Source organism: Stenotrophomonas sp. SKA14 (assembly GCF_000158575.1).
In the GTDB taxonomy this organism is placed as follows: domain Bacteria; phylum Pseudomonadota; class Gammaproteobacteria; order Xanthomonadales; family Xanthomonadaceae; genus Stenotrophomonas; species Stenotrophomonas forensis.
Map to the genome: position 1 here is coordinate 2,713,903 of NZ_DS999412.1, position 95,803 is coordinate 2,809,705.

The 95,803-nt window shown below is 67.4% G+C and carries 76 protein-coding genes and 4 pseudogenes; 45 read left to right on the forward strand and 35 right to left on the reverse strand.

What is annotated here, in order from left to right; genetic code table 11:
• Positions 1-84: 84 nt before the first annotated feature.
• Positions 85-2,436: a GH92 family glycosyl hydrolase gene (locus tag SSKA14_RS12310; protein WP_008265632.1), complete on the forward strand. Its 2,352-nt coding sequence runs from the start codon at positions 85-87 to the stop codon at positions 2,434-2,436.
• Positions 2,437-2,856: 420 nt separating this feature from the next.
• Here the strand turns inward: SSKA14_RS12310 and SSKA14_RS12315 are convergent, their stop codons facing one another.
• Complete coding sequence (locus tag SSKA14_RS12315) at positions 2,857-4,239, reverse strand: sensor histidine kinase (protein WP_008268123.1); 1,383 nt, start codon at positions 4,237-4,239, stop codon at positions 2,857-2,859.
• Positions 4,232-4,906, reverse strand: coding sequence for a response regulator (locus tag SSKA14_RS12320; protein ID WP_008267739.1), 675 nt, complete (start codon positions 4,904-4,906; stop codon positions 4,232-4,234). The genes SSKA14_RS12315 and SSKA14_RS12320 overlap by 8 nt, the downstream gene beginning before the upstream one ends.
• A 62-nt stretch (positions 4,907-4,968) precedes the next feature.
• On the opposite strand from SSKA14_RS12320, the gene SSKA14_RS12325 reads away from it, so the two are divergent.
• The 4 genes from SSKA14_RS12325 to SSKA14_RS12340 all read left to right on the forward strand — a co-directional run bounded on the left by SSKA14_RS12325 (position 4,969) and on the right by SSKA14_RS12340 (position 11,579).
• Positions 4,969-6,216 (forward strand): TolC family protein, encoded by a 1,248-nt coding sequence (locus tag SSKA14_RS12325; protein WP_040007621.1) that lies wholly within the window; start codon positions 4,969-4,971, stop codon positions 6,214-6,216.
• Entirely contained in the window at positions 6,213-7,385 is a 1,173-nt protein-coding gene (locus SSKA14_RS12330) for an efflux RND transporter periplasmic adaptor subunit (protein ID WP_008265556.1), read from the forward strand. The genes SSKA14_RS12325 and SSKA14_RS12330 overlap by 4 nt, the downstream gene beginning before the upstream one ends.
• Complete coding sequence (locus SSKA14_RS12335; RefSeq protein ID WP_008267762.1) at positions 7,382-10,453, forward strand: CusA/CzcA family heavy metal efflux RND transporter; 3,072 nt, start codon at positions 7,382-7,384, stop codon at positions 10,451-10,453. Before SSKA14_RS12330 ends, SSKA14_RS12335 begins: the two co-directional genes overlap by 4 nt.
• A 232-nt stretch (positions 10,454-10,685) precedes the next feature.
• Positions 10,686-11,579: a LysR family transcriptional regulator gene (locus tag SSKA14_RS12340; RefSeq protein ID WP_008266467.1), complete on the forward strand. Its 894-nt coding sequence runs from the start codon at positions 10,686-10,688 to the stop codon at positions 11,577-11,579.
• A 65-nt stretch (positions 11,580-11,644) separates the two neighbouring features.
• Here the strand turns inward: SSKA14_RS12340 and SSKA14_RS12345 are convergent, their stop codons facing one another.
• Entirely contained in the window at positions 11,645-12,493 is an 849-nt protein-coding gene (locus SSKA14_RS12345; RefSeq protein WP_008266520.1) for an AraC family transcriptional regulator, read from the reverse strand.
• A 188-nt stretch (positions 12,494-12,681) separates the two neighbouring features.
• Here SSKA14_RS12345 and SSKA14_RS12350 point away from each other — a divergent pair, with 188 nt between their 5' ends.
• Complete coding sequence (locus SSKA14_RS12350; protein WP_008268319.1) at positions 12,682-14,814, forward strand: TonB-dependent receptor; 2,133 nt, start codon at positions 12,682-12,684, stop codon at positions 14,812-14,814.
• Positions 14,815-14,927: 113 nt separating this feature from the next.
• On the opposite strand, the gene SSKA14_RS12355 is transcribed toward SSKA14_RS12350, so the two are convergent.
• Complete coding sequence (locus tag SSKA14_RS12355; RefSeq protein WP_008268744.1) at positions 14,928-15,404, reverse strand: MerC domain-containing protein; 477 nt, start codon at positions 15,402-15,404, stop codon at positions 14,928-14,930.
• 32 nt (positions 15,405-15,436) lie between these two features.
• Here SSKA14_RS12355 and SSKA14_RS12360 point away from each other — a divergent pair, with 32 nt between their 5' ends.
• The 8 genes from SSKA14_RS12360 (at position 15,437) to SSKA14_RS12395 (ending at position 22,082) form a co-directional block, all read left to right on the forward strand.
• Positions 15,437-15,970, forward strand: coding sequence for a DUF2796 domain-containing protein (locus tag SSKA14_RS12360; RefSeq protein ID WP_008264861.1), 534 nt, complete (start codon positions 15,437-15,439; stop codon positions 15,968-15,970).
• A complete protein-coding gene (locus SSKA14_RS12365; protein ID WP_008268299.1) occupies positions 15,967-16,662 on the forward strand; it encodes an ATP-binding cassette domain-containing protein in 696 nt (231 codons plus the stop codon). Before SSKA14_RS12360 ends, SSKA14_RS12365 begins: the two co-directional genes overlap by 4 nt.
• Positions 16,655-17,908, forward strand: coding sequence for an ABC transporter permease (locus SSKA14_RS12370; protein WP_040009614.1), 1,254 nt, complete (start codon positions 16,655-16,657; stop codon positions 17,906-17,908). The genes SSKA14_RS12365 and SSKA14_RS12370 overlap by 8 nt, the downstream gene beginning before the upstream one ends.
• Positions 17,909-17,910: 2 nt before the next feature.
• Positions 17,911-18,471: a DUF3299 domain-containing protein gene (locus SSKA14_RS12375; RefSeq protein ID WP_040007624.1), complete on the forward strand. Its 561-nt coding sequence runs from the start codon at positions 17,911-17,913 to the stop codon at positions 18,469-18,471.
• Positions 18,461-19,087, forward strand: coding sequence for a DUF3299 domain-containing protein (locus SSKA14_RS12380; RefSeq protein ID WP_008267578.1), 627 nt, complete (start codon positions 18,461-18,463; stop codon positions 19,085-19,087). The genes SSKA14_RS12375 and SSKA14_RS12380 overlap by 11 nt, the downstream gene beginning before the upstream one ends.
• Complete coding sequence (locus SSKA14_RS12385) at positions 19,087-19,833, forward strand: hypothetical protein (protein ID WP_040007626.1); 747 nt, start codon at positions 19,087-19,089, stop codon at positions 19,831-19,833. Before SSKA14_RS12380 ends, SSKA14_RS12385 begins: the two co-directional genes overlap by 1 nt.
• Positions 19,834-19,984: 151 nt before the next feature.
• Positions 19,985-21,517 carry an MFS transporter gene (locus SSKA14_RS12390; protein ID WP_008264570.1) on the forward strand — a complete coding sequence of 511 codons (1,533 nt, stop codon included), beginning with the start codon at positions 19,985-19,987 and terminating at the stop codon, positions 21,515-21,517.
• A gap of 4 nt (positions 21,518-21,521) precedes the next feature.
• Complete coding sequence (locus SSKA14_RS12395; protein WP_008267861.1) at positions 21,522-22,082, forward strand: TetR family transcriptional regulator; 561 nt, start codon at positions 21,522-21,524, stop codon at positions 22,080-22,082.
• Positions 22,083-22,175: 93 nt separating this feature from the next.
• Here the strand turns inward: SSKA14_RS12395 and SSKA14_RS12400 are convergent, their stop codons facing one another.
• On the reverse strand, positions 22,176-23,066 hold the full coding sequence (locus tag SSKA14_RS12400) for an AraC family transcriptional regulator (protein ID WP_008266474.1): 891 nt from the start codon (positions 23,064-23,066) through the stop codon (positions 22,176-22,178).
• Positions 23,067-23,172: 106 nt separating this feature from the next.
• Between SSKA14_RS12400 and SSKA14_RS12405 the strand changes: the two genes are divergently transcribed.
• Complete coding sequence (locus SSKA14_RS12405) at positions 23,173-23,709, forward strand: peroxidase-related enzyme (protein ID WP_008264612.1); 537 nt, start codon at positions 23,173-23,175, stop codon at positions 23,707-23,709.
• 102 nt (positions 23,710-23,811) lie between these two features.
• Here the strand turns inward: SSKA14_RS12405 and fdhD are convergent, their stop codons facing one another.
• Positions 23,812-24,657 (reverse strand): formate dehydrogenase accessory sulfurtransferase FdhD, encoded by an 846-nt coding sequence (gene fdhD, locus SSKA14_RS12410; RefSeq protein WP_040007628.1) that lies wholly within the window; start codon positions 24,655-24,657, stop codon positions 23,812-23,814.
• A 245-nt stretch (positions 24,658-24,902) separates the two neighbouring features.
• Here fdhD and SSKA14_RS12415 point away from each other — a divergent pair, with 245 nt between their 5' ends.
• Positions 24,903-27,188, forward strand: a complete 2,286-nt coding sequence (locus SSKA14_RS12415) for an FdhF/YdeP family oxidoreductase (protein ID WP_008265301.1) — start codon at positions 24,903-24,905, stop codon at positions 27,186-27,188.
• A gap of 483 nt (positions 27,189-27,671) precedes the next feature.
• Entirely contained in the window at positions 27,672-28,211 is a 540-nt protein-coding gene (locus SSKA14_RS12420) for a DUF411 domain-containing protein (RefSeq protein WP_008266027.1), read from the forward strand.
• Positions 28,212-28,308: 97 nt separating this feature from the next.
• Here SSKA14_RS12420 and blaL1 read toward each other — a convergent pair whose 3' ends face one another.
• The 4 genes from blaL1 to SSKA14_RS12440 form a co-directional block, all read right to left on the reverse strand.
• Complete coding sequence (gene blaL1, locus SSKA14_RS12425; RefSeq protein ID WP_008267786.1) at positions 28,309-29,181, reverse strand: L1 family subclass B3 metallo-beta-lactamase; 873 nt, start codon at positions 29,179-29,181, stop codon at positions 28,309-28,311.
• A gap of 95 nt (positions 29,182-29,276) precedes the next feature.
• The gene (locus SSKA14_RS12430) at positions 29,277-31,694 is read right to left on the reverse strand and encodes a TonB-dependent receptor (protein ID WP_008267963.1); all 2,418 of its coding nucleotides are present in this window, start codon (positions 31,692-31,694) and stop codon (positions 29,277-29,279) included.
• A gap of 80 nt (positions 31,695-31,774) precedes the next feature.
• Positions 31,775-32,626: a FecR domain-containing protein gene (locus SSKA14_RS12435; protein WP_008268114.1), complete on the reverse strand. Its 852-nt coding sequence runs from the start codon at positions 32,624-32,626 to the stop codon at positions 31,775-31,777.
• Positions 32,623-33,147: an RNA polymerase sigma factor gene (locus SSKA14_RS12440; protein WP_008265758.1), complete on the reverse strand. Its 525-nt coding sequence runs from the start codon at positions 33,145-33,147 to the stop codon at positions 32,623-32,625. Before SSKA14_RS12440 ends, SSKA14_RS12435 begins: the two co-directional genes overlap by 4 nt.
• A 201-nt stretch (positions 33,148-33,348) precedes the next feature.
• On the opposite strand from SSKA14_RS12440, the gene SSKA14_RS12445 reads away from it, so the two are divergent.
• Together SSKA14_RS12445 and SSKA14_RS12450 are read left to right on the forward strand one after the other, a co-directional pair.
• Positions 33,349-33,615 (forward strand): hypothetical protein, encoded by a 267-nt coding sequence (locus SSKA14_RS12445; protein ID WP_008265432.1) that lies wholly within the window; start codon positions 33,349-33,351, stop codon positions 33,613-33,615.
• Between the two features lie 9 nt (positions 33,616-33,624).
• Positions 33,625-34,803 carry a low temperature requirement protein A gene (locus SSKA14_RS12450; RefSeq protein ID WP_008264812.1) on the forward strand — a complete coding sequence of 393 codons (1,179 nt, stop codon included), beginning with the start codon at positions 33,625-33,627 and terminating at the stop codon, positions 34,801-34,803.
• Here the strand turns inward: SSKA14_RS12450 and SSKA14_RS12455 are convergent.
• From SSKA14_RS12455 to SSKA14_RS12465, 3 genes are read right to left on the reverse strand one after another with little or no spacing between them, the layout of a single operon-like run.
• Positions 34,800-36,227, reverse strand: coding sequence for a hypothetical protein (locus SSKA14_RS12455; RefSeq protein ID WP_008267298.1), 1,428 nt, complete (start codon positions 36,225-36,227; stop codon positions 34,800-34,802). The genes SSKA14_RS12450 and SSKA14_RS12455 overlap by 4 nt on opposite strands.
• Before the next feature lie 16 nt (positions 36,228-36,243).
• Positions 36,244-37,731 carry a DUF6384 family protein gene (locus SSKA14_RS12460; protein ID WP_008265931.1) on the reverse strand — a complete coding sequence of 496 codons (1,488 nt, stop codon included), beginning with the start codon at positions 37,729-37,731 and terminating at the stop codon, positions 36,244-36,246.
• A 13-nt stretch (positions 37,732-37,744) separates the two neighbouring features.
• Positions 37,745-38,941: a hypothetical protein gene (locus SSKA14_RS12465; protein WP_008268342.1), complete on the reverse strand. Its 1,197-nt coding sequence runs from the start codon at positions 38,939-38,941 to the stop codon at positions 37,745-37,747.
• 274 nt (positions 38,942-39,215) lie between these two features.
• On the opposite strand from SSKA14_RS12465, the gene SSKA14_RS12470 reads away from it, so the two are divergent.
• Positions 39,216-39,677, forward strand: coding sequence for an EamA family transporter (locus SSKA14_RS12470; RefSeq protein ID WP_008265477.1), 462 nt, complete (start codon positions 39,216-39,218; stop codon positions 39,675-39,677).
• 51 nt (positions 39,678-39,728) lie between these two features.
• On the opposite strand, the gene SSKA14_RS12475 is transcribed toward SSKA14_RS12470, so the two are convergent.
• From SSKA14_RS12475 to SSKA14_RS12500, 6 genes are all read right to left on the reverse strand, one after another.
• Positions 39,729-40,370, reverse strand: coding sequence for a response regulator (locus SSKA14_RS12475; protein ID WP_040007631.1), 642 nt, complete (start codon positions 40,368-40,370; stop codon positions 39,729-39,731).
• On the reverse strand, positions 40,363-41,418 hold the full coding sequence (locus SSKA14_RS12480; RefSeq protein WP_008267944.1) for an ATP-binding protein: 1,056 nt from the start codon (positions 41,416-41,418) through the stop codon (positions 40,363-40,365). Before SSKA14_RS12480 ends, SSKA14_RS12475 begins: the two co-directional genes overlap by 8 nt.
• Positions 41,419-41,598: 180 nt before the next feature.
• Positions 41,599-42,336 carry an MgtC/SapB family protein gene (locus SSKA14_RS12485; RefSeq protein WP_008268004.1) on the reverse strand — a complete coding sequence of 246 codons (738 nt, stop codon included), beginning with the start codon at positions 42,334-42,336 and terminating at the stop codon, positions 41,599-41,601.
• A 31-nt stretch (positions 42,337-42,367) separates the two neighbouring features.
• Positions 42,368-45,127 carry a magnesium-translocating P-type ATPase gene (gene mgtA, locus SSKA14_RS12490; protein ID WP_008268413.1) on the reverse strand — a complete coding sequence of 920 codons (2,760 nt, stop codon included), beginning with the start codon at positions 45,125-45,127 and terminating at the stop codon, positions 42,368-42,370.
• 63 nt (positions 45,128-45,190) lie between these two features.
• Positions 45,191-45,490 (reverse strand): hypothetical protein, encoded by a 300-nt coding sequence (locus SSKA14_RS12495; protein ID WP_006447714.1) that lies wholly within the window; start codon positions 45,488-45,490, stop codon positions 45,191-45,193.
• A 321-nt stretch (positions 45,491-45,811) separates the two neighbouring features.
• The gene (locus tag SSKA14_RS12500; RefSeq protein WP_008266835.1) at positions 45,812-46,117 is read right to left on the reverse strand and encodes a hypothetical protein; all 306 of its coding nucleotides are present in this window, start codon (positions 46,115-46,117) and stop codon (positions 45,812-45,814) included.
• A gap of 250 nt (positions 46,118-46,367) precedes the next feature.
• On the opposite strand from SSKA14_RS12500, the gene SSKA14_RS12505 reads away from it, so the two are divergent.
• From SSKA14_RS12505 to SSKA14_RS12520, 4 genes are read left to right on the forward strand one after another with little or no spacing between them, the layout of a single operon-like run.
• Positions 46,368-47,546, forward strand: coding sequence for an efflux RND transporter periplasmic adaptor subunit (locus SSKA14_RS12505; RefSeq protein ID WP_050413372.1), 1,179 nt, complete (start codon positions 46,368-46,370; stop codon positions 47,544-47,546).
• The gene (locus SSKA14_RS12510; protein WP_008266724.1) at positions 47,543-50,656 is read left to right on the forward strand and encodes a multidrug efflux RND transporter permease subunit; all 3,114 of its coding nucleotides are present in this window, start codon (positions 47,543-47,545) and stop codon (positions 50,654-50,656) included. Before SSKA14_RS12505 ends, SSKA14_RS12510 begins: the two co-directional genes overlap by 4 nt.
• Positions 50,653-51,342 (forward strand): heavy metal response regulator transcription factor, encoded by a 690-nt coding sequence (locus SSKA14_RS12515; RefSeq protein WP_008267773.1) that lies wholly within the window; start codon positions 50,653-50,655, stop codon positions 51,340-51,342. The genes SSKA14_RS12510 and SSKA14_RS12515 overlap by 4 nt, the downstream gene beginning before the upstream one ends.
• Positions 51,339-52,700 (forward strand): heavy metal sensor histidine kinase, encoded by a 1,362-nt coding sequence (locus tag SSKA14_RS12520; protein WP_040007635.1) that lies wholly within the window; start codon positions 51,339-51,341, stop codon positions 52,698-52,700. The genes SSKA14_RS12515 and SSKA14_RS12520 overlap by 4 nt, the downstream gene beginning before the upstream one ends.
• Positions 52,701-52,709: 9 nt before the next feature.
• Here the strand turns inward: SSKA14_RS12520 and pip are convergent, their stop codons facing one another.
• Together pip and SSKA14_RS12530 are read right to left on the reverse strand one after the other, a co-directional pair.
• Positions 52,710-53,669: a prolyl aminopeptidase gene (pip, locus tag SSKA14_RS12525; RefSeq protein WP_008267082.1), complete on the reverse strand. Its 960-nt coding sequence runs from the start codon at positions 53,667-53,669 to the stop codon at positions 52,710-52,712.
• A 96-nt stretch (positions 53,670-53,765) separates the two neighbouring features.
• Positions 53,766-54,782 carry a hypothetical protein gene (locus tag SSKA14_RS12530; RefSeq protein ID WP_232281391.1) on the reverse strand — a complete coding sequence of 339 codons (1,017 nt, stop codon included), beginning with the start codon at positions 54,780-54,782 and terminating at the stop codon, positions 53,766-53,768.
• A gap of 44 nt (positions 54,783-54,826) precedes the next feature.
• Here SSKA14_RS12530 and SSKA14_RS12535 point away from each other — a divergent pair, with 44 nt between their 5' ends.
• The 3 genes and pseudogenes from SSKA14_RS12535 (at position 54,827) to SSKA14_RS24125 (ending at position 60,949) form a co-directional block, all read left to right on the forward strand.
• Positions 54,827-57,508: an ATP-binding protein gene (locus SSKA14_RS12535; RefSeq protein ID WP_008265818.1), complete on the forward strand. Its 2,682-nt coding sequence runs from the start codon at positions 54,827-54,829 to the stop codon at positions 57,506-57,508.
• A 1,676-nt stretch (positions 57,509-59,184) separates the two neighbouring features.
• Positions 59,185-59,784: pseudogene (locus SSKA14_RS24120) on the forward strand (ATP-binding protein); the annotation flags it as partial.
• A gap of 370 nt (positions 59,785-60,154) precedes the next feature.
• Positions 60,155-60,949 (forward strand): response regulator, encoded by a 795-nt coding sequence (locus tag SSKA14_RS24125; protein ID WP_232281392.1) that lies wholly within the window; start codon positions 60,155-60,157, stop codon positions 60,947-60,949.
• 26 nt (positions 60,950-60,975) lie between these two features.
• Here SSKA14_RS24125 and SSKA14_RS12550 read toward each other — a convergent pair whose 3' ends face one another.
• On the reverse strand, positions 60,976-61,620 hold the full coding sequence (locus SSKA14_RS12550; protein ID WP_040007641.1) for a response regulator transcription factor: 645 nt from the start codon (positions 61,618-61,620) through the stop codon (positions 60,976-60,978).
• A 56-nt stretch (positions 61,621-61,676) separates the two neighbouring features.
• Here SSKA14_RS12550 and SSKA14_RS12555 point away from each other — a divergent pair, with 56 nt between their 5' ends.
• From SSKA14_RS12555 to SSKA14_RS12600, 10 genes are all read left to right on the forward strand, one after another.
• A complete protein-coding gene (locus tag SSKA14_RS12555; protein ID WP_008265155.1) occupies positions 61,677-62,354 on the forward strand; it encodes a response regulator in 678 nt (225 codons plus the stop codon).
• The gene (locus SSKA14_RS12560; protein ID WP_232281393.1) at positions 62,341-62,640 is read left to right on the forward strand and encodes a hypothetical protein; all 300 of its coding nucleotides are present in this window, start codon (positions 62,341-62,343) and stop codon (positions 62,638-62,640) included. The genes SSKA14_RS12555 and SSKA14_RS12560 overlap by 14 nt, the downstream gene beginning before the upstream one ends.
• 424 nt (positions 62,641-63,064) lie before the next feature.
• The gene (locus SSKA14_RS12565) at positions 63,065-63,583 is read left to right on the forward strand and encodes a fimbrial protein (RefSeq protein WP_040007645.1); all 519 of its coding nucleotides are present in this window, start codon (positions 63,065-63,067) and stop codon (positions 63,581-63,583) included.
• A 55-nt stretch (positions 63,584-63,638) separates the two neighbouring features.
• Complete coding sequence (locus SSKA14_RS12570; protein WP_008267061.1) at positions 63,639-64,364, forward strand: fimbria/pilus periplasmic chaperone; 726 nt, start codon at positions 63,639-63,641, stop codon at positions 64,362-64,364.
• A gap of 84 nt (positions 64,365-64,448) precedes the next feature.
• On the forward strand, positions 64,449-67,034 hold the full coding sequence (locus SSKA14_RS12575) for a fimbria/pilus outer membrane usher protein (protein ID WP_008267692.1): 2,586 nt from the start codon (positions 64,449-64,451) through the stop codon (positions 67,032-67,034).
• 41 nt (positions 67,035-67,075) lie between these two features.
• Positions 67,076-68,044, forward strand: coding sequence for a fimbrial protein (locus SSKA14_RS12580; RefSeq protein ID WP_040007647.1), 969 nt, complete (start codon positions 67,076-67,078; stop codon positions 68,042-68,044).
• Positions 68,045-68,228: 184 nt separating this feature from the next.
• Positions 68,229-68,948, forward strand: coding sequence for a molecular chaperone (locus SSKA14_RS12585; RefSeq protein ID WP_050413374.1), 720 nt, complete (start codon positions 68,229-68,231; stop codon positions 68,946-68,948).
• 64 nt (positions 68,949-69,012) lie between these two features.
• A complete protein-coding gene (locus SSKA14_RS23410) occupies positions 69,013-69,987 on the forward strand; it encodes a fimbrial protein (RefSeq protein ID WP_157635940.1) in 975 nt (324 codons plus the stop codon).
• A 483-nt stretch (positions 69,988-70,470) separates the two neighbouring features.
• Complete coding sequence (locus SSKA14_RS12595; protein WP_008265921.1) at positions 70,471-70,836, forward strand: hypothetical protein; 366 nt, start codon at positions 70,471-70,473, stop codon at positions 70,834-70,836.
• A gap of 159 nt (positions 70,837-70,995) precedes the next feature.
• Positions 70,996-71,586 (forward strand): outer membrane beta-barrel protein, encoded by a 591-nt coding sequence (locus tag SSKA14_RS12600; RefSeq protein ID WP_040007651.1) that lies wholly within the window; start codon positions 70,996-70,998, stop codon positions 71,584-71,586.
• Positions 71,587-71,644: 58 nt separating this feature from the next.
• Here the strand turns inward: SSKA14_RS12600 and SSKA14_RS12605 are convergent, their stop codons facing one another.
• A complete protein-coding gene (locus tag SSKA14_RS12605) occupies positions 71,645-73,843 on the reverse strand; it encodes a TonB-dependent siderophore receptor (RefSeq protein ID WP_040007652.1) in 2,199 nt (732 codons plus the stop codon).
• Positions 73,844-74,083: 240 nt separating this feature from the next.
• On the opposite strand from SSKA14_RS12605, the gene SSKA14_RS12610 reads away from it, so the two are divergent.
• Together SSKA14_RS12610 and SSKA14_RS12615 are read left to right on the forward strand one after the other, a co-directional pair.
• Positions 74,084-74,668, forward strand: coding sequence for a TetR/AcrR family transcriptional regulator (locus SSKA14_RS12610; protein WP_008266356.1), 585 nt, complete (start codon positions 74,084-74,086; stop codon positions 74,666-74,668).
• A 77-nt stretch (positions 74,669-74,745) separates the two neighbouring features.
• Positions 74,746-75,834, forward strand: a complete 1,089-nt coding sequence (locus SSKA14_RS12615) for a crosslink repair DNA glycosylase YcaQ family protein (RefSeq protein ID WP_008268157.1) — start codon at positions 74,746-74,748, stop codon at positions 75,832-75,834.
• A 68-nt stretch (positions 75,835-75,902) separates the two neighbouring features.
• Here the strand turns inward: SSKA14_RS12615 and SSKA14_RS12620 are convergent, their stop codons facing one another.
• From SSKA14_RS12620 to SSKA14_RS12640, 5 genes are all read right to left on the reverse strand, one after another.
• Positions 75,903-76,181, reverse strand: a complete 279-nt coding sequence (locus SSKA14_RS12620; RefSeq protein ID WP_008267105.1) for a DUF3325 domain-containing protein — start codon at positions 76,179-76,181, stop codon at positions 75,903-75,905.
• Positions 76,178-77,788: a PepSY-associated TM helix domain-containing protein gene (locus SSKA14_RS12625; RefSeq protein ID WP_008264883.1), complete on the reverse strand. Its 1,611-nt coding sequence runs from the start codon at positions 77,786-77,788 to the stop codon at positions 76,178-76,180. The genes SSKA14_RS12620 and SSKA14_RS12625 overlap by 4 nt, the downstream gene beginning before the upstream one ends.
• On the reverse strand, positions 77,785-78,084 hold the full coding sequence (locus SSKA14_RS12630; RefSeq protein WP_040007655.1) for a DUF3649 domain-containing protein: 300 nt from the start codon (positions 78,082-78,084) through the stop codon (positions 77,785-77,787). The genes SSKA14_RS12625 and SSKA14_RS12630 overlap by 4 nt, the downstream gene beginning before the upstream one ends.
• A 52-nt stretch (positions 78,085-78,136) precedes the next feature.
• Positions 78,137-80,314 (reverse strand): TonB-dependent siderophore receptor, encoded by a 2,178-nt coding sequence (locus SSKA14_RS12635; protein WP_040009638.1) that lies wholly within the window; start codon positions 80,312-80,314, stop codon positions 78,137-78,139.
• 195 nt (positions 80,315-80,509) lie between these two features.
• Entirely contained in the window at positions 80,510-81,346 is an 837-nt protein-coding gene (locus SSKA14_RS12640) for a siderophore-interacting protein (protein WP_008267822.1), read from the reverse strand.
• A 169-nt stretch (positions 81,347-81,515) separates the two neighbouring features.
• Here SSKA14_RS12640 and SSKA14_RS12645 point away from each other — a divergent pair, with 169 nt between their 5' ends.
• A complete protein-coding gene (locus tag SSKA14_RS12645; RefSeq protein WP_008267376.1) occupies positions 81,516-82,130 on the forward strand; it encodes a TetR/AcrR family transcriptional regulator in 615 nt (204 codons plus the stop codon).
• A gap of 20 nt (positions 82,131-82,150) precedes the next feature.
• On the opposite strand, the gene SSKA14_RS12650 is transcribed toward SSKA14_RS12645, so the two are convergent.
• From SSKA14_RS12650 to SSKA14_RS12660, 3 genes are all read right to left on the reverse strand, one after another.
• Positions 82,151-83,071: an ABC transporter six-transmembrane domain-containing protein gene (locus SSKA14_RS12650; protein ID WP_008267985.1), complete on the reverse strand. Its 921-nt coding sequence runs from the start codon at positions 83,069-83,071 to the stop codon at positions 82,151-82,153.
• 179 nt (positions 83,072-83,250) lie between these two features.
• A complete protein-coding gene (locus tag SSKA14_RS12655) occupies positions 83,251-84,327 on the reverse strand; it encodes an ATP-binding protein (protein ID WP_040009641.1) in 1,077 nt (358 codons plus the stop codon).
• A gap of 3 nt (positions 84,328-84,330) precedes the next feature.
• Positions 84,331-85,047: a response regulator gene (locus SSKA14_RS12660; protein WP_040007658.1), complete on the reverse strand. Its 717-nt coding sequence runs from the start codon at positions 85,045-85,047 to the stop codon at positions 84,331-84,333.
• A 255-nt stretch (positions 85,048-85,302) separates the two neighbouring features.
• On the opposite strand from SSKA14_RS12660, the gene SSKA14_RS12665 reads away from it, so the two are divergent.
• From SSKA14_RS12665 to SSKA14_RS24365, 3 genes and pseudogenes are all read left to right on the forward strand, one after another.
• On the forward strand, positions 85,303-86,484 hold the full coding sequence (locus SSKA14_RS12665; protein WP_040009644.1) for an efflux RND transporter periplasmic adaptor subunit: 1,182 nt from the start codon (positions 85,303-85,305) through the stop codon (positions 86,482-86,484).
• Positions 86,485-86,606: 122 nt separating this feature from the next.
• Positions 86,607-86,945 (forward strand): annotated as a pseudogene (locus tag SSKA14_RS24360) (ABC transporter ATP-binding protein); the annotation flags it as partial.
• A gap of 325 nt (positions 86,946-87,270) precedes the next feature.
• Positions 87,271-88,428 (forward strand): ABC transporter permease, encoded by a 1,158-nt coding sequence (locus tag SSKA14_RS24365; RefSeq protein WP_343122258.1) that lies wholly within the window; start codon positions 87,271-87,273, stop codon positions 88,426-88,428.
• Positions 88,429-88,476: 48 nt separating this feature from the next.
• Here the strand turns inward: SSKA14_RS24365 and SSKA14_RS12675 are convergent.
• From SSKA14_RS12675 to SSKA14_RS12690, 4 genes and pseudogenes are all read right to left on the reverse strand, one after another.
• Positions 88,477-88,880, reverse strand: a pseudogene (locus tag SSKA14_RS12675) (hypothetical protein).
• Positions 88,881-89,285: 405 nt separating this feature from the next.
• Positions 89,286-91,079: pseudogene (locus tag SSKA14_RS24330) on the reverse strand (diguanylate cyclase).
• A gap of 31 nt (positions 91,080-91,110) precedes the next feature.
• Entirely contained in the window at positions 91,111-91,737 is a 627-nt protein-coding gene (locus SSKA14_RS12685) for a DNA-3-methyladenine glycosylase (RefSeq protein ID WP_008268637.1), read from the reverse strand.
• A gap of 81 nt (positions 91,738-91,818) precedes the next feature.
• Positions 91,819-92,463, reverse strand: coding sequence for a TetR/AcrR family transcriptional regulator (locus SSKA14_RS12690; protein WP_008267159.1), 645 nt, complete (start codon positions 92,461-92,463; stop codon positions 91,819-91,821).
• 123 nt (positions 92,464-92,586) lie between these two features.
• Here SSKA14_RS12690 and SSKA14_RS12695 point away from each other — a divergent pair, with 123 nt between their 5' ends.
• Together SSKA14_RS12695 and SSKA14_RS12700 are read left to right on the forward strand one after the other, a co-directional pair.
• Entirely contained in the window at positions 92,587-94,881 is a 2,295-nt protein-coding gene (locus tag SSKA14_RS12695; RefSeq protein WP_008267579.1) for a TonB-dependent receptor, read from the forward strand.
• Between the two features lie 17 nt (positions 94,882-94,898).
• Positions 94,899-95,795, forward strand: coding sequence for a tyrosine-protein phosphatase (locus SSKA14_RS12700; RefSeq protein WP_008265893.1), 897 nt, complete (start codon positions 94,899-94,901; stop codon positions 95,793-95,795).
• Positions 95,796-95,803 lie beyond the last annotated feature (8 nt).

Sequence of the window (95,803 nt, forward strand, 5' to 3'; positions counted from 1 at the left end):
CGCCTTTGGATTCATTCAGCCGCAGCGCAACATGCGATGCCTGAATGCCGGTGCTAGCATCGGCCATCGCCTGAATCGATCCAAATGCCGATGCCCACGCTGGACCGTCGTTTCCTGATCGCCGTCGCCGCCACTGCCATGCTGGCGTCCGGTACCGCCCTGGCCGCCACACCGAAATCACCCGCCGAGCGCGCCTATGCGGCGGTCGACCCGTTCATCGGTACTGGCGGCGAAGGCCACACCTATCCCGGCGCCACGGTGCCGTTCGGCATGGTCCAGCTCAGCCCGGACACGCGCATCCAGCCGCGCGAGAAGGCCTATGGCTGGGCGGCCGGCTACCGCTACGACGACAGCAGCATCGTCGGTTTCTCGCACACGCATTTCTCCGGCACCGGTCACTCCGATCTGGGCGACATCCTGCTGATGCCGTTCACCGGCACGCCGGGCCTGGAGCGCGGCGATCCGGAAAAGCCCCGCAGCGGCTATGCCTCGCGCTTCCGCCACGACGATGAGAAGGCCGAGCCGGGCTATTACGCGGTCACCCTGGAGGATTACAAGGTGCGCGCGGAGCTGACCACCAGTGCGCGGGTGGGTGTACACCGCTACGCGTTCCCGAAGGGCACCGACGCCAAGGTGCTGCTGGACATGCGCACCAGCATGTACGACTACCCGGGCAAGGTGCTGTGGTCGCGGGTGCGGGTGCGCGCCGATGGCACGGTGACCGGCTTCCGCGAAACCCGCGGCTGGGCGCCGGGCCGCCAGCTGTACTTCGCGATGCGATTCTCGCGTCCGCTGGCCGGGCATGAACTGCACAACACCGAGCAGGACATTGTCTACAAGGGCTTCCCGCCGCCGGGCGAGAAGGACCCAGCGCAGCGTGCGCAGATCGAGGGCCGGCAGCTGGTCGGCACCTTCGCGTTCGGCAAGCTGGACGCACCGTTGGTGGTGAAGGTGGCCATTTCACCGGTCAGCGAGGCCGGCGCCATCGCCAACCTGGACGCCGAAGTGGCGGACTTCGATTTCGACCGCGTGCGCGCCCAAGCGAAACAGGAATGGACGCAGGCACTGTCGGTGCTCGATATCGAGGCACCGGAACATGCACGCCGCAGTGCCTACACCGCGCTGTACCACTCCATGTTGGGGCCGACGCTGTTCATGGATGCCGACGGCCAGTACCGCGGCTCGGACAACGCCGTGCACAAGGCGGAGGGCTACACCAACTATTCCACGTTCTCGCTGTGGGATACCTACCGTGCGCTGCACCCATTGTTGACGCTGGTGCAGCCGGAGAAACGCAACAGCGACTTCGTCAATTCCATGCTCGCCCACCACGAGCACAGCCCGTACGGCATGCTGCCGGTGTGGTCGTTCCACGGTCTGGAAGACTGGTGCATGATCGGCTACCACGCGGTGCCGGTGATCGCCGATGCGTACGTGAAGGGCATCCGCGGCTTCGACGCCGACAAGGCGCTGAAGGCGATGGTCGAAACCGCGAACTACGGTCCCTATGACGGCATCGCGCAGTACCGCGAGCTGGGTTACGTGCCGATCGACGAAGAAGGCGAAGCGGCCAGCAAGACGCTGGAGTACGCCTTCGACGACTGGACCATCGCGCGCATGGCGCAGGCGATGGGCAAGACCGATGTTGCGGCCACCTTCGACAAGCGCGCCGGCAACTGGCGCAACGCCTTCGACAAGGACACCGGCTTCATGCGCGCACGCAAGCGCGATGGCAGCTTCCGCACGCCGTTCGACCCCAGTGCCAGCGGCTACGGCACCGACTACACCGAAGGCAATGCCTGGCAGTATTCCTGGTATGTGCCGCAGGACGTGGCTGGCCTGGCCGCTGCACATGGGGGCAGCGACAAACTGCTGGCGCGGCTGGATGAGGTGTTCAACGCCAAGGTCGATCCGTCCATCTTCGAGCACATGGAAGACATCACCGGCCTGATCGGCTGGTACGCGCACGGCAACGAGCCCAGCCATCACGTGGCCTACCTGTATGCCTATGCCGGCCAGCCGTGGCGCACGCAGGCGCGCCTGAAGCAGATCATGGACACCCAGTACGCCGATCGCCCCGATGGATTGGCGGGCAATGATGACGTCGGCCAGATGTCGGCGTGGTATGTGTTTACCGCGCTGGGCTTCTATCCGGTGGCACCGGGCTCGGGCGAATACATCCTGGGCCGCCCGTTCCTGCCCAGGACCGCGATGCGCCTGCCGAATGGCAAGACCTTCACCATCGTGGCCGACGGGCTGGACGACAAGCACACCTACGTGGGCAGCGTGAGCCTCAACGGCAAGCCATTGCAGCGCACCTTCCTGCGCCACGACGAGATCCTGGCCGGTGGCGAACTGCGCTTCAGCATGCAGGCCGAGCCGAACAAGGACTGGCCGGGGCAGGGCGCGCAGGCGCCGTATTCGATGAGCCGGTGATTTGGGGGCGGACCCCGCCGCGTCGGCATTACCGCGCCCTTGGTAGGTGCCAACCTTGGTTGGCACGCGGGAGAGCGAAAGCGCCCACAAGGTGGGTATCTACCGGAGCGAAATCGCGGCTCCGCCGCTTCGGCATTACCGCGCCTTTGGTAGGTGCCAACCTTGGTTGGCACGCGGAGGGCGAAAGCGCCCACCAAGGTGGGCATCTACCAGAAGCGAAATCGCGGCTCCGCCGCCTCGGCATTACCGCGCCTTTGGTAGGTGCCAACCTTGGTTGGCACGCGGAGAGCGAAAGCGCCCACCAAGGTGGGTATCTACCGGAGCGAAACCGGGCCTCGTCCGCCGGCATTACCGCGCCTTGGGTAGGTGCCAACCTTGGTTGGCACACGGGAGAGCGAAAGCGCCCACCAAGGTGGGCATCTACCGGGAGCGGAAGTGCAATCCGACCCGCGCGCCACCAATCGGGGCGGTATCGATCGCCAATGCCGCACCATGCCGCTGCGCGATCTCGGCCACGATCGCCAAGCCCAGGCCGCAGCCGTCGCCCTCGCTGCTGGCCCGATAGAAACGTTCCGTGACACGCCCGCGCTCGACCTCGGCGATGCCGGCGCCGTCGTCGTCCACCCACACCTGCACACCTTCGGCGTTCTGCTGCAGGCCGAGCGTGATCACCCCGCGCACGCTGCCATAGCGCAGGGCATTGTCCAGCAGATTGCCAAGCGCTTCGCGCAGCAGTTGCGGATCACCCTGGATCGACACGCCCTCGTCGGGCCCGTCGTAACCCAGGTCTGCTCCTGCGGCCAACGCCCTGTCCGCATAGCGCTCCACCACACCGCGCGCCAGCACCGCCAGATCCACCGACTGCAGCGGCAACGCGCTGCCCTGTGGATCTTCGGAACGGCTGAGCATCAGCAGTTGGTTGACCAGGTGCTGCAGCCGCGCCAGTCCGCCCAGCGTGCCGGACAGCGCCAGCTGCTGCGCCTGTGGATCATGCTGGCGCAGTGAACTCTCCAGTTCCACCTGCATCGCCGCCAACGGCGTGCGCAGCTGATGCGCGGCATTGCTGACGAAGCGGCGTTGCGCGGCCTGCATCGCGTCCAGGCGCTGCAGCAGCGCGTTGTAGGCCTCCACCGCCGGCCACAGTTCGCGCGGCGCCTCCTGCGCGGGCTCCAGCGGCGCCAGCGGGTCGGGGCGAGGGCTGGCCAAGCGGCGCGCCACCTGGTTGGCATGGCGCGCGGCGGCGCCGGTACCCGACCACGCCAGCCACGCCGCCAGCGCGAGAATCGCGGCCTGGAACGGGATGCTGGTCATCAGCAGCTTGCGCTCCAGCCGGTGGCGCTTGCGCAGCGTTTCGGCCACGCGTAGCCGGATGTCGTGGCCGGGTCCGGCGCTGACCACCACTTCGACCATGCGCACCGGTTGTCCGCGCAGTCGTGCGTCGTAGTAGACGGCCTCGTCATCGCGTGCGGCGGCAGCGGCAGGGCGGGGCAATGCTTCGGGCAGGTCACCGTACAGGCGTCCGCCGCCGGCATCGACCACTTCGCCATGCACTTCATCGGTGGTGTCCCAGGTGAACATGCGCGACACCGCCGGCGTGATCTCGATCGAGGCCCGCCCATCCTGCACCTCCACCAGTTCGGACAGCGACATCGCCGAGTCCAGTAGCCAGCGGTCGTAGACCTGGCCGGCGTAGAAGCGCGCCAGTGCGAACGAACCCACCGCGCTGCACAGCATCAGTACCAGCAGCGGCAGCCACAGGCGCCGCAGCAGCAGTCCGCGCAGGCTGTGCACGCGCTCAGTCACCGCCGGCCTCCAGCCGGTAGCCGAGGCCGCGCAGCATGCGGATGCCAACGCCGGCACGCGCCTGTTCCAGCTTGCGGCGCAGGCGGCTGACATGCACTTCGATCACCGACAGGTTGGCCTCGTGGTCCCAGCTGTACAGCGCATCGAACAGGCGCTGCTTGGTGACGGTGCGGCCGGGATGCTGCATCAGCGCCTCGACCAGCGCCAGCTCACGCGCGGTCAGCTCGACACGCTGGCCATCCACCTGCGCCTCGTTGCGGATGCTGTCGAAGCACAACCGGCCCAGCCGCTTCAGTGCCGGTGCATCGCTGCGGCGGCGTGACAGCGCACGCAGCCGCGCTTCCAGCTCACCCAGTGCGAAAGGCTTGGCCAGGTAATCATCGCCGCCACGGTCGAGCCCCAGAATGCGATCGTCGACGCCATCGCGCGCGGTCAGGATCAATACCGGCAGGGTGACGCCGTCGTTGCGCAGCCGCGACAGCAGGTCGAGGCCATCGACATCGGGCAGTGACAGGTCGAGCACCATCACGTCATACGGCACGCTGGCCAGCGCGGCCGGCGCATGCAGCCCGCGCGAAAGGTGGTCGCACAGGTGCCCGGCGCCCTGCAGGGCACGGATCAGTCCATCGGCCAGGGCGGCGTCGTCTTCGATCAGCAGGATTCGCATTGCAAGCTTCGTGCAAGGTTGGGGCAAGTTTGGCGCAAGTGCGTCACCTTACCGTGACGCGCATGAATTTCTCCCTTCGACTTGCGGCTGTGCTGGCCGCCCTCGTGTGCGCGCCAGCAGCTTCGGCGCTGTCCCTGGCAGACGCGCAGCGCGCCATGGAAGCGCACAACCCTGACCTGCGTGCGGCGGCACTGGAGCTGCGCGGCGTGCAGGGTGATGCGCAGACCGCCGCCCTGCGGCCCGCGGCCGAGCTGTCGATCGGCAGCAGCAAGATCAGCCCCAAGCATGGCATCGGCCCCGGCCGCTGGCAGGACAAGCGGGTGGATAGCACGCTGGGCCTGGGCTGGACCTGGGAGCGTGGCGGCAAGCGAGCGCTGCGCATCCGCCAGGCGGACGCGTTGCTGCAGGTGGCCGGACTGGAAATGCTCGATACCCGACGCCGCCAGCAGGTGGCGCTGCACGAGGCCTATTTCGGCCTGAAGAGCGCCCAGGAGCGGGCGCAGATTGCCGAGGAAAACCGCCAGAGTTCGACCGAACAGATGGCCGCGGCGGACAAGCAGGTCGCAACAGGGGCGATGGCGCCGGTGGATCGTGCGCGATTGGCGGTGGACGATCTTGCCGTGGCCGATGCCGCGCGCGAGGCGGCGCTGGATCTGCGCGACGCCCGGCACGCGCTGGGGCTGCTGCTCGGCAGTGATGACAGCAGCAGCCTCAGTGCCGACGACCCGTGGCCGGAGACCCGCAATGTGGCCGACACGCGTGGGTTCGACCCGCAGCAGCGTGCCGATCTGCGTGCCGCGCATTCGCGCCTGGCCGCCGCCGATGCCGGTGTGGCGCTGGCCCGCAGCGAGCGCCACCGCGATATCCAGCTGGGCGTTGAGGCCGAACGTGAGCCGACCGACATCAGCGGTGTCACCTGGGGCGTGTCGTTGACCATTCCGCTGGGTGGACCGTCGCGCACACGCGGTGCCATCCAGCGCGCCGAAGCGGATCGGGACAGTGCCGCACTGGAACTACAGGTGCTGCAGCGCGAAGCGCGCGCCGAACTGGACCAGCTGCAGGCCAGCGCACAGTCCGCCGCGCAGCGCCGCACCGATTACGAAGGGCTGCAGTCCGATGCCGCGCGCAAGGCGGTGCAGGGCATCGAGCTGGCCTACCGCCGCGGTGCCGCCAGCCTGACCGACCTGCTGGATGCGCGCCGCAGCTGGCGCGACTTCGAGGCCGCGCTGATCGAGGCGCGTGCCGACCATGCCATTGCCCTGGCGCGCTGGGAAGCCGCCACATCCGTTGCCGAAGGAGAGTCCCGATGAAGTCCACCGTCGCCCATCGCCCGCGCGCGCGCCAAGCGCTGCTGCCGGTGTTGCTGGCACTGGCCCTGCTCAGCGGCTGTGGCCGCGAGCCGGCGTCGTATACCGAAGATGCGCCGCAGGTCAGTGCCGGCCAGATCCAGTTTCCGGCCGACAGCCGCCAGCTGGACGTGCTGCGCAGCGAGGCGGTGACCGCCGGTGCCAGTGCCAGCCTGCAGCTGCCAGGCCGTGTGGTCTGGGATGAGACCCGCTCCAGCGCATTGCGCACGCCGCTGCCGGGGCAGGTCGCGCGCATCGAGGCGCAGCCGGGCCAGCAGGTAAAGGCGGGCCAGATCATCGCCTGGATCACCTCGCCCGAGTTCGGCCAGGCCCAGGCCGAGGGCGCGCGTGGTCGCGCCGAACTGCAGCAGGCACGCAAAGAGCTGGAGCGCACCCGCGAGCTGCATGCTGCCGGTGTGGCGTCCGGGCGCGAGCTGGACGAGGCCGAGGCCAGCTTCGCTGGCAGCCAGGCCGATCATGCGCGCGCAACCGCCTTCGCCAAGGCCTATGGCAACGGCCAGCACGTCGATCAACGCCTGCCGCTGCGTGCGCCCATCGAGGGCGTGCTGGTGGAACGGCGGATGAGCCCGGGCATGTCGGTCAGCCCCGACAGTGAACAGCCGCTGGCGGTGATCGGCGATCCGGATCGCCTGTGGCTGCTGCTGGACATCCCCGAAAGCCTGGCCGGGCGCCTGAAGGCCGGCATGCCGGTGAGCGTGCCGGGCGCCGATGGCAAACCCCTGCAGGCCACGCTGCAGCATGTGGATGACTTCGTCGACAGCGAGCGCCGCGTGGTGCAGGCCCGCGCCGAGCTGGACAACCGCTCGCGCGGATTCAAGGCCGGGCAGTACGTGCGCGCACAGGTGGCGCTGCCGGCGGAGGGTGGCGTTTCGCTGCCGGATGCGGCGGTGCTGTTGATCAACGGCACGCAGGTGGTGTTCGTGGAGGAAGGCAAGGGCCGCTTCGTGCGCCACGCGGTGCATGCTGAAGAGCTGGGCGATGGCCGCCTCTGGGTGCGTGAGGGCCTGGCGGCAGGCAGCAGGGTGGTGGTCGAAGGTGGCCTGCTGCTGCAGCAGCTGGTCGACAGTGCGCCGACGGCGGCCAGCAGCGGCACGGGGCACGCCGCCCCATGATCGATCGCCTGATTGCCTATTGCCTGCGCCAGCCGCTGATGGTGATGCTGGCGCTGCTGTTGTTCATCGGCACGGGCATCGCCGCGTTCCGCGTGCTGCCGGTGGAAGCCTTCCCGGACGTGTCCGATACCCAGGTGACGGTGGTCTCGCTGCACCCGGGCCGCGCTGCCGAAGAGGTGGAGCGCGAGGTGACGATGCCATTGGAGGTGGCGCTGTCCGGCATTCCGCATTCGGTGCGGGTGTTCTCGCATACCCAGTTCGGCCTGTCGATGATCATCCTGACCTTCGATGACAAGGCCGACGACTATTTCGCGCGCCAGCAGGTGCTGGAACGCCTGCAGGGCGTGGAGCTGCCGGAAGGGGTGACGCCGGAGCTGGAGGCGATGAGTTCGGCGGTGGGCGAGATCTACCGCTACGTACTGAAAGGCCCGCACCTGACCTCGACCCAGCTGCGGACCGTGCAGGAATGGACGATGGAGCGCAGCCTGCGCACCGTCCCGGGCGTGGCCGATGTGATCAGCTTCGGCGGCTTCGCGCGGACCTTCCAGGTCAAGCCGGACCTGGACAAGCTGCGCGACCGCGGCATCAGCCTCGGTGAGTTCGCCGAGGCACTGGAGAAGGGCAGTTCGAATGCCGGTGGCGGCTACGTGGAGCGCGGCCAGCAGCAGTTCCTGATCCGCGGCGTGGGCCTGATGCGCTCGCCGGCCGACATCGGCAACGTGGTGGTCGGGCAGCGCGGCGGCACGCCGATCCTGGTACGCGACCTGGCCGGCATCGCCGACACCGGGCTGCCGCGGCAGGGCCTGGTCGGGCAGGATGACAACGACGATGCGGTGTTCGGCATGGTGCTGATGCGCAAGGGCGAGAATCCGTCCGACGTGCTCGACGCCCTGCATGCGCGCATCGCCGAGATCGAGGCGAACCAGTTGCCGGCCGGGGTCAGCATCGAGCCGTTCTACGACCGCTCGTGGCTGGTCTCGACCACGCTGAAAACGGTGTTCCGCAACCTGCTGGAAGGCGCCGTGCTGGTGTTCCTGGTGCTGTGGCTGTTCCTGTACAACGCCCGCGCGGCACTGATCGTGGCGGCCATGATGCCGCTGGCCCTGCTGTCGACCTTCCTCGGCCTGCACCTGTGGGGCGTGCCGGCCAACCTGCTGTCGTTGGGGGCGATGGACTTCGGCATCATCATCGATGGTGCGGTGATCGTGACCGAGCACATCGTTTCGCGACTATCGAAGCTGCCACCCACGGCAGACAGGAAGACACGCTTCTCGACCATCCTCTCGGCAGCATCGGAAGTGGGGCGGCCGACGTTCTTCTCGATGATGATCATCATCGCCGCGCATATCCCGATCTTCACCCTGCAGCGCCAGGAAGGCCGCATGTTCGCGCCGATGGCCTATTCGGTGACCTCGGCGTTGATCGGTGCGTTGATCCTGGCGCTGACCGTGGTGCCGCTGTTCTGTTACTGGTGGCTGCGGCGCGACCGCATGCGCGACGGCAATCCGCTGATGGACCGCCTGACCGGCTGGTACAAGCCGGTGCTGGAGCGTGCCCTGGCTCGCCCGCGGGCGGTGGTGCTGACCGCGGTGGCGCTGCTGGTCGGCACACTGGCGCTGGGCACCCGGCTGGGCTCGGAGTTCCTGCCCGAGCTGGACGAGGGCTCGATCTGGCTGACCGCCACGCTCGACCCCAGCACCAGCCTGGCCGAGGCGCAGCAGCAGTCGCGGCGCATCCGCGAACTGGTCGGCACGTTCCCGCAGGTATCGACAGTGGTGGCCAAGCTGGGGCGCCCGGAAGATGGTTCCGATGCCAAGGGCGCCAACCAGATCGAGGCGTTGGTAGCATTGAAGCCGGAGAAGGAATGGCCGAAGGGCGTGGACAAGCGGCAGCTGGTGAGCGACCTGCAGCGCACGCTGGAGCAGCGCATACCAGGGCCGGAGTTCTCGATCTCGCAGCCGGTGCGCGACAACATCCTGGAGAGCATTTCGCAGATCAAGGGCCAGGTGGTGATCAAGGTCAGCGGCTCGGACCTGGACGTGCTGAACCGGCAGGCCCAGGCGATTCTCGGTCAGGTGCGCGGCGTGCACGGCGTGGAAAGTGCCTTCATCGACCGCGACGGCGCGTTGCCGCAACTGCAGATCGAGATCGATCGTGACCGGGCTGCGCGCTACGGCCTGAATGTGCGCGACATCGACGAAGTGATCGAGACCGCACTGGGCGGGCGCCAGGTCGGCGAACTGTGGGAGGGTGACCGCAGGTTCCCGATCACGCTGCGGCTGGACGACGCAGACCGCGACCTGCAGCGGCTGCGCACGGTGCCGGTGGGCATCGGTGACGGCCACGCGGTGACGCTGTCCGATGTGGCCGAGTTCCGCATGGCCAGCGGCGCGATCAATATCTCGCGCGAGAACGCGCAGCGGGTGAAAGCGGTCAGCATCTTCATCGCCGGGCGCGACATGGGCAGCGTGGTGGCCGACATGCGCAAGCGCGTGGACGCCAGCGTGCAGCTGCCGGAGGGCTACCGGCTGGAGTGGTCCGGCGAGTTCGAGAACCAGCAGCGCGCGATGAAGCGGCTGGGCTGGGTGATTCCGCTGTCGGTGCTGCTGATCTTCGTGCTGCTGTTCGATGCCTTCAAGGACATCAGCAGTGCAGCGTTGATCCTGGCCAACGTGCCGTTGGCGATGATCGGCGGCATCCTGGCGCTGTGGCTGACCGGCATTCCGTTGTCGGTGTCGGCGGCGATCGGCTTCATTGCATTGTTCGGGCAAGCCGTGTTGAACGGGGTGGTGATGCTCAGTCGCTTCGCCCAGCTGCGCGAACAGGGCATGGACCTGCTGCAGTCGGTGGTACAGGGTTCGCTGCAGCGCCTGCGCACGGTGCTGATGACCGCGCTGCTGGCGATGTTCGGGCTGCTGCCGATGGCGACCTCGCACGCGATCGGTGCCGAGACCCAGAAGCCGCTGGCGGTGGTGGTGATCGGCGGCCTGCTGTCGGCGATGCTGCTGACCCTGCTGGTGCTGCCCACGCTGTACTACTGGGTACACCGCCGCCGCGAGGCGCGGTAGGTGCCAACCTTGGTTGGCGCGTGCGGAACGCCCACCAAGGTGGGCGACTACCGGTGTGCCGTGCCCTGGTAGATGCCAACCTTGGTTGGCATACGCCAAGGTACCCACCCAGGGGGCGTCGAACAGTGTGCCGTGATCTGGTAGATGCCAACCTTGGTTGGCATACGCCAAGGCGCCTGCCCACGGCGGACAATCGTGCATAATCAACCCACACCATCCGGACAGCCGAACAATGGACCGCTTTACGGCCATGCGCGCCTTCGTCCGTATCGTCGAGCGCCGCAGTTTCACCCGCGCCTCCGAGGACCTTGGCCTGCCACGGGCCACGGTGACCGACGCGATCAAGGCGCTGGAGCAGCGCTTGGGGGTGCGCCTGTTGAACCGGACCACGCGACTGGTGGCACCGACCCTGGAGGGTGAAGCCTTCTACGGTCGTTGCCTGCGACTGATCGCCGACATGGACGATGCCGAGGCCGCGTTCCGTGACGTGCCACCGCGTGGCCCGCTGCGCATCGAGGTGCATGGCACGCTGGGCCGGCATCTGCTGTTTCCGCACCTGCCGGACTTCCTGCAGCGCTACCCGGACATCGAGCTGGACGTCAGCGAGGGAGACCGTTATGTCGACCTGCTGCGCGAAGGCGTGGATGCGGCGATCCGGGTCGGCACGCTGGCCGACAGCGACCTGGCGGCGCGACGGCTGACGCTGCTGCGCGAGGTCACCGTGGCCTCGCCGGACTACGTGCGGGCCAAGGGTATGCCCGAGGGCATTGAATGCCTGAAGGACGGCCACGACATGGTCGGCTATCGCTCCAGCGCCACCGGCCAGCTGATTCCCCTGGAGTTCCAGCAGGACGGGCAGGTCCGCTACGTGCCGTTGCCGGCGCGGGTGCTGGTGTCCGGTGCGGATGCGTTCCTCGGCGCTGCGCTGGCGGGGCTGGGCATCATCCAGGCACCGCGTTACCGCATGGATCCGTACATTTCGCGGGGCGAGCTGGTCGAACTGCTGCCGCAGATGCCGCCAACGCCGAGCCCGCTGAACCTGGTCTACCCGCGCAACCGCACGCCCTCGCCGCGGTTGCGGGTGTTCATCGACTGGGTGGCGGCGCTGTTCGGCCGGGCAGGGTAGTGCCGGCCGCTGGCCGGCAACCCGGGACTGGTCGATGCAATGCAGAAGCCGGCCAGCGGCCTTCATTACCGCGCCTGCTCGATCCAGGCGGAGGGCGAACAGCCAAGCACACGGCGGAACGCCGCGCTGAACTTGCTGGGGTTGGCGTAGCCACTGGCCAGCGCAACGTCGGTGACCGTGCGGCCCTGCGCCAGCGCGGCGCCGGCCCGCTGCATGCGGTGCCGGGTCAGGAATGCATACGGTGGCAGCCCGGTGGCGGCGCGCAGAGCGCGGCCGAAGCTGGACGGCTGCATCTGCACTGCGGCAGCCAGCTCGGTGACGGTCAGCGGCTGGCCCTGCTGTGCGTCGATGTAGTCCTTCAGCTGTAACAGGCGCTGCGGCGACAACGCCGGGGTCGTGCCGCGTACATCGCGCCGTTGGCCGGCAAGCTGGCCCAGGCGATGCAGCAGCACCTGCGCGCCGTGTTCGAGAAAGCCGGGCAGGCACGCACCGGCCTGCGTGCTGCACCAGAGTGCCTGCAGTACCGAGGTGATCACCGGGTCGTGGTGAAGCCGCGCCGCCAGCGGCTGCAGCTGTTGCAGCGCCAGTGCGTGGTGCGGGTACGCGCGGGTGTCGATGGCAATGCCGAGCACCTCGACGGCCGGGCTGGCGTAGGTGCCGCTGTCGCCAGGCAGGACCAGGTTGAACTGGCCCGGTCGCCACGGGGCCTGCAGCACGCCGTTGAGCGTGCGCTGCTGCAGCCACCCCCCGCCGGCCATGGCCATGCCCAGGCGCAGTTGCTGCGGATGGCCCATCTCGCCTTCGCTGGCTTCGAAGCGGTGGCGCAGCAGGACCACCGCCCCGTCCGGGCTGAGGTGGGCAGCCGCTGCCTGGGGGCCGGTTTCGCGCAGCAACTGGTCGGCGAGGGCGGGCATCACGGATCCGGAAATGGAGCGGCGCTGCCGCGAATGGAGTGGCGGGATGGCGCGAATGTTACAGGATAACACTCTTGACCCGCGCTGCCGCCGCCCGCGCGTCCGCCTTTCCATCCGTTGAGGTCCGTCCGTTGAAGTCGTCCACGCCTGCTGCCGCCCTTGTTGCGGCATCCCTGCTCATTCCTGCCATGCCCGCGCTTGCCCAGCAGGCCGACCCGGCCACGCTTGACGGTGTCCGTGTCACCGGCTCCAAGCGCGATACCCCGTACCTGAAGAGCGACCTGTCGGTCACCGTGCTTGATCGGCAGGCGCTGAAAGAGGCCGGTGTCACCGAGTTCCGTGACCTCGACAAGCTTGCACCGAACGTGAAGTTCAATGCGATGGGCCAGCTGAGCAACATGTTCATCTCGATCCGCGGCATCGAGTCCAATCCGTTCCTGGTCAACCGTGCGTCGGTCTATATCGATGGAATTCCGTTCCGTGAACTGAGCAATGCCGTGCTCAACCAGGTCGAGTCGGTGGAGGTGCTGCGCGGGCCGCAGGGCACGCTGTATGGCGCCAACAGCGAGTCCGGCCTGGTGCTGGTGCGCACGCGCGGTCCGGCCGATGCGCGCGAAGGCGAACTCAATGTGCGCAGTACCTGGTTCGGCAATGGCAACGGCACGGCACTGGACGGCTTCCTGGCCGGCCCGTTGAGCCGCGATGGCCGCCTGTCCGGCTCGGTGGCGTTCATGGGCTCGGACGAGGATGCCTACCTGAAGAACCTCACGCCCTCCGGCGCGCGCGGCAGGGTGGGCGAGGGCTACCTGCAGGGCAAGCTGCGCTGGCGGCCGAGCGACTACGTTTCGGTGAATGCACTGGCCTACCATCTGCGCACCCGTGCGCCGGGCATGTTCGAGTACGAGTACCTGCCGCTGGATACCGGCCTGTACAACCGCACCTACGGCAGCTCGCTCAACGGCGGCCGTCGCGCCGGTGATTTCACCTACATCAATGACGCACCCAAGCGCACCGGGAAGGATGAGTCGGTGGCAGGCCTGAGCGCGCAATGGCAGCTGCAGGCCGGCACGCTGGACGTGGCCGCCTCCTGGCGGAACGAGGAAGTGACCTCGGCCGGCTACGACTTCGACATGACCCAGAGCCCGGCACTGGCAGGCCGCATCTACGACCGGAAGAACGAATGGACGGCCGAGGCGCGCTTCAGTTCGCCCAGTGACCAGGCGTTGACCTGGATGGCCGGTGTGTCCACCTACCGCAACAGCAAGGATTCCATCCTGGGTACGTTCGTTGGTCCTGCGCTGCGTGGGCTGGACAGCTACAACCTGGCGCCGCGGCAGACCTCGAAGGGGGAGGACTACAGTGTGTTCGCCACCGCCAGCTACACCTTCCCGTCGCTTCCGCAACTGACCGCAAGTGCGGGCCTGCGCCATGAGCAGGCGCGGCGTTCCACCGAGCAGCGTGCCGGTGCGCTGGACCTCGGCGCCGGCGGCCGCGTGCTGTACCGCGATGCCGCGCTGGCGCATACCTTCTCGGCCACGCTGCCGCGGGTGTCGCTGCGCTACGACGCCACCGACGACCTGTCGTTCTATGCGGCCTCGGCCAAGGGCTACATTCCGGGCGGCTTCAACCTGGCCGCAGCGCAGAGCGATGTGGTCAACGACAAGGTGCTGCGCTATGAATCCGAACGCATGTGGAGCCATGAGCTGGGCTTCAAGATGAACCTGGCCGGTGGCCGTGGCCACATCGGCGGTGCGCTGTTCCACATCACCTCGGACAACTGGCAGGAGATCCAGGTCGCCACCGATGCCAACGGCCGCCCGATCTCGTCGGACTACGTGGGCTCGGATGCGTCGATCCGTTCGCGCGGCGCCGAGCTGGAGGGCGTGTTCGAGGTGATGCCCGGCTTCACCCTGATGGCCAACGTGGGCTATGTCGATGCGAAGTACACCAAACTATGGGTCAGCGTCGACCAGAGCCTGGACGGCAAGCGGGTCAAGCTGACCCCGCATTACACCGGCTATCTGGCGGCGCGCTACCAGTTCCAGTCCGGTCTGTATGCCCGGCTGGAATCGCAGTTCACCGGTTCCAGTGCACTGGACGAACGCAACCGCGCGTTCCAGCCGGCCGTTGCAGTGCTGGGCGCGCAGCTGGGCTATGAGCACGGGCCGTGGAGCACACGGGTGTTCGTACAGAACCTTACCAACAAGCGCCGCATCAACGGCCTGATCTTCGACAACCTGGCGTTCGGTCGCGACGGCAACTACTACGGTCCGGTCGACAGCCCGCGGATCTTCGGCGCGGAAGTGGGCTATCGCTTCTGAGGTGGCGGGGCACGCGCCGGCCAGCGGCCGGCGCTACCGGTGGTGGTGCGGCGCAGACGGCCCGCGCTTCCAACGGACGGTAGTGCCGGCCGCTGGCCGGCATCTTCGCAGCGTTACCGAGGGCGGTGCAGCGCGCGCCGGTTGCCGATATGCGCACATGCCAGCAGCACGCCGCCGCAGGCCGTTGCCACCCCGTGCCACAGCAGCGACTCCTTCAGCGGCAGATACAAGGACGCCGACAGCAGCAGGCCGGCGCCCACGCAGGCCAACCGCAGCGGCCATCGGCGGCCATGCCGGCGCAGCCCCGCCGCGGTGCTGGCCAGCGCCAGCGCCGAGGCCACCAGTGCGAACAGCCACTCCCAGCGCGACATCATCAGCAGCAGCGTCATCGCGCCATGGCCGGGGTGCTGGAACGAGCGCAGCGCCATCATCGCGGCCGGCACGAACGCCAACAGCAACGGCAGGGCGATGCAATGGGCGGCGCAGGCCAGCGACAGCCAGGCACCGGCCAGATCGAGGCGGGGATGCCAGCGTGCCGAAGTTGGCGGCTGGGCCAGGGCCCTTGCGGGCATCGAGGGGATGTGGTCCATAATGTTACATAGTAACAATTGGAGTCTCCCCCATGAAGCTTCCCGCTGCTTTTTTCCTGCTGCTGGCCGCCAGCGCCGCGCAGGCCCATGACGTCCGACAGCTCGGCGCGCACGTGCACGGCCAGGCCACTGTTGATCTGGCGCTCGACCAGGGCGTGCTGGAACTGGCCCTGCAGGCGCCGGGTATCGGCATCCTCGATTTCGAACGTCCGCCGGCCAACGCCGCTGAACGGGCATCGCTGGCACGCGCCACCGCTGTGCTGAAGAGCGGCAGCTGGGTAACGCTGCCGACGGCGGCGCATTGCCGGCTGGCCCGCAGCGATGCCAGTGCCGAGGGCTTCGATGCAACCGCCGCGGCACCGGCAGCCGGGCAACACCGCCACGCCGGGTTCAACGCCAACCTGCAGTACCGCTGTGCCAATCCAGCGGCGTTGCGCGCCCTGGTAATGCGGCTGCCGGTGGTATTCCCCGGCCTGCACGAGGTCATCGTCAACACCGCAACCGATCGTGGCCAGGGTCGCAGCGTACTGACCGCCACCCAGCTGCGCGTGGTACTGGCACCGTGAGCAGCGCTGCGGTGATCAGGCTGGATGAAGTGCAGTTCGGCTATGGCCTGCGCCTGGTGCTGGACATTCCGCAGCTGTGGATCGAGCAGGGCAGCAGCGTGCTGCTGCGCGGGATCAGTGGTGGCGGCAAGAGTACGCTGCTGGGTCTGTTGGCCGGGGTGCTGCTGCCCGGCAAGGGCCGCGTCGAGGTGGCCGGGCAGGCGTTGCAGGCCATGCGTGGCGCCCGGCGCGACCGCTTCCGCGCCGACCACCTGGGCGTGATCTTCCAGCAGTTCAACCTGCTGCCGTTCCTCAGCGTGCGCGACAACGTTGCGTTGGGCCTGCGCTTCTCGCGCCTGCGCAGCGAGCGCATCAGCGGGCCGCTGGACGCCGAGATCGCGCGCCTGCTGGGCGCCCTGCAACTGGACCCGGCGCTGATGCAGCGGCGCGCGGGCACCCTGAGTGTCGGCCAGCAGCAGCGTGTGGCGGCCGCACGTGCGCTGATCGGCCGGCCGGCGGTGCTGCTGGCCGATGAGCCGACCTCGGCGCTGGACCGGGAGGCCGCCACGGCCTTCCTGCAGTTGATGTCCGCGCAATGCCAAGCGGCCGGCACCACGGTGGTGGTGGTCAGCCATGACGATGGCCTGCAGCCGCTGTTCGACCGCACCATTGCCCTGGCGGAGATCAACCGTGCAGGTGGCGCCCATGCTTGAGCTTGCCTGGGCCAGCCTGCGCAGCCGCGCGTTGAGTGTTGGCCTCACCGTACTGGTGATCACCCTCAGCGTGGTGCTGTTGCTGGGCGTTGAACGCGTGCGCATGCAGGCGCACGAGGGTTTCGCCAGCACGGTGTCGGGTACCGACCTGATCGTCGGTGCGCGTTCGGGGCCGGTGAACCTGCTGCTGTATTCGGTATTCCATATCGGTGACCCGACCAACAATGTGTCCTGGCAGTCCTACCAGGAGCTGTCGGCGCTGCCGCAGGTGAAGTGGGCGGTGCCGCTGGCACTGGGTGACTCCTGGCGTGGCTATCGGGTGATCGGCACCAGTGGTGGCTACTTCGATCACTATCGTTACGGCGCCGGTCACGCGCTGGCGTTCGCGCAGGGGCGGCCGTTCGACGATCTGTACGATGCGGTGATCGGAGCCGAAGTGGCCGCTGCGCAACGGGTCGGTGTTGGCGACGAGATCGTGCTGGCGCATGGCACCGGCGCGGTCACCCTGGCCACCCATGCCGACAAGCCGTTCCGCGTCGCCGGCATCCTGCAACGTACCGGTACGCCGGTGGATTCATCGGTACTGGTCTCGCTGCCGGCCATCGAGGCGATCCATGTGGACTGGCGCTCGGGTGTGCAGCTGCGCAGCCAGCGCGTCAGCGCCGAGCAGGCACGTCACCTGGATCTGACCCCGACCAGCATCACGGCGTTCATGCTCGGCCTGAACTCGCGCATTGCCACCTTCGCGGTGCAGCGCAGGATCAACGAGTACCCGGACGAGGCCATGCTGGCGATCCTGCCGGGCGTGACCCTGCAGCAGTTGTGGCAGTCGCTGGGCACGGCCGAACGTGCCCTGCAGCTGATCAGCGCGATGGTGGTGCTGCTGGGCATGGTGTCGCTGGTGGCGCTGCTGGTTTCGACCCTGCAGGAACGGCGGCGTGAGATGGCCGTGCTGCGTGCGATCGGTGCGCGGCCGGGTTACATCGCCGCCCTGCTGGTGGTTGAAGCGGTGGCGACCAGCGCGGTCGCCTGTGTGCTCGCGCTGGCGGTGCTGGCCGTGGCCAGCCTGGCGGGCCGCGCGTGGGCGCTGGCCAGCTTCGGGCTGTCGATCACCCATGTCTGGCCGGACGCTCGCGAGCTGGCGTGGGCCGCAGGCGTATTGGTGATCAGCGCGGCGGCCGGGCTGGTACCGGCGCTGCTGGCCTATCGGCGCACGCTGGCCGATGGCCTGTCGCCGGGAGGCTGAGCATGCGCTGCTTGTGGATGTTGCCGATGCTGCTGTTCCTGACTGCCTGCGAGCGGCCGGTGGATACCGGCGTACAGGCGCTGCCGCCGTCGCCGGTGATGGATCGCGGTGGCGCCGTGACGGCGGGCACGGCCGTAGAACAGGAGCTGGACTGGCTGCAGATGATGCCCGGCGATGAGCTGGCCGCGCTGGAGCGGGGCGAGGGCCCCGAGGTCCAGCACAACGGCAACCGGCGCATGCCGCAGTTCGGCACCTTCCGCACCGTGGACGCGGTGCTGGAACGGCCGGTGCGCCTGCCGGGCTACGTGGTGCCGCTGGCCAACGCACAGGACGGGCGCCTGACCGAGTTCCTGTTCGTGCCGTACTACGGCGCCTGCATCCATGTGCCGCCGCCACCGCCCAACCAGATCGTGCACGTGGTGCTGCCACGCCCGATCGAAATGCCGGACATGTATTCGCCGTTCTTCCTGGCCGGCACCCTGCGCGCGGAGCGGCTGGACGACGACCTGGCCGGCTCTGCCTACACCATGCGCGATGCGCACCTGAGGCCCTATGAACCTTGAGCACGTTGCAGTGCTGGTGGGCTGCCTGTGTCTGGGTGGCTGTACGCAGCCGGGTTCGACCACCGCACCTGTCAGCACCGCGCAGACCGCGCCTTCCGCGCAGCCAACGGTGGCCGATGCCCCCATCAACCGCTGGGACGCGCTGCGGCCCGATGAAGTGACCTATCAGCGGCCGCCGCCGCAGATCGGCCTGTCACGCAATGGCATGGACGGCGTGGGCGGTTTGATCGACGACACCGGTTCCGGCACGCCGCCGGGGCAGGAGATCGACCATTCCAGCCCCGACCGCGCCAGGCAGTTCGGCTCGTCGCAGGTGGTCGATGCCGCCGATGGCCGTGCCGTGGATCTGGACGGCTACGTGGTGCCGCTGGGCACCAACGACGCCGGCCTGGTCGATGAACTGCTGTTCGTGCCGTTCTACGGCGCCTGCATCCATGTGCCGCCACCACCGCCGAACCAGATCATCCATGTGACCCTGGCCACGCCGATCGCGCTGGGCGACCTGTGGGACCCGTACCGGCTTGCGGGACGCCTGCAGGTGAAGCGCTTCGATGCGGATATCGCCAGCGCGTCCTACGACGCCGCAGCGGCAACGCTGACGGCGATCCACAATTGATGCGCACACGCTGGATCATCGTTGCCGGCGTGCTGGTGTGCGGCGTGGTGTTGGCCGTGTGGTGGCATCGGCGCGCCGCGGTCTCCGAGCCACCGGTGATCGCGTTCCCGGCGCCCGCGGCGGATGCGCGCCAGCGCATCGAACAGCGCATGATCGAAGAGCCGACCTTTCGCAACGACGTGCTGTTCCTGTTGGCGGCCACGCTGCGTGACCGCTGCCAGCCGGCGCAGGCGGGGCTGCTTGCGCGCATGGCCAATCGTGCGTCGTTGCCGGTGCTGGCGGCGGTCAGCACGGTGACCCAGCAGGATCCCACGCTCGACCGGCCGATCTACCAGTACATCCAGCATCGCGCCGATGCCCTGCGCTGTGGTCAACCGTTGCAGATGCCGCTGGCGGCGGGCCGCAGCATGGACGTGGACATCGAACAGTACGCACGCACCTTCCCCGACAGTTACTTCGATCCGCAGCGCAGCAGTGAACCGCGTGACTTCGCTGGCCAGTCGTTGCAGCAGCGTGCGGGCAATGCCTGCAACAGCGTGGTGTATTCGGTGCTGCCGCTGGGCGGCACCGATTGGCGCTGCAGCAGCCTGCGCGCCAACGCACGCGGGCGGGTGCGCAGCCTGTGCGAGGACGAACTGCGCCGCCAGCACGGCGGCATCGGCGGCGAGCTGGACATGGCCGTGGGGCAGGGCATGCAGGCGGCCGTGGTGTCCGCGATTGCCGCATTGCCGGAAGACTGCCGGTGAGTGTTCACCCGTAGAACCAGGCCATGCCTAGCTGGGCGTCCGGGCGCGCAGGCGCGCCACTACAGAAGCTGAACCGGTCAATTCTGAAGATCATAACTATACAGGATATCCGGTATAGTTATGGGGTACTTCACCCCATCAGGTCTCCCCCATGGCTCTGTCCCAGCCCTTGGCCGGTGCTCCGGCCCTGTCGCGCGCCCGTCGCTGGGCGCTGTTGTTCACCGTGGCCGCCGGCCTGCTGCTGGTCACGCTGGACAACTCCGTGCTCTACACCGCGCTGCCCACCCTGACCGAAGAACTGTCGGCCAGTGCCGGCCAGGCGCTGTGGATCATCAATGCCTATCCGCTGGTGATGGCCGGCCTGCTGCTCGGCGCCGGCACGCTCGGCGACCGCATCGGCCACCGCCGCATGTTCCTGATCGGCCTGGTGGTGTTCGGCGTTGCCTCGCTGGCTGCGGCATTCGCGGATAGTGCCGCGCAGCTGATTGCTGCGCGTGCGTTCCTGGCGGTCGGTGCGGCGGCGATGATGCCGGCCACGCTGGCGCTGATCGGGCTGAGCTTCCACGAAGAGCGCGAGCGCAACATCGCCATCGCGATCTGGGGCTCGGTCGCGATCGTCGGCGCCGCGCTCGGCCCGATCATCGGTGGCTGGCTGCTGCAGCATTTCTGGTGGGGCTCGGTGTTCCTGATCAATGTGCCGGTGGTGATGGTCGCCTTCATGGCCACGCTGCTGCTGGCGCCGGAAGGCCAGCGTGATACTTCGCGTCCATGGGACCTGGTGTCCTCGGTGCTGGCACTGGCTGCGCTGTCCGGGTTGGTGCTGGCGATCAAGTCGCTGATCGCCACGCCGCCGTCGTACGCGCTGGGCGTCGGCGCGCTGCTGCTGGCGCTTATCAGCGGTGCGGCGTTCGCGCGGCGCCAACAGCAGCTGCCGTACCCGCTGCTGGACTTCGCGATCTTCCGCAATCCGGCGTTCCTGGCCGGCACGCTGTCGGCGGTGTTCACCCTGTTCGCGATGGCCGGCCTGCAGCTGGTCACCACCCAGCGCTTCCAGCTGGTGGCAGGCTTCACCCCGTTGCAGGCGGGCCTGCTGGTGTCGGTGGCGGCGCTGGGCAGCCTGCCCAGTGCGCTGCTGGGCGGCAGCATCCTGCACCGGGTCGGCCTGCGTCCGCTGATCTGCGGTGGCCTGGCCGCAGGCGCAGTGGGTGTGGCCGTGGTCGCGTTCGGCTTCCCGCACGGCCTGGGCTGGGTGGTGGCCGGCATGGCCATCACCGGCTTCGGCATGGGTTCGGCCATCTCGGTGGCGTCCACCGCCATCCTCAACAACGTACCGGCGCACCGCGCGGGCATGGCCTCGTCGGTGGAGGAAGTCTCCTACGAATTCGGTGGCCTGCTGGCGGTGGCGATGCTGGGCAGCCTGAGCGCGGCGATGTACAGCACCTTCCTGCCGGCCTCGGCCGACATGCCAGCGCTGGCACGCGAGGGCTTCACCCAGGCCCTGCATGTGGCACGCGAGAGCGGGCAGGGCGAGTGGTTCACGCTGGCCACGGCGGCGTACGACCGCGGCTATCAGATCGTGCTGCTGGTGATCACGGTGATGCTGGCGGTCGGTGCGACGATCATCGCGCGCCTGCTGCGCGGCCGCGTCGGCAGCCGCGAGGGCGCGGCTGATCGCGTAAAATGATGCGATGAGAACCAGCAAGCGCGACCGCATCCTCGACGCCGCCGTCAACGTGATCAATCGTGACGGCGTGCGTGCGGTGACCTTCGAGTCGGTGGCGGCCGAGGCCCAGCTGACCCGCGGCGGCCTGCTGTACCACTTCCCCTCGCGCGAGGCGCTGCTGCGCGGCATTGACGAGCACCTGGTGCAGGCCTGGGAAGCATCGATGGAAGCGCTGCTGGGCAAGAGCGCCGGAGAAGCGACGGCGCTGGAGCGCTATCAGACCTTCGTGCGGGTGTCGGCGCAGAGCGCGACCCGTGCCGAGCTGATGTTCATGCTCGAATCGGCCGACCCGGATGCCGATGAACGCCCGTGGGGCCCGGCGGTACGACGCTGGGCGCCGTTGCCGCCTTCACCGGGGCTGGCCGACCCGGCCGCGCTGGACAATTTCGTGGCGCGGCTGGCGGCCGATGGCCTGTGGATCTACGAAGCGATGTACGAAGGGCAGCTGGATGAAAGCGTGCGTGCCCAGGTGGCCGAACGCATCGCCGGGTTGCTGGCCAGGAACGACGGGACGCCGCACTTGTAGAGTCGAGCCATGCTCGACTGCCTTCTGGTCAGGCAACGAAATCCCGCGCTCCGCGCGATAGTCGACCAGCGGTCGACTCTACCCCTCAGCCATTTACCCGACCTGTGCTGCGGTCGCCGCCAACCACGCCCGTGGCGACGCCCCCAGCCGCTTGCGGAAGGCCTTCGACAACGACGCGGTATCGGCAAATCCCACCTCGATGGCCACCTGCTTGACCGCCACGCCTGCCCGCAACTGCGCGCAGGCCAGGCTCAGCCGCCAGTCCAGCAGGTAGCTCGCGGGCGTTGCCTGCATCACCTCCTTGAACACCGCTGCGAAGGCGCTGCGCGACATGCCGGCGGTGGCCGCCATGCTCGGCAGCGTCCATTCGTGCTGTGGCGCCTGGTGCATCGCGACCAGCGTACGCGCCAGCCGCGCGTCGGACAGTCCGCGCATCAGCCCATGGCTGACACCCGCTGCATCCGGGTGGTCGACCACCCAGCGCAGGATCTGGATCAACGCCACCTCGAACAGGCGGTTGGTCAGCAGCCGTGAACCGCAGCGCTGGCGATCGGCCTCCGCGAACAAGAGGTGCAGGGTGTCGTCCAGTTCGCCGATCGCCGCCAGCGGCACCACCATCACCGGCGGCAGTGACTGCACGATCGGATTGCGTGCACCACCATCGAAATCCAGCGTGTCGCAGGTGAAATCAGGGCCCTCCAGCGGTGCGTTGTGGAACACGTGGTGCAGCGGCTGCGGGTACAGCAGCAGGCTGGGGCTGTCGATCTTCAGGCGTGGCAGCGCGCTATCGCCATCGGGATGACGGACCTCCATCTCGCCCTGGCGAAGGATGTGCAGGAACGCGCGCCCGGGCTGCGGCTCGAACACGTGCCGCCCACACAGCGGGCCGCTGTGGAACAGCGCGGCCTGCACGCGGAAACGTTCAAGCAGCGAGGACAGGCGGTCAGGCGCGGAGGTGCCTGCGGGGTTTGGAGAGGCGCTCATGGACGAATGGACAATACAAGCGGCCGATATGGCCTGATGTGTCCATGGAGTCTACCTAGGATGGCCGGGTCGTCCAATCCCGGGCGCCTTCCCAAGGAGATCCACCATGTCCCGTGTCCCCCTGATCGATGCATCCGCCACCACCGCCGACCGCCAGGCCCTGCTGGGCCAGGTGCATGCCGCCTTCGGTGCCACCCCGGCGATGTTCCGTGCCGTGGCCAATTCTCCGGCCGCGCTGCAGAGCATGTGGGGGGCGTTCGGTGCGCTGGGCGCTGGCCGCCTGTCACCGTTGCTGGGCGAGCAGATCGCCGTGGCCATCGCCAACCGCAATGCCTGCGAGTACTGCCTGGCCGCACACACCGCGCTGGGTCGCAAGGCCGGCGCCAGTGGCGAACAGATGGCCGCCGCGCAGATCGGCCAGTCCAGCGATCCGGCCACGGCCGCCGCACTGGACTTCGCGCTGAAGGTGGTCGAGCAGCGCGCGCAGATCACCGATGCCGATGTGCAGGCGCTGCGCGCGGCGGGTTTCGACGATGAGCTGATCGTTGAAATCCTCGCCCATGTGGCACTCAACCTGTTCACCAACTACGTCAACGTAGCGTTCGACGTGCCGGTGGACTTCCCGAAGGTGGCGCTGCGCTGACGTTACGTCCGGCCCTTCGGTAGGGTCGACCGCTGGTCGACTGCGTTTCGTTCAGTTGGCGAAAAGCCCGCGCTGCGCGCGTTAGTCGACCAGCGGTCGACTCTACCGAGCTGGTTCGTCGGCCTGCAGCCGCTCCGGATGGGTGTACACATTGAACCCGTTCTCGCGCGCGAACCCGACCAGGCACAGCCCGGCGCTGCGGGCCAGGTCGATCGCCAGTGCGGTCGGCGCCGAGACCGCGGCCAGTACGCTGGCGCCGGCACGCACCGCCTTGCTGACCATCTCGTAGCTGGCGCGGCTGGAGATCACCAGCAGGCCGCCGTCGATCACGTGTTCGTTGTGGTGCAGCGCGCCGATCAGCTTGTCCAGCGCATTGTGCCGGCCGACATCCTCGCGCACCCAACCGATCCGCCCGCTGGCGTCGGCCCAGGCCGCAGCATGGGTGGAACCACTGACTTCGTTCATCGGCTGGTGCTGCGACAGAGTGGCCAATGCCCGTTGCAGCGCGGCATGCGGATAGGTGCGGCGTCCGCGGATCTGCGGCAGCGGACGCAGTACGTCCTCCAGCTGGCGGGTGCCACACAGGCCACAGCCGCCACGGCCTGGCAGCAGGCGTCCGTTGGCCGGGTCCAGATCGGCGCCGGGTGCGTCCTCGGTCACGGTCATCTGCAGCTCGATGCCCTCCAGCTGGGGCCGTACATCGATGGTCAACAGCTGCGACGGCGCAGTGATCAATCCTTCGCTGAGCGAGAAGCCCAGCGCGAAATCTTCCAGGTCGCAGGGGGTAGCCATCATCACCGCGAAGGCGGCGCCGTTGTAGCGCAGCGCGACCGGCACTTCCTCGGCCACCACGTCGACCTGCTGCTGTTGCCCCTCGCTGCGCCAGCGCTGCATCGGGCGCTGGGCCGTGCCGGCAGGCGGGGTGTGCGGCGGGGTCGAGTCAGGCATGCAGCGCATCCGGGCAAGGGAGAAACGCAGGTGGTGGACCACCCACGGCATCGAGAATAGCGCAGTGGCCGAGCGCTGACGCGGTGGTAACCGTTGTCATGACACGCTGTGCTGCAATCGGTTCCAGCCTCTGGCGCCGTCGCGTGGACCATGCTTGACTGTAGGGCTTGGCGAGCGGCCGAATGGCAGCACGCCCGCATTTCGCGCCGTTCTGTTGTTGCGTTCCTCCCGCCAGGTTCCCGAACATGTCCGAGCAGAAGCCACCGCGCTACAAGCCCTACAACCAGCCGGCCGGTGGCTGGGGTGCCGCCGGCGCCACCGCCAAGGTGCTGCTGCAGCAGAGCGTGATCGGCAAGGGCTCGAAGGCGCTGCTGGCGATGAACCAGCCGGGCGGCTTCAAGTGCCCGAGCTGTGCGTTTCCCGATGCCGACGAGCGCAGGAAGCTGGAATTCTGCGAGAACGGGGCCAAGGCACTGGCCTGGGAAGCCACCCAGTTTCGCGCGGGACGTGAGCTGTTCGCGCAGCACACCGTCACCGAGCTGATGGCGCAGACCGACTACTGGCTGGAGATGCAGGGCCGGTTGACCGAGCCGATGCGCTATGACGCGGCCACCGATCACTACGTGCCGTGCAGCTGGGAGGATGCCTTCGCGTTGATCGGCCGCCACCTGCAGGCGCTGGACAGCCCGCACCAGGCCGAGTTCTACACCTCCGGCCGCACGCCCAATGAAGCGGCGTTCCTGTACTCGATCTTCGTGCGCGAGTTCGGCACCAACAACTTCCCCGACTGTTCGAACATGTGCCACGAGCCGACCAGCCGTGGGCTGCCACCGGCCATCGGCGTGGGCAAGGGCACCATCGTGCTGCAGGATTTCGAGCACGCCGAGGCGATCTTCGTGATCGGCCAGAACACCGGCACCAATTCGCCGCGGATGATGAGCAATCTGGTTGAAGCGCGCAAACGTGGCATTCCGATCGTGGCGGTGAACCCGATGCCCGAGCGCGCGCTGATCCGCTTCGCCGAGCCGCAGGACGTGGTGCAGATGGCCACGCTGGGTTCCACCGAGATCTCCAGTGAGTTCGTGCACATCCGCATCGGCGGCGACCTGGCGCTGATCAAGGGCATGATGAGGGTGATGTTCGAACGCGAGGCGCAGGGCGAGCATGTGCTCGACCACGACTTCCTGGCCGAACACACCGTGGGCCTGGATGCGCTGCGCGACGATGTGATGGCCCAGGACTGGGGCGATCTCGTTCGCGTCTCCGGCATCTCCGAAGCGCAGATCCGCCGCTGTGCGGAGATCTACATCCGCTCCAACGCCACCGTGATCTGTTACGGCATGGGCCTGACCCAGCACCAGTACGGCTCGCGCCTGCTGCAGCAGGTGGCCAACCTGCTGATGCTGCGCGGCAACTTCGGCAAGCCCGGTGCCGGCATCGGGCCGATCCGTGGCCACTCCAACGTGCAGGGTGACCGCACCGTCGGCATTGACGAGAAGCCCAAGCCGGCCTACCTGGACCGCGTGCAGCAGGTGTTCGGCTTCGATCCGCCACGGGAGCACGGGCACCATGTGGTCGAGTCGATCGAAGCGATGCTGGACGGCAGTGCCAAGGTGTTCATCGGCCTGGGCGGCAATTTCATCCATGCCGTGCCCGATACGCCGCGTGCCTACGAGGCGATGCGCGGCCTGGAGCTCACCGTCGGCATTGCCACCAAACTCAATCGCGGGCATCTCGTGTATGGCCGTGATGCGTTGATCCTGCCGGTGGTGGCACGTTCGGAACGTATCGTGACACCAGCCGGCGAGCAGTTCGTCACCATCGAGGACGCGATGTCGAACGTGACCGCGTCGCGCGGCGTGCTGGAGCCGGTCAGCACCGCGGTACTGCCGGAGGTCGAGATCGTCTGCCGCATGGCGATGGCAACGCTGCCTGGCAGCAAGGTCGATTGGGCCGCGTGCATGCACGACTACGCCCCGATCCGTGAGCTGATCGCGGCGGTGTACCCGGAGATCTACACCGGCTTCAACCAGCGCATCCAGCAGCCGCACGGCTTCCATCTGGATATTCCGCCGCGCCGCCGGGTGTGGCCCACGCCCAATGGCAAGGCCAACATCCTGGTGATGCCCGGCCTGGACGTGGACGAGCCAGTGGATGACCCGGAGATGCTGCGGCTGGCCACGGTGCGCTCGCATGACCAGTACAACACCACCATCTACAGCTACAACGACCGCTACCGTGGCGTGTACAACGACCGCATGGTGCTGTTCATGAACATCGAGGACCGGCTGGCGCGCGGGCTGGAGAAGGAGGCGCAGGTCAGCCTTGAGACGATCAGCCGCGACGGCGTGAACCGGCGTATCGACGGCCTGACCGTGCTGGACTACCCGATGCCGCGCGGCGCGCTGGCCGGCTACTACCCCGAACTGAATCCGCTGTTGCCGCTGGACTACTACGACCGGATCAGCGGCACCCCGGCGGCCAAGTCGATTCCGGTACGGGTGCGCGCGATGGCGGCGGCGACGGCGTAATGCGCGCATCGGCTATCATCGCGGCGTGAACCTGCCTGGCCTGCTGTTGCGATGGATGCTGCTTGTTGCCCTGGTGCTGAATGCACCGGCGCTGGCGCTTGCGTCGTTGCCGGATGCAGCAGTGCCCACAGCAGGGCACTGCGTCGCCCCGCATTCCACTGCCATGGACGAATGCTGCGACGAAGCGGCATCAACGCGCTGTGCGAGCGAAGAATGTGAATGCCCATCGGCCAGCCTGGGCATGCTGGCCACGGTGAATGGAGCGCCCGCGTCGCCCTTGCGCGAGGTGCCTCCGCCCGACAGCGAACGGCAACGCGCGCCGCCGCCTTTGCCGGACCCGTTGCGGCCACCCATCGGTTGAATCCTGCAGGCGCGCAAGCACCTGCCATGGCTGCTCATTCTACTTACTACTTACGGCCCTGCCTGCGCCATTGATGCGCGGGTAGCGGGCTGCACTGCCCGCATCTGCAAAGGAATCAACCCATGAACCATTCTCTCTCGCTCGGCCTGCTGCTGGGCACTGTGCTTGCCACTGCCGCCTGCGCACGTGCTGCTGAAGACGCCAGCGCTGCGTCGTCTGCAGGGCAGGCCCCGGCGGCGCCCATCAAGGCCGGCCCGGCCACGATCGATCCCGCACTGCCGATCGCTGTCGTGCACAAGACCGCCAGCTGCGGATGCTGCGGCATCTGGGTCGACCATCTGAAGGCCGAAGGCTTCCAGGTGGAGGTGCGCGATACCGATGACATGAACCCGATCAAGGTCCGGCTGGGTGTGCCGGCCGGCAAGGGGTCCTGCCACACCGCCGAGATCGGCGGCTACGTGGTCGAGGGCCACGTGCCCGCCGAGGACATCAAGCGCCTGCTGGCCGAGCGCCCGGCGGCGCGCGGTCTGGTGCTGCCGGGCATGCCGGCCGGTTCGCCGGGCATGGAAATGCCGGATGGCTACGTGCAGCCGTTTACCGTCGAGCTGGTGCGCACCGATGGCAGCATCGAGGCGTTCGCCGAGCATGGGCAGGATGGCTGACCTTGTAGAGCCGAGCCCACGCTCGGCTTGCTCTTTGTAGAGTCGAGCTGTGCTCGACTGTTCTTCGCTTCAGTCGAGCAAGCTCGACTCTACGGAATCAACGGGCCCGGACCGTTTCATTGGCCAGCTGCGCGTCGAACTTCGCCTCGGCGTCATCCGCGTAGGCCTTGCAGGTCAGTGCCTTGGCACCTGCCTTGCTGCCGGCGGCATAGTCCCAGTGGCTGGCGCCCGGGTGTGGCGTCAGCAGCAGGTCGCAGGGCAGCCCGCGCACGGTGGCGAAGCTGCGCGTGTAGTCCTCGATCAGGCGCGGATAGCGGGCGTTGCCACGCAGCTGGTAGCCCGGCGCGCTCAAGCTGTCGGCATAGGCAATGCGCACCGGCTTGCCCTCGCGCGTGTCGGTCCAGGTCCAGGCCGTGCTGCCCGGGGTGTGCCCGGGCATGAAGTGCGCAGTGAACGCGATGCCGCCCACGGTGACCACCTCGCCATCCATGACGATGCGGTCGGTGCTGGCCGGCGCAAAAGTGATGTCATCACCGAAGTGCAGGTCATCACTGCCGCCGCGTGCCAGCAGGACCGCTGATTCTGCGTTGGCCACCACGCGCGCTCCGGTACGGCGCTTCAGTTCCGCCACCGGCCCGGCGTGGTCGGCATGTGCATGGCTGAGCAGGATCAGCCGCAGGTCCTGCGCTGCCACGCCGCGTGCCTTCAGGTTGTCCAGCAGGTGGCCGGCCATCTGTGGCATGCCGCCGTCCAGCAGCACCGCACCTTCGCTGGTCTGTACCAGCAGCGCGGTCAGATTCTCGGTACCAATCTGCCAGGTGTGGTCGGCAATCTGCAGCGGTGCCATCGGCTGCAGCCAGGACGCGTCCACGGTGTATGCCCGCAGCTGTGGCAGCGGCGCGTCGGCCGCGCGGGCATGGGCGACCGGCAGTACGGCGGCCAGGGTGAGGGCGAGCAGGGAAGAGCGCATGGTCCAGCTCCGCTTGAAGGAGGCCCAGAAACTAGCACGGGCCTCCTTCATCGCGTTCCGCATAGATTTCATGGCTCCCATAAGGGCGCCATGGATCAGTACCGGTACTGCCAGCCCAGCGTCAGCACGCGCCCACGGCCGGAGAAGTAGCTCGGGTTCGACGGTGTGGTCTGCGAGTAGTAGCTGATGTACTGCCTGTTGGCCAGGTTCTGCACGCCCAGCGTGAAGCTGTGCTTGTCCAGCGCATAGTGCGCGACCAGATCCACGGTGGTGTAGCCCTTGAACTCGGCTACCCGCGCGCCCTGCAGGTCGAAGTCGCGGTCGAATGCGCGGCTGGCCTGCAGGCGCGTGCTCAGCTGCGGCGTCCAGTTCTGCTCCCAGAACGCGGTCAGCCGGTTCGGCGCGATGTTGACGCCGGCCAGATCGCTGTCGAGGCGCCCATCGAGGTTGGCATCGTAGCGGCCGTTGGCGCGTGCGTAGCCCAGGCCGAGGCGGCTGTCGCCCAGGCGCAGCCGCAGGTTGGTCTCGAAGCCTTCCACGCGGGTGGCCTGGCGCTGCACCGCGTAGGCGTCGATGCCCGGGTCGTAGACCAGCACCGAGCCGAGCTTGGATTCGGAGGTGTAGTAGGCGACGTCGCCGCTGAAGCGGCCATCGTCGTACTCCAGCCCGATTTCGCGGTTGTCCGACACGACCGGGGACAGATCGATCAGGCTGTCCACGCGCTGGCCGTCGCGGTTGATCGCGCGCAGTACGCGGCCGACGTCGGCCACCGTGTAACCCTCTGAGTAGGAGGCGTACGCATTGAGGCGATCATTGATGTACCAGACCGCGCCGAAGTTGGGCAGGGTCTCGCTCATGGTCGGCTTGCCGCCGGCTACCCTGCGCGCGCCATAGCGGGGCAGGGTGGTGTAGTCGCCTACTTCCAGCTCGCCCTTTTCGTAGCGCAGGCCGCCGGACAGCATCAGGTGGTCGGTCGGCCACCAATGCAGCTGCAGCAGTGGCGACAGGCTCTGGTAGGTGGTCTGCGGCACCCAGTTCATGCCGCTGGCCAGCAGCACCTGGTGGGTGCGGTCACGCAGGCCGTCCAGGCCCAGGGTCACGTCCAGCGTGGTGTCGGCGATGCGGGTCCAGCTCTGGGTCAGCTTGAAGCCGCGCTTGTCCGATTCGTTCTGGGTCTGGTCCCACGCAGCGTTGGCGCCAGTGTTGCCCCACGGGTCCCACTGGCTGGCGCCGTAGCGGCCTTCGAAATCGACCGCGAATGCCTGCGCCTGGAAGCGGCCACCGAGCAGGTCGGCAGCGCTGTAATCCAGGGTCAGCGAGCGCGAGCGGTTCATCGGCGGCTCCAGCGGCGTGTCACCGCGCACCGAAATCGTCGGCCGACCGGTGCGGTAATCACCGTTGACCGCCAGGTAGTTGTCCAGCCCGCGCAGTTCGTAGCGGTTGGCCATCAGCTGCAGGCGATGGCCCTCGGTAATGTTCCAGCCCAGCTTGGCGAACACATTCGACGAGGTCGAATCCATCAGCTCGCCCTGGGCATTGGTGCCGATCGAACGGCCCTCGCCATCATGGAACAGGCCCTGCTTCTCATGGGCCAGGCCGGCGACCAGGTCGAACTGCTCACCGCGCACGCCGACCAGCGCAGAACCGCGCTGGCCGCTGTCATCCCGACGGCTGGGCAGGGCGCTGCTGTAGCTGATGTTGGTGTCGAGCAGGAACGCACCGGGCTCGCTGGGCGCGCTGCGGGTGATGATGTTGACGATGCCGCCGGTGCCACCAATGCCCTGCAGCGCGTTGGCACCATGGATGACCTCGATGCGTTCGATCATCGCCGGGTCGATGGTATGCGAGTCACGCGAGCCATCGCGCAGCGGCGTCGACTGCGGTACGCCATCGACCATGTACAGGATGCCGCGGCCGCGCATCGTTTCGCCGTAGTTGGACATCTTCTCGCGTGCCGGCGCGAAGGCCGGAATCTGCGAGGACAGCACGCGCGAGACGTCCGAACCCAGCGCCAGCTGCTGCGCGATGTCTTCGCGGGTCAGCACGGTGATGGTGTTGGGCATGGCGGTCTCGCCCTGCGGCATGCGCGCGGTCGAGGCCGATACCGTGACGCGCGCCAGCGAGGTCGGTGCGGCACCTGCGGCCGCCCGCGCCGGGGCGTTGGCCTTTGCTGGCGCTGCCGCGGCGCTGACCACGAAGACCCCCGGCGAACGTTCCTGCAGGGCCAGGCCCTGTCCCGCCAGCAGGCGCTGCAGGGCGTCGCGCGGGGTGTAGCGGCCGTCCAGTGCAGGGGCCGTGCGGCCGCTCACGCTGTCGGCGGCGAACAGCAGCTGGATGCCACTCTGCCGCGCCAGTGTGTTGAGCGAGGCCTGCAGCGGGCCGGCGGGCAGATGCAGCTCCATCGGTGCAGGCGCGGCGGCCTGCGCGGCAGTGGGCAGGGCAGCGCAGAGGCACGCGGCGAGCAGGGAGGGCGCCAGCCGACGCAGTGCGGCGGGCGAAACAGGGCGGGTCATGCGGGGTCCTTCGGAGGGGTTCAAGCACCTGCCGGATGGGATGGCGCGCAACCCACCCTTGCAGAGGTGATCAATCGCGATCAATCGCGCCTGCGCAGGTGCAGGCTGCCATCGGCGGCGGTGTGCACCTGTACCGGCAGGATCTCCGGCAGCAGCGCCACGGCGGTGTCGGCGCGATCGGCGTCGAACACGCCGGATACCTGCAGCGGGCCCAGCGTGGGGTCATCGAGCACAATTGGACGGTCGTGATAGCGCTGCAGGATCCGCAGCACCTCCACCAGCGGCAGCCGATCGAACTGCAGCCGCCCGGTGGTCCAGTCGGTCGGGTCGGTTTCGATCGCTTCCGGCGGAGAGATCGACCCCGGCTGCGCCAGCAGGCGCTGGCCGGGTTTCAGGCGCTGCTCGGCATTGCTGCCCTCGGCGCTCACCCCCACCTCGCCGCGCCACAGGGTCACTTCGCTCAGATCGCCCTGTCGATCCACATCGAACACCGTGCCGTAGTTGCGCACACGTACCGGTCCGGCATCGACCTCGAAGCGTCGCCATGCGGAATGCTGCACCTGGAACCGGGCGCGCCCCTGGATCAACACCACTTGCCGTGAACGCAGGTGGCGACGCACCTGCAGGTGGGTGCCGGCATCGAGCAGCAGGTGGCTGCCGTCGGCCAGATCGAGTGCGCGGCGTTCGCCTGCCGCCGTGCGATGGTCCTGCACCTGCCAGGCCGGATCGACCAGCAACAGCGCGCCGGCCATCAGCGCCAGTGCGGGCAGCACGACCTTGGCGGCACGGCCGCCGCGACGACGCTGCAGCGTTTTCGGGTCTGGCAGCGGAAACCGTTCCTTCAGCGCATCGCGATGCTGGTCGAGCAGTTCATCGGTGGTGGGAGCCTGCGACGGCTGCGGCCGCGTGGGTGGCCCGGATGTGCGTCTCATCGCTGCCCGGCCTGCTGGTGGCAGTCGGCCATGGCCAGGCGCAGATGGCGCTCCACCGCCTTCAGGCCGATACCCATCCGCAGCGCGACCTCGGCCTGGGGCAGTGCGTGGATCTTGTGCAGGATGAAGACCTGCTGGCGCCGGCACGGCATGCGCTCGATGGTCGCGCTCAATTGCTGCAGCGCCTGCTGGCCCTGGGCCTGCTGCTCGGGCCCGGGTCGCGGGCAGGCATCGTCCGGCAGCTCGGCGCGTGCTTCCACCCAGTGCCGGCGCAGATCCTCGGCGCGGCAGCGATCAACCGCTGCGTCATGCGCGATCCGGCGCAGCAGCGCGATCGGCTGCCGTGCATCGTGCAGCGGCGGGCGCTCCAGCAGCCGCACGCAGACGTCGTGCACCACCTCGCGGGCCAGCCCGGGCGAGCGGAAGCGGCGGCGCAGGTAGTCCACCAGTTCCTCGTAGTGGCGCACCAGCGAAGACACCAGCGGCAGCGCAGGTGGGTGAGGCGAGGGCAGCTGGGACATCCGGACTGGCAACAGGGGCGAAGGGCGGCTGCGGGGAGGGCATCCCTGCACGATGACGCAATACTAATGGGAACTGTTCGCGTTTGCCATGTCCCCGGGGCGTCGATTGTTCGCAGGGGCTGGAAGGTGAAACCACGATCATCGTCTGGAGCGCAGAATCGGCCCGGGCTAGCCTGCCTGCAGGTTCAAGGAGATCGTTGCATGCATGTGCTTCTGGTGATCACCGCTGGCGTCCTGCTGCTGGGCGTGTTCCTTCTGTTCGGCCGGCTCTGGAGCGTGGGCAGCTCGCAGCTGCCTGCCGCGCTGATCGCGTTCATCGCCACCTGGCTGCTGGTCTCGGTGGCCAACATGTGGATAGGGGTCAGCAAGGCCGGCTACGCGGTGCGAGAAGAACTGCCGATCCTGCTGCTGGTGTTCGCCGTGCCGGCACTGCTGGCGGGCCTGCTGTACTGGCGCCTGGCGCGCTGAAGGCCCGCCATGAGCACCCGACTGCGCCTGCCCGCGCTGCGCCATCGCGATGGCCACCATGCCCGCGTGACCTACGAAGAACTGTTCTTCGACCTGGTCTACGTGTTTGCGGTCACCCAGCTCAGCCACCACCTGCTGCATCACCTTGATCTGGCCGGCGTGCTGCAGACCCTGGTGCTCTGGTTCGCGGTCTGGCTGGGCTGGCAGTACGCCTGCTGGGTCAGCAATTGGTTCGACCCGCAGGCGCCGCGCATCCGTGGCCTGCTGTTTGCCACCATGCTGCTGGCGCTGCTGATGTCTTCGTCCATTCCCGAGGCGTTTGCCGACCGGGCCTGGATGTTCGCCGGGGCCTACGCCACGATGCAGGTGGGGCGCACGGCATTCGTCCTGTTCGAGGTCGGTCGCAACCATCCGCTGGCGCCCAACTTCCGCCGCATGCTGGCCTGGGTCAGCGTTTCGGCGTGCTTCTGGCTGGCCGGTGCCGCGGCCGATGGCTCTCTTCGCCTGGCATTGTGGGTGGTGGCGGTGGCCTGCGAGTACATCTCGCCGATGTTCGGTTTCGCGTTCCCGGGCATGGGCCGTTCGCACACCCGTGACTGGACCATCGAGGGCGGGCATCTGGCCGAGCGCTGCCAGCTGTTCGTCATCGTGGCGTTGGGCGAAACCCTTCTGGCCACCGGCGGCGTGCTCAGTGAAGTCGAGCACTGGAGCGGCGAAGTGGTCTCGGCCGTGCTGGCCACGTTCGCCGGCACGATTGCCATGTGGTGGCTGTACTTCGGCATCTCCAGCCGCGATGCCACCGAGGCCATCACCCATGCCGAAGACCCAGGGCGGATGGGCGCCAACTTTCATTACGTGCACGCGCTGCTGATCGCCGGCATCATCGCCACCGCAGTGGGCAACGATCTGGTCATGGACCACCCGGCGGCGGCCGTCAGCACGGTGTACGCCATCGTGATGGTGGCGGGCCCGCTGATCTATCTGCTGGGCAGTGCCCTGTACAAGCGCGTGGTCTATGGGCATGCGCCGCGCTCGCATCTGCTGGGCGCCGCCGCGCTGCTGGTGCTGGGCCTGGCGTTGCCATGGATGCACCTGCTGGCCGCCGGATGGCTGACCAGCCTGGTGCTGCTGGGCGTGGGACTGCTGGACACGCGGCTGAAGCGGCGCACCCGGCAGGTGGAGGGCTAGAACCCGCCGCCGGTCTTGAAGCCACCGCCACCGCTGATGCCGCCGCCGCTGCGGAAACTGCTGCCGCTGGAACTGGAGCTTGAACTCGAACTCGAGCTGGAGCTGAAACTGGAACGAGAGCTTGAACTGCTGGATCCGCCCGCAAGCAGGTCGAACAGACTGCCAGAGGAGCGGGTGGTGCTTCGGCTGCTGGTTGTGCTGAAGAAGGACGCGGCGACGGTGGCCGGGGCGGCGGCCCGGTAGCTCGGTGCCTCGTACGCCTGGCGCTCGATATCCGCAGCGGCCTGGTAGCTCCTGCGCGCAGCCTGCAGGCTGTCCAGGCGCTTCTTCAGTACGGCCATTTCGCGGGTGTGCTCGCCCACCATGCCATCGATCTCGCCCAGGCGCAGGCGACTGCGATGGATGCGTTCGAGCACGGCATCGTCCTCGCCGGAGGCGGTGGCGGCGACGCGCCGGTACAGGTCGTCCATGCTTTTGGCCGACAGCGTGCGCGCCAGCGCGGTGAGCAGGGCGCCGCCTTCGGCATCGGTCCAACTGCGGAAACCATCGATCTGTGCCTGCTTGGCATCCACGGTCTGCCGATGCAGCTGCTCGGCCAACAGCGCCTGCGCCACCTCGCCCTGTGCCGTCTGCAGCTGCTGGCGCAGCGGGTCGCCGCCGGCGTCGGCGAGGGCGGCGTCGCGGGCCTGCTGCACCGGCTGGCGGGCCGCCTCGACGTCGGCACGGGCCCGTCCGGCATGTTCCTGCAGATAGGGCGGAAGCTCGACCAGGGTGGCGTACTCGCGACGCGCCCGGTCGAAGCCGCACAGCTCGGCCAGCCAGCCATCGACCGTGCGCACCAGCGGCCAACCGCGATAGGCCGCGCTGCCGAAGCTGCGACGGTGCAGGTACATGAAGATCGGGTCGGCCTGGTAGGCGCCGGCCTTGGCATCATGCTCCGACTGCGCAGAGGCGGCCATGCGTTCGACCGTGTCGGCGCGCGCCTCGGCCAGCTGCAGGTCGTTCTGCAGCACCCTGTAGGTGGGCTCCGCTTCCAGCGTCGTGTCCACCTGGTTCTGCAGGGCCTGCCACTGGCCGCCAGCGGCGTCGCGTGCGGCAACGGCCTCCTGCGAGCGCTGCTGCAGCGACTGTTCGATGTCCAGCAGCGCCTGCAGCTCGTCGGCCAGCACCGCCGCTTTGCGATCGCGGCGCTGCAGGTCGGCGCTGGACTGCTGCAGCAGGTCCCTGGCCACCATCGGCGGCGAATCAATAGCGGCCTCGGCCTGCAGGCGGGCCAGTGCATTGAAGTCTTCGCGGACCCGGCCGTGCAGCGCTTCCTGCTCCTTGATCAGTTCCCGGCACTGGTCGCCGCGCGTGGCCAGTTGTGCCTGCACCTGGCCGATATCGGTTTCGACATCGGCAATCGCGTCGTTCAGATCTCTCATGTCAGTTCCTTACCCATCACCATTCGGTGATGTAGCCGCCGGTGGTGGGCATGCGGAAACGCGGCGACAGGCTGCCGCGCGGCTTGCTGCCGATCTGGTCGTCTTCGATGATGCCGTTGTCCTGCTTGTCCGCGGCAACCCGGTTGTAGGTTGCCTCCGGCACGCGCACGGCGAACAGCGAGGCCCATTCGTCCTTGCCGGTTTCCTCGTTGCGGATCAGCAGTTCGGTGGCGTTGCCGGCCTCGTCCAGCGCTTCGGTCACCAGGTAATAGTTGCGGCTGCCATTGGCCTTTTCGCTGTAGCGCCAGACGCCGGTACGCTCACCGTCACGGTTGACGATGCGGTAGACCAGGGTCTTGGACAGCAACGCCACCAGCTGGCCGACTTCGTCGATCGCCGGCCCGGCGTCGGCCAGAGTCTCAACGCGGACCCGCTGGGCGGCCTGGTCGAGCGCACGCTCCAGCCGTTTGCGGTCCTCGCCCGAAACGCCCGTGGCCAGGCCGTCGGCCTTGAGCTGGGCCAGCCGTTCGTTGAGCGCGGCCAGTGTGTCGGCACTGCCGATCAGGTCCTTCAGGGTGGTCACCGCCTGGCCGGCTGCGGCCATGTCTCCGGCGCGAAGTGCGACGTCGCCGCCGGTGTAGGCGCGTGCCCGTACCTTCTCGGCGTCCGGTGTGAGGCGTGCTGCTTTCGCGGCCGCATTGGTGGTGTCCAGCAGTTCGCTGGCATCGATGGCCTGGCCGAGGGTGGTCACCCGCTCGGTCAGTGCGGGCAGGGTTTCCCTGGCGCGCGCCAGCAGCGCTGCGGCAGCCTGCCGCTGCTGCTCCACCTGGGCGGCGGCCTGTTCGCCGGTGGCGCTGCCGCCGCTGCTGATACGCGTGAGCTTGTCCTTGCGGATCAGGGTGGGCAGGTCCGCCATGGCGGCGGGCACGCCGGCAAAGCGCCGCTGTGTTTCGGCCAGCGCGGCCTGTGCGCCTTCGGTCAGCGGCTGCAGGCGCTCACCGCTGGCCGTGGCACGTAGCAGCAGCCCCTGCAGGGCCTGTTCCTGCCCCGCCAGAAGGGCGCGCGTTGCGGCAGCCTCCTGTTGCTGCGCGGCCACCTTGTCGTTCAGCACCTGCACGTTCTTCTGCACGTTGCTCTCGTGCACGAACGCACCAAAGCTGCGCGCCATCACCAGCAGCATGCCGAGCACCAGCAGCAGGAAGACTGCCAGCAGCGCCCACTTCAACAGGCGGACCCGATCGATCCAACGCCGCGCCAGCCAGGCCTTCCAGCCACGCGGCGCGGCATGGAGGTAGCGCTGCTCACGCTGGGCCTGGATGCCAGCCTCGAGGATCTCGTCGGAGACCTCGATGCCCTGCGAGCGGTACAGCTCAAGCAGGCGCTGCTTCAGCGCCGCCTTGTCATGGCCGCTGTCGGCCAGCGCCTTCATTTCGGCATTGCGATAGCGCAGCTGGTCGACCACATCCATGGTCAGCAGCGCATCCTGCAGCTCGGCAGGGGCCATCGTCGCACTCACCTCAGCGCGACTCCGGGCTCGGCGGTGCCTGCAGCAGCGCGGCGAAACGCTGCTTGCCCTGTTCGACATACTCGGCAATCTCCGCCGAGTCGCGGGTGGCCTGGCCGCGCAGCTGCTCGATTTCCTGCAGCGACGTCTCCTGGAAGCGCACCACCGCATCGACCAGCTTGCGCACCGAATCGACGCCGATGGTGGCGCCGTAGCCGGCCTTCAGGCCCTCGTGCAGTACTTCATCGCCGATGTTGGCCACCGCTTCCAGGCCCTTGGAGGTGCCCTCGGTCATCGCATTGAGCGCCTGCGTGGACTCGTGCAGGCCCATCTGCGTGGTGAAGGCCAGGTTCAAGGCGGTGAAGCTGGTTTCATTGGTGGAGAAGAACACCACCGAGCGCTCGTTGACGCGGCGCTTGACCTCGTGCGACTGGTGCACGCGCAGCATGATCGCCTCGGAGGTGGCGTAGTTCACCTGCAGGTTCTCGGCCAGGTCCTTGGCCAGCTGGTAGCGTGACTCCTCGGCCTGGTTGTTGCGCAGGGCTTCATCGCGGGCCATCACCAGGCGGCCGGTGTCGGCGGCATCGGCGGCCGGGCCGGCCGATTCCACGCGCTGCTGTGCCTGCTTCAGCGCCTCGCGCGCATCGGCCAGCGCCTGCTCCTGCAGCTTCAACAACTCATGCGCCTGGATTTCGGCATCCTTGATCGACAGGCGGAAGTCGCCGTACATCTCCAGCACGCGCGATTCGCGCTGCAGCTGCTCGGCCGAATCGCGGCTGACCTCCAGGAACGTACGGCGGATCTTCTCGAACCGGCTCGGGATGTCACCGCGGGTGACCTTCATCCACAGGTTCTGCAGGCGTTCGCCCATGTCGATCCTGCCGTCGCGCACCTGTTCGACCATGGTGCTGGCGTCGTCACGGATGCTGTCGAAGGCGCGGACGATCTCGGTGTAGCGGTCGGACACCTTGGCCGAGCTGATTTCATCACGCATCACGGCATTGAAATGGCCGGACTGCTGCAGCACGCGGGCAATGGCCACCACGCGGCCCTGGTCGAGGGTGGACAGCTGCGAGACCAGCGAGATGGCCGGTGCGTTGTTGTCCTGGGGGGCGGCCAGGCCCAGGCTGCGCAGCGTGGCCATGGCGCGGTCGAGGTACTTGATCGGCGCGGTAGCGGCCGGCGTGGCAAGGAGAGTGTTCTCGGGCATTTCGACGGCTCCGGTCAGGGCAAGCGATGAGGAACCTGCCGCGCCGAACGGGCAGGGTGCTGCGAAACAGAGGGGAAGGGGAGCGGGAGGCGAGTGCTGCACGGCAGGGCGGCCCGGTCGAGGGCGGCTGGCCCGGCAAGGGCGACGATGATGTCCTGTTCAAGCATGGTGCATTCCCTGCAGATCGCCCCCCTGGCGATTCCGTGCCCATTGTAGCGGCGGTGACGGGCAGGTGAAGCCCCACCGATGGCAGGGTGGAGTAGCGTTGGCGCACATGCCGGTGCAGGCAAGCGAGGCCTTCGTGCAGAACCTACCGCAGTGGTTGATCTGGGCTGGACTGTCCGCCGTGTTCGCGGCGCTGACCGCGCTGTTCGCCAAGGTGGGCGTCAAGGGCGTCGACTCGGACCTGGCCATGGCCATCCGCACCCTGATCGTGGCGGCGGTGATCCTGCCGCTGGTGGTGATCACCGGCAAGTGGTCAAACCCGCTGCTGCTGCCGGGGCGCACCCAGCTGTTCCTGGTGCTCTCCGCCCTGGCGACCGGCGCGTCGTGGCTGTTCTACTTCCGCGCGCTGCAGAGCGGCGAACTGGCCAAGGTCGCAGTGGTCGACAAGTTCAGCGTCGTGCTGGTGATCGTGCTGGCCTATCTGCTGCTGGGTGAGCGGCCCAGCCTGCGCGAGTGGAGTGGCATCGGCCTGGTCGTGGCCGGGGTGATCGTGCTGGCCACCCGGAAATAGCGCAAGCGGAATGCGGGGCGACGCTGCCGACCGCTCTGCCTTGCTGCAGGGTCAGGGCGTGCCCGCCTGCAAGCGGTCGTACATCCGCACCAGATCGACCAGAGTGCGCGCGCCCATCTTGCGCATCACCTGTGCGCGGCGTACCTTCACCGTGATCTCGCTGACCGCGAGGTCGCCGGCGATCTGCTTGTTGAGGCGCCCGCGCACCACGCCATCGACCACCTCGCGCTCGCCGGCATTGAGCGTGTTCCAGCGCTGCTGCAGGGCATCGAGTGCCTCGCCGTCACGGCGGCGCTGGCGATCGATCTCGATGCCCTTGTGGATCGCATCCAGCAGCTCCTGGTCACGGAACGGCTTGGTCAGGAATTCGATGGCGCCGTCCTTGATCGCGTTCACGCCCATCGCAATATCGCCGTGGCCAGTGATGAACACCACCGGCAGCTGCAGGCCATGCGTGCCCATGCTGCGATGGAACTCAAGCCCACTCTGGCCCGGCATGCGCACATCCAGCACCAGGCAGGCCGGTGCATCGTCCAGTTCGTGGTCCAGGAACGCCTGGGTGGAGGCGAAGGCCCTTACCTGCAGTCCCATTGACGCCAACAGATCCTCAAGCGCCGCGCGCACCGAGGGGTCGTCGTCGATCACGTAGACGATCGGTGCCGGATCGGCAACCGGGGCAGTGGGCTTACGCATGAGGAACATCCGTGGCGATGGGCAGGTCGAAGACGAAGCAGGCCCCGCCGCCGCTCGGGCGCTCGGCGCGGATCTGGCCGTCGTTGGCTTCGATCATCGAACGGCTGAGGCTGAGGCCGAGGCCAAGACCGTGTGATTTGGTGGTCCAGAACGCATCGAACACACGCTCGGGATGGTCGGCGGGGAGGCCGACACCGCGATCGCGCACACTGAGGCTGATCCGCTGACCGTCGCGTTGGGTCAGCAGCGACAGGCGCCTGTCAGCGGCAGGCACCGCTTCCATCGCGTCCACCGCATTGAGGATCAGGTTGCCGATCACCTGCTGCACCTGTACGCGGTCGGCCTGCACCGGTGGCAGGTCGGCATCCAGCAGCAGCGCCACCGCCACGCCATGCCGATCCAGCTCGCTGCGTGACAGTGCCAGCATTTCTTCCACCGCCTGGTTCAGATCGAAGGCGCGTCGCTCCGGCGCGGCACCCTGGGTCAGGCCCCGGATGCGCGCGATCACGTCGCCGGCGCGGTGCGCATCGGCCAGGATGCGGGCCACGGTCTGCCGCGCCTTGTCCACATTCGGCGGGTCCTGCGCCAGCCAGCGCTGGCAGGCCTCGGCACTGCTGGCGATGGCCGCCAGCGGCTGGTTCACCTCGTGCGCGATGGAGGTGGTCAGCTCGCCCACGGTGGAAGCGCGCGCGACCCTCAGCAACCGCCCTTGTGCCTCCTGTACCGCCGCCTTGGCCGCTTCCATGTTCAGGGCCAGGTAGGTGGTGATGCCGATCACCAGCATGCCGATCACCGAATTGACCAGGCCGATACGGTAGGTGCCGAAGCGGGTCAGGAAGAAGCTGAGAGCGGTCAGCGCGATGCAGGCAAGGGCCAGCGTGATCAGCCCACGGGCGGCCAGCACGCGCGAGGCGGCCAGGATGACCGCCGCGTAGAAACACGCCGCCGCAACGGCGTAGTCGGTGACGGTGTCGATCAGGAAGATCGCCGCCATCACGACGATCAGGGCCAGCAGCACCAGCGGGCGACGGGGCGACAGCGATGGCATCGGGACAGCTCCCTGGCGTGGGCGGAAAGGATAGCAAAGCGATGCTGGGTAGTGCCGGCCGCTGGCCGGCAGCTGCAGGATCTTCCCGGAGCTTCATGAGGTGCCGGCCAGCGGCCGGCACCTACCGAAGCGATGCACGGTGCGTCGGGGGATCATGAGGTTGCCGGCCAGCGGCCGGCACTACTCCTCCAGGCTGGCGTTCCAGAATCCCTGCAGTACGCCAGGCGTGGTCGCCAGCGTTGCCAGCACGGCATCCAGTTCGCCGGCATCGACCGTGGTGGCATACAGCACTGCTTCGATCTCCACATCGCGCTCGCCAAACGGCCGCTGGTCCACTGCGCGCACCGGGTACTGCGCCTGCTCCAGTAGCAGCAACAGCTGGTCCAGCACCTCGGCCTGCTGCTCGCGCTGGCAGACCACGTTGATCGCATAGGTCGCCTCGCTGAAGGCTTCCGGCAGCGGCTGCCGCTGGATGCGGTTCACCACCGGCCGCAACAGCGTGTTGGCGGCCAGCACGAAGATCGCGGCCATCACCGCTTCCGGCAGCAGCTTGATGCCGGCGCACGCGCCCACCGCCGCCGAGCCCCACAGGGTGGCGGCGGTGTTCAGGCCGGAAACCTGCGCGCCGTCCTTCATGATCGCGCCGGCACCGAGAAAGCCGACGCCGGAAATCACATAGGCCACCACATGCAGGGGCGACGGCGGCCCGCCGTACAGGTCATGGAAGCGCACGGCCAGGTCGACGAACACCGCCGCGCCCACCGCCACCAGCGTGTTGGTACGCAGCCCGGCGGTGCGCTGGCGCAGTTGCCGTTCCAGGCCGATGATCGTTCCCAGTACGAAGGCCACCGTCAGGCTGATCAGCGAGCTCAGGGTTGCGCCGGCGTTGAACGCCGGCAGGTTGGGGTTGATGTCCATTGTGTTTCTCCCTGGACGAGGCGGCGGATCGTTACTGCCAGCCGTAGCGACGGATGTAGAACCGCTTCAGCGCGGTGGTCAGCACCGCATAGCCGAACAGGATCGCCGCCAGGAACGGCCAGTAGCCGGCCGGCAGGGCCTGCAGCTTGAAGTAGCCGGCCAGCGGACTCATCGGCAGGGCCACGCCGATGGCCATGATCAGGCCGGTCATCATCAGCAGCGGCGGTGCGGCGATGCTCTGCAGGAACGGCACCTTCGGCGTGCGGATCATGTGCACGATCAGGGTCTGGGTCAGCAGGCCGACCACGAACCAGCCGGACTGGAACAGGCCCTGGTCGGCTGGCGTGCGTGCATCGAATACGTACCACATCAAGGCGAAGCAGGTCAGGTCGAAGATCGAGCTGATCGGCCCGAAGAACACCATGAAGCGGCCGATGTCCGCCGGGTTCCACTTCAGCGGCTTGCGTACCAGTTCCTCGTCCACGTTGTCGAACGGAATGGCGATCTGCGAGATGTCGTACAGCAGGTTCTGCACCAGCAGCTGCAGCGGCAGCATCGGCAGGAACGGCAGGAAGGCCGAGGCCACCAGCACCGAAAACACGTTGCCGAAGTTGGAACTGGCCGTCATGCGGATGTACTTGAGCATGTTGTTGAAGGTGCGCCGGCCCTCGATGACGCCTTCCTCCAGCACCATCAGGTTCTTTTCCAGCAGGATGATGTCGGCGGCCTCCTTGGCGATGTCCACGGCGCTGTCCACGCTGATGCCGATGTCGGCCGCACGCAGCGCGGGCGCATCGTTGATGCCGTCGCCGAGGAAGCCGACCACCTTGCCCTGAGCACGCAGCTCACGCACCAGGCGCTCCTTGTGCAGCGGGGTCAGCCGGGCGAACACGCGATGGTGGTGCAGCGCCCGCGACAGTGCGCCATCATCCATGCGCTCGATCTGCGGGCCGGTCAGGATGGTATCGGCGTCCAACCCGACCTGGGCGCAGACGCGGGCGGTGACCAGTTCGTTGTCGCCGGTGAATACCTTCACCTCCACGCCATGCGCGGCCAATGCCTGCAGTGCCTGCGCGGCGGACTCCTTCGGCGGGTCGAGGAAGGCCACGTAGCCGACCAGGGTCAGGTCGCACTCGTCGGCCTGCGAGTATGCGGTCTGGCTGGCTGCGGTTTCCTTCATCGCCACCGCCACCACGCGCAGGCCCTGTTCGTTCAGTTCCTCGGTGGTCTGCCGTACGCGCGCCAGGCGCCGCTCGTCCAACGGCATGTCGTGGCCGTTCTCGCGCACGGTGCTGCACACGGCCAACATTTCTTCCACCGCGCCCTTGCAGATCAGCTCGTGATGATCCTCGCGCTCGGAGACCACCACCGACATGCGGCGGCGCTCGAAGTCGAACGGGATTTCGTCCACCTTGTGGTAGTCCTGCGACAACCGCAGCGAGCTCTGCAGCTCCACGTGCTCCAGCACCGCGCGGTCGAGCAGGTTGATCAGCCCGGTCTGGAAATGGCTGTTGAGGTAGGCGAAGGCCAGCACGTCCTCCGAATCGTTACCGAACACGTCGGTGTGGCGTTCCAGCGCGATCTTGTCCTGGGTGAGGGTGCCGGTCTTGTCGGTGCACAGTACTTCCATCGCGCCGAAGTTCTGGATCGCATCCAGGCGCTTGACGATCACCTTGCGCCGCGACAGCAGCACCGCACCCTTGGCCAGGGTGGAGGTGACGATCATCGGCAGCATTTCCGGGGTCAGCCCCACTGCCACCGACAGTGCGAACAGGAACGCCTCGGTCCAGTCGCCCTTGGTCCAGCCGTTGATCAGCAACACGAACGGCACCATCACCAGCGCGAAGCGGATCAGCAGCCAGCTGACGCTGTTGACGCCGGCCTGGAATGCGGTGGGCGCACGGTCGGTGGCGGTGCTGCGCTGGGCCAGGGTGCCGAAGTAGGTGCGGTTGCCGGTAGCCAGAACGATGGCGGTGGCGGTGCCGGACACCACGTTGGTGCCCATGAACAGCAGGTTGTGCTGCTCCAGCAGGCCGGCCAGGCCATCGCCCGGGTGCGCGAACTTCTCCACCGGCAGCGATTCACCGGTCATCGCCGCCTGCGCCACGAACAGATCCTTGGCGGTCAGCACGCGGCAGTCGGCCGGAATCATGTCGCCGGCCGACAGCACGATGTGGTCGCCGGGCACCAGCTCACGGATCGGCAGGTCCAGCAGGCGTGCCGGGCGACGGCTGTGCAGGTGCGCACCGAAGTACTGGTCGGCCACGTCGGCGGCCTCGGTACCCGGATTGCGGCGCAGCACGCGTGCGGTGTTGCCGACCAGGGCCTTCAGGCGTTCGGCCGCGCGGTTGGAACGGCCCTCCTGCACGAAGCGGATCAGTGTGGACAGCAGCACCATCGCGCCGATCACGATCGTCGCCTTGAGGTCCTCGGTCAGCCACGACACCGCTGCCAGCACGGTCAGCAGCAGGTTGAACGGATTGCGGTAGCACTGCCACAGGTGGCGCCACCACGGCAGCGGCTTTTCGTGATCGACCTCGTTGGGGCCGAGCGTGGCCAGCCGCTCCCCGGCCTCATGCGGGCTGAGGCCATCGGCATGCGAATCGAGCGTGGCCAACAGCTCCGCTTCCGGCTGCTGGGCCAGGGTGACCAGGCCAGTGGTAAGCGCGAACGGCGCCGCTTCGGCGCTGCCCGGGCCGAAGCCGGCCTCGGGCATCGCACGGCGGCGGAACAGGTTGCCTGCGCGACGGCTGCGCAGGAAGGCATTGAACCAGGCGTTGAGCAGGCTCATGGGACTCTCCTCGAATGTCAGAGCCGGCCGGGGCCGGAACACGAACGGAACGGATGGAACAGGTCAGGCGTGGCGCATCGCCAGCACCGCCGGCGACCACGGCTGCATGTGCAGGCGCTGGCTGCCACCGATGCACAGCGGCTTCATTGCATCGCGCAGCGGGTAGGGCAGATGGCGCAGAACGTTGATGCGCTCGCTGATCGGCAGCAGCGACAGCGCGTCGGCGACCACGCGTGGCGAGCCGAGCGAGAGCGAACGGGCGAACATGACCGGGCCGTGCTGCAGCAGCTGGCTGCGCAGGGCGGCAACATCGCGCTCACCGATCAGGCGGCGCAGGGTGATGTAGAGGATCTTGTAGGACATGGGGGCGATCTCCAGGCAGGCGGCACCTGGCGATCCCCCGTCACTCAGGCAGGCAGGGACCGGCGGGCAGGCGCCAGGAACAGGCAACAGGCAGGCATCCGGGGCGCGTCGCGCCCGGCAGGGTCGGGGTCCATCTGCGTCTCCATGAGGGGAGGGTGCCGGCCAGGGTTGCCCTGGCCAGTGGCGCTATTGTCCGCCCCTGAATGGGGCAGTCCTAGAGGCTCGTGGGTTAGCCCGGCTATACCTTGGTATAGCCACGGGCGGGAGAGCGTGCGCGGCCAACACGGCCAGGCGCGCACACGGGCGCGCCGGCGCCGGGAATCAATGCGCGGCCGCAGCTGCGGTCTGCTTGCAGACGTCGTATTCGCCGCGGCTCAGTTTCTGGTCGCGGTCGGTATCGCAGGTGTGCAGGCGCTCGGCCCAGTCCGGTGCGACCGCATCCACTTCGGCCAGGGTGACGATGCCGTCCTTGTCCTTGTCCAGTGACTCGTAGGAGGGAAGCAGCTTCACCTGGGTGACGTCTTCGGCCGCAGTGGCCTTGCTGGCTTCCTGTGGCTTGGAGCAGGCAACCAGCAGCAGGGTGCTGGCAATCACGAGGGCAGCGGGGACGAAGCGGAAACCGGTCATGGCGTTCTCCTGGGAGGCTGTGGGATCGCCAGCGTGGCGCCCTTGGCCGGATCATCGGCACCGCTCCGTAAGGGAAGCGCGAAGAAGGCCGGTGATCGCGCACGTGGGTGGGCCATCGTTCACGGGACGCCCGAGGGACGACCAGCTGACGGAATTGTCAGCCAGGCGACAGCCAGGCGCCGGAGGCTACCGGTAAGGATGGCATCAGGCCCGCGCAGCCCCCGCGCCGGCACCGGTATGGACTCCCCGCATGCGAATTCCTTTCCTGTCCGCACGAATGCGTCGCCGCCACCTCGCACTGGGCGCACTGCTGCTGGTGGTGCTGTCGCTGGTGATGCTGTTCCATGGCGTGTCGCGGGGTGACGCGCAGCCGGCCAGCACCCCGCCACCGGTGCCAGTGGTCACCGGACGCGTCGAGCAGCGCGACGTGGCGCACTGGCGCAGCGGCGTAGGCACGGTGCAGTCGCTGCAGAGCGCGGTGCTGCGGCCGCAGGTCGATGGCGTGCTCACCGAGGTGCTGTTCGAGGAAGGCCAGAAGGTGAGCAAGGGACAGCTGCTGGCCCGCATCGATGATCGCGCGATCCGCGCCGATCTGGGCGGCGCGCAGGCCGCAGTGGTGCGTGACCGCGCCACGCTGGATGCCGCACGCTCGGACCTCGCCCGCCTGCAGCAGCTGTCCACCGACCAGCTGGTCTCGCGGCAGATGCTTGAACAACAGGCGGCGACGGTACAGCAGCTGCAGGCGACCGGGCACGGCAACCAGGCGGCGGTGGACGCCGCGCAGGTGCAGCTGTCGTACACCCGCATCCTGGCGCCGATGGACGGCCGCATCGGCCTGCGCCAGGTCGATCCAGGCAATCTGGTGCGGGCCACCGATACCCAGGGGCTGGTCACCGTGCAGCAGACCGACCCGATCTCGGTGGTGTTCGCACTGCCGCAGGACGCATTGCCGCAGCTGCGGCAGGCATTGGCGTCCGGTGAAGTGGCGGTGCAGGCGCTGGACCGGGATGGTGGCCTGCTGTTGGCCGAAGGCCGCCTGCAGGTGATCGACAACCAGGTGGAGGAAACCTCCGGCACCGTGCGCCTGCGTGCGCGCTTTGCCAATGCCGATGATCGGTTGTGGCCCGGCCAGCTGGTCAGCGTGCGCGTGCGCACCGGCCAGAGCACCGGCGCCCTGGTGGTGCCGGCGGCGGCCATCCAGCGCGGCGTGGACGGCAGCTTCGTCTATCGCGTGCTCGGCGACGGCAGCGTGGAAGTACTGCCGGTCACCGTCGGCGAGGCCGAGAACGGGCAGGTGGCGGTGCAGGGCGAACTGCGCGTGGGCGATGTGATCGTGCGCGACGGCCAGTCGCGCCTGCGCCCGGGTGTGGTCGTCGCTGAAGCCGCGGCAGCGGCCGTACCCGCTGCCAAGGGCGGGGCCGCCCCATGAGTGCGCGCGTCTCGCTGTCCAGCTGGTTCGTCAGGCACCCGGTGGCGACCACGTTGCTCACCCTGGCGGTGGTTTTGCTGGGCGTGGCTGCACTGCCACGGCTGCCGGTGGCGCCGCTGCCGGAGGCCGAATTTCCCACCATCCGGGTCAATGCCAGCCTGCCCGGGGCCAGTGCCGACACCATGGCATCAGCGGTCGCCACGCCACTGGAAACGCAGCTGACCGGCGTGCCAGGCATCATCGAGATGACCTCCACCAGCGCGCTGGGCAGCACCTCGATCACGCTGCAGTTCGATCTGGAAAAGGACATCGATACCGCCGCACAGGAAGTGCAGGCGGCGATCAATGCCGCCGCCGGGCGCCTGCCCAGCGACCTGCCGAACCTGCCTACCTGGCGCAAGGTCAATCCGGCCGACAGTCCGATCCTGGTACTCAGCGTGGTGTCGGCGCAGATGTCGATGACCGAGCTGAGCGATCTGGCCGAAAGCCGGCTGGCGCGTTCGATCAGCCAGATCAGTGGCGTGTCCGAGGTCAACATCGTCGGCCAGCAGCGCCCGGCCATCCGCATCCAGGCCCAGCCGGAGCGCCTGGCGGCGATGGGCATGACCCTGTCCGACCTGCGCGGGGTAGCCCAGAACGCCAGCCTCAACCAGGCCAAGGGCGCGCTGATGGGCGAGCAGCGCACGTCCACCTTTGAAGCCAATGACCAGTTGTTCGATGCGCAGGACTACCGGCAGCTGGTGGTGGCCTATCGCGCGGGCTCGCCGGTGACGCTGGGCGATGTCGCGCAGGTGGTCGACGGTGCCGAGAACGCCTACGTGCAGGCGTGGCCGAACGGGCAGCCGGGCGTGGGCCTGATCATCAGCCGGCAGCCGGGCGCCAACATCGTGCGCACCACCGACGCAGTGCTGGCAGCGCTACCGGAGCTGCGTGCCAACCTGCCGGCCAGCGTCGATGTGGACGTACTCAACGACCGCACGCGCACCATCCGCGCCTCGCTGCACGAAGTGGAAGTGACCCTGGTGCTGACCATCGTGCTGGTGGTGCTGGTGATGGGCCTGTTCCTGCGCCAGCTGTCGGCCACGCTCATCGTCGGCGCGGTGCTGGTGGTGGCACTGGTGGCCACGTTCGCCGCCATGTACGTGGCCGGCTTCAGCCTCAACAATCTCACCCTGGTGGCACTGGTGGTGGCGGTCGGCTTCGTGGTGGACGATGCCATCGTGGTGGTGGAGAACATCCATCGTCATCGGGAGGCCGGATTGGGGCCGATCGAGGCCGCCCTGAAGGGGGCCGAGGAGATTGGTTTCACCGTGGTCTCGATCAGCCTGTCATTGATCGCGGCGTTCATCCCGCTGCTGTTCATGGGCGGCGTGGTCGGGCGCCTGTTCGCCGAGTTCGCGCTGACCATTACCGTGGCCATCCTGATCTCCATCGTGGCCTCGCTGACACTGGCGCCGATGATGGCCGCGCACCTGATGAAGCGCATGCCGGCACACCGTGACAGCCAGGACACGCTGGCCGGGCGCCTGCTGGCCGGCTACGACCGCAGCCTGCAATGGGCGCTGGGCCATCCACGACTGATACTGCTCGGCTTCGGCGTCACCGTGGCGGTGGCCGTAGTGTCGTACGTGATGATTCCCAAGGGCTTCTTCCCGTTGCAGGACACCGCGTTCGTCGTTGCCACCACCGAAGCGGCACAGGACATCGGCTTCGAGGAGATGGCGGCCAAGCACCAGCAACTGGCGAAGATCGCCGCCGAGGACCCGGCGCTGCTGGCCTACAACCATGCCGTGGGCGCGACCGGCGGCAGCCAGACCCTGTCCAACGGGCGTTTCTGGTTCATCCTCAAGGACCGTGGCGACCGCGACGTGGACGTGCACGCCTTCATCGACCGCCTGCGCGCGAAGATGGCCAGCGTGCCCGGCATCACCGTGTACATGCGTGCCGCGCAGGACATCAACCTGGGTGCCGGGCCGTCGCGCACCCAGTACCAGTACGCCCTGCGCGGGCAGGAAAGCCGCGAACTGTCGCGCTGGGCCGAACAGCTGACCACGCGCCTGCGCGGCCTGCCGCAGCTGCGCGACGTGTCCAACGACCAGCAGGTCGGCGCCAGTGTCACCCGGCTGCAGATCGACCGCACCGCCGCAGCGCGCTTCGGCCTGACCGCCAACGATATCGACCAGGTGCTCTACGACGCCTTCGGCCAACGCCAGATCAACGAGTTCCAGACCGACACCAACCAGTACCGGGTGATCCTGGAGATCGCACCCGGCCTGCTCGGCCAGGTCGACGCGTTGTCCTACTTCCACCTGCGCTCGCCGCTCACCGGGCAGATGGTCCCGTTGTCGGCCGTGGCGCAGGTGCAGCCGCCGGGCAACGGTCCGCTGTCGATCAGCCACAATGGCATGCTGCCGGCGGTGAACCTGTCGTTCAACCTGGCGCCGGGTGTCTCGCTGGGCGAGGCAGTAACGCTGGTCGAGCAGGCACAGGCGCAGATCGGTATGCCTGCCAGCATCAGCGGCCGCTTCCAGGGTACCGCGCAGGCGTTCCAGGAGTCGCTGGCCAGCCAGCCGATGCTGATCCTGGCCGCATTGCTGGCGGTCTACATCATCCTCGGTGTGCTCTACGAGAGTTTCGTGCACCCGCTCACCATCCTGTCCACCCTGCCTTCGGCCGGTATCGGTGCGGTGCTGATGCTGTGGCTGTGGGGCCTGGATTTCTCGATCATGGCGCTGATCGGCATCGTGCTGCTGATCGGCATCGTCAAGAAGAACGGCATCCTGATGGTCGACTTCGCCCTCGATGCGCAGCGCAATCGTGGGCTAACGCCATTGCAGGCCATCCATGAGGCCTGCCTGACCCGTTTCCGCCCGATCATGATGACCACGCTGGCGGCATTGCTCGGCGCCATCCCGCTGATGATCGGCTTCGGTACCGGCTCGGAGCTGCGCCAGCCACTGGGCGTGGCGGTGGTGGGTGGCTTGCTGATCAGCCAGGTGCTGACCCTGTACAGTACCCCGGTGATCTACCTGGCCCTGGACCGGCTGTTCCTGCAGCGCCGACGTGAGCGCAGGGCAGCGGCAGGCGCCGCGCTGACGGAGCCCGGATGAAACTGCTGATCGTCGAGGATGAGAGCAAGACCGCCCATTACCTGCGCACCGGGTTGGGCGAGCAGGGCTGGGCAGTGGACCTGGCCTCCGACGGCGTGACCGGCCTGCACCTCGCCCGCGAGTTCGACTACGACGTGATCGTGCTGGACGTGATGCTGCCGGGCATGGATGGCTTCAACGTGCTGCGCGAACTGCGCCGCAGCAAGCAGACTCCGGTGATCATGCTGACCGCGCGTGATCGCGTGGATGATCGCGTGCATGGGCTGGGGCAGGGCGCCGACGACTACCTGGTCAAGCCGTTCTCGTTCATCGAACTGCTGGCGCGCCTGCAGGCACTGGTGCGGCGCGGGCGCCAGCAGGAGCCGACCGAACTGCAGGTGGGCGACCTGCAGGTGAACCTGCTGGCACGCCGCGCCTATCGTGACGGCGCACGACTGGACCTGACCGGCAAGGAGTTCGCGCTCCTGGCGTTGCTGGCGCAGCGGCGTGGACAGATCCTGTCCAAGACGGTGATTGCCGCCCAGGTATGGGACATCAACTTCGACAGCAACACCAACGTGGTGGAAGTGGCGATCAAGCGGCTGCGCAGCAAACTCGATGGCCCGTACCCCAGCAAGCTGCTGCACACGGTGCGCGGCATGGGCTACGTGCTGGAAGTGCGTGACGACGAGGACGATGGTCGATGAGGATGTCGATTGCGCAGCGCCTGTCGGCGATGTTCGCGCTGGCTGCGCTGCTGGTGTTCACCCTGCTGGGCATCGGCGTATACGGCGTGCTGGAGCGGCAGGTGGTGCGCTACCAGCATGCCGAGCTGCAGACCAAGCTGCACGCGGTCAGCGGCAGCGTGGCGATGTGCGATACCCGCGAACGCTGGAGCAAGGTGCGCGACAAGGTCGGCAACCTGATCTCCGGCGACCGCGACACGCTGGTCTGGGCCTGGAGTGATGACCCGACCTTCCGCATCGGGGCGGAGCGTCCTTCGGTGCGGCCACCGGCCAAGGGCGATGCGGGGATGGGGACGTTGCAGCGGGCAGGCGAGCACCCATTGCGCACCCTCTACGAGCACGTGCCCGGCAAGGGGGTGCGGCCGGCCGTGGATCTTTGGATCGGCATCGATTCGGAGCCCTACACCCACGCATTGCAGCGCTTTGCGTGGGCGCTGTTGATCGCCGGTGCGCTGGGCGTGCTACTGGTGGCCGGGCTTGGCTACTGGATCGCGCGCCTGGGGCTGGCACCGCTGCGCGCGCTTTCGAACGAGGCGCGCTCGCTCAGTCCACAACGGCTGTCGCAACGCCTCGCGGCCGATGGCCTGCCTGCGGAACTGGGCCACCTGACCGGCGCGTTCAATGGCGCACTGGACCGGCTGGAAGCGGCCTACACCCGCCTGGATGGCTTCAACGCCGACGTCGCCCACGAACTGCGCACGCCGCTGGCCAACCTGATGGGCCAGACCCAGGTGGCGTTGTCACGGCCGCGCGACAACGCCGAACTGCAGGAGGTGATGCAGTCCAACCTGGAAGAGCTGGAGCGGCTGCGTGCCATCGTCAACGACATGCTGTTCCTGTCGCGTGCCGGGCAGGGTGACATCGCCATGGAGACCCGTCAGGTTGCGCTGGCCGAGGAAGTGGCGGCTGCAGGCGATTTCCTCGAGCTGTTGTTCGAGGATGCCGGGCTGACCCTGCACATCGAGGGTGACGCCACCGCCCGCATCGATCCCTCGCTGTTCCGGCGGGCATTGACCAACCTGCTGCACAACGCCGTGCAGCATGCGCGGCCGGGAAGCGAGGTGCGCGTGCAGCTGCAGGCCGAAGGCGAGGGCGCGCGCATCGCGGTGATGAACGAGGGTGCGGGCATCGCCGCCGAGCACCTGCCGCTGCTGTTCGAGCGCTTCTACCGCGTGGACCAGGCCCGTGAGTACCGGGGCGAACGCCATCACGGCCTTGGGCTGTCGATCGTCAAGGCCATCGCCATGCTGCATGGTGGCGACGTGTTCGTGGCCAGCCACGAGGGGCTGACCACGGTGGGGTTCACGGTCGCCTGCTGAGGCGGCAGCTCAGCTGCACTGGCCGAACTGGTCGGCAAACGCATCCGTGGCACGTACCAGCGCGTCAACCGTGGCCAGTTCGTTGGCACTGTGGCCCGAGGTCACCATTTCCAGCCGCGCTTCCGGCCATGCCTTGGCCAGATCCCAGGCGCTGCGCGGCGGGCAGATAATGTCGTAGCGGCCCTGCACGATCACGCCGGGCAGGTGGCGGATGCGGTCGATATCGCGCAGCAGCTGGTTGGCTTCAAGGAAGATGCCATTACGGAAGTAGTGCGCCTCGATGCGCGCCTTCGCCAGCGTGTCCAGCGGATCATCGGTGGATACGGCATCCACATCGTGCTGCAGGGTGGCGGCGTTGTCTTCCCAGCCCAGCCACGCCTGTGCCGCTTCGATGCGGGTGGCTTCATCGGCGCTGTCCAGGCGTGTCCAATAGGCCGCGATCATGTCGGCGCGCTCGCCCTCCGGAATATAGGCCTCGTAGCGGTCCCAGCGTTCGGGGAAGATCCAGCGCGCACCGCCGCTGGCCTCTGCGAACCAGCGGTTTTCGATTTCGCGGCCGAGGAACACGCCGCGCACGATCAGGCCGGTCGCACGCGCGGGATGCGCCTGCGCATAGGCCAACGACAGCGTCGAGCCCCAGGAGCCGCCGTAGACCAGCCAGCGTTCGATGCCCAGATGCTCACGCACCTTCTCGATGTCGGCCACCAGCGCCTGCGTGGTGTTGTCGCGCAGCTCGCCGAACGGCGTGGAGCGCCCGCTGCCACGCTGGTCGATCAGCACGATGCGGTAGCGCGCCGGGTCGAAGAAGCGGCGATGGGTCGGCGAAATGCCGGCGCCCGGCCCGCCGTGCAGGTACACCACCGGTATTCCGTCCGGCGTGCCGCACTCCTCGATGTGCAGGGTGTGCAGATCGCTCACCGCCAGGGTGAACTGGTGGTAGGGCTCGATGGCCGGGTACAGGGTACGCATGACGGGTGTCTCACAAGCAGGGCCTGCCAGCATACCTCCCACCGTGGTAGCTGGTACGCAGCTTGTCGCACCTGATCGCACGATGGCCTTCGGCGTTCAGGCAGCCGCGGCGTGGCAGTCATGGGGCGATGCACGAAGGAAGCGGCGGGCGGATTCAAGCAGCCGGGGGGACCCGGTATCCAGTGCCGCGCCGGCATACTCGCCCACAACGTGCAGCGTGCCGGCGCCGACCCCGTCGCAACGGTGCCCCAGCAGCAGTACCGGTACGCCGGCCAGGCGCGCAAGACGCAGCGGCGCCGGCACGACGTCGCTGGCGGCCACGTCATTCATGGTCAGCAGCGTAAAGACCTTGGCCCCGCGCCGCAGCTGGCGCCACGCCATGCCGCGCGTTCCATCGCGATCCACGTCCAACCGGTGCCCCACGCGCTGCAGCGCCAGCAGCGTGCGGTACGCGCGCGACTGCTCGTGATGAGGGCAGCGCACGAAATAATGGGCCGGTGCGCCCGGGCGATCCAATGCTGCGGCCAGCCCAAGCTCGGCGTCGCCGCTTGGCAGCACGCAGACCACGCCGCGACGGCCGGCGGAAGCGGGCCACAGGCCCTGCGGGTCGTGCCAGGTCATCGATCGCAGGTGGCGTTGCAGTTCAGCGTGCGGGAGCGATAACAGGCGGTGCCAGCGCACCCGTCGCAGCCAGGCGCGGGCCAGCGCACGCGCTGTCCATCGGGTCGCCTCCGCCTGCGTGCACCCTGATGCGTATACGCGTGCGCGCAGGCGATTGAACCGGCCCGCCAGCAGCGTCGGGCCCAGCCAGGCGAAGGCCTGTTCGGCAAGCCAGGAATGCAGCCACCCGGGCAACAGAGGTGATGCCAGCACGCCAAGCCGCAGGCCGGCGCGCCGGCAGGCATGGCCCAGCATCAGCTTCAGCACCCATAGGCGCTCTCGCATCCTCCGCCCCTGCATGGCCGCACTCCCGTTCTGGATCGGGGGCAGGATGGCGGGCTGGGAGGCCGCGATATAGCGGACAAGTTCGAAATCTCGATGGCGGGTGAATGCGTCATTCATGCAGCGGTTTTTGGACATCGTCCTACATCTGCGCCGGGCCGCAGCTTCCATGCTGTTCACCCAGCCCTCATCAGGCGTTTCGGGATACGACCGCCATGACGTCCACCCCTCCTTCCATTGCAGATACCTTGCGCCGTCTGCGTACCCGCACCAAGGCGGGCGCGGCTGCTGCAGGCGAGCTGCTGGCGCTCAAGCGCTATCCGCGGCGCCTGATGCTGGCCTGTGGCGCAGTGCTCAGCCTGTTGTCGATCAGCGTGCTGGTCACCCTCATCGTGGTGCAGGTGAACAGTTATGAAGCACGCCGCATCGCCGAATTCCGCCGCGCCCACAATGCGCTGCAGATCCAGCTGGGCCGGCAGGACGCCAGCTATGCACGGCTGGCCAACATGGCCGAGTACGCCTGGGGCCGGAACATCCAGCTGGGCCAGTACAGCCCGGAGGCGCTGCGCGCCGCCTACCTGCAGGGCGACCAGCGCCTGGTGGTGGTGGCCGACGACGGCAGCAAGCCGCAGATGGCACTGGGCCTGGCCACTGCCGCGTGGGCGCCGCGAACGCTGGAACGCTACCTGGAGCTGAGTGCGGCGGTGTCGCTGATCCAGCGGCTGACCAGCACGCCGAACGACGGCGAACCGGCCAGCGTGTCGTACTTTTTCGACCCCAGCGGCCAGTATCTGTCGCTGGACAAGGGCCTGACCGAGCGCAGCCTGCGCGAGGCACTGGCGGTCACCTCGCGTGCCGAGGTGTTTGAACATCTGCGGGCGCCAGCGCACCTGCTGGCACCCGCGTCCAGCGTCGACCAGATGCCGTTGCTGGAAAGCGTCGCCAGCAGCAATCAGCCGCGGCGGTCCTTCGGCCGTCATCCGATCAGTGGCGAGGCATCGCTGGTTTCAGTGTTCCAGGCCAGCGAGGCCGGTCGCCCGTTCGCCACCTTCGTCGCCTATGAGCCGGTTGCCGGCCTGCAGACTCTGCTGGCCCGCAACAGTCAGGGCTATCTTTCGCTGCTTGATCGTGACGGCCTGCGCCTGTTGAGCGCCAACCAGCCGGCGGCGGCACGCCATGGTCCCGGCGTGGATCGCGACTGGATCCTGCTCGGCGATGCCACCCGTGCGCGTTACCACAATGGCCGCTTCACCCTTGCACTGGCGGTGGACGGCACGCCGTGGACGCTGGTGGAAACCTACTGTTGGGCCGACATCCTGCGCAGCATCACCCCGATGCTGCTGAGCAGTGCGGCGATGCTGCTGGGCGGGCTGGTGCTGCTGTGGGGGCTGTTGCTGTGGCTGCACCGGCGCATGTACTCGCCGGCGCTGCGCCAGGTGAAGGCCATCTATGCCCGTGATCGGCGCCTGCGTTTGTTGCTGGAACATGTTCCGGTGGGCGTGGCATTGATGGACGCGGCCACCGGCGACATCCAGGACTGGAATGGCCCGTTGCAGGACATGGACCGGGCCACCGGGGCGCGCTTGATCCGGCAGCTGCGTGCAGCAGTCACCACGGCTGACCTCGGCAATGGCCCGGTGACCCTCAGCGACGATCTGCCGCGCGTGCTCGACCACGGCCAGCGCCTGTACCACCGCACGCATCTGTACTGCGGCAATGGAAGCTGGCCGGGCAGCGTGCTGCTGATCGTGGAAGACATCAGCGACCATGTGCGTGCAGTCCAGCACGAGCAGGGGCGTTGGGCCGAGGCCGAGGCCGGCAGCCATGCCAAGTCGAATTTCGTGGCGGCAATGAGCCACGAACTGCGCACGCCGCTGCACGGCATCATCGGTCATCTGGAACTGCTGGGCCGCGCACCGCTGCCGGCCGAGGCCAGTGAACGGGTGCTGCGCCTGCGCCAGTCGGCCGATGCGCTCATGGATGTCATCACCGACGTGCTGGACCTGTCGCGCATCGAGTCGGGGCAGTGGACGCTGCATCCCGAGCGCTTCTCGCCGGTGGCGATGCTTGAACGCGTGGCCCTGCTGTATGCCCCGGTGGCGCAGGCCAAGGGGCTGCAGCTGGATTGCGTGGTGGACCCGGGTGTACCGACCGCGGTGGTCGCGCTGATGGGCACGATCGAGCGGGTGCTGCGCAACCTGGCCAGCAATGCACTGAAGTTCACCGCCTCGGGGCGGGTGCAGCTGCGCGTGTCCTGCCTGCGTGGCGAGAGCGGCAGCCATCTGCGCCTGGAAGTGACCGACTCCGGCATTGGCCTCAGTGCCGACGAATGCGCGCGCCTGTTCCAGCCTTTCGTGCAGGCCGATGCCAGCATCCTGCAGCGTTTCGGCGGGTCCGGGTTGGGCCTGGCGCTGTGCCAGCAGCTGTGTGAGTGCATGGGCGGTCGCATCTGGGTGGAAAGCACGCAGGGGGTCGGCAGTCGCTTCATCGTCGAGGCGCCGCTGCTGGGCACACCCAGCGTGCGCCCGGCCGTGCCCCTGCAGGGCCACTCGATCGGCCTGCTGGCCTCGGCCGGGCCATGGCGTGACGAACTCGGGCGCCGGCTGCAGGACTGGGGCGCACAGGTGCAGTTCCTCAACCCGTTGGAGCACGGCGCCCCGCCCGTTGCCGACCTGGCCGCCGTCGTTCTGTTCGAGCCGGCGCCGGACCAGCTGCTGCGCATCGCCGAGCGCGGCATTCCGCGCGTGCTGGTCAGCCGCGATGGGCCGGTGCGGGCGCGCTGGGACGGGCAGACAGCCATGGTGTCCTGCTACGCCAGTAATGCGCTGTACCAGGCCGTGCAGCAGGCCCTGCCGGGGCCAGCGCCCAGCCTGACAGCCCGTGCTGCAATCGGATAAATTGCATGGGCACTCACCTCAGGATCACGGTCATGGCAGGCTCAGATGCAGTGCATGGCCCCGGCAGGCGCTCGGCCGCCACGCGCCTGGACGACCTGCGCCAGCTGCGCCGCCGGCTGCTGTTCGGGGGCGGGGCGCTGATCACCGTGCTGGTGCTGCTGACCGCCATCGTCAGTTCCATCGCCGATGTCGAAGAGTTCCATGCCCGCGAGCGGCACTCGTTCAACGAGGCCCGTGCGGCGGTCGAGTACTACCTGCTGCAGCGTGATCGTGCCTACGCCACCTCCATCAACGGCAATGACGTGCTGTGGCGCGACCAGCGCCCGGGGTTGATTGCCACCGGCGCTGCGCTGGCCGGACGCTTCCACGCACAGGGCGAAGAAGTGCTGGTCCGCGCCGAAGGACGCACTGCGGTGCCGTGGCTGGTGCTGGGGCTGAAGAACAATCCGTTGCCGGAACAGGAGCTGGCCGCCTACCTGGGCATGGTGGACATCTACTCGGCCTACACCGCCGATTCGATCACGTCGCAGAATGCCTCCGGGCCGCTGCTGGTCTATGCCTACGAGCCGCAGGGGCGGCTGCTGGCAGTGTCCAACATCGGTGACGAAGCCCAGCTCTTGCAGACCCTGGGCGTGGCCACCCGCCAGCAGGCCTTTGCACGGCTGCTGCACGAAGAAGCACAGGTCCGCCAGGTGCCGCCGCGGCCCGGCCCGATCCGCGAGGCCGCACGCGAGGGGCGCCTGCTGTCGCGCTATGGCATCAACCCGTTCACCGGCCAGCCGTCGCTGGTCGGCATGGTCACCCTGGCCGAAGGCACCACGCCCTATTTCCGGCGTGTGGTGTTCGAATCGATCGGCACCATCAAGGCCCAGCTGGAGGCGCGTGAGCAGGGCCGCTACCTGGTCACCACTGCAGACCGGCAGGTCGTGCTCAGTACCGGTGGCCTGACCAGCCGGGAACAGAGCCTGCTGATGACACTGCCCCCAGGCAACGGAGGGCGCGCGGGTGCACAGCCGTTGCGGCGGTACAGCCAGGGGCGGTTCGTGGTGGCATGCAGGCTGCCGGGCGTGGACTGGACGCTCGGCCACGTCTACGACTGGTCCGACGTCTGGCGCAGCCAGGGGCCGTACCTGCTGGCGCGCGCGCTCAGCGCACTGCTGATCATCGGGCTGCTGTGGTGGCTGCTGCAGCGCATCGACCGGCGTGTATTCACCCCGGCGCTGGCCGATGCGTCGCGGGTGTACGAGAGTGAGGCGCTGAGCCGGGTCATCATCGGTACCGCGCCGATCGGCCTGGCGCTGCTGTCGCGCAGCAACGGCGAGCCGCTGCTGCAGAACGACACGGCACGCCAGCTGGTCGAGACCGTACACGAGGCCGGCGAGGACGCCACGCTGCCGCCGCTGTATGCGCGCCTTGCCGAACTGGGCCGCAATGCCAGCATCGATGAAGTGCTGGAACTGCAGTGGTCGCCCGCCGAATCGGGCACCGCCACCCAGCTGCAGATCAGCATGGCGCAGGCCACCTATTACGAACAGCCGGTGTGGGTCTGCGCACTGCGCGACGTCACCGCCCAGGTGGAACTGGAAGACAACCTGCGCCGTGCACGCGAGGATTCCGAAGCCGCACGCCAGTCCGCCGAGGCGGCCAACCGGGCCAAGTCCGCCTTCGTGGCCACCATGAGCCATGAGATCCGCACGCCACTCAACGGCGTGCTGGGCCATCTGGAGCTGCTGGCCCGTTCGCCGCTGCAACCGGGGCAGCGCGAGCGCTTGGACCGCATCCGCTTCTCGGCCGACGCGCTGATGCGCATCATCAGTGACGTGCTGGATTTCTCCAAGATCGAGGCCGGCCAGCTGGACGTGGAGCCCGTGCCCTTCGCGTTGCGCCCGCTGATCGAAGGCGTGGCGCTGCTGTTCGCGCCCGACGCCCTGCGCAAGGGCGTACGCCTGTACTTCACCGTGGACGCGGCGGCCGACCAGCGCTGCGTGGGCGATGCCCATCGCATCCGCCAGATCCTCACCAACCTGGTGGGCAACGCGGTCAAGTTCACCGAGTCCGGGCGCATCCTGCTGCGGGCAGAGTTACACCGCGCAGCAGGGCAGGGAGCGCAACTGCGCGTGCAGGTCATCGACTCCGGCATCGGCATGAGCCCGGAACAGACCGCGCAGCTGTTCCAGCCGTTCCAGCAGGCCGACGCGAGTGTTTCGCGCCGTTACGGCGGCAGCGGGCTTGGCCTGGCACTGTGCCTGCAGATCGCCCAGGCCATGGGCGGGCAAGTGTCGGTGGAAAGCACCGAAGGGGTTGGCAGCAGCTTCACCCTGCTGCTGCCGATGCAGGTGCAGGCATTGCAGCCACCGCCCCCGCAGCCGCTGCGCGGCCGGCGGGTGACGGTGCTGTCGAGCACGCCGGAATGGCGCACCGAGATGGAGCGCCTGCTGGTCGCGTGGGGCGCGACCGCCACGGTGCTCGACCGCCCGCAGAACGACGACGAGGGCGGCGACGCGTTGCTGATCGTGGGCGACCACCGCGCATGGAGCATCGACGAAGAGCAGCAGCTGATGCAGGGCTACACGCGCACCGTGCATGCCCATGCGCAGGGCCCGCTCAGCGCGGAAACGCGTGGCGACCGCATCGAGGTCAGCAGCTATGCCAGCGAGGCCGTGCTTGAGGCACTGGGGCCCGGCGAAGGCGTGGACGGCCGCGCGCCTGCCGCCCCCCCCCGCGCCGGTGCCGGCGGCCAGCGCGGCCCGCGGGCGTGTGTTGCTGGTGGAAGACAACGCGGTGAACCGCGAGCTGATCCAGCAGCAGCTGGAAGAGATCGGCTTTGCGGTGGACACCGCCGAGAACGGCGAGGAAGCCCTGGCTCAGTGGCAGGACGGACGCTATCGCGCGGTACTGACCGACATCAACATGCCGGTGATGGATGGCTATGCGCTGGCGCGCGAGCTGCGCAAGCGTGGCCAGTCGCTGCCCATCGTAGCCATCACCGCTACCGCACTGGCCAGTGAGCGCGAGCGTTGCCTGGCGGCCGGCATCGATGATCTGCTGCTGAAGCCGCTCAACCTGGAACGCCTGGAGGCAGGGTTGGCGCGCTGGGAATCGTCATCCGGCAAGGTTGAACGCACGCCGCCCACCCAACCGGTGCCGCGAACAGTCTCGGCGGCGATCCGCAGGATCTTCGTCGACACCGGCGACAAGGATCTGCAGTCCATCGCCGACGCCCGCGCACAGGGCAATGCCAGCTACCTGCTGGAGCGCGTTCATGCCTTCAAGGGCGCATTGCAGATGCTGGGTGAGCGGTCCCTGGCCGAGCAGTGCGGCGCCATCGAGCGCGACCTGCGCGATGCGATGCCGGTGGACGAAGAAGCCCTCGACGCGCTGCAGGCGGCGCTGCAGGCACGGCTGGATGACTACCGGCGTGATCTGGAGCAGCCGTCGTGAGCACGCGGCTTACAGGGGAACTGCCTTCAGCCGTGCGGCTTCAGCCCCAGGTCGGCAGCGAAGGTCAGCAGTTCGGCGTCGCGCTCGATGCCCAGCTTGCGCATGGCGTTGTTCTTCTGCGTGCTGACGGTCTGCTTCTTGCGGTCCAGCTTCCTGGCAATCTCGGCCACGCTCAGGCCGGCAATGAACAGTTCAACCACCTCCTGCTCGCGCGGCGACAAGGCGGTGGCGCGGCGCTGCTCGCGACGGTCCAGTATTTCGGCCACGCTGGGCGAGAGAAAGCGGCGGTTGGCATAGGCCGCCATCACCGCCGACTGCACATGCTGCAGATCATCGCCCTTGCTGACGATGCCATGCACGCCGTGCGCATCCAGCCGGTTGAGCAGCGACGGCTGGTCCAGCCCGGTCATCACCACGATACGCAGCTGCGGGAAGTGCGCGCCCAGGTAATCCAGCAGCGCCAGCCCATCGCCATGCGCGCCGCCCGGCATCGCATAGTCGGTGACCAGCACATCGCAGGGCTCGCGCTGCAGCAGCGCCACCAGCTCGGTCGAATCCTGCGCCGCGCCGATGCAGTGCAGCGCCGGCGCTTCGTCCAGCACGCTCTGCACGCCCAGCCGTATCACCGGGTGATCGTCGGCAACCGCAACACGGATGGACAGCTGGGTCATGGGGTCGGGCGTCCGGTCGTCATCAAGGGTGCGAACCATTTCCAGGAGAAAGCAGCATGAACATCCGCATCGTCATCGCCGATGACCATCCCGTCATTCTGGCCGGTGTGCGCGAAGCACTCGGCAACGAGCCGGGTATCACGGTGGTGGCTGGCGCCGAGGATTCTACGTCATTGGTTGACGCCATGAGCAAGTTGCCGGTCGACGTCGCGGTCACCGACTTTTCGATGCCCGGCGGCAAGTACGGCGACGGCGTCGCATTGCTGGGTTTCCTGCGCCGCCGCTTTGCCGGAATCCCACTGGTGGTGCTCACCGGTGTCGGCGGAACCCAGGTGCTGGCCAGCATCCGTAAGGCCGGTGTCGCCTGCATCGTCGCCAAGGCAGACCCCATCAGCGAACTGGCCAGCGCCATCCGCGCCGCACGCAAGGGCGAAGGCTATCTGTCAGCCGACGTCGAGCGCCAGCTGGCCAGCCGACCGGAGGGAGGTGAGGCCCACTTGACCAAGCGCGAAGCCGAGGTGCTGCGCTTGATCGCCGAAGGCCTCAGCCAGACCGAGATCGCCGCGCAGCTGCAGCGCAGCCGGCAGACCATCAGCACGCAGAAGCATTCGGCCATGCGCAAGCTGGGCATGCAGCGCCCGGCGGAGATCTTCGAGTACGCCGTACAGACCGGCATGGTGTCGGCATCGCAGGCGATGCGCGCGCATCGGGTCGATCACGATGACGACGACTGATCCAGCAGCAATCGGACATCGTCCGATGGAATGGTGTGACACGGCAGATACGGTGGAAGGGCCTATTGACCCATGCCCAGGAGTCGCCGTGCCAAGCTCGCTCGATGCACGCATCGCAGCCTTGATGTGCCGTTTCTCGCAACTCACGCCCCACGCGCAACGGCGGTTTACCGAACTGCTCAACGCCTATCTGTATGCATCCCCGGCGCAACGCCGGCAGCTGCGCCAGCGTTGGCAGGCGCAGCAGGATGCGGCGCGTGAAGATGACGTGAAAAATTCGAACTAGTCAGACAGTCAGGGGCGCCCCGGCACGGCATCGTAGGTGATGCTGAGGGGCGCCCATTCCACAGCCCTGCTTGCTCCCAGCCCGATGGCCGCACCGGCAGCAAGCGTGCTTTCAACGCCTGTGCGCATCCTCGGCAGACGCCGTGCCTACGGCGGGCCCATCGCTGACCTGGGCCACCGGTCAAGCGCGACGCTAGCGGGCGAGCGTCCCAGCGTCCATCGCCATGCGATGCACGTTCAATCCTGTGACGTCCTACCCAGCCCAGCGGGGCAAACAAGCCATAAACGTATTTAGTCGTCGTCCTATGCCTGGCAATTCGGACTCTCCGTAGCATTTGATCTCGAAGGGGACGCCCTCTTCGCTCAAGCCCGGCGCAAGCGCGCTTGAAGGGCAACCAACAACCACATCAATGGAACTCATCCACATGAACAAGACTCTCATCGCCCTGTCCGCTGCGCTGTCGCTGGGCCTCGCTGCTTCGGCCAATGCCGCTGACGCCAACATTGAATTCAAGGGTGTCATCAACGACGCGACCTGCTCGATCTCCGTAGGTACGGGTACCGACACGACTGTCAATCTGCGCACGATCACCGCCAATAACGCCAACGGCACCAACGAAAGCACCCGCTCCACGAACTTCCAGCTGAAGTTGGGCGCTATCGGCAGCACCTGCCCGACCTCGGGTGTTGAAATCACCTTCCTGCCGGCCGCGCACAAGGGCGGCAAGCTGACCAACACCGCGGTGGACGGCGCCGAGAATGCGCTGCTGGCCATCACTCACAACGGCAAGGTCCTGAACCTCGAGACCGATACGCTGGACGACGCTGGCGACAATTCGGGCAAGTACACCATCGACCTGACCGCACGCTACGAGAAGGACGGCGCCGACATCGAAGCCGGTGACTTCTCGGCTGTGCTTCCGATTGTTGTGGCCTACAACTGAGTTTGAATCTGGACCGGCATCGCGGTGCCGGTCCTCTCTCCCAGGAGATCCCGTCATGAGCTTCCTTCGCCCCACTGTTCTCTGTGCTGCCGTGCTGGCAGCGAGCGTGTTCCCGGCAAGCGCAAGCGTTGTGATCGAAGGGTCGCGGATCATCTTTCCGGCCGGCCAGCGCGAAGTCAGCGTGCGTTTGAACAACACGGCAGACACGCCCTCGCTGGTGCAGACCTGGATCGATGACGGTGATCGTCGCTCGATGCCGGCAACGGCACAGGCTCCCTTTGTCATCCGTCCCCCGATGTTCCGCATCGACGGGCACAAGTCTCAGGTAGTCCGCATCCTGCACGCCGGCCAGCAGCTGCCGATGGATCGCGAGAGCCTTTTTTTCTTCAACGCACTGGAGGTCTCGGCGAACGCGCAGGGCACAGGGCAGGAAGGGAACAGGCTGAAGACCACCGTGCAGAGCCGCCTGAAGCTGATTCACCGGCCGAAGGGGCTCAATGGCCAGGGCATGATCAAGGCAGCGTCCAGCCTGCGCTGGCACGCGAGCCAGGAGAACGGACGCTGGGCGCTGGTCACGGTCAACGATTCGCCTTACTACATCAACATCAGTTCGGTTGAGGTGGGGGGAACCCGGGTGCGGTCGATCATCTCCGCACCGCTCTCGACCACGCGTCATCCGCTTCCGGATGGAGCACCCAAGCCTACCGGGCCGCTGAAAGTCGAAATCATCAATGACCACGGTGGGCTTACTCGGATCGAAGCAGCGCTAGAGCAGCGCTGACCCATCCAACAGCAATCAGTGTGATGTCTCCAACGCCCCGAAAGGGACGACGGGGATCCTTTGTCCAACTTTCGGGTAACCGCCATGCATCGCCATCATTCATCACTGAAGCTTCGTCGTCACCGCCTCAGCGCGGCGATGCTCATTGCCCTGGTGCCGATGGCCGCGCTGGCGGCACCGAACGTCGAGTTCGACATGGGCCTTCTGCACGGTGCTGGCAGTGGCCTGCTAGACCCCAATCGATTCGACCTGACCAGCGCCCAGCCGGGCACGTACAGCGCAGAAATCCTGCTCAATGGCAGCCTGGTCGGCCGTCTGGACATCGAGCTTGCGCTCGATGAACACGGTCAGGTTCGGCCCTGCGTTGAGCCCGGCCTGTTTGATCTTGTTGGCCTCGATGCCGGCAAGCTCGATGTGGCCCGTGCCGATGCGATCGAGGGTGAACTGCTGCCGCTGCCCGAGCAGCGTAGCTGCCTGCCGATCAGCCGATATGTTCCGGAGGCGAGCATGAGCTTCGACGCCGGTGAGCAGATCCTGGAGGTCTCCGTTCCGCAGCTGTACCTGGTCCGCACGCGCGATGGCTGGGTGGATCCCGCGTCGTGGGACAAGGGCGTCAATGCGGGTCTGTTGAACTACCACGTCAGCCACAGCCGCTACCAGGGTCGCGGGCAGCATCAGCAGAGCACCTCTGCGTCGATCAATGCCGGCCTCAATCTGGGTGCATGGCGGGTGCGTCACGACGGCTACTTCAGCCAGGGCGGCAGCGGCGGCAGCCACTACCAGGCATCGCGCAGCTACGCGCAGCGCGAAATCCGCAGCCTGAACTCGCAGCTGACCGTGGGCGAAGCCGCGACCGCGGGCGATCTGTTCGACGGGGTCAATTTTACCGGCGTCAGCCTGCAGTCCGATCCGCGCATGCTGCCGGAGGTGATGGGCAGCTATGCGCCGGTAGTGCGCGGCGTGGCCCAGACCAACGCACGCGTGACGGTCAGCCAGCGCGGCTACGTGATCCACGAAACCAATGTCGCGCCGGGTCCGTTCGAGATCGACGATCTGCGCAACACCTCCAGCAGCGGCGATCTGGAAGTCGAAATCATCGAGGCGGATGGCCGCGTCGAGCGTTTCATCGTGCCGTACGCCGCCGTTCCGAAGCTGCTGCGACAGGGCCAGCAGCGCAACAGCCTGACCGTGGGTACGTTGCGTGACAACTCGCTGAGCGACGCCCCGCGCTTCGCGGAGGCGACGTTGCGTCGCGGTGTCAGCAGCCAGGTGACGTTGTACGGCGGTGGCATCGTTGCGGAGGACTACACCGCCGCGCTTCTGGGCGCAGCCGTCAACACGCGCTTCGGTGCCTTCTCGGGTGACGTCACCTTCTCGGATGCGCGTCTTCCGGGCGAGTTGCCGGGTGTCGGCAGCCGCGCGCGTGGTCAGTCCTATCGCCTGACCTACAGCCGCAGCTTCAATACCGCTACCAGCTTTTCTCTGGCGGCCTACCGCTATTCAACGGAGGGCTTCCTGTCCCTGCGTGATGCGGCGCGTCTTCAGGAGCAGCTGGGAAATGGCGGCGGCGATACCACATTTGGCCGCCAGCGCAGCCGCTTGGATCTGACCTTGTCGCATCGGCTGCCCAAAGGCTCGCTGTTCGGCAACGCCAGCACGGTGGACTACTGGAGCCAGGGCCGCCGTACCACCAACTTCTCGGTAGGCTATTCGGGCCAGTGGCGCTCGGCGTCGTACAGCATCAGTGCCCGCCGTACCTTGGAGTCGTCGTTGTTCGAGCGCGGCCAGCGCCAGAGCACGGGCGCCTATCTCAGCATCAGCATGCCGCTGGGCAGCGCGCCGCGCAGCCCGCGCTTGAGCGCCAATGTGAGCGGCGATGGCAACGATCAGCAGTACCGCGCGGGCATCAGTGGTCAGTTCAGTGAAGGCCACCAGGGCCAGTACAACGCCTACGTCAGCCAAGGGCATGGCCGGCGGGAGCTGGGCGCAGGTGTGAACTACGAAACTTCCGTGGCCAGCTTGGGCGCGTCTTTCAACCAGGGGGGTGGCAGCCGCCAGCTCAGTGCCAATGCAAGTGGCGGGGTGATTGTGCATGGCGGCGGCCTGGTGCTTTCGCAGTCGCTGGGTGAGACCGTGGCGCTGGTGCACGTGCCTGAAGCGCCAGGAGCGGGAATCTCACACCTGCGTGGTGTGAAGACCAACAAGCGCGGGTTCGCGGTGGTTCCCTATGTGAACGCCTATCGCCGCAATGAAGTGGCGGTCGATCCGACGGGCCTGCCGATGGATATCGAGCTGAAGTCCGGCTCGGTCAATGTGGTGCCGACGGCAGGCGCAGTGGTGCTGGCCACCGTTCCAACCGTGAATGGCCGCAGCGCGCTGCTGGAAGTTCAGCGTCCAGATGCTGCGCCGCTGCCCTTCGGTGCCGATGTCACCACGCTCACGGGCGAAGTGGTGGGCGTGGTCGGGCAGGGCAATCGCCTGTGGGTGCGTGGCATCGACGAAAGCGGGCACCTGCTGGCGAAGCTGGATGCGGAGGGCAACGAATGTCGCATCCTGTATGACCTGAACAGTGACACGCAGGACGGCCTGCTGAAGGTGCATTGCGCGGAGGGGCTGCCGAGCGAGCGCGTGCTCGCCGGCGGTGCAGCGAAGCCCGCGCATGGTCCTTGAGCATGAAAAATGCTCGATCTCACCTACTGGAATTCAATGAAATGACTCCTGCCATCTTTCACAAACAGTTTGCTCTGGCCCTCGTGCTGTCGCCGCTGGTGTCATTCGCGGCTTCGGCTTGCACCGCGAATCCCGTCACTTACTGGCCCTCTTCTGATCTTACCTATGATGCCGGCGCGCCAGGGAAGATCATTACGAGTTGGGCCACCATGGGAAGCCTTGAGGTAATGACCGCTTGCGTGCCGAATGTAGAAGTCACTCTGACAGGTACCGTGAATGCTGTTCCGGTCGGCACGCATGGCGGCTATACGACCTATGAGACGGATGATTGGCGATTTGGCATTCAGTATCGCTACACACTGGCGGGCGTGCAGGAGGATCTGGATCCTGCGGGCTTTGTGGCCAATGTCACCGCTTCTTCCCAGCGCCCTTACATTGGAATGGCCTTGAACGTGAGATATGTGCAGCTCGCGGATCAACTGCCGACCGGTGTTCTTCTGTCGCCGCACGTGCCGATCACCTACGTCGGATCAAATGGCGCAACCGGTACAGGGCAGGCAAATGTTCAGGTCATTCAGCTGTACCAGTACGTGCCACCACCGCCGCCCAGCTGCAGCGTCACCAGCTATCCGCGAAGCGTGTCGCTGGGCAGTGCGCACGCTACGCGTCTTCGCAAGGAGGGCGACGCAACAACGCCGGTGCGCTTTCTCTGGAGCTACGGCTGCAACGCTGAAGTGTCCGATGCCTGGGTCACCTACGATGCAGACAACATCTACGAGGCGGACAAAGGAACGATCAAGCCACGAGGTGGCGCCGGGGGGGTGATCATGGAGGTTCGCCGCAACGTGACATCGACCAATGCCGGAACGCCAGTGAAGTTCGGCACGCAGATTCGTCCGGGCAGGGCGGGCGCGACAGAGCAGATGTCCGTGCGCTATATCCGCACAGCAGATCCGCTCAATGCCGGCGTCGCCGACGGAACGCTGAAGATCAAACTGGAATACTATTGAAGCAAGTGATGGAATAGCGCTGGGCAGCGTGCAGATTCAGTGAGTCGCGCCGCGCTGCCGGCGTCCGGTTCGACAAGGAAGCGCGCATGCATGCGGATGCCCTGTGGGGTCGTTCGCCCAAGGCTGATATTCTCCCACCTGTGCATTGCCATGTCTCCGCAACCATTGGGCCAGGAACACCGCCATGAGGATCATGTTTCCCCTGCTGCTAGGCAGCGCAATGCTGGCCGCCGCCCCGGCCCACGCTGGCCTGACCCTGCAATACACGCGGATGATCATGACAGCCCCGCAGAGTCAGTCCACCTTGCGGGTCTGGAATTCAGAGGACGGCCCGCTGCTGGTGCAGACCTGGTTCGACCAGGGGGATGCGGACGCGGCGCCGGAAAGTGTGAAGGTGCCCTTCATGGTCAGCCAGCCACTACAGCGTTTGGAGGCTGGTGCCAACCGCGATATTGTGGTCAGGGTGATCGGCACGCAGGGGCTGCCGTCCGATCGTGAATCGGTGGTATGGCTGAACATACTGGGCGCACCACAGAAGGGCCAGGGTGAGAACCAATTGCAGGCCACCATCCGCCAGCGCATCAAGCTGTTCTGGCGGCCGGCGAGTCTACCCGGCAGTGCCGAGGCCGCGGCGGGTGGCGTCAGTTGGCGGTGGGTCCAGCAGCCCGAGGTCAGCCATCTGGAGGCCCGCAATGCCAGCGCGTTTCACGTGAGCATCGTGCGGCTGCAGGTGGGCGCAGATGTGATCGATCTTTCGCCTTCGGCCGGTATGCTGCGCCCTCACGATACGCTGAAGGTGCAGGTGCCTTCGGGGTTCAAGCCTTCGGTCGCCCAGCAGGTGAAGATGGTGTGGGTAAACGACGCCGGGAAGGAGCAGGAAACCGAGCTACCCCTGGGGCCTTGATTGCCCGGATGCACAGGAAGTGCTAGAAGCCTTGTGAACAAGCCAAGTGCTGGGGCCAGGGTCGATGTCCGTGTCCGTTCTGCGGTTGTGGAAGTTGGTGGTACTTCTACTGTTGCTGGGGGCGCATTGCAGCGCATTGGCGTGCCGGGCCGGCACGGGCCTGTCTATTGGCCGAGTGACGCCCGAGTATGTTTTCAAGGGCCGCAATCAGCCTTTGACAGAATGGCAGACTGATGCCAACGGACGCGTTCATACACTTTTCAGTGGGTGCAGCGATGGCCAGAACGTCGATGTCCTCGTTGACACCTATCTGACTGAGGTGGGAAGCGATGATGGGTACACGACCTTCGCCACCAATCTGCACTGGGCAGGCGTGCAGTATCGCGTGGCGATTGGTGATAAGCCATTTCTGGACATCACTTCACTCAGCTCGGGTATCCGTTTTCCCGTTCCCACTGGAACGGGGCGCCTGGCCATCGAGGTGCAGTATCGCTATATCGCGCTGACTGAAGCGCCTGGGGGCGGAGTGCTGCAAGGTGGAGCGATCTTCGGCTATACGGGTTCGCATGATGGGAGCGGAAGCGCGCTGGTCACGGCAACCATCGACATGCTGAACCCGTACGTTCCGCCTCCGCCACCAAGCTGCAGCATTACCTCATACCCACGATCTGTGGATCTGGGGCGGCTGCACACCTCGCAGTTGCGCAATGTGGGCGACAGGGGGCCTGCGCACGGTTTCAGCTGGGGCTACAGCTGCAACGACAGCGTGAGTTCGGCGGAGGTGCGCTACAGCGCCGACGGCATCATCGATGCCAATGCAGGGACATTTGCAGTGACCGGTGGCGCCAAGGGTATTGGGCTGGAAGTGCGCCGGGGGGTGAACGGCAGCAGTGAGGGAACGCCAGTAAAGTTCAACAGCCCCTATCGCCTGGGAACCCGGAATGTGACCGAACGCATGTCGGTGCGCTATGTGCGCACGGGCGAGGTGACGGCTGGCGATGCGAACGGCAGTCTGAAGATCCGGCTGGACTACTACTGAATTCCTGCAAGGCGACACGAAGGTGTCGCCATCAACTCACTACCTGACTCGAATGATGTATCCGATCGAACAAATGCCCCTGCAAGCGGCGTTGTCGCCTCTGTCCCGAAGGTCACGGTAAGCGCCTGAATCTACAGCCACATTGTCGATATGCGACAATGCCCGCGCTGCGTGAGCTCACTCTCCTGATGCACCGGATGCTTGGCTTCAGCCACCCGGGCATGCACATGATGGAGTGCCACCGAAAAAGGGTGGCCGGGTGTGGAAACCCGCTAGTTGTGTGTTGTTTGCGCTTGCCAGCCGGCGTCGCCTCGTGCGGCGTCGGCTGGCATTCCGTCCGCGTTCCATGGCGGGCGGTGCGTGGGGTGTGCGCAGGCACACCCACCGGGTCGTGACACACAACTACCGGTTTCCACACACGTACCGTCCGCCGCCTTCATTGTTAAGGGCGGTGGTGCCGTTTGCCTTGCACGGAGACCTGCCATGAACGCATCGGATGTACCCAAGCTGCGCGCGCACTACGCCCCGGCCAATGCCGAAGACGAGAGCGCCGCACCGCCAGACCCTTTCAACCTGATCGTGCTGCTGGACCAGATCGGCTGCGGCGCCGCCGCCGACGGCCAGCCCTGGCCCGAACGCCATCAGCTGCCCGGCCGTCGTCTGGCGCTGGCCGACACTGACGGTGCCCTGGGCGGCCTGCGCATCGTGCAGGAGCTGCTGCTGGCGGCCGAGCGCGCCCGCCAGAACGGCGGCCCGGAACACTACGTGGGCGACCGCGTGATGGAAGGCCTGAAGCTGGCCGCCTTGGCACTGACCAACTACGCCATCGTGCGCCTGCAGCCCGGCTAGCGCAGCAGGCCCCTCTGCAAAGTCGAGCCATGCTCGACTCTGCAGTAGATCCACGCCACGCGTGGATGCTCTTGCCGGCCCCATGATTCGTCATCGTCCGACGCCTTCGACCGCGCTCACCGCCGACAGTGGCACTTTCCCGCAAGAGTGCCGCACCCGATGAGCAGTACGAACCCGCTGATTTCCACCCTTGTCCTCCTGGCCGCAACCGGTATGCCGGCCATCGCCAGTGCGACCGATCATCAAGGGTTGTACCGATTCGGGAGCCTGGGGGTGGCCACCGTCGAAGCCGAGGTGTCCGCGGCCGGTGCGCGCGTAGAGCGCAATGGCACCGCGCCCAGCGTGCGCGCTGGCATCGGCTACCGCTGGAGCCGCCACGTGGCGGTAGAGGCCAACGCGCACACCACGCTGGGAAAGGTGAACCTCGGCAGCCTGGGTGGCGTGCGCAGCTACGGCACCCAGGGTTCGGTACTGGGCATCGTGCCGCTGGGCGATTCGTTCGAACTGTTCGGCAAGCTGTCGGCCGGCATCGAGCGCAATCGCTGGAGCGAGGGTGTGCAGAAGCCGTACACGGTAGCGATGAATCACATGCATCTGGGCCTGGGGCTGGGCGCGCGCTACCGCATCACCAATGCCATGGCGGTCCGCCTGGATATCGACAGTTTGTCGCAGGGCAGTTACCACGCCGGGCCGGTTCGCGGCGACCTGAGCCTGGGGTCAGCCACGCTGGGCCTGCAGTACCAGTTCTGAGGGTAGAGCCGAGCCATGCTCGGCTCCACCGTAAATCCACGCCATGCGTGGATGCCTTTCAGAAATCCATCGTCGCCGACAACAGCACCGTTCTCGGCGCGCCCAACGCCAGGCTCGACAACAACGGCATGCCCCAGTACGCCTTGTTGGTCACGTTGTTCACGCTGGCCCGCAATGCCAGCGGGCGGCCGGCCAGCGTGGTGCTGTAGCGCGCCCCCACGTCGAACAACGTACGCCCCGGCACCGACAGGAGGTTGTCGGCACTGATGTACTGCTTCGACATCGCAGTGGCATTGCCGGTCAGGGTCAAGCCCTCCAGCGCCGGCACATCCCATTCCACGCCCAGCTTGGCCTGGCGCTGTGCCACCGCAGTAGCGATGCGGCCTTCATTCACGCCGCCTGCGGTGCGGGTCAGCGTGGGCTGCACGTAGGCCACGCCACCCATCAGGCGCAGGCCATCCAGCGGTGCGCCGAAGAAGCCCCATTCCACGCCCCGGTTCCGCTGCTCGCCACCGAACGAGAAGATATTCGTGACCGGGTCGGTGTAGCTGCTCGGTCGCTTGATCTCATACACGGCAAAGGTGTGCGCGAAGCGGCCGAGGTCCAGCTTCAGGCCCAGCTCTTTCTGCTTGGTGCGGAACGGCGCGAACACATCGCCGGCATTGGCGGCGGTCATCGGCGCGGTGGCGCCCTGGCTCAGGCCCTCGATGTAGTTGGTGTAGAGCGAAACCGTGTCGGTGGCCTTCAACAGCAGTGCGAAGGCCGGGGTGGTGGCACTCTCGTCGTAGCGCGAGGTGCGCGCGCCGGTGGCCACGCTGAAGGTTTCGCTCAGCACCTGCTGGCGGCGCACGCCCACGGTCAGCTGCACGCGGTCATCGGCGAAGGACAGCGTATCGGCGAAGCCGATGCTGTCCAGCTTCAGCTCGGTATGCGAGATGTGCGGTGCCACGAACGGCGCCGCCGGGCCCCACACCGGGTGGTACAGGTTGGTGGTCCAGTCCCAGCCAGGCACGCTGCGGCGGCCGTAGTCGTTCTGGGTGTGCTGGTAGTGGGTCACGTTGGCAGCCCACTGGTGGCCGACGCTGCCGGTGTGGAAGCGGCCGCGCAGGCCGGCATCACCGGACTGTTTCTTGATATCGAACGCGAGTTGGCCGATCACCGTGATGAAGTCGCCGGCCGGGTTCAGCACCTGCGCGCTGATCGAACCGTTGTAGCGGTAGTCGGTCTTGCTGGTGCCATAGGCCAGGTAGGCCATCAGGTTGTCGTTGATGTCCAGCTCGCCGCGCAGCATCGCGCCCTTGTCACGGCTGTCGACGTAGGCCCAGTCCGGGTTGATCAGGGTATCGCCGCGCGGCGGCCGCGGAATGGCCACACCCGGCGCCAGGCCAACACCACGGGCCGGGCCATCGACGCGGTCGTCGGCGCTGTACAGATCGGCGGAGAGGCGCGCGCGCTCGCCGCGCCAGTCCAGTGCCAGCGCGCCCAGCTGCACCTCCTTGCTCTGCTTGCCCACGGCGCCATCGCCATCACGGTAAGCACCGTTGAAGCGGATGCCGAACTGCTTGTCGGCGCCCAGCCGGCGGCCGAGATCGACGTGCGTACCGAACTGCGCATCGGAGGCGAAGTTGGCGCTGACCCGCAGCAGCGGCTGCTCGCCCGCGCGCTTGGGCACCAGATTGACGCTGCCACCGACCGAACCGCCCGGCGGCATGCCGTTGAGCAATGCGGATGGGCCCTTCAGCACCTCGATGCGCTCGAACATCTCCGGCGAGGTGCGATAGTACGGCGCCATGCCGCTGAGCCCGTTGAAGGTGGTGTCGCTGATGCTGGAGGCAAAACCGCGGATCGAATAGTTCTCGCTCCACGAACCGGTCACACCGTTGCTGAACACCGTGGGGTCGGTCGCCGCGATGACGTCGCTCAGGTCCCTGGCCTGGCGGTCGCGGATGAAGGCCTCGGTATAACTGACGGTGCTGAACGGCGTGTCCATGAAGTCCTTGTCGCCGAGCAGGCCGACGCGGTTGCCGGAGGCGACCTGGCCGCCGGCATAATCGCCGGTCACCCGGCGCTGCTCCTGCACCTGCACCGACGGCAGGGTGGACGGCGCCGAGTCGGCCAGCGCAGCGAACGAGGCCAGCAGGCCCAGCGCCAGCGCCGACACCCGGTAGCGCCGGGCCGCGCCCAGCGGATGCATCGGCACGCGGGAACAACCCCGGGCCGGACGAAGGATCGAAGAGCGAACGAACTGCACGGTCATGCCAGATTCCTGTGAATCGCAGGTGCGAACGCGCCTGGCGCGCTGCCATCGGCAAGCACGGGGAGAGGGCGCAGCGCAGGGTTGTCGGCTGGGTGGGGACCTGGCGGGAAGTGAGCGACGGGCTCGATTCCGGCGTGCGTCGTGATTGCGAACCAGACGCATTCCGAATTAGTTGAGTAAAGTAAACTAATTTGCTGGGTGCGGACAAGAGGGTCCATTTGCTGGCACGCTCACTACGGTATGAACATGCACACCGAGATCCCGGCGCCGGCCCGTGGCCGCCCGCCGACCATCACCCCCGATCGCCTGGCCGACATCGGCATCAAGCTGGGCCTGCCGAACCTGACCATGGCCAACGTGGCCGCCGAACTGGCGGTGAGCCAGGCCGCGCTCTACAAGCGCGTCGCCAACCTGGAAGCGCTGAAGCGGCTGGTGGCCGATACCGTGTTCCAGCGCTGGCAGATTCCGCGCGCCTCGGCCGACGCGCCGGGCGGGCTGGAGGCCTATCTGATGGGTTTCGTGGCGTCGCTGTGCGAGGTGGTGAAGGCGCACCCCGGGCTGCCGCCGTACCTGCTGCGGCGCTCGGTGGCGACCGCGCCGATGCTGGACAAGATCGCCTCGCACCAGGCGCATGTGGCCGAAGTATTCGGCCTGCCGCTGGACAAGGCGCGCTGGCTGCTGGCCACCATCGCGTTCTACTGCATTGCCGGTGCCGACACGATCTACGCGATTGCCGATGACGAAGAGGGGCAGGTGATCACCGAGTTCAAGCAGGGCATGCGTGCGCTGGTGATCGGTTCGCTGGAAGTGCTGCAGCTTCGCTAGATCCGAGTCATGCGTGGACGCCATTGCACGGTTCGCCACGGCCCCATCCACGCATGGCGGGGATCTACAATGCGACCATGCCTGCCACGCCCACCCTCGATGATCTGCGCCGCTACGCGGTGGCGCGTACGCTGTTCAAACCCACCACGCTGCTGAGCGCGATCCGCCGCCTGGGATTCGTGCAGGCCGACCCGATCCGTGCGCCGGCACGCGCGCAGGATCTGACCCTGCGCCATCGGGTGAAGGACTATCGCGCAGGGGATCTGGAGCGGCGCTATGCGCGCCTGCCGGTGGAAGAGGATTGCCTGGTGAACTATGGCTTCCTGCCGCGCGAGCACCTGGCGCTGATGCATCCCCGCGTGTCCAGGCGCGCATGGGACGCCGAAACCCAGCGCCGCGCGGCGGACGTGCTGGCCTTCGTGCGCGAGCGCGGCAGCGTGCATCCGCGTGAGGTCGACCAGGCCTTCGCGCACGGCCGGGTGACCAACTACTGGGGCGGCACCAGCAATGCCAGCACCCATCTGCTCGATGGCATGCACTACCGCGGCCTGCTGCGCGTGCAGCGGCGTGACAGCGGCACGCGCATCTATGCGGTGGCCGACCACGCCGAAGCCGATGCCAGCGAACAGGCGCAGATCGAACGCGCTGCCGCCCTGATCGATCTGGTGGTACGCAAGTACGCGCCGTTGCCTTCGGCCAGCCTGACCTACCTGGTGCGCCTGCTGGGCTATGGCGCACCGCATCTGGCCGAGCAGACCCGCAAGGCTTTGGCGCTGGCCAGGCAGCAGTTGGCCAGCTGCACGCTGGAGGGCACCACCTGGTACTGGCCGGCAGATGAGAATCCGCGCTCGCGCCGGCATGCGCCGGACGACCAGGTGCGCCTGCTGGCGCCGTTCGACCCGGTAGTGTGGGACCGCCGCCGCTTCGAGCTGCTGTGGCAGTGGGTCTACAAGTTCGAAGCCTATACGCCTGCGCCGAAGCGCCAGTATGGCTACTACGCACTGCCGGTGCTGTGGCATGACCAGGTGGTGGGCTGGGCCAATCTCAGCGTACGCGACGGTGAACTGGCATCGAGCGTGGGCTATGCCGGCAGGTCGCTGGCCCGCGACAAGGTGTTTCGGGGCGCGCTGGACGATGAGCTGCAGCGCATGGCTGCGTTCCTGTAGCGTCCGGGCATTCGTGCCCACCAAGGTGGGCACCTACCGAAGCAATGCCAAACTAGCCTGGTGGGCACCTACCGATGCCGTCGTGCATGCGCCATCATCGCCAACACCACTACGCCGGCGGCCACGCTGGTGTGGCCGGATAGTGCGGCCAGACCAGATCCCACCCCCAGACCGCGCATCGCGAATACGGTGCTGAACACCAGCAGCGCCCACCCCATGGCCCGCAGCTGCTGGGTCGCTTGCGCGCTCAGCACCCGACGCACCACGTCCCGCTGATGGCGTTCCATCGAAAGCGCAAGGCAGGCGAACGCCGCTACTGACAACACGAAGAGAATGAGGTGGATCATGCGCCGGCCTCCGGTACCGCATTGCGTGACGCTGCAGACGGCCGTGCGCGCTTCGCCTTTGGCGCATGCCGCCAGGTGCGCCAAGCCAGTAACGAGTGCAGGGCGGCCAATGCCAGCAGGGTCAGGTCGGTCCCGGCAAACGCCCAATCGCCCATCGCCAGCGCGTGCCACAGTGGGTGCGAGGTGGTCATCGCAGTCAGTACTGGCAACAGCGCCAGCAGCAGTGCCGCCAGCAGGAACTGCTCGATCCATGCGCGCTTCGGTGTACGCAGCGTGGCGTGCACGAACATGGCCGCCCAGGCCAGGAAGAACAGATGCACCTCCCAGGCCGCGCGGCTGTCCATGGTGACGGGCAGCAGGCGGTTGGCCCACAGGTAGGCGGCCATCGCCACCGACAGGCCGGCGACGGTGGCGATGTTAAGCCGCTCGACCAGGCGGAAACCGAAGTAGGGCCGTTGCGGATCGGGCAGCTGCGCGCGTCGCTTGACCGTCCACAGGACCAGCCCGGTGCCGACCATGGCGGTGCCGGCCAGGCTGACGATGAAGTACAGCCAGCGCAGGGCGGCATCGGCGAAGCGGCCCAGGTGCAGGCCATACAGCACGCCCTGGGTATCGGCGGCGACGCCTGAGTGTTCCTTGATCTGCAGCAGCTGCCCATCGCTGCCGTCGAACAGCAGGTAGTTCGGGGTGGTGGAAACACGGCTGGACTGCGCGCGCACCACGGCCACGCGTGCGTTCTCGTCGCCGGGATTCTGCACCTGCACGCTGCCTGCAGCGCCAGTGCCCCAGCGCTGCTCGGCCTGTTGCACCAGCGCACCGACGTGGGTGAGCGGAGCAGGGTGGCCTGCTGCCTTCTGCGGCGGCAGGAACAGGCGCATCTCGCTGATCACTTCGGCCTGCTGTCGTTTGTCCGGCAGTTTGGCCAGGCCCCACGGCATGTACAGCACCGCCAGCATCACCAGCCCGCTCCAGGTGATCATGAAATGGAAGGGCAGCCCGAGCACCGAGACCGCGGCGTGACCGTCCAGCCACGAGCGCTGGCCCTTGCCCCAGCGGAAGGTGAAGAAGTCGGCGAAGATCTTCTTGTGGGTGATCACGCCGCTGACGATGGCCACCAGCATGAACATCGCACACAGGCCGACGATCCAGCGGCCCCACATGGCCGGCATGTAGTGCAGGTTGAAGTGGAAGGCGTAGAAGAAGTCGCCGCCACCCGTATCGCGGGCCTGCAGCGGTGCACCGGTGCTGGCATCGAACAGGCCCGAGTCGAAACCGTGGCGGCCACGTCCGCCCGGGCTGGCCCACATCGCCGACACCCATGGCATGCGCTGGCTGGGCAGGCTGAGGTTGATCTGGCTGGCCGCAGGCGTGTCGGCCATGATCGCCGTGACGGTACGCTGCGCGACCGCAGCCGCGTCCGGCAACGTAGACGGTGTGGCGATTTCCGGCCGGGTGTAGCGCGAGAGCTCGTCGCGGAAGTAGCTGGCGGTGCCGGTGAGGAACATCGCGTACAGGATCCAGCCGGCCAGCAGCCCCACCCAGATATGCAGGTCGGACATGGTCTGGCGGATACCGCGTGGCTTCGGGGAGCGATCGACCTGGCTCATGCCCCGCCTCCGTCGCCAACCGTTTGTGCGATCAAGCACAGCGGCAGCGCGGCGATGACCAGGCCCAGCCACGCACGCCATGCCGAGCGCACTGCGAATACCCAGACCACGGCGCCGGCATGCAGCAGGAAGCCGGCAAGCATGCCGGTGAACACGGCTTGGCGGCCATCGATGGGCAGCGCCAGTGCGGCGATGCTGCACAGGGCCGCCAAGGCGTAGCCACCGAACAGCGCGGCGAGGATGCGTGAGACCAGCGGCAGCCAGGCCAGCACGGAAGCGGTACGGGAAACGCTCACATCAGTTCTCCGGGGCGCCCTGCGCGATGGCGGGGCGCCCGTGTATCAGGCATCAGAAATCGACGGTGGCCGACAGCAGCGCGGTGCGCGGCGTGCCCAGCCCGGAGCCGAGGCTGCCGGCCCAGTACGCCTTGTTGGTGAGGTTCTGCACGCTGGCACGCAGCACCAGCGGGTGACCGGCGGCCTGCAGTGCATAGCGGGCGCCGAGGTCGAACACGGTGCGGCCCGCCACCCACTGGCTGTTGTCTGCGTTGATGTAGCCCTTGGACAGGCTGACTGCATTGCCGGTGAGGGTGAGGCCGGCCACGGCGGGCACATCCCATTCCACGCCCAGTTTGCCCTGCCACTGCGGGGTGGCGGTGGCCAGGCGGCCCTGGTTGATGCCGCCCTGGGTGCGGGTCAGCTTCGGCTGCAGCCAGCCGATGCCGCCGAGCACGCGCAGCTGTTCGGTGGCCTGGCCGAACACGGTCCATTCCACGCCACGGTTGCGTTGCTGGCCGCCGGACGAGAACACGTTGGTGGCCGGGTCGGTGTAGGCGCCGGGCTTCTCGATCTCGTACACGCTCAGCACACTGGCCAGGCGACCGAAGTCAACCTTGGCACCGACCTCGCGCTGGCGCGTCTTGTACGGCGGGAACACGTCGCCAGCGTTGGCGGCGGTGGCCGGGGCGGTGCTGCCCTGGCTCAGGCCTTCGATGTAGTTGGCATACAGCGACAGGCGATCGTTGGCCTTGAACAGCAGTGCACCGGCCGGAGTATTGGCGCTGGCGTCGTAGCGTGCAGTGCGCTTGCCGGTGCTGCCATCGAAGGTATCGCTGAGTACGGTCTGGTGACGGATGCCCAGGGTCAGCTGTACGCGATCATCGATGAAGGACAGCGTATCGGCGATGCCCACGCTGGTGGTGCGCACTTCCGCGGTCTTCGGCAGCGAGGCATCACTGAAGCTTCGATCAATGGCCGGGCCCCACTGCGGGTTGTAGATGTTGGTCACCCAATCCCTGGCCAGCAGGTTGCGCTTGAAGCCGAATTTCTGGTCGTGCTGGTACCACGCCGCACTGATCGCCAGTGCATGATCGACTGCACCGGTGCGGAACCGTGCCGAGAGGCCGGCTTCGGCGGTGTCCTTGCTGTAGATGAAGCGCTGGTGGGCGAAGTTGTTGCGGAAGTCGCCGGCTGTGTTGGTGATCAGCGTGGTGGCGCTGGCGATGGAGTCGAAATCGGTGTGGCCGTGCCCGTAACTGGCATGCGCCTGCAGGTGGTGGTTGATGTCGAACGACCAGCGCAGCGCGGCGGCCTGGTCCTTGACGGTGCTGAAGGTCCAGTCCGGTGCGAACAGGGTGCTGGCCTTCGGCGGTCGGGGCACCGCCAGGCCGGGCGACAGCGACACGCCACGGTTGAGGCCATCCACATGGTCGCGGCTGCTGAACAGGTCCAGCGACACCTGCGAGCGCTCACCACGCCAGTCCAGGCCGAGCGAGGCCAGCTGCGTCTTGTGCTGCTGGTGGTCGGTGGCGGTGTCACCGTCGCGGTGCACGGCATTGAGGCGCACGCCGAACTGCTTGCCCGCGCCGAAGCGGCGGCCGACATCCAGATGACCGCCCCACTGCGCGTCGCTGCCATAACTGGCAGTGAAGCGGGTCAACGGCGTGTCGCCAGCACGCTTGGGCACCAGGTTCACCGCACCGCCCACCGAGCCGCCCGGCGGCATGCCGTTGAGCAGCGCGGACGGGCCCTTCAGCACCTCGATGCTCTCGGCCAGCTCAGGGGTGACGCGGTAGTAGGGAATCAGCCCGTAGAGGCCACCGAATCCGATATCCGACGAGGCGACACCGAAACCGCGGATGTTGAAGTAGTCGGTGATGCCACCACTGGAGCCACTGCTGTAGACGCTGGGGTCGGTCAGCGCGATCACCCTTACCAGGTCCGGCGCCTGGATGTTGTCGATGAATTCGGCGGTGTAGCGGGTGGTGTTGAACGGCGTGTCCATGAAGTCGAGCTCGCCGAGCAGGCCGACGCGGCTGCCGCGCGTGACCTGGCCACCCGCATAGGCATCGGTGGGTGCGGCCTTGTCGGCGCGCACGTTCACGGTGGGCAACTGGCGGGCGCCATCGGGTGCATCGTTGGCGTGCGCGGCGATGGCGATCAACAGGGTGGGCAGCAACGCTGCACGTGCGGCCACGGACAGCGCGGAGCGGCGTGGGAGGGGCAGGGTTCGCAGGGGGAGGGACATGGCGGTTCTCGTGTGGTGGGTCGTGCGATCGGCCAGCACGGCGCCGTCGATGACCTGCAGGGGCAGGACGACGCGGGCTGTGGAATGGCTGGCAGAGGGCACGGCGCTGCCGCTGGGGCAGTGCTGCACGCGAGGTGCGTGGGCGATCTGTGGCTGGGTGGAACGAAGCGCGTGGCGCGGATGTTGCCGTGTGGATCAGATATCGTCGGCGAGGTCGTCGAGGTCCTGCAGGCCACCGCCACGCGCCAGCACGCGCTCGTAGTTGCGGCGGCGACGCTGGTCGGTTTCGGTGGTGGTCTCGCCACGCTTCCAGTAGCCGGCAACGGCAACATCGGTGCGTGGCAGGCCGACCGTTTCGATGAAGTGGCGGCGCAGTGCGCGCATTTCCTCTCGCTCCCCGGCCGCCCAGACCGTGCTGCCGGGCGGCGGCTGCTGTTGGCGCGCCTGCTGCAGCAAGGGCGCGTCACCGGTGGCAAGGCGATGCACGCGGACACCGTCGAGGTGCGGCAGCTCGTCTACCGGGAAAGCATCCTCCGAGCTGACCCAGGCCTGCGCACGCTGACCGACAGGCCACTGCTGCAGCAGGGCAAACAGGGCTGGGATGGCGCTCTGGTCTGCGAACAGCAGGGCGCAGGTGCCTTCGCGCTGCGGCACCTGCAGATGGGGGCGCGGCCCGGTCAGATCGAAGGCATCACCAGGGCGCAGCGCACGTACCCACGCCAGCATCGGCCCCGGCGCCTCGTGCAGCACTACGTCCAGGGTGAACTGGCGGGTGGCGGCATCGACGCTGCGCACGGTGTAGATCCGTGACACATCGCCGAACCCGGCGCCCAGCTGGATGCGCACCGCGGTGTTGGCACGCTGCCATGGCGCAAGTTCTGCGTGTTCCGGCAGCTGGACCAGAAGGCGCAGCAGGCTGGCGCACGGCTGCACGACCGCGACCACCTGGACCTGCAGCGCCTGCAGGCCGCGATCATGGTCGGCGCTGCGCAGCGGCCCGGCCGGGGTGATTGAAGTGGGGGACGCGGACATCGACAACGATCCTGGACACTGCAGATGCGAATTAGTTACATCATAGTAAACTAAATTGATCGCACCGCAACCCGGGCCTGTCCGAAGGACACGCGACGCGTTGACCACTGCGTGGCGGCGGACCACCATGACAGCCCTTGCCCGCGCATCACGCAGGAACCGTTACCGCATGGCTGCACCGAAAAAGACCGCCTCCCGTGGGCGACCGCCCAGCATCACCCGCGAGCGCATCGCCGACGCCGGCATTGCCATGACGCTGCCGGGGCTGAGCTTCGTCGGCGTGGCGGCGGCACTGGGTGTCAGCCATATCGCGCTGTACAAGCATGTGGCGAATCTGGCGGCGCTGCGCGAGCTGGTGGCCGAAGCGATCTTCGAGCGTTGGCAGGCACCGGCGCTGGATGCTGCTGGGCAGCGCAGCATCGTGGAGGATCTGCGTGCGTTCCAGCGCTCATTGCGGGCGCTGGTGGATGACAATCCGGGCCTGGCCCCGTTCCTGGTCAGCCACGGCGCGAAGACGCCGGAGATGCTGGCGCGCATCCAGCGCCACCATGCCGAATTCAGTCGCGTGCATGGCTTGCCGCTGGAACAGGCGGCATGGCTGCTGTCGACCGTGGCCTATCACGCCGTGGCGCTGGCCGACACCGTGTATTCCCGGCATGCGCTGATGGATACCACGCGCCGGCCCTTGGATCGGAAGGCACAGCAGGCCGAGTTCGACCGCAGCATGGAAGCATTGATCATTGGAGCATTGGCGATGTGCGGGCGCACGGCGGCCTCTGGGTAACGCTCATTCCCGGTGGGCAGCTACCGGTCAGGCTCCGCATCCTCCATGCCCGGGCTGACCCGGCGGCCGATGTCCTTCAAGCGCGCCAGCTGGTCCACCATCGACGGCGCATCATCCAGGCTGCCGACGAACGTCCACAGGTAGGTCATCACCGCATACACATGGCCCGGGGTCACCCCGTCGGTGGTGGCGAGGCGGCCGATGGTCAGCGCGAACAGCACCGCGGCGGCTGCGCCGACCACCACGAAGGCGCCGGCTTCGCGGTCGGACAGCAGGATGCGCAGCCGCGACAGCGTGGTGTAGTGGCGGCGCAGCACCGAGGGGCTGACCCGGTCGACCAGGCGGATCTCATGTTCCAGCCGGTTGTTCAGGCGCCCATGCAGCTGCTCGTTGCGGCGCGCGAACGACGGCAGCAGCAACAGCGCACCCAGCAGGGCGACCAGGCTGGCGGCGCCGACGAGGGGTTCGATCGCCAGCAGCATCGCGGCCGCGCCGAACATCGACACCAGCGCGGTGGCGATGAACGGCACGTGCTTTTCGAAGAAGTCGACGAACTCGCGCGCCAGCACCACGCGTGCGGCGGAGGTGGAGGTCGCCTGGCCGAGGCGCCGCTGCGCCTGCACCACATTCACTGCCAGGTCGGCATAGATGCGGGTGAAGGTGCGCGTATCCACCGCACGGCGGGCGGCACCGACCAGCCAGAACAACAGCACCACGCCGGCATAGGAGATGGCGTGGCCGATGTCGCCGCGGATGATTGCGTCCACCGCGAAGCCGGCAAACAGGGGGTAGGCCAGCAGCAGCGCGTTCTCCAGCGCAACCAGCGAGAAGGTGCCGGTGAGCTGCCAGGGATAGGTGCGCAGGATCGCTTTCAGGGTGGCGGCCGCATTCTGCTGGCCGATGCTGCCGGCGGCAGCCGCCGGATCGTGGGGGTGTTTCATCGGGATGCCTGGAGGGGACAAAGACAGGGCAGGGGATGGAGGCCTGCCATCTCCCCGGTCATGCCCAGTATCGGCAGCCGTTTGGAGCGGGCATGGAGGGACGATGGAGGTCGCGTGGAGAAAACCGCGGTATTCAGCGGAGAGCGTGGTGCCCACCAGCGGGGGCCGCTACCCGAGCTTCAACGCCGCGCGTGCACCGGCCAGCGCAGTTCGAACGAACTGCCACCACGCTCGGTGGCGCGGCAGCGCGCCGTTCCGTGATGGGCCACGGCAATCGCCCGCACCACGGCCAGGCCCAGCCCGGAGCCACCGCTCTGCCGTGAACGGGAGACGTCGGTGCGCTGGAACGCTTCGAAGATGCTGTCGCGCAGTTCATCCGGCACACCCGGTCCGCCGTCTTCCACGGCCACGGTGCAATGCCCTTCGGCCAGCATGACGCGTACCTGCAGCGGGCAGGGAATGGCATGGCGGCGTGCGTTCTCCAGCAGCGCCAGCACCGCCTGGCGGATGCGCGCCGGATCACAATCGGCCAGTGCCGGGCGTGCCTCCAGCGTCACCGAGAAGCCGCTTTCGGTGAGTGCCTCGGACATGGCTTCCACCACCGCCGCCACCTGCACGCTGACATCGCTGCGCTGCAGCCGCAGGTCCAGGTGGCCGCTCTCGGCCAGGCTGACCACGCGCAGGTCCTCGATGATGCGGGTCAGGCCCTCCAGCTGGGTGAGCATGCTGTTGAACTGTTCCGGCCCCGGTTCGAACACGCCCTCGGCGATGCCCTGCAGGCGGCCGCGCAGGATGGTCATCGGCGTACGCAGTTCGTGCGCGATCGCCGCGTTCCAGAACACCCGGTTCTCGGACATGCGGCTGAGGCGCTCGGCCATCGAGTTGAAATCGCTGACCAGCGTGGCCGCTTCGGCCATCGTGGTGCCACCGCCGCGTGCACGCGCGTCCAGATCGCCGCTGGCCACCCGGCGCAGGCTCTCGGCCACCGAATTCAACGGGGTGATGATGCGCCGGGTCAGCCGCGAGGCGACCAGCGTGGCGAAGATGACGACCACGCTGGCGGTCAGGCCGATCCACAGCCATTCCAGGCCGGACGGCATGATGGTTTCCGGTTGGTCATACCAGCGCGGATAGAACACCTCCATCAGGTAATAGAACAGGTAGAAGCCGCTGATCGACAGCACCGTCGAGCACAGCGAGGCGACGGTGATGGACAGCGTGATCTGGCGTCCGATGCTCTTGCCTTTGGGGGTCATCATTCAGTCCAGGAAGCGGTAGCCGACGCCGCGGATGGTGGCGGGAATGCCGATCACGCCCACCTCCTCAAGCTTGCGCCGCAGTTTGCTGACATGGCTGTCGACGGTGCGTTCCTGGGTATCGCCTTCGGGCAGGCAGGCGTGCAGCAGGTCCACCCGCGCATGCACCTGCCGGGGTGCGCGGGCCATGTGCACCAGCAGGCGGAACTCGGTGAGGGTGAAGGTCAGTGCATGCTGCTGGTCGCCGCTGCGCACGGTCACCTCGTGGCTGCGCAGGTCGATCTCGAACGGCCCCTGCCGGATCAGCCCATTGGGTTCTTCGGCCACCGTCCTGGCGCTACGGCGCAGCACCGCCTGGATGCGCGCCACGATCTCGGCCGGATTGAACGGCTTGGCTACGTAGTCGTCGGCGCCCACGCGCAGGCCGGTCAGCTTGTCCACGTCCTGGTCGAGCGCGGTGAGCATGATCACCGGGGTGTTGCCACGCCGGCGCAGTTCACTCAGTACCTGCCAGCCATCCAGTCGGGGCATCTGCACGTCCAGCAGCACCAGGTCCGGGCGCAGCTGGCGGTGGGCGGCGAGGGCGGCCTCGCCGTCGGCGGCACGGGCGCTGCGCAAGCCGGAACGGTCGAGGTACGCGCCCAGGATGTCGGCGATCTCGCCTTCATCCTCGGCAATCAACACCAGTGGTGGCTGGCGGGTACGGAGGGCATGTTTCATTGCGTGATGCGCAGCGTTGCGGTGGCGGCCAGTCGGCGAGGCCGACGAGGCTAGCGGCCGTTGATGGAGACTCGGTCGAGATTGTGTCGAGATTTCATGGACACGCGCGGCGACGTTCAGCTGCGGGCCGCCTGCCTGAACGGCGGCGCCCTCTCCACGCAATCTCCATGCTGGCTGCAGAAGACGTCCACACGCGGCCACCAGACTGGGGGCTCAGCGGGCGCACCGGGCGACTGCGTGCAGCTGGGCCTTTCGATGAGCAACCGCAGGACCTGGATCATTGTTGCCGCCGTGGCCACGTTGGCTGCCGGCGCCACCGCGTGGGTACTCGCCGAGGGCGACGAGGCCGCGCTGATCACCGCGCCGGCCCGGGTGGCCGATCTGGAAAAGACCGTGCAGGCGGTGGGCCGGGTCAATCCCAAGGAGCTGGTGGCGGTGGGCGCGCAGGTGTCCGGGCAGGTCAAGCGCCTGCATGTGGTGCTGGGCCAGCGCGTGCAGGCCGGCGACCTGATTGCCGAGGTCGATTCACAACCACAGCGCATCGCCCTGCGCAGCGCCGAGGCCGCCACCAGCACGCTGCGTGCCCAGCACACCGCCAGCCAGGCCCGCTACGTGCAGGCCAGCCGTGTGTTCGAGCGGCAGTCGCAGCTGGTGGCGTCGCGGCTGGTCTCGCAGGAGGGTTTTGAGACCGCACGGGTGGCCCGTGATGCCGCCCGCGCCGACGTGGCTGCGCTGCAGGCGCAGATCGACCAGGCGCTGACCCAGGTGGAAACCGCACGGATCAACCTGGGCTACACCCGCATCGTTTCGCCCACTGACGGCTACATCGTGGCGATTGTCACCAAGGCCGGGCAGACGCTGAATTCGATGCAGACCACCCCGACCATCGTGATGCTGGCGCAGATGGACACGATGACGGTGCGTGCCGAGATCGCCGAGGCCGATGTGGAACTGGTGGCGCCGGGGCAGCCGCTCTGGTTCTCGACCTTGGGGCCGAGTGGACGCCGCTATGAATCCCACCTGCAGCAGCTTGAACCGGCGCCGTCCTCGATTGCCGAGGCGGCCACCGGCACTGCGGGTGGCTCTGCACAGACGCCGAAGGCGGTGTACTACGCCGGCCTGTTCGATGTGGCCAACCCAGGCCTGGCGCTGAAGCCGTCGATGACGGTGAAGGTGACCCTGCAGCTGGCGCGGGCGGCCAACGCGTTGCAGGTACCGCTGACGGCGCTGACCGAGTCGGACGGCACACAGGGCCAGCGCGCCACCGTGCAGGTGGTCGATGCCAAGGGGCGCGTGCGCGAACGTGCGGTGACAACCGGCCTGCGTACTGCCACCGCCGTGCAGATCCTGACCGGCCTGCGCGAGGGCGAGAACGTGGTGGTCGGCCAGGCGCCCAGCGGCGCCGACGCCGAGCCGACCAGCCTGCTGGGAATGTGAACATGGCCGACGCACTGCTGGAACTGTGGGGAGTCTCGCGCGCCTATCGCTCCGCCGCCGGTGAAGTGGTGGTGCTGAAGGACGTCTCGCTGCGCATCGATGCCGGCGAGTTCATCGCCATCATCGGTCCGTCGGGGTCCGGCAAATCCACGTTGATGAACATCCTCGGCTGCCTCGACCGGCCGACCGAGGGCAGCTACCGGGTGAACGGCGAGGCCACCGAGCAGATGGCGCCGGATGCGCTGGCACGGCTGCGCCGCGAGCATTTCGGTTTCATCTTCCAGCGCTACAACCTGATGGAGAACCTGAGCGCCACCGAGAACGTGGCGCTGCCGGCGGTGTATGCCGGCGTGGATGCAGCTACACGCACTGCCCGTGCACGCACGCTGCTGGAAACACTGGGGCTGGGCGAGCGCACCGCGAACCGGCCGAGCCAGCTGTCCGGCGGCCAGCAGCAGCGCGTGTCCATCGCGCGTTCGCTGATGAACGGCGGCGCCATCGTGCTGGCCGATGAGCCAACCGGTGCGCTGGACCATGCCAGTGGCCAGCAGGTGATGGCCGAGCTGAAGCGCCTGCACGCGCAGGGCCATACGGTGATTCTGGTGACGCACGACGCCGCGATTGCGGCCAACGCCGCGCGGGTGATCGAGATCGCCGATGGCCGGGTGGTGGCCGACCGGGGCGAACGCAGGACGCAGGCCGCATTCCGCAGGTGCATCCGAACACGAAACTGCGCCGCTTGCCGAACGCCGCGCACGGGTGGACGCGGTGCGCGAAGCGGCGCGGATGGCCGTGCGTTCGATGCTGGCCCATCGCCTGCGCACGTTGCTGACCATGCTCGGCATCATCATCGGCGTGGCTGCGGTGGTGACCGTGGTGGCGCTGGGCAAGGGTGCGCAGGCGCAGGTCGAGTCGCAGATCAACGAGCTGGGCGCCAGCACACTGGAGATCTACCCCGGCGCCGATTTCGGCGACCCGCGCTCGGCGGAGATCGAGACACTGGTGGTGGGCGACGCCGACCACTTGGCCGCATTGAGTTACGTGGACAGTGTCAGCCCCAACCTGAGCGGATCGGTGGCGGCGTTGCAGGGCAGCCGTCGCGCCAATACCCAGGTGCTGGGCGTGGGCGCGGACCTGCCGCGCGTGCGCGGGCTGCGGCTGAAGGCCGGGCGCTTCTTCAGCGCCGACGAAGTGGACGCGCATCGCGCCGTGGGCGTGGTTGACCAGAAGGCAGCGAAGGCACTGTTCGCCGGCAACCCGATCGGCAGCACGGTGCTGCTGGGCGGCATGCCGGTGGAGGTGATCGGCGTGGTGGGTGCCAATGCCTTTGCCGGCGGCGCAACGCCCACGGTCTACGTGCCGTATACCTCGGCCGCTTCGCGACTGCTGGGCAGCCAGCGCCTGGAGAGCATCACCGTGCGCGTGCGCGACAACGTGCCGACCAATGCCGCCGAGGCCTCGCTGGGGGCCGAACTGCAACGCCTGCATGGGCGCCGCGACTTCTTCATCTACAACGCCGACCAGATCCGCAAGGCGGTGATGAAGTCCAGCCAGACCATGGCCGCGCTGGTCTCCGCCATTGCCGCGGTGGCGCTGGTGGTGGGTGGGGTGGGGGTGATGAACATCATGCTGGTGTCGGTGAAGGAGCGCGTGCGCGAAATCGGCGTGCGGCTGGCGGTGGGCGCGCGCCAGGGCGACATCCTGCGCCAGTTTCTGATCGAGGCGGTGCTGATCTGCCTGTTCGGCGGTGTGCTGGGCGTACTGTTCGCGTTCGCGGTGGGTGCGTTGTCCAGCCTGCTGTCGCTGGGCGTGCCGTTCCTGTTCACTGCCGGGCCAGTGCTGGCCGCCCTGGCGTGCTCGTCGGCGATCGGGCTCGGCTTCGGCTATTTCCCGGCGCGCAGCGCGGCGCAGCTGGACCCGATCCAGGCGCTGGCCGCGGAATGACGCGATGCGTGCCTGTGGTTAGCGCCGGGATAGGACCGGCGCCATCGGTCAGGCCACGTAGACCTGCGTGTCCACATATTCCGACACAGGCCCCTGCACGCCAGCAGCAGGCCCTCGCGCACGTCGTTGCCCACCTGCTGCGCCTCTTCGCCATCCACGCGCACGCGCTCGCTGGCATGCAGCAGTTCCAGCAGCACGGTGAGGCCGGCGTTGGCGCGGTTGATGCGCGCCAGCGCCACGCACTGCCCGGGTGCGCGCCCCTTGCGCCGCAATGGCTGGCCGTCGGCCGCTTCCACGTCGCGGATGCGTTGCAGGCAGTCCAGCAGGGTGATCCCGTTGGCAGCGGGATTGGCGGCGAGGGTTCTTTCCAGCGGCTCGGCGAGGGTATCGGGCAACTGGCTGGCGACATCACCGAGGGTGGCGAACAGGTACGGGTAGCGGTCGGCGCTCATGGCGGTTTCCTTATGCGTTACGCGAAGGAGCCACCCTGCTTGACAGCAAGGGTGGCGGACGGTGCATGGTTCCAATACCGGTGACTAACGTTGCCAAAGCTCCGGCGGGCACGAGGCCCCCACGCACCGCCCGCCATAGATGCGCGGACAGAGTGCCTGCCGGCGCCTTCCAGAGGGATTGGACGACGCCGACAGGCAAGCGTAAACAACATTAGTCAAACGGGATTGGAAGCCCGTGCCACCCGTTGTCGGTGGCTGGATATGATTTGCATGCAGCGCCTTGGCTGCCAATGAGAATAGTTGGAAAGTTCGAAATTATTGGAATGTGGATGCACCCGCGCAGCGGATGATCGAGGCGTGCCAATCACGACATTGCGTGCGATGCCGCGTAGCGGGCGTGGCGCGTCAGGAAGCCGGTCGAGGATGCCTGCGCACACGTGCGCGTTCGCGATACAACCGGCTGTCGGCACGCTGCAGGGTATCGCCCACTGATTCGCCAGGCGTGTGGTGCGTCGCACCGAGTGAGAACGGCGTCGGCGACTGCGCCGCATGTTGCAGATACCATTGTTCCAGCACCGCCAGCCGCCCCGCATCAGGCGTGATCAACACCACCATGAACTCGTCGCCGCCCATCCGCACCACGTTTTCCGCCGCACCCAGCGGCGAGCGCAGGAAGGCGGCGAACTCCACCAGCACGGTATCGCCGCGCGCATGGCCCTGGGTGTCGTTGATCTGCTTGAAATGATCGAGGTCGAACATCAGGCACGCCCATGGCTGGTCGGCCAGCTCGTCCAGCCGTGGCAGGAAGCGGCGGTTGTAACTCTGGGTGAGCGGGTCCTTGAAGGACATCTCGCGCAGCTGCTGTTCCTGCATGCGCAGCGCGGTAACGTCCTGCGCGTGGCCCAGCACATAGGGTGGGCTGGCCTCGCTGTCGAGCACGTTGTGGTACGCCCAGAAGTGGCGGGTGCCATCGGCAGCGATCAGCTCGATCACGCCGGCATCGGTGTGGTTGACCGCGATGCGTGCGAGGTACGCCTTGAACGCAGCGTGCTTCTCCGGCGGCATCAGGTCGCACAGGCTGCGCCCGATCATGTAGCTCTCATCGAAGCCCAGCGATTGCACGGCGGCCGGATTCACCGAGGTCAGCACGCCTTCCAGTGTGTGTGTGCAGATCAGCCCGAGGCTGTAGTGGAACAAGCGCCGGTAGCGGGTTTCGCTGGCTTCCAGCGCATCCAGTGCGGCGCGCTCTTCGGTGATGTCCTAGATGGCCCCGACCAGCCGCGGGCGCCCATCGACCTGCTGCCGGCCGCCGACGACGCGCGTCCAGATGTCGCGGCCGTCGGCGGTGGTCACGGGTAGCTGTACTTCCCAGGAGGTGCCTTCGTCGATGCAGCGCTGGACGGCGGTGCGGATGATGCTGCGGCTGTCTTCGCGATAGAACGACAACGCGGTTTCCAGGGTGGGCTCAAAGGTACTGCGCACACCGTGGATCAGCTTGGTCTCGCGGGTCCAGCGCACCTCGTTGCTGGCAAGGTCCAGTTCCCAGCCGCCCACCCGCGCGGCGCGGTTGGTGCGTTCCAGGAAATCCTCGCTGCGCTTCAGTTCCCGGTGCAGGGCCTTGGCCTGGCCGACCTGCGCCATCAGCGTGCTGCGCTGTTCCAGCACCTGGGTGGTGACCCGGGCCAGGTGCACCATCAGTTCGCGCTGCGACGGCGACAGCACGCCGGGCATGGGGTCGAGCAGGCACAGCGTGCCGATGCGCGCACCGTGAGCCGAGCCGAGCGAGATGCCGGCGTAGTGGCGGATGCGGGGGCCGCCGGTGACCAGCGGATTGCTGGCGAAGCGCGGGTCCTGGCGGGCGTCGGGAATCTCGAACAGCGCATCCTGCTGGATGGTGTGCGTGCAGAACGAGATTTCGCGCGCGGTCTCGCTGATCCCGTCCAGCCCGATGTTGGCCTTGAACCATTGGCGTTCGTCGGCCACTACCGAAATCAGCGCCATGGTCATGCCGGTGGCGGCACGAGCAGCGGCCACGATGGCGTCAAACACGGGTTCCGGCGGTGTATCCAACAGGTGCAGCCGGTCAAGTTCAAGCAGTCGTTCGGCTTCGTCCATGGCGCTTTGCAGGGCTGGGTGGCGAGGGCGGCTTCGGCGGCTGTCAGGCACTACGCTAGTGCGTACCGCGTTATGTATCGCCACGACCGGGTGATGCCAACGTGAGGCAGCGGTGTCAGCGCTTGCGGGGTGAGCGGGCGGGGCGCACTGAAACGTGACGGTGGTCGCGAACGTGCCAGCGCCACGGAAACTCCACGGCGCGCGTGATGCCGATACGCGGGCCAACCACCGGGTCCAGCGGGGGAGCGGTGCCATCGCAGGCGATGACGATGCCGTGGTTGCCGGTCACCAGATCGGCACCGTCGAAGCGGCGGTCCAGCCCGAACGCCTGGGAGAGTTTGCCCGGGCCGCTGGCCAGATCGTGGTCGCGCCTGGCAGCCGGGCGTAGTTCGCGCATGTACTCCAGCCCGGCCAGCGGCTCGGCGGCACGCAGCAGCACGGCCACCCCTTCGCCGATCTCGCCACACACCACATTGCTGCCCCAGTGCATGCCATAGGTGAAGTAGACGTACAGGTGCCCGGCTTCGCCGAACATGCTGGCGGTGCGCGGGCTCGGCCCGCGGTAGGAATGCGCGGCCGGGTCCACGCTGCCGGCGTAGGCTTCCACCTCGACGATGCGGGCCGCGCGTCCATCGTCGCGTACCAGCAGCTTGTTGAGCAGCTCCGGCGCAACCTCGATGGACGGGCGCTGGTAGAAGCGGCGGGGGAGAATCTTCCAGTGCGGCGGCAATCCATCCAGCATGGCAGGGGCAGGTTCTGCGGGAGAAGCCAGCAGTGTGACGGCCTGCCAGTGAAGCTGCCGGCCAGCGGCCGGCACTACCGTTCAATCGGCCATCACGCGGCCAATCGCATCGGCCAGCAGGGCGCGCACGCGTGCCGGTGGCAGGTCCGGGTCGCGCACGGCGCGCATGGCCAGGCCCTCCACCAGCAGCCGCAGCAGCAGGGTGCGCCCGGCGATGGCTTCCTCGTCAATCGGCCGGCCCAGGCGCGCATCGTGCTGGCGCAGCCAGTCATGGATGGCGGCGCTGGTCTGCTTGTCGTGGGTGCGCAGTACCTGGGCCAGCATCGGGTCGCGGTGCGCTTCGGCGTTGATTTCCGCGTACAGCGCCACGCTGGCGATGGCGTTGCCGTGGATCGGCAGCACCGCGCCGCGCGCCCACTGCCGGTAGCACTCCAGCAGGCCATCGACCAGATCGGACGCCGCCGGCATCTCGCTGATCGACGCCTGGTCGTGGCGCAGCTGGCGCTCGATCAGCGCCAGGATCAAGGTCCGCTTGTTGGCGAAATAGCGGTACATCAGCCCTTGGCTGATCTCTGCCTCGGCGGCGATATCGCCGATGGAGCCGGCGTGGAAGCCGCGGATGATGAAGCACTTCTGGGCGGCATCGAGGATGCGCCGGCGCTGGGCCTCGGCGTGTGCGGCGGCGGCGTCATCAACGGCTGTGGCTACGGCGGGCTTTGGCGTCATTGCGGAAGGTCAGGGCGTCCAGAGACGGGATAGTACGTCACAAAAGGTGTGAATGAACGGTCATTCATTTGTAATTCCCGACTCCCAGACTGCGCCGGCCTTCTCCTTCCGCGAACGAGTCCGATGCGCTACGCCACGCTGCACCGCCCGCTGCTCACCCTCGCCATCGCCGCCGCGCTGCCGGCGATGGCCCATGCCGAAGACGGTCCCCATGCCGAAGCCGATGCCACTGCCTCCGCCGACGCGGCGCGAACCGTGGTGGCGCTTGACCAGGTGGTGGTGACCGCGCAGAAACGCGCCACCAACCTGCAGGAGACCCCGATTTCGGTGTCGGTGGTCGATGCCGAGGCGTTGAAGGATCGCAGCGCGATTTCGCTGGGCAGCCTGTCCGATGGCTCCATTCCTTCGCTGCGGGTGACCCCGTTCGCGACCCGCAGTTCGGCGCTGAACATCGGCATCCGTGGCATCGGTGCGTCCGGCGATGCCAACCAGCCGGCGCGCGATGCCGGCGTCGGCATCTACGTCGATGGCGTGTTCATGGGCCGCGCGCAGGGCCTGGGCAGCATGCTCTACGACGTGGAGCGCATCGAAGTGCTGAAGGGCCCGCAGGGCACGCTGTTCGGCCGCAACACCGAAGGCGGTGCGGTCAGCATCGTGACCAAGGCGCCGACCGGCGAGTTCGGCGGCAGCGTCAGCGCCGGTGTGTCCAACTACAGCGGCTACAACAGCGCGCTGCACCTGGACCTGCCCAAGGTGGGCGACGTCAGCTTCAAGATCGACGCGGTGCAGGCCAAGCGTGGTGGCACCACCGACAACCCGATGCGCGGCGAGCGCGACTTCAACAGCTACGACAAGCGCGGCGCTCGGTTGAGCGCGCTCTGGCAGCCGCGCGATGATGTCTCGCTGCTGTACGCGTTCGACCGTTCCTACGATGCCACCACGCCGTACCACACCCAGGTGCTGGTGCCCGGTGCCTACCTCAGCCCGCTGCAGAAGGCCGGGGCCAGTCTCGACCGCCGCGACAGCGCCATCCTGGGCGGCCCGCAGGAAGACAACATTGGCCGCACCAGTGGCCATCTGTTGAACCTGTCGTGGACCTTGAACGAGAACCTGGAGCTGAAGTCGATCAGTTCCTACCGTGAACTGACCCAGGGCCAGTTCGACATGGGCCTGGTCGATGCGATCTCGGCCTACGGTGGCGCGGGTACGCCGTTCGGCCGCTACAGCCTCGCCCAGGTCTACCAGCACCAGTACAGCCAGGAGTTCCAGCTGATCGGCAACACCGCGCAGGTGCAGTTCCTCGGCGGCGCGTTCTACTACCACGAGACCGCGGGTGACAATGCGCAGACGCCCAACATGCTGGTGTGGGGGCCGGGCGGGAACAGCTACACGCTGAACCCGGCCACCAACCCGCTGGACCTGTCGCGGGTGCGCATCGACCGCGCCAGCAAGGCGTGGACCGACAGCCTGGGCGTGTTCGGCCAGGCCACGTGGACCCCGGAGGCGATGCCGGGCCTGCACCTGACCGCCGGTGGCCGCTACACCCGCGATGACAAGAAGGGCAGCCTGTATATCGTCAACGGCGCGGCGACGAGTCTTGCTTTCAAGGACCGCTGGAGCCGCTTCGACCCGATGGTCAACATCGCCTACGACCTGGGCGAGCACGCGATGGTCTACGCCAGGTACAGCACTGGCTTCAAGGCCGGTGGCGCCAACTCGCGCTCGACCAACTACACCGCGTTCGGCCCGGAAGAGGTGACCGCCTATGAGCTGGGCTTCAAATCGCAGTTCTGGGACAACCGTGCGCGCCTGAACCTGGCGGTGTTCGATTCGACCATCGCGCACAAGCAGATGGATTTCTCGCTGCCGTTCGACCCGAACAGCGGCGAAACCCGCACCACCATGGTCACCACCAACGCACTGAGTGATGGGAAGTCGCGCGGCGCGGAGCTGGAGTTCAACGTGATGCCGGTGGACAACCTCACCCTCGGCCTCAACTACGCGTATACGAAGATCGATGCGCAGACCGCCACGGACCCGTTCGGTGCGGGCGTGCAGGTAACCGTGCAACCGCTGCTGGCGCCGAAGAATGCGGGCAGCCTGTCGGCCGACTACCTGGTGCCGTTCGCCAACTTCTCGGCGCTGAAGTTCCATGTGGACGGCAACTGGTCCGATGGCTATTACACCAGCGAGTACGACCAGATGCTGACCGACAGCTCGTTCGTGGTGAATGCACGGGTGGCGCTGGTGGATGTGCCGGTCAACAGCACCGGAACCACCATGTCGTTCTCGCTGTGGGCGCGCAATCTGCTGGACGAGCAGCACCTGTTCTACAAGCTCAACAGCCCGGCGCTGGGCCAGACCGGCATCTTCAACGACCCCCGCACCTTCGGCCTGGATGTGGCCGTCAACTTCTGATTCGAACGGAGACTCCCATGAAGCACCGCTCTACCGAACTTGCCCTGGCCGTGATGCTCAGCCTGCCGCTGGCGGCGAGCGCCGTGGCCGCAGACGCACCGCAGGCCGTTGCTGCGACGCCGGCCGCTGCCGCCAATGTGAAGCCGGTGGCCGCCGATGCGCAGCGCGTGCTCCCGCTGCAGGGGGCGTGGAACGTGCGCACCTTCGCCGGCCTGCAGGGCCGTCATGGCCCGATTCCGGCCGCTGCGTTCGTGCGTACCGCCGATCTCGGCCGGCTGACCGACGCCGATCGCGATGCCTTGGCCGCCGCCGGCGTGAAGCTGGACATCGACCTGCGCACCGCCGACGAGCAGGCGCAGTCGCCGGACCTGCTGGCCAGGGATGATCGCTTCGACTATCAGCGCATCTCGCTGATGGGCACCGAGAAGATGGACCTGCAGAAGATGATGACCAGCTTCCCGGATTCACTGGGCGAAGCCTATGTGCAGTGGCTGGGCCACAGCCAGCCGCAGTTCAAGCAGGTGTTCCAGCGCATCGCCGCGCAGCAGGACGGCGCGGTGCTGTTCCATTGCACGGCGGGCAAGGACCGCACCGGCATCATTGCGGGGCTGCTGCTGGACCTGGCCGGCGTGCCGAAGGCCGAGATCGTGCACAACTACGCGATCTCCGCGCACTACCTGGAAGGGCAGCCGAAGGACAGCGCGATGAACGCGCAGATCATGGCGCTGATCAAGCAGAACCCGGAGATCGGCCGCAGGATGGCCGGCATGTCCGGTACCGCACCGGACAACATGGAGCAGTTCCTCGCCGCGCTGCACAGCCAGTACGGCGGCGCCGAGGGCTACCTGAAGTCGATCGGGGTGAGCGAGCAGGAGATCCAGCAGCTGAAGGTGCGTCTGGGGCAGGCGGGCTGACGGTGGTG

Coding starts and splice junctions, on each gene's coding strand:
- SSKA14_RS12310 (WP_008265632.1), top strand. CDS start 85: ATGCCGATGCCCACGCTGGACCGTCGTTTCCTGATCGCCGTCGCCGCC.
- SSKA14_RS12320 (WP_008267739.1), bottom strand. CDS start 4,906: ATGCGAATCCTGCTGATCGAAGACGACGCCGCCCTGGCCGATGGACTG.
- SSKA14_RS12325 (WP_040007621.1), top strand. CDS start 4,969: ATGAATTTCTCCCTTCGACTTGCGGCTGTGCTGGCCGCCCTCGTGTGC.
- SSKA14_RS12330 (WP_008265556.1), top strand. CDS start 6,213: ATGAAGTCCACCGTCGCCCATCGCCCGCGCGCGCGCCAAGCGCTGCTG.
- SSKA14_RS12335 (WP_008267762.1), top strand. CDS start 7,382: ATGATCGATCGCCTGATTGCCTATTGCCTGCGCCAGCCGCTGATGGTG.
- SSKA14_RS12340 (WP_008266467.1), top strand. CDS start 10,686: ATGGACCGCTTTACGGCCATGCGCGCCTTCGTCCGTATCGTCGAGCGC.
- SSKA14_RS12345 (WP_008266520.1), bottom strand. CDS start 12,493: ATGCCCGCCCTCGCCGACCAGTTGCTGCGCGAAACCGGCCCCCAGGCA.
- SSKA14_RS12350 (WP_008268319.1), top strand. CDS start 12,682: ATGCCCGCGCTTGCCCAGCAGGCCGACCCGGCCACGCTTGACGGTGTC.
- SSKA14_RS12355 (WP_008268744.1), bottom strand. CDS start 15,404: ATGGACCACATCCCCTCGATGCCCGCAAGGGCCCTGGCCCAGCCGCCA.
- SSKA14_RS12360 (WP_008264861.1), top strand. CDS start 15,437: ATGAAGCTTCCCGCTGCTTTTTTCCTGCTGCTGGCCGCCAGCGCCGCG.
- SSKA14_RS12370 (WP_040009614.1), top strand. CDS start 16,655: ATGCTTGAGCTTGCCTGGGCCAGCCTGCGCAGCCGCGCGTTGAGTGTT.
- SSKA14_RS12375 (WP_040007624.1), top strand. CDS start 17,911: ATGCGCTGCTTGTGGATGTTGCCGATGCTGCTGTTCCTGACTGCCTGC.
- SSKA14_RS12380 (WP_008267578.1), top strand. CDS start 18,461: ATGAACCTTGAGCACGTTGCAGTGCTGGTGGGCTGCCTGTGTCTGGGT.
- SSKA14_RS12385 (WP_040007626.1), top strand. CDS start 19,087: ATGCGCACACGCTGGATCATCGTTGCCGGCGTGCTGGTGTGCGGCGTG.
- SSKA14_RS12390 (WP_008264570.1), top strand. CDS start 19,985: ATGGCTCTGTCCCAGCCCTTGGCCGGTGCTCCGGCCCTGTCGCGCGCC.
- SSKA14_RS12395 (WP_008267861.1), top strand. CDS start 21,522: ATGAGAACCAGCAAGCGCGACCGCATCCTCGACGCCGCCGTCAACGTG.
- SSKA14_RS12400 (WP_008266474.1), bottom strand. CDS start 23,066: ATGAGCGCCTCTCCAAACCCCGCAGGCACCTCCGCGCCTGACCGCCTG.
- SSKA14_RS12405 (WP_008264612.1), top strand. CDS start 23,173: ATGTCCCGTGTCCCCCTGATCGATGCATCCGCCACCACCGCCGACCGC.
- fdhD (WP_040007628.1), bottom strand. CDS start 24,657: ATGCCTGACTCGACCCCGCCGCACACCCCGCCTGCCGGCACGGCCCAG.
- SSKA14_RS12415 (WP_008265301.1), top strand. CDS start 24,903: ATGTCCGAGCAGAAGCCACCGCGCTACAAGCCCTACAACCAGCCGGCC.
- SSKA14_RS12420 (WP_008266027.1), top strand. CDS start 27,672: ATGAACCATTCTCTCTCGCTCGGCCTGCTGCTGGGCACTGTGCTTGCC.
- blaL1 (WP_008267786.1), bottom strand. CDS start 29,181: ATGCGCTCTTCCCTGCTCGCCCTCACCCTGGCCGCCGTACTGCCGGTC.
- SSKA14_RS12430 (WP_008267963.1), bottom strand. CDS start 31,694: ATGACCCGCCCTGTTTCGCCCGCCGCACTGCGTCGGCTGGCGCCCTCC.
- SSKA14_RS12435 (WP_008268114.1), bottom strand. CDS start 32,626: ATGAGACGCACATCCGGGCCACCCACGCGGCCGCAGCCGTCGCAGGCT.
- SSKA14_RS12440 (WP_008265758.1), bottom strand. CDS start 33,147: ATGTCCCAGCTGCCCTCGCCTCACCCACCTGCGCTGCCGCTGGTGTCT.
- SSKA14_RS12445 (WP_008265432.1), top strand. CDS start 33,349: ATGCATGTGCTTCTGGTGATCACCGCTGGCGTCCTGCTGCTGGGCGTG.
- SSKA14_RS12450 (WP_008264812.1), top strand. CDS start 33,625: ATGAGCACCCGACTGCGCCTGCCCGCGCTGCGCCATCGCGATGGCCAC.
- SSKA14_RS12455 (WP_008267298.1), bottom strand. CDS start 36,227: ATGAGAGATCTGAACGACGCGATTGCCGATGTCGAAACCGATATCGGC.
- SSKA14_RS12460 (WP_008265931.1), bottom strand. CDS start 37,731: ATGGCCCCTGCCGAGCTGCAGGATGCGCTGCTGACCATGGATGTGGTC.
- SSKA14_RS12465 (WP_008268342.1), bottom strand. CDS start 38,941: ATGCCCGAGAACACTCTCCTTGCCACGCCGGCCGCTACCGCGCCGATC.
- SSKA14_RS12470 (WP_008265477.1), top strand. CDS start 39,216: ATGCCGGTGCAGGCAAGCGAGGCCTTCGTGCAGAACCTACCGCAGTGG.
- SSKA14_RS12475 (WP_040007631.1), bottom strand. CDS start 40,370: ATGCGTAAGCCCACTGCCCCGGTTGCCGATCCGGCACCGATCGTCTAC.
- SSKA14_RS12480 (WP_008267944.1), bottom strand. CDS start 41,418: ATGCCATCGCTGTCGCCCCGTCGCCCGCTGGTGCTGCTGGCCCTGATC.
- SSKA14_RS12485 (WP_008268004.1), bottom strand. CDS start 42,336: ATGGACATCAACCCCAACCTGCCGGCGTTCAACGCCGGCGCAACCCTG.
- mgtA (WP_008268413.1), bottom strand. CDS start 45,127: ATGAGCCTGCTCAACGCCTGGTTCAATGCCTTCCTGCGCAGCCGTCGC.
- SSKA14_RS12495 (WP_006447714.1), bottom strand. CDS start 45,490: ATGTCCTACAAGATCCTCTACATCACCCTGCGCCGCCTGATCGGTGAG.
- SSKA14_RS12500 (WP_008266835.1), bottom strand. CDS start 46,117: ATGACCGGTTTCCGCTTCGTCCCCGCTGCCCTCGTGATTGCCAGCACC.
- SSKA14_RS12505 (WP_050413372.1), top strand. CDS start 46,368: ATGCGAATTCCTTTCCTGTCCGCACGAATGCGTCGCCGCCACCTCGCA.
- SSKA14_RS12510 (WP_008266724.1), top strand. CDS start 47,543: ATGAGTGCGCGCGTCTCGCTGTCCAGCTGGTTCGTCAGGCACCCGGTG.
- SSKA14_RS12515 (WP_008267773.1), top strand. CDS start 50,653: ATGAAACTGCTGATCGTCGAGGATGAGAGCAAGACCGCCCATTACCTG.
- SSKA14_RS12520 (WP_040007635.1), top strand. CDS start 51,339: ATGAGGATGTCGATTGCGCAGCGCCTGTCGGCGATGTTCGCGCTGGCT.
- pip (WP_008267082.1), bottom strand. CDS start 53,669: ATGCGTACCCTGTACCCGGCCATCGAGCCCTACCACCAGTTCACCCTG.
- SSKA14_RS12530 (WP_232281391.1), bottom strand. CDS start 54,782: ATGGAAGCTGCGGCCCGGCGCAGATGTAGGACGATGTCCAAAAACCGC.
- SSKA14_RS12535 (WP_008265818.1), top strand. CDS start 54,827: ATGACGTCCACCCCTCCTTCCATTGCAGATACCTTGCGCCGTCTGCGT.
- SSKA14_RS24125 (WP_232281392.1), top strand. CDS start 60,155: ATGCCAGCGAGGCCGTGCTTGAGGCACTGGGGCCCGGCGAAGGCGTGG.
- SSKA14_RS12550 (WP_040007641.1), bottom strand. CDS start 61,620: ATGACCCAGCTGTCCATCCGTGTTGCGGTTGCCGACGATCACCCGGTG.
- SSKA14_RS12555 (WP_008265155.1), top strand. CDS start 61,677: ATGAACATCCGCATCGTCATCGCCGATGACCATCCCGTCATTCTGGCC.
- SSKA14_RS12560 (WP_232281393.1), top strand. CDS start 62,341: ATGACGACGACTGATCCAGCAGCAATCGGACATCGTCCGATGGAATGG.
- SSKA14_RS12565 (WP_040007645.1), top strand. CDS start 63,065: ATGAACAAGACTCTCATCGCCCTGTCCGCTGCGCTGTCGCTGGGCCTC.
- SSKA14_RS12570 (WP_008267061.1), top strand. CDS start 63,639: ATGAGCTTCCTTCGCCCCACTGTTCTCTGTGCTGCCGTGCTGGCAGCG.
- SSKA14_RS12575 (WP_008267692.1), top strand. CDS start 64,449: ATGCATCGCCATCATTCATCACTGAAGCTTCGTCGTCACCGCCTCAGC.
- SSKA14_RS12580 (WP_040007647.1), top strand. CDS start 67,076: ATGACTCCTGCCATCTTTCACAAACAGTTTGCTCTGGCCCTCGTGCTG.
- SSKA14_RS12585 (WP_050413374.1), top strand. CDS start 68,229: ATGAGGATCATGTTTCCCCTGCTGCTAGGCAGCGCAATGCTGGCCGCC.
- SSKA14_RS23410 (WP_157635940.1), top strand. CDS start 69,013: ATGTCCGTGTCCGTTCTGCGGTTGTGGAAGTTGGTGGTACTTCTACTG.
- SSKA14_RS12595 (WP_008265921.1), top strand. CDS start 70,471: ATGAACGCATCGGATGTACCCAAGCTGCGCGCGCACTACGCCCCGGCC.
- SSKA14_RS12600 (WP_040007651.1), top strand. CDS start 70,996: ATGAGCAGTACGAACCCGCTGATTTCCACCCTTGTCCTCCTGGCCGCA.
- SSKA14_RS12605 (WP_040007652.1), bottom strand. CDS start 73,843: ATGACCGTGCAGTTCGTTCGCTCTTCGATCCTTCGTCCGGCCCGGGGT.
- SSKA14_RS12610 (WP_008266356.1), top strand. CDS start 74,084: ATGAACATGCACACCGAGATCCCGGCGCCGGCCCGTGGCCGCCCGCCG.
- SSKA14_RS12615 (WP_008268157.1), top strand. CDS start 74,746: ATGCCTGCCACGCCCACCCTCGATGATCTGCGCCGCTACGCGGTGGCG.
- SSKA14_RS12620 (WP_008267105.1), bottom strand. CDS start 76,181: ATGATCCACCTCATTCTCTTCGTGTTGTCAGTAGCGGCGTTCGCCTGC.
- SSKA14_RS12625 (WP_008264883.1), bottom strand. CDS start 77,788: ATGAGCCAGGTCGATCGCTCCCCGAAGCCACGCGGTATCCGCCAGACC.
- SSKA14_RS12635 (WP_040009638.1), bottom strand. CDS start 80,314: ATGTCCCTCCCCCTGCGAACCCTGCCCCTCCCACGCCGCTCCGCGCTG.
- SSKA14_RS12640 (WP_008267822.1), bottom strand. CDS start 81,346: ATGTCCGCGTCCCCCACTTCAATCACCCCGGCCGGGCCGCTGCGCAGC.
- SSKA14_RS12645 (WP_008267376.1), top strand. CDS start 81,516: ATGGCTGCACCGAAAAAGACCGCCTCCCGTGGGCGACCGCCCAGCATC.
- SSKA14_RS12650 (WP_008267985.1), bottom strand. CDS start 83,071: ATGAAACACCCCCACGATCCGGCGGCTGCCGCCGGCAGCATCGGCCAG.
- SSKA14_RS12655 (WP_040009641.1), bottom strand. CDS start 84,327: ATGACCCCCAAAGGCAAGAGCATCGGACGCCAGATCACGCTGTCCATC.
- SSKA14_RS12660 (WP_040007658.1), bottom strand. CDS start 85,047: ATGAAACATGCCCTCCGTACCCGCCAGCCACCACTGGTGTTGATTGCC.
- SSKA14_RS12665 (WP_040009644.1), top strand. CDS start 85,303: ATGAGCAACCGCAGGACCTGGATCATTGTTGCCGCCGTGGCCACGTTG.
- SSKA14_RS24365 (WP_343122258.1), top strand. CDS start 87,271: ATGGCCGTGCGTTCGATGCTGGCCCATCGCCTGCGCACGTTGCTGACC.
- SSKA14_RS12685 (WP_008268637.1), bottom strand. CDS start 91,737: ATGCTGGATGGATTGCCGCCGCACTGGAAGATTCTCCCCCGCCGCTTC.
- SSKA14_RS12690 (WP_008267159.1), bottom strand. CDS start 92,463: ATGACGCCAAAGCCCGCCGTAGCCACAGCCGTTGATGACGCCGCCGCC.
- SSKA14_RS12695 (WP_008267579.1), top strand. CDS start 92,587: ATGCGCTACGCCACGCTGCACCGCCCGCTGCTCACCCTCGCCATCGCC.
- SSKA14_RS12700 (WP_008265893.1), top strand. CDS start 94,899: ATGAAGCACCGCTCTACCGAACTTGCCCTGGCCGTGATGCTCAGCCTG.